Source organism: Stenotrophomonas sp. As-7 (genome assembly GCF_030291015.1).
Lineage (GTDB): Bacteria > Pseudomonadota > Gammaproteobacteria > Xanthomonadales > Xanthomonadaceae > Stenotrophomonas > Stenotrophomonas lactitubi.
In genome coordinates, this window is sequence record NZ_CP127405.1 from 476,853 (window position 1) to 587,263 (window position 110,411).

The following is a 110,411-nucleotide window of genomic DNA, read 5'->3' on the forward strand; positions in this document are numbered from 1 at the left end:
CGATCCGCGTCGGCACCCCGCAGGAACTGGCGACCCTGCGCCGCCTGTTCGCGGTGATGGGCATGTACCCGGTGGGCTACTACGATCTGTCGGTGGCCGGCGTGCCGGTGCATTCCACCGCCTTCCGCCCGCTGACCGCCGCTGCGTTGGCACTGAATCCGTTCCGCGTGTTCACCTCGCTGCTGCGCCTGGAGCTGATTGAAGACGAGGCGCTGCGTGCGCAGTCGGCCGAGATTCTCGCCCGCCGCCGCATCTTCACCGACGACGCGCTGGCACTGATCGAGCAGGCCGAGCGCGAGGGTGGCCTGAGCCAGGCCGATGCCGAACGCTTCGTCAAACAGGCGCTGGAGACCTTCCGCTGGCATGGCGACGCCACCGTGGATCTTCCGACCTACCACGCCCTGCACAAGGCGCACCGGCTGGTGGCCGACGTGGTCAGCTTCCGTGGCCCGCACATCAACCACCTGACCCCGCGCACGCTGGACATCGATGCTGCACAGGCGGCGATGATCGAGCACGGCATGGCCGCCAAGGCGGTGATCGAGGGCCCGCCGCGCCGCGCCTGCCCGATCCTGCTGCGGCAGACCAGCTTCAAGGCCTTGGAAGAGGCCGTGCACTTCCCGGACAACGAGGGCGGCGACGCCGGCACCCATACCGCGCGCTTCGGCGAGATCGAACAGCGCGGCCTGGCACTGACCGCGAAGGGTCGCGCGCTGTACGACCAGCTGTTGACGCAGGCACGCGATGCCGGCGGCGCGGGCAGCACAGGCGGTGACTACGGCCAGCGCCTGCAGGCGGTGTTCGCCAGTTTCCCGGATGACCATGACACCCTGCGCCAGGAAGGCCTGGGCTACTACCGCTACCAGCTGACCGACGCGGGCCGCGCCGCGCCGGAACGCGTGGCCGACCTGCCGGCCGAAGTACTGGTTGCAGCGGGCCTGGCCACGGCTGATCCGATCGTCTACGAGGACTTCCTGCCGGTCAGTGCAGCAGGCATCTTCCAGTCGAACCTGGGCGGTGGCGAGCAGCGCGCCTACACCGCACATGCCAATCGCGAAGCCTTCGAACAGGCGCTGGGCGCGGCGGTGAACGATGAGTTCGAGATCTACGAGCGCATCCAGGCCGAATCGCTGGCGGCGCTGCGCGGATAAGCCGCGTGCTGCGGAGCCGAGCATGGGCTCGGCTCCGCAGGATGTTGCGGTGCTGCCATTTGTAGAGCCGAGCCATGCTCGGCTCCACAGAAGCGGGCGTCAGCCCTTCATCGTGCCCGTATCCAGCCAGCGCTGGTGCCACGACAGCGCTTCCGGCAGCAGGTGCGGGGTGTGCTTGCCGTAGCTCTCGCGGCTGGCGCGGTCGAAGTAATCCTGCAGCTGCGCGCGGAAATCCGGGTGCGCGCAGTTGTCGATCAGCACCTGCGCGCGCTTGCGCGGGGTCAGGCCACGCAGATCGGCCAGGCCCTGTTCGGTCACGATCACCGACACGTCGTGCTCGGTGTGGTCGACGTGGCTGGCCATCGGCACGATCGCCGAAATGGTGCCGTTCTTCGCCGTCGACGGGCTCAGGAACGCGGACAGGAAACCATTGCGCGCGAAGTCGCCCGAACCGCCGATGCCGTTCATGATCCGCGTGCCCATCACGTGCGTCGAATTGACGTTGCCGTAGAGGTCCACTTCGATCATGCCGTTCATGCCGATGCAGCCCAGGCGGCGCACCAGTTCCGGATGGTTGGAGATTTCCTGCGTGCGCATGATGATGCGCTCGCGGTAGAAATCGATGTTTTCCTTGAACGTCTCGTTGGCCTGCGGGCTCAGTGCGAAGCCGGTGCACGAGGCATAGCTCAGCACGCCGTCGCGCAGCAGGTCGAGCATGCCGTCCTGGATCACTTCGGTGAACGCGGCCAGGTCGCGGAAGCCGCTCTTGGCCAGGCCGGCCAGTACCGCGTTGGGGATGTTGCCCACGCCCGACTGCAGCGGCAGCAGGTTGGCCGGCAGGCGGCCGCGCTTCACTTCGTGCTGCAGGAACTCGATCAGGTGCGCGGCGATCTGCTCGCTGGTCGCATCGATCGGGCTGAACGGGCTGTTGCGGTCAGGGCCATTGGTGCGCACCACGGCCACGATCTTGTCCGGGTCGCAGCGCAGCGCGGTCTCGCCGATGCGGTCGTTGGCATTGACCAGCGGAATCGGCTTGCGGTGCGGCGGCAGCGCGGTGCCGTAGTAGATGTCATGCATGCCATCGACGCCGGCCGGCTGCCACTCGTTGACCTCGATGATCACCTTCTTGGCCAGGTCCAGCCAGGTCTTGTTGTTGCCCAGCGAGGTGGACGGCACCAGCGAACCATCCTCGCGGATGGCCGAAACCTCGATCACGGCGGTATCGATCTCGCCGTAGAAGCCGAACCAGACGTGCTGGGCGACGTGGCTGAGGTGGATGTCGATGTAGTCCAGCTTGCCCTCGTTGATGCGGTTGCGCGCATCCGGGTCGCTCTGGAACGGCATGCGCATGGCGATGCCATCGGCCTTGGCCAGCGCGCCATCCAGTTCCGGCGCAGTGGAGGCACCGGTCATCAGGCTGATCTGGAAGGGCAGGCCCTGGGCATGCGCCGATTCGATGCGGCGGGCCAGTTCCACGGGAACGGCCTTGGGGTAACCGGAGCCGGTAAAGCCGCTCATGGCCACGGTTTCACCGGGCTGGATCAGCGCGGCTGCGGTCTCGGCGGAGACCACGCGGTCACGAAGACGCGCGTTGGCGATGCGATCAACAGTCATGACGACAGCGTTTCTGGGGGGAATCCCGATTATCGGCCATCCCCTGCCGTACGGGGGGTTCTACCTTCGTGGAATGGTGTTTCCGGCAACGCCTCTCCCATACCCGTCAGTTTTGTTTTGCAGTGCAGCGTGCAAAGTACTTTCGTACACCGCACGATGGCCCTGCATCCCGACGTGGGGGAGGGAGCAGAGCCCGCTGGCAGTTCGCTGCAAGCGGGCTTTTTTATTGCCTGTCGTCCAGTATGAATACGCGGTTTGCACTATTGGTAGTGCCGGCCGCTGGCCGGCAACCCCGACAACCTTCGGCAGGATCGCAGCAACGGGTCACAGCCCTTCGCCGTTGGCAAAGGGATCCGACCCCGCGAGAATCAGGGCATGACCCTCGCCCCCGCCGAATTGCCCGCCACCCTGCAGCCCCTCGTCGACCGCGCGCTGACGCGCCTGACCCAGGCAGTGCCCGATCCCATCCCGGCCAAGCTGCAGCCGATGCTGGTGCAACTGGCGGTCAGCAGCGACTTCGCCATGGATACCCTGGTGCGCCAGCCCGGCCTGTTGGCGCAGCTGTCCGCGCCGGGCTGCCCGCCGCTGCCGGCGCCGGTGCTCGACCCACTGCAGCCCAGCGACTGGCCGGCACAACTGCGGCGCTGGCGCACGGCGATGTCGACCCGCTTGATCTGGCGCGACCTGGCCGGGCTGGATGACGTACCGCAGACCCTGGCGGGCGCCACCGCGTTGGCCGAGGACTGCCTGCGCTTGGCGCTGGACGCCCTGCAGCAGGAGTTCGCCCAGCGCCACGGGGTGATTGCCGATGACAACGGCCGACCGCAGCAGCTGGTGGTGTTCGGGCTGGGCAAGCTGGGCGGTGGCGAGCTCAACTTCAGTTCCGATGTCGATCTGGTCTACGCCTACGTGCAGGGCGGTGAATCCGACGGTCCGCGCGCGCTGGCGGCCGAGGAGTACTTTGCCCGCCTCGGTCAGCGCTTGGCCAAGCTGCTGGATGAAACCACCGTCGATGGCTTCAGCCATCGCGTCGACCTGCGCCTGCGTCCGTTCGGCAGCGCCGGCCGCGTGGCGCTGTCGTTCGCAGCGATGGACCAGTACTTCCAGCGCGAGGGCCGCGACTGGGAGCGCTATGCCTGGTTGAAGGCGCGCGCCGTGGCCGGCGACATCGCGGCCGGCGAGGCGTGGCTGCAGACCCTGCGTCCGTTCGTGTACCGCCGCTACCTGGACTTCACCGCGCTCGATGGCCTGCGCGAAATGAAAGCGGCGATCACCGCCGAAGTTGCGCGCCGCGAGATGCACGACGACATCAAGCGTGGCGCCGGAGGCATCCGCGAAATCGAGTTCCTGTGCCAGGCACTGCAGCTCATTCGCGGTGGCCGCGAGCCGGTGTTGCGCGAGCGGCGGCTGCTGGTCGCGCTGGATGCGCTGGTCGCCGCCGGGCAGATCGCCAGCGATGATGGCGCCGCGTTGCGCGAGGCCTACCTGTTCCTGCGCCGGCTGGAAAACCGCCTGCAGATGCTGCGCGATGCACAGACCCATGTGCTGCCATCCGATGTGCTGGATCGCGAACGCATTGCCATCGGCCTCGGCTATGCCGATTGGGATGCGCTGCGTGCTGCATTGAGCGTGCAGCAGCAGCGCGTCAGTACCGAGTTCGCTGCGCTGCTGGCACCACGCAAGGGCCAGGCCGCGCCGGATGCGCTGGCCAATTACTGGCGCAGCCTGCCCGAGGGCAGCAACGCGCCGCTGCTGGCCGAGGCGGGGTTCCTCGATGCCAATGGCGCCGACCAGTCACTGCGCGATTTCGCCCAGGGCACGGGCGTGAAGTCGCTGTCCGATGCAGCGCGTGCGCGGCTGGACCGCGTACTGCCAGCACTGCTGCACGCCGCCACCCGCTCACCGCAGCCCGACGCCGCCCTCAAGCGCGTGCTCGGCCTGCTGCAGGCAGTGCTGCGCCGTACCAGCTATCTGGCGCTGCTGGACGAGCAGCCCAGCGCGCTCGCGCGCCTGGTCGACGTGCTCGCACGCAGCGCATTGCTGGCCGAACGCCTGGCCGCGTATCCGCTGCTGCTGGACGAACTGCTGGACGTGCGCGTGTCCGGGCCGATGCCCGATGCGGCCGGCATGCTGGCCGAATGCCAGCAGGTGCTGCCGGTGGAAGATCCCGAATCGCAACTGCGCTGGCTCAATGAGACGCGGCTCGCCCTCAGTTTCCGCATGGCCATGGCCACGCTGGATGGCCGCCAGGGTGCGGTTGACAGCACCCGGCAACTGGCCGAACTGGCGCAGGCGGTGGTCATCACCGTGCTGGCGATGGCCGAGGCGGATATGCACGCCGCGCACGGCGCTATCGCCGGCGGCCGCTTCGCGATCATCGGTTACGGCAGCCTGGGCGGCCTGGAGCTGGGTTTCGGCTCGGATCTGGACCTGGTGTTCCTGCACGATCACCCGGCGGGTGTGGAAGCGAGTGATGGCGCCCGCCCGCTGGAGCCGGGCCGCTGGTATGCGCGCCTGGCCCAGAAGGTGATGGCGCTGCTGGCTGCGGTCACCGCCGCCGGGCGGTTGTACGACATCGACGTGCGCCTGCGCCCGGACGGTGGCAAGGGCTCGCTGGTGTCTTCGCTGGCCAGTTACACCGAGTACCAGCGTGATCGCGCATGGACCTGGGAGCACCAGGCGCTGGTACGCGCACGCGGCGTGGCCGGCGATGCCAGCCTGCTGCAGGATTTCGAACAGGTACGTGCGCAGACGCTGGGCCGCGAACGTGATCGCGCGACGCTGTACGCCGATGTGCTGAAGATGCGCGGGCGCATGCGCACCGAACTGGACCGCAGCGATGCCGCACGGCTCGACCTGAAGCAGGGCGCAGGCGGCGTGGTCGATCTGGAATTCCTGCTGCAGACCGGTGTGCTGGCGCGCAGTGCGCAGACACCTGCGTTGCTGCAGCCGCGTGCCACGCCGGCGTTGATCGACGCGTTGGCAGCGGCGGGATTCCTGCCCGACGCCACCGCACAGGCGCTGCATGGCGCGCACGCCACGCTGCTGGAGGTAGGGCTGGCCTGCACGCTGGATCGCAGGCCGCGGTTGGCGCCGACGACGCCGGCCATCGAAGACGCGTGTGCGGCGATCAGCGCCGCGTGCATCGCCGCGGAGCTACCGTTCGGCTGAGTGCAGGTGGTGTGGATGCCAACCAAGGTTGGCACCTACCGGGTGATGGCCTGCTGTTGGCATCCACCGTGCGATGGCTTGCTGTTGGTAGGTGCCAACCTTGGTTGGCACGCTGTTGCCGGCGCCATGAACGCTGACGGATTGTGCCAACCAAGGTTGGCAACTATCGGGCGAAGGTCTGCTGTTGGCATCCACCGTGCGATGGCTTGCTGTTGGTAGGTGCCAACCTTGGTTGGCACGCTGTTGCCGGCGCCATGAACGCTGACGGATCGTGCCAACCAAGGTTGGCAACTACCTGGCGAAGGTCTGCTGTTGGCATCCACCGTGCGATGGCTTGCTGTTGGTACGTGCCAACCTTGGTTGGCACGCTGGTGCCGGCGCCAGGAATGCTGACGAAGTGTGCCAACCAAGGTTGGCACCTACCAGTGCAACGGTGGTCAGCCGGCGGTCCGCAGCGGCGCCATCTTCCACAGCAGCGCGCGGAACGGGGCCAGCAGGCATACGCCGATCGCCAGCTTTACCGCCAGGTCGCCCGCGGCCCAGCTCACCCACGGCAGGGTGGAACCGGCGAAGGCGATCGACCAGAAGATGGTGGTATCCACCGTCGCGCTGCAGGTGGTGGCCACCATCGGCGCGCGCCACCAGCTGCCACGGCGCAGGCGGTCGAACACGGTGATGTCCAGCAGCTGGGCCACGATGAAGGCCGAGCACGAGGCGATCGCAATGCGCGGCGTCGCCACCCACACCGACAGCAGCACCGCCACCGCAAAACCAATCCACGCCACGCGGCGGGCCGGGCCCGGGCCGAAGCGGCGGTTGATCAGGTTGCTGACCAGAAACGCGACCGGATAGCTGAAGGCGCCCCAGGTCAGCCAGTCATTGATCGGGTACTGCACCAGCACGTTGGACAGCAGCACCACCGCGCCCATGGCCAGCACCGCCAGCACCAGGGCGCGGGCGGTCAACGGGGCAAAAACAGGCGCAGGACGCACGGACATGGCGAGCCAGGGGAAAAAGGGGATCGCCCATTATCCGCCCGGCCCGCCGCAAAGCCAAAAACGGCCGTTCAGCTTTACAGCTGCTCGCTCAGCGCGTCGCCGGCCGCATAGGCCGTGGGCACATAGGCCAAGGCCTTGCCGTCGCTGTTCTTCACCGTCCAGCCGGCACCGGCATCGGTCGGGTCGAAGCGCACCTGCTGGCCGACCACGAAGCCGGCCACCGGGTCTTCGCCCTCAATCGCCGGCCACTGCAGGGTCGCGGTCTGGTCGGCCTTGTCCGGCACCTGCAGCTGCACCTGGCGCTCGCCGGCGGCGGTGGTCGCCACCTGCTTCACTTCCATCGGTGGCAGCGGCACCGCTGGGGTGCGCTCGGCGACCTTGCCATTGCGCTCGCTGGCCTTGAACGGCGCCTTGGACAGCGCGGCCAGGCCCATCGAGGTGGCCAGCGGAACCGACACCACGATCAACGAAGTGACCAGCACGCTGGCCTGGCCACTGTTGAGGTGCGGGGCGGCACCGGCGTGCACGGTCGGCACCGTCAGGGCCGAGAGCAGCAGGGCGGCGGCGGGGGCGCGCAGGGAACGAAGCATGATGACCTCCTGGTCGGAAAGAGAAGCAGCGGCTCAGCGCTGCGTATCGAAAAGATCGCGTGGACCGGTGGCCTCGGGCAGGTATTCCAGCGGCCGGCCCTGGTTGTCGCTCACCTGCCAGCCGTTGCCCGATCCGGTGGGTTGGAAGTTCACCGTCTGGCCCACGTTGAACTGCACGGCCGGGTCGCCGGGGCGCTTGGGCCATTGCATGGAGGCGGTGCTCTGCGGGTTGCTGGTGTCCTGCAGCAGCACCTCGCGGCGACCATCGACGGTGGTGGAAATGGCGCTGACCTGCATCTGCGGTAGCTTCACCGCGCCCTGGCCCGCGGGCACGCCGGTTTCTTCGGCTTCTTTGGCCGCCGCCGCTTGCGCAGCTGCCGCCATCGGTGCGGACATCTCCAGGCTCGGCCCTTCGGGCACGCTGTTCTGGATGATCACGATGCGGCGCTCGGCATGTGCCGGCGCTGCAGACAACAGGCTGCCGCACACAAGCACGGCCAACGCGGAAAACTGCAGGTTGCGCATCATCTTCCCCTTGCCAGGTCAGGGCGCAGCGGCGGCAGTGTCGGCCGTCGCGTGCGCAATGGTCAGTTCCTGCTGCAGCTGGCTGCGCTGGTGCAGGAAGTCGAATACCGATTCCACCGTCACCACCGAGTAGTTGCCGGAAATACGTTCACTGGCCGGATGGTCGGTGGTGGTGGCGTTGGCCACGAACAAGCGCGCCCCAACGCGCTTGCCCAGGCCGATATGCAACACGCTGGGCTGGAATTTCTGCGCGCGCAGCCATTGCTGCGCCTGTTCGCGCTTGACGATGACCGGGCCACCTTCAGCCTGCGCCATTGCCGCGGCCAGCACTTCCAGGATCCACTGGTTGGAATTCTGGAAGTCGGTGGCGAACGGATAGGCCACGACGTTGTACTTCGATTCGTGCAGCGCCTTGGGCTGGATCGCCGGTGCTGCCAGCATCCGCTTCAGTGCCAGCTGCAACGCCGGTGGCGGCACGCCGATGCGCAGATCGGTATGGGTGCCGCTCTCGCCGACGAAATTGCCCAGGCCCTCGCGGTACAGCTGCGAGCTGTCGGTCTTGCAGCGGTTGAGCAGGTGCATCGCACGCCAGCGGCCGTCGTCTTCGCGCAGCAGGAAGGCCAGGTGGCTGTGGCGCAGGCCGTAGCGGCTCAGGTCCTGGCCACCACGCGCGGCGATCACCACGTCCACGTCGGGCAGCGCATCCAGGCGCTCGGCCGTGGTCCACGCCACATCGAACATCGCCGCCTGTGCGGCCACGCTGGGGTAGCGCTCCAAGCAGGTGCCGCTGTCGGCCCATGCCGGCGCGGTGGCCAGCAGGCCCATCAACAACAGCAGGCCGCAGCGCAGGCGATGCAGACGTTCCATGTATACCGCTCCAGACGCGGGCAGGCCCGCGCGCCGATCATACCCGCATCGCTGGAATCAGCGCTCCACGCCCTTGCGCCGCAATTCCTTGTCGCAGGTATCGCTGATCGGCGCGATCGGCAACGGCGGGCGCTCGTTGCGCGGATTACGCAGCGCCGGCTGCTCGCGGTAGGCATCCAGCTGCTGCTGGCAGGCGTGCGACAGCGGATCAAGTTCGGTGGGGGTGGTAGAGCAGGCCGCCAGCAGGGCCAGCGGCAGCAGAAGCAGGGTACGCATGGGGACATCCAGTCCGAGGGGGGAGGCTGGACTCTAACTGCGCCGACGGATCGAAATGTTCAAAAAGCGCTGGACGGCATCACCCCAACGCCAGCCGCGCTTTGACCTCGGCGGCAATCCGCGCGGTCTCGCGCAGCGGTTCGATGCGGTCGTACTGCCAGTCCAGCCAACGTGGCTGCAGGCGCCCACGCTCGTGCAGCTGCTGCTGGAAGCGCGCCAGCCGTCCCTGCGCGGTATCGGCCAGGGCCACCATCACTGGCATGCGCGTGGCGCTGGCCTCGGACAGCAGGTTCACCGAATCGGGCGACACCACTACCCGGTTGGCCCAGCCGAGCAGGCCGGCATACGGGTTCACGCCATCGCCGCCATCGCCCCAGATCACATGCGGCAGGTCGGCGAACTTCGCGCGCAGGATCTCGGCCAGCGCCGGCGGCGTGCGCCGCGAAGTGGTCGCCAGCAGGCTGCCACCCTCGCTGCGGATCTGTTCGGCCAGCGCCTGGAACACGTGCACCATCGCCGTCTCATCCCATGGTGCCAGCGGCGTCGGGCCGCCCACCAGCAGCGCGGTGCGCGGGCCGGGCAGGGTGCTGAAGCTGGCGAACGCGGCGCGGCCCAAGGCCAGCCAATCATCGTCCACCGGGTTCAGGCTGCCGATCAGGGTCAGCACGTTGCTGCCGCGCAGGGCGTCATGCTCGGGCACCACCACCACGTCCCAGTGGCGGCAACCGATGCGCGGGTCGAGGATCTGCACCACCTGGCTGCCGCGCGCACGCAGCACGCGCAGCGCTCCGGCGGCCTGGCGGCCACAGCCGATCGCCAGCGCAGGCGCTTCGGCAGCGAGGGACGCAAACGCCTCGCCGTAGCCGTTCACATCACCGGGCAAGCGCCGCGGCGACAGCCAGCGCCACGGCGCGCGGGGTTGCAGTACCAGGGGGCGGTGGCTGCCCAGGCGCAGCGCCGTCGCCAGCGCGACCGCCTGGCGGACATTACCGGCACGGCCATCGGTGACCGTCCATGGCGTGCTCGATCGTTTCACCATTGGCATTAATTCGTTTCAATCCTGCTGGGTGTTGCAACAGTCGCGACACTCTACACTGCGGATCGACGTTTCGCCCCGCGCCGCCCGCGGGCACTGACCTTAGCCGCCCTGGAGATCCACCGATGTCCCACGCGCTCGACGCTGCTGCACTGGACCAGTTGTTCCGCACCGCCCGCACCCAGAACGCCTTCCTCGACAAGCCTGTCGAAGACGCGCAGCTGCACGCTCTGTACGACCTGCTGAAGTGGGGCCCGACCGCCGCCAACGGCAGCCCGGCGCGCTTCGTGTTCGTGAAGTCGGCCGAAGCCAAGGCCAAACTGGCACCGGCGCTGTCCGAAGGCAACCACGACAAGACCCTGGCCGCCCCGGTCACCGTCATCGTGGCCTTCGACCAGGACTTCCACGAGAAGCTGCCGTACCTGTTCCCGCACACCGATGCCAAGGCCTGGTTCGACGGCCCGCGCGAAGGCCGCCACGAAGGCGCGTTCCGCAACGGCAGCCTGCAGGGTGCCTACCTGATCCTGGCCGCACGCGCGCTGGGCCTGGATGCCGGCCCGATGTCCGGCTTCGACAATGCCAAGGTCGATGAAGCGTTCTTCGCCGGCACCAGCATCAAGTCGAATTTCCTGGTCAACCTGGGGTACGGTGACGATTCGGGCCTGTTCCCCCGTCTGCCGCGTCTGTCCTTCGACGAAGCGGCGCGCATCGCGTAAGTCGCTGTATCGGTTTCGGGCCCGCCCGCCGTGGCGGGCCATTGCTGCACTGTGTTCCCACCCTACGATCCGGAGAGTTCCTGAGATGAGCGCCACCCGTAAACTGCTGCTGCCGTTGGCCCTGACCCTGGCCATCGCCGCCTGCTCCAAGCCGGCCGACACCGCCGCCCCGGCCGCCGATGCTGCTGCCCCGGCCACCACCGAGCAGGCTGCCACCGCCCCGGCCGCCGATGCCGCTGCTGCCCCGGCGGCCGCCGCCATCACCATCGCCTCGGGCACCTACAAGCTCGACCCGACCCACACCGACGTGCTGGCGCAGTGGAGCCACTTCGGTTTCTCCAACCCGAGCGCGCACTTCGGCAACGCCGAAGGCACCCTGGTGTACGACGCCACCGACGTCACCAAGTCCACCGTGGAAGTGAAGCTGCCGCTGAGCGGCCTGAACAGCTTCACCGCCAAGTTCGACGAGCACCTGAAGAGCGCCGACTTCTTCGACGCTGCCAAGTTCCCGGCCGCCAGCTTCAAGAGCACCAAGGTCGAATCGGCCGGCACCAACAAGCTGACCGTCACCGGCGACCTGACCATCAAGGACATCACCAAGCCGGTGACCCTGGATGTGACCGTCAACGGCGGCGGCGAGCACCCGATGGCCAAGGTTCCGGCCGCCGGCTTCGATGCCACCACCACGATCAAGCGCAGCGATTTCGGCGTCGGCGCCTACGCCCCGAACGTCAGCGATGAAGTGAAGATCCGCATCACCACCGAAGCCACCGGCGAGAAGCCGGCTGCTTGATGCAACATCCCGCTCACTCGTCGTGAGAAGGCAGAAGGCCCGCTGAAAAGCGGGCCTTCTTTTTTGCGTGCTCCGGTAGGTGCCGACCTTGGTCGGAACACAATCAATCCGCAGGCCAACCAAGGTTGGCCACTACCGGGTATGCGCGCTCAGCGCAGCGTACCCAGCCACGCGGCCGACGCTTCGCTCGGGCTCTGCTTGGCCTTCACCGTCAACCCGCTCGCGCGCACGAACGTCTGCGCGGCCTGTGCCACCACCTGGCGGGCGATCAGCGCGGCCTGCCGGGTAGACGCCTGCTGCTTGCGCAGCTGCACGATATGCACCGACGGGCGACCCACCGGCGCGTACTTCTGGTCGCGGCGCAGGATGTCGGCCACCTGTGCCACTTCTTGTTCGGCCTGCAGGTAGCGGTGCTGTGCCTCGACCAGCTCACGCAGCGGTGCGCGCGCCGCAGCCGGGTCGGCGAAGGCAGACAGCACTGCGTCGCAGGCGCTGTCGTCGGCCAGGCGGGTACGCAGCGTGTCCACGCCGCTCAGGGTCAATTTGCCCACGTGGGGCCTCGTTGGTGCAGGAAAGGAGCGCGATTGTCGCATGGGGTCGCGGTTACCATGGCGGCCGCACTGAACCACGGAAGACAACACCATGCAGGAAGCGCAGTACTGGCTTGGCGAATTCTGGACCGGCCTGAGCGTGCTCGATCTGATCGGCGGCAGCGTGCTGGGCACCCTGTTGGGGCTGGCGCTGGGCATCTTCGCCTGGCGCTGGCTGCATCGGCGCGGTTGGCTGCGGCGACAGCGAGGTTGGCACCACGGGCTGCTGGCCTCGTATGTGGTGCTGCTGCCGTTGCTGGTCGCGTTCTTCGGCCTGCAGCTGGGCTTCACCGCCGGCGCGCACCGCGCGCTGTTCAAGCAGCTCGATCACTTCCAGCCACACCTGCAGACGATGGTGGAAGGGTGGAGTAGCGGCTTCACCGCCTCGCTGGAAGACGAGCGCATGCGTGCAGCGCTGCAGAGCCAGGGCACGGTGGGGGATGTGGCAGATTCGCTGGCCGCGATCTACCTGAGCGAGCATCCGTTGCCCGGCGTGGATCGCTTGGGTGACGGGCCGATGGCGCGCGGCGTGGGCTGGGTAATCGGCAAGGTGCGCGCCGGGCTGCTGCGCGCGATGGTGGAAGACACGCTGATCGACAAGGCCGGCACGGTCGGCCTGGAGCCGAAGATGGTGCGCGAGGCGTTGACCATGCGCATCGACGAACTGCTGCATACGCGCGGCGTGCTGCGGCTGGTGAAGGCGCAGATCAACGGCATGATGCCGGGCGTGTACCTGGGGTTGCTGTTGCCGCTGGCGATCATCGCGCTGCTGCTGGCACTGGAGATCTGGGCCGCGCACCGGTTCGGGTGGGTGCGTGGGGCTGCGCCCCGCGCTCCTGTAGAGCCGAGCCCGTGCTCGGCTCATCGCGCGTAGCGCGAGGGCGAATAGAACAGCAGCCGAGCATGGGCTCGGCTCTACATGGTCAAAGGCGTGCGGACCAACGGTCCGCACCTACCGTTCTGCGGTCAATCGCCGTCCTGTTCGTCCGGGTGCGCCTTCCAGTAACCGGTCGAGCGGATCCAGTCACGCGGCACGCCCAGGTGCCCTTCGATGAACTTGCGCATCATCCGTGCGCGGCGCGATTCGGTGGCGATCCAGTAGAACGCATCGCCGTCCGGGGCCTCGAAGTCGGTCAGCATGTCTTCCAGCAGCGTGCTGCTGGCCGCCGGGAAGCCGTTGCGCTCCAGCCAGTGGATGCGCACGTTCTCGTACTGCGGCAGGTCCTGGCGCTCGTCCTCGTCGGCCACTTCGATGTACGCCTGCACCTGCGCGCCTTCGGGCAGCACGTCCAGCCAGCGGGCGATGGCCGGCAGCGCGGTCTCATCGCCAATCAGCACATAGGCGTCGTAGCTGTCGGCCACCACGAACGAACCGCGCGGGCCGCCGATCACCAGCGTGTCGCCGGCCTGTGCGCGCTCGGCCCACGGCCCGGCAATGCCCTGGTCGTGCAGCACGAAGTCGATGGCCAGTTCGCCGGTTTCGTGGTCCCACCAGCGCGGGGTGTAGTCGCGCGCCGGCGAAGGCTGCTTGCCGTCCGGGTAGCTGCGGCCCTCGGCGGTCAGCACCGGCAGCACCATCTCGCCGCTGGCGTTGGGGAAGAACAGCTTGATGTGGTCGTCGGCGCCGGGCGAATCGAAGCCGGCCAGGTCGTCGCCGCCCAGCACGATGCGGCGCATGTGCGGGGTGACAGTCTCGGTGCGCAGCACCGTCAGTTCACGGAAGCGCACATCCAGGCGCAGGCGCGAGTTGTGATGTTCGGTCATGGGGGTACCTGTGGGAAGGTCGCGCGGGGGCGCGCGGCATGGGGGAAGACCTGGCTGGATTCAGTCTGGCTGGGTCGTAGAAAAGGGAGAGGACACGTTGCCGGCCTGGCCATTGATCAGCGCCGACGCGCGCGACAGCAGCGCCGCCACCTGCTCGGCTTCACCGTCGGCCCAGCGCCCGTGGTGGTGCACCAGCGCCAGCTTGAACTCGCGCAGCGCAGCGGCCAGCGGCGCCGGCAACGATGCCTTGGTGATCTCACGGGCGCGGTCGAACGCGCGTCGCTGGGCCAATCGCACCTGGGTGCGCTGCACCTTCAGCTCGAACTCGCCCGCAGTGGTGATGCGGAACACACGGCGGCCGTCCACCTCTTCCGACGCCACCCAGCCGGCCTGCTCGAAGCTGGCCAGCAGCGGGTACATGGTGCCGGCACTGGGGGTGTAGGCCTGCATGAACATGGTGCTGATGTGCTGCATCAACTCGTAGCCGTGGCGCGGCTGCTCGCCGATCAGCGCCAGCACCAGCAGGCGCAGGTCGCCACGGCTGAGCACGCGCGGCTGGCCGTTGCGGCGGGGTACCGCGGTATCGTCGGTGCGGCTTTTGGGGGAGGGGGAGCGACCCATTTCGATATATCGGTAACGTGTGCCGCAAACGATATATCGATAAGCCGGACCCGACAAGTACGGTTTCGGCCACAACGCTTGCCAGATCGGGCCATGCAGCCAGCTACTGCTAGGGCTGAAGGGGAGGGTTGCGTGCGGCGCAAGCCACCGTTGCGCGGCCTGACATCCGTATCGGGCCACGCAACGGCGCTGCGGGTTTTCGCCCCGGGCGGGGCGCAGCAGACGAGCGGCGAACCGCGGGAAGGGGCCTGCTCGCCGCCAACCGTGCGCAGCTGCCCCGTCCGCGTCGAGAGGCGCGCGCGACACGTTGTCGCGGGTTCAGCGGCAGCCCGTCAGACAACGCCGACACGGCGCCGGCCTTGCCCCACAACGGTCATCCGCAGCAGTAACACTGCGTCCTGCGCATGGGCGCAGCAGGCCGCAGGCGACAGCTGGCGCAGCCCTTGCAGGCAGCCATAGCGGCCTGCAGCAGTGCTTTGTCCCGCCGGTGGACGTCCCGGGACATGACCATGCAGACAGGGGTGGCCTGCCTCCATACGCCAGCGTAGCCAAGTGACGAAAGCCCTTGGTGCGCTACACTTTGCGGTCTAGAAATCTATCAACAGTCGCGCGCGTGCGTGCGGTAATGGGAGCGCTAATGAACTGGTTGAACGAGGTGCTGAACAACGACCCGAATCCTGTGGAAACCCAGGAGTGGATCGAGTCGTTGAAGGCCGTTATTGATGTCGAGGGCCCCGAGCGCGCGCATCAGCTGCTGGAAGGCATGGTGGAACTGACCCGTCGTTCGGGTGCCTATCTGCCGTTCTCTCCCACTACCGAATACGTCAACACCATCGAGCCGCAGCTGGAGGCCAAGAGCCCGGGCAACGCCGAACTGGAATGGCGCATCCGTTCGATCATCCGCTGGAACGCGATGGCCACCGTGGTCCGCGCCAACCGCAAGCCGGGTGACCTGGGCGGCCACATCGCCTCGTTCGCCTCCGGCGCAACGCTGTACGACGTGGGCTTCAACCACTTCTGGCGCGCTCCCAGCGAGAACCACCCGGGCGACCTGCTGTTCATCCAGGGCCACAGCGCCCCGGGTATCTACGCGCGTTCCTTCCTGGAAGGCCGCATCAACGAAGAGCAGCTGGACAAGTTCCGCATGGAAGTGGACGGCGGCGGCCTGTCGTCGTACCCGCACCCGTGGCTGATGCCGGAATACTGGCAGACCCCGACCGTGTCGATGGGCCTGGGCCCGCTGGCCGCCATCTACCAGGCGCAGTTCATGCGCTACCTGGAAAACCGTGGCCTGATCGAGAAGTCCGACCGCAAGGTGTGGTGCTTCATCGGCGACGGCGAGAGCGACGAGCCGGAAACCCTGGGTGCCATCGCGCTGGCCGGCCGTGAAGGCCTGGACAACCTGATCTTCGTGGTGAACTGCAACCTGCAGCGCCTGGACGGCCCGGTGCGCGGCAACGGCAAGATCATCCAGGAACTGGAAGGCGTGTTCCGTGGCGGCGGCTGGAATGTCATCAAGCTGCTGTGGGGCGGTTACTGGGATGCCCTGCTGGCCAAGGACACCAACGGCGTCCTGAAGAAGCTGATGATGGAAACCGTCGACGGCGAATACCAGAACTGCAAGGCCTTCGGCGGCGCGTATACCCGCGAGCATTTCTTCGGCAAGTACCCGGAAACCGCTGCGATGGTGGCCGGTCTTTCCGACGACGACATCTGGCGCCTGAACCGTGGTGGCCACGACCCGCACAAGGTGTACGCCGCCTACCACCAGGCCGTGAACACCAAGGGCATGCCGACCGTCATCCTGGCCAAGACGGTCAAGGGCTACGGCATGGGCAGCGCCGGTGAGGCACTGAACCCGACCCACCAGACCAAGAAGCTGGACGACGAAGCGGTGCGCCACTTCCGCGACCGCTTCAACATTCCGGTGACCGACGCGCAGCTGGCCGACGGCCAGGTGCCGTTCTACCACCCGGGCCCGGATTCGCCGGAAGTGCAGTACCTGCAGGAGCGCCGTGCGTCGCTGGGTGGTTACCTGCCGCAGCGCCGCCGCAAGGCCGAAAAGAGCTTCAATGCACCGAAGCTGGAAAGCTACGAGCGCCTGCTGAAGAGCAGCGGTGAGCGCAGCTACTCCACCACCATGGCCTTCGTGCAGAGCCTGAACATCACCCTGCGCGACAAGGAACTGGGCCCGCACATCGTGCCGATCGTGGCCGACGAAGCCCGTACCTTCGGCATGGAAGGCCTGTTCCGCCAGATCGGCATCTACGCCCCGTTCGGCCAGAAGTACAAGCCGGTCGATGCCGACCAGCTGATGTTCTACCGCGAAGACCAGAGCGGCCAGGTGCTGCAGCAGGGCATCAGCGAGCCTGGCGCGATCAGCTCGTGGATGGCGGCCGGTACCAGCTACTCGGTCAGCAACGTGCCGATGCTGCCGTTCTATATCTACTACTCGATGTTCGGCTTCCAGCGCGTGGGCGACATCGCCTGGCAGGCCGCCGACATGCGTACCCGCGGCTTCCTGCTGGGCGGCACCGCCGGCCGCACCACGCTGAACGGTGAAGGCCTGCAGCACGAAGATGGCTTCAGCCATCTGGTGGCCGGTGGCATTCCGAACGTGCGCAGCTACGACCCGACCTTCGGCTTCGAAGTGACGGTGATCCTGCAGCACGGCACCAAGGCGATGATGGAAGATCAGATTGACGAGTACTACTACGTCACCCTGATGAACGAGAACTACACCCACCCGGAAATGCCGGAAGGCGCGGCCGAAGGCATCGTCAAGGGCATGTACCTGCTGACCGACGCCGGCAAGCCGAAGAAGGGCGAGTTGCGCGTGCAGCTGCTGGGTTCGGGCACCATCCTGCGCGAAGCCATTGCCGCGGCCGAGCTGCTGGACAAGGACTTCGGCGTGACCGCCGATATCTGGAGCTGCCCGAGCTTCAACGAACTGCGTCGCGATGGTTTCGACGTGGAGCGTGCCAACCGCCTGCATCCGGAAGGTGAGCAGCGCAAGGCCTACGTGACCGAGCTGCTGGAAGGCCGCCAGGGCCCGGCAATTGCCGCCACCGACTACGTGCGTGCGTATGCGGATCAGATCCGTGCGTTTGTGCCGATGTCGTACACCGTGCTGGGTACCGATGGGTTTGGCCGTTCGGATACGCGTGCGAACCTGCGTCGGTTCTTTGAAGTTGACCGGTACTACATCGCGCATGCCGCGATTGCGGCGCTGGCGAAGGACGGGAAGATGACGGCTAAGGATGTGGCGCGGGCGATCAAGCAGTACAAGATTGATCCGGAGAAGGCTAACCCTGTTGGGGTTTGATCTGAGACTTTCAAAAAGGGTGGCATTAGCCACCCTTTTTTTGTAAATCAGAATTTGGGGCGGAGAGAGAGAAATGAAACCAGCTGATATGGATGTCATTCGAAACAAGATTTCTCCTCTGTTGGAGCGAGGAGAGCTGGCTCTTCTTCTTGGGGCCGGATTTTCAGTGGTAAACAGTGGAGAAAGAGGCCTGCTGCCAAATGGTGATCGGTTGAGGGATTTGATTCTCGCTGAGGCGGGCAAAAGGCCTGGGCTTAGAACTTCGCTGAAAGACGCCTATCTTGTGGGCGTGAGAGGAATTCTAGATTTCAATGGATTTCTAGCGTCTTGCTTTACGGTGTCTTCCGCTTTCAGGTGGCAGGAGCAGATATTCAACTATCCGTGGAGTAGGGTTTATACCACCAATATCGACAACGTGCTGTCTGTGGCGCATGAGCAAGCAAGACGAAAAGGCCGCCTTGGTGGTGATTTTGCTTTCTTTAACTACTCCGATCCAAATCTCGTAAGCGACACAATAGGATCGATTCCCGTCGTGGCAATCCATGGGATGTGTGACAGACTCTCAGATGGGTTTATATTCTCCAGCCTTGAGTATGCCAAGGCCACGGCGAAAATATTAGACTGGCATCGGGATCTTGCCGCAAAGTCATTGACTGGTGGGTTGTTGGTTGTCGGGAACCAGCTGGAAGAAAGTGATATTGATGCTTACATAGCAAGTCGGGAGATTGTTTACGATCCGTCAGAGAGAAGGTATGGAAACTGGATTGTTATGCCTAATCCTGATGAGATAAAGGCAGAAAACTACACGGCTGCTGGCTATACAGTTATAGATGCGACGGCTCAGGAGTTCTTTGATTATTTGTTTTCAATAACAAAGCCAAAGACTGTTGGCGAGATAGTGCTGGAGACAATTCCAACGGTAAAAGCTGCGGCGAATCGGGCCAAGGCTATGACTTGGTTTAAGGGTGCCTTCAGGCCTGTAATCACAGAGATTGAGTCTGCACGTCAAGAAAAAGGAATTCTCCGTCATTTTATAACTGGATCTGATCCTGAGTGGTTCTATATAGTTAACGATGCTCATGCCAGTACAGTTCGAGATGCTGTCTTGACGTCAAAAGTAGCCGATATGCTGCAGGCGAATTCAAGTGGTTTGGGTATATTCCACGTTACAGGGCCTAGTGGATCTGGAAAGACTACATCGATTCGGTCGATTCTTCGAAATATTGTAAATACATATCAATTCTGTTACGAGTTTGACGGTTCTGCTGGAATTGATTTGGATTACTTTAGGGATGTTGTTGACGGATTTACCGAAAAGAGTGTTTTTGTATTCTATTCTGCATCGGAATACTATTATGCGGTTGGCTACATGTCGAAGCACTTCTCAGGAAAGGATCGCCCTTATTGTCTTTTCATTCTCGAGGATAGGACGAGCGACTACAGGCGGAACGCTGCGCAGCTAAGAGTATTGTCGAGTCCGGTAGTTGTTGATATTTCTGATCTGGAAAGGTCTGATGCATTGGCAATTGCGAAGAAAATTGAGGATAGCGGGCACACGTTCAAGAATTTCTCAGAGTATTCTCTTGATAGAAGGGCTTCAATTATCCTTGATAAGGAAAAGGGGTATGGTGGTGATCTTCTTAGCGCCCTATTTTCGCTTACCACTCATGAAAACTTCGAAGAGAAAATATACCAAGACTATAATTCCGTTGCTGATCCACTGGCGACCCGGGTTCTTGATGTAGTCGCTATCGTAAACTCACTCGGATTCAGTGTGCCGATCAGCTATGTTTCTGGCATGTTGGCCGAGTCTCCTGCCGATGTTGAGCAGCGTTTGCATGATGATCTAGCAGGTGTGTTGGTTCGAAAGGGAGAGATGATTCGTTGTCGGCACAGAATTATCGCCAGTTATTATTTTGACAATTGCATAGCTGGGCATGGATCGGTCGAAATGATGGTGGACATTCTTAGTTTTCTTTCGCGGCAATTCGCAGTGGAAGATATTCGGCGGCATCCTCTTCCCTATAGGATATATAAAGAACTTATTTCATTTGAGTTTTTATATGATCAGTATCTTCCAATTAAATCGAGGCGAGATGGTGCCGAGTCTGTTTACCACGAAGCTCAAAGCATGTTTGGCCGGGATGGAATATTCTGGCTGCAATTTGGGCGGTACTACAGGAAAGTTGGAAATTTTGATAGCGCTATAGATTGCTTTAGAACAGGTCTGGAGTTCTATGAATCTTTCCAGACCAAGCACTCTCTCGGCGTAACGCTCATCGAGAAGTACATGGATAATGAATGTCTTGATCCATCGCTTTATCGAGAGGGTGTCCAGTTGCTGGACTCTGAGCGGATTAGGCGAGGAGCGGGCGATCCTTATCCAACTACTGCTTTAATTGACCTTCTGTCAAAGGTTGTAAGGGCCAATCCAGGTCTTCTTGATGCAAGAGATAAGTTGAAGGGTTGCATAAATTATGGGTTGAAGTACTTTTCTGGCGATGCATATTTCGCTGATCAGGTAAAGCGTTTTGTGCGAGGTGTTGATTACTAGGGATGACGTATCATTGGCCTCAGTGCAAATGGAGGGTGTAATATAAGTCTCCTCTGATTGTTCTTGTTCCGACTCCCCCCGGTTTTGGGCAGGGTGGCGATTTGGAGTTCAATTCCCAACGAGGCGGAGATTGGACATGAAGAAGCGCTTTTCCGAAGAACAGATCATCAGCTTCCTGAGTGAGGCGTGAGGCCGGCATGGCGGTGAAAGACCTGTGTCGCCGTCATGGTTTCAGTGAGACGTCCTACTACCTGTGGCGCAGCAAGTTCGGCGGCATGACCGTACCGGAGGCCAAGCGACTCGAGGAACTGGAGGCGGAGAATGCGCGGCTGAAGAAGCTGCTGTCCGAGCAGTTGCTGGAGATTTATGTCATCAAGGACACCCTGCGAGAAAGGTGGTGGGCGCACCGGCGCGCAAGATGCTGGTGCGGCATTCCATGGAACGCGGGCTCACCTAGCGATGGACACTGGCCGTGGTACGGATGAGCGCCGGGGCACTGCGCTATGTCCCGGGCCCTGATCGCAATGTCGAACGGCGCGAGCGGATACTGGCGTTGGCACAGAAGCACGAACGCTACGGCGTCCTGCTATTGGGGGGGATATTAAAAACAACGTCTCGGTGGAATTCCAAGAAGCCAAGTTGCCTCGGTGAGAAAATTCCATGCCGAAGCGATGTATCCAAGTTCAGACCGAGCCGATCTTGGACGTCAAACGGTAGGCTGCTCGAAACTAGTAGGCGACCGCTCGCCGAAAAGCTAATCCACCCCCGATCAAACAGCAGGTCCGCATGCGGAGCCAGTAGAAGACCGTTCTCGCCATCAACCCGTTCGCTATGAGTGCTATCCGCCCACGGTTTGATATGACTCGCGCGCAGGAATCTCAGGTCCTCAATGCCGGTAAGCCGGCAGCCCTTCTCAATACCAATTAGGCGCTCACGGAACAGGCGTTGCTTTGTCCGCACTTCGGTTTCGCGTCTTGCGCTGGTCGCGCCGACGTCGTCGATAGCAGCATCGATCTCAGCTTGATCCCTCTCACTTGCCGCCAGGCCCAGCGAGGCTTCCAGTGATCTCAAGCGGAACACGATGGCAGATCGTGGCTGCCCTTCTCGATCGGGCGTGCCAGGTTGAACGTAGGAGGACTGGCACATGAATCTACCGAGGTACCGGTAGGGCCGCCCCTTGCCCATCATCTGAAACACTACGAGGGTCTTGCCATCCTTGACGTGCTCGCCTATGGCTCGGTTGCCCGCCACATACTTCATGTCTCCGACTTGACCCTCGCCGAAGTAATGAAAGACTTCGTCGTCGTCCCAGAAGTCATGGTAGCCATGAGACACGCCGGCCTCGCCAGTGAACGCGATGACTAGCGGATGCTCCTTGGGTGTCGAAATACCGCCTTGCTGCTGCCCGCCAAATACACCATGGATCTGCTTTTGACGGTTGTAGAGCGCGCCCACCTCGAATGGGAGTTCCATCCTAGATCCCTGTCCCAGAAGCTAAGTGCTCAAGATTCTAGCTAGAACCAGGTTACTTGTGTCATTGATTGACGCGTTTGGCTGCTAGGACAGGGTGCAGATGGGTGCTATTGGGACGCAGACCGAGGGCAGCTGTTCTCCGGTGCGCTCAAGTTCCTCCTGCGTCCTTCTGCTGAGTCCCATCCATCTTTCCAGTGCTGTAGCTCTATTGCATCGCTCCCGACCGTAGACATGGTGACTATCAGAAGACTGGGCCCTGAGTTGTCAACGAACAGGATGGGATCGCCGCGCACGCTCAGATCAAAGAAGTGTGTACTGAAATCTTGCTTTCCGATGATGACGCCTTGGCAAGCCAACTCTTCGGAAAAGCTCTCGGCTTCGGCCTGAAATAGTGCGAACTCCGAGTCGGCGAGTCTTGGGTAGATCTCAAAATTTATTGTGGAGGCCGGCGCATACGCCCCGCCAATGATCAATCCCAGTAGCGCTGCCGCTGTCAGGGCAAGCAAAGTCCGGCTCGGCATAGTGAGGCCAGTGTTGGAGGCTAAAGGGCTCAGGTTGCTGTGAATGCTCTGGACCGTGAAACGATCCGGCGCACCGCAATCGACGTACGTAGCGAAGCGCGCGCTACTCCCGCACCTGCAACCGCTCAGCCACCTGCGCAGTCAACGCCACACAGGCCATCTTCAACCCTTCCATTACCCGATCCCCTAGATACTCCTCGGGCGCTCCGTTCTGCCGAGTCCGCTCCGCAGCCAGCATCAGCTCCGCCACCACGCGCAGCCCCGCCAGCGCGCAATCGGCATCCGCCAACTGAAGGCACCTACCAGGCAATTGATGCCGCTCCGGCCAAGGCTGGCCGTCTGCAGCCGCACCGGTGCCGATGCGATGCAGCGTGGCGACGAAGGTGTTGGGATCGACGGACGGTTCGCGCTCGGGTTCGGCTTTGTCCGGATCGTACTGCGCGTGCAGGGAACGGAAGTCCGATGTGTTCATGGCAATGCTCCGTACAGGACAGATAGCAGCGCCACCAGATAAAGGTGGCGGACGATGCGTGGCTCGAAAACCGGTAAGTACCAGACCGGCGGGCACGAAGGCCCCCACGCACCGCCCGCCATAGAACGCGAACGGATTGCCAGCCGGCGCCACACAAAAGGTGACGCCGGCCGGCAAGCGCATACATCTGGTACATAGACGGGTTTTCGAGTCCCGCGCCACCCTTTTTCGGTGGCATGCCAAGAGATACCCGCACAGCTACCAAATGCCAAGAAACTGCAGAACCGACGATCGCCAGTCCTGACGCTTTCGGGATTGTCGCACACGGTGTTAAGCCGGCAAGCGATTGCGCCGCAACGGTCTTGAAGGGCTTGGCGCTATTGGCCCCAAGCGCAGGATGCCCACAGCCAGGCCCACGGCGGCGGACCAATTACGACAGATTGGAGCAGCGGTTCAGCTGAGCGGCGCCTCGGCCGTGGGCACGAAGGTCAGACGGACCCGAACCCGCACATGCAGCGCGACACCCTCAACCACGACCGGTTCGAAGCGCCACTGGTCCACTGCGGTAAAGGCCGCACGATCAATCTCCCGCAGTCCGCTGGACCGCGCCACCATCACGTTGGAAACGTGACCCAGCTCATCCAGTTGAGCAACCAACAGCACCGCCATGGGAACCTGCAGCAAGGTATCGGGCGGCGTGGCAGGCGCCGTTGAGTACACAACGGCAGGCGCCTGCTGCAGCTCGAAGGTGGGATTGTCACCGCGCTCTACGAACACGTCAGTGGAAACCTGCGGGTCTGCCGCCATGGCCATGGCAGGTGTAGCGCCCAGCAGCATCAGAACGAGGTTCAGTGCCAGGGCGGTGTTCAAACGGGGCATGCGTCGTTTCCATTCCGGTGCGCTACCAGCATAGCGGCCATGCCCTGGCATCGCTTGCCTTGAATGCCGGCGTGCCGGACGGCTGAGCGGTTCACACAGGCACGCGCGGGCGTGGCCACAGCGCATCGTCGCGCTCCAGGTCGTAGTCGCTGCCGAAGGCGAGCGCTGCGTCGCGTGGTGGAAGGTCTGCGTAGCAGCGCAGCAGGTACTCATCCATGCCGGCATCGCGGTGTTCGATGGCGAACAGGTGGAGGAGCTCTTTGTCGAAGGCTTCCAGCCATGTGGGGTCGATCTTGGTCATGGTGATCCTCCAGTGGGGGAGGGAAGGATGGCTGAAGTGCGTCTCAAGACATGGGATGTGAATTCGACTTACTGCGGGCCCGGCGGTATCCGTCCGCTCTGTAGTGTCAGTCGTCGTAGATTGCTTTTAGGCCTGGGTGTATAAGAAGGCCTGGTGAAAACACACCTATCAATCGAAGCTGACGCGAGGACGGACGATGCTGCGACTGGGACGACGGATGCTGGGAGCAGGTGCATGCTTGGCTTTTCTTCTGCTGAGCGCTTGCCAGGCACAGACTTCCTCGCCGCGATCTGAGACTTCTTCAAGTGCTGCACAAAACAATGTGCCGCTTGTCAGGCCGCTTACTCTGACGTCAATGGCCGAGCCCATGGTCGTAGAGTTCAATCTGGAGCCGCCCGGTAGAAACGCCACGCCAACGCTCCTGGTTGCCGTCCGCGTAAGTGGGGAAGATGGTGCCGTAGCGCAGGAGCGGGCCTTGATGATTCGAAGCGCTGGTCTGCCTGCACGCGTACACCTCACTCATCTCGGGGAAATGGGTGAGGCAAGTGCTCCACTCGTCCGTGTTGAGCAGCGGCCAGGAACGGCCGCCACTCTCGTGCCGATCAACGCTGATGGACGCGTTTCAACGGTCTGGCTTGATGACGTGGACGACACCTCACTCGAAGCGGCAGGTCTGTCCAATCCGCAGGGGCACTACAAGCAGCTGGCGATGGCATGGGGCCAGAACCTCTCTCCGGGCAGGTACCGCCTGAGTGTGGAGTTGCTTGACCCACCCGTGCATCTCGCGCCGATCCCGGCAGAATTGATGGTCGCCTACAAGCACAAGTCGAAATAGGAGCGTTTCATGGACGAACGATATCGCGTGACAATTTACGTTGCGGCGCCAGGAACCCCGCTGTTGGAGGGCGGAACATCTACCGCGGGCCACGTCTATTACACAGTGGATAATGGCCGTGAGAGCATCAGCTATGGCTTTGCGCCAAAGGAGCACGGAGCGACGACCGGCCCCGGCAAGGTTTACGACTCTGACGCGCGGGAGTACCAGAATCCCTTCTACCAACGAACCCTCGAAATCTCGAAAGATCAGTACGAAAAGCTCAAGGAATTTGGTGCCACGCCGGACAAGCACGGGTTCAATACGGAGTACCACGGGCTCAACAACAGCTGCATTGATTTCACCTGGGGCGCGCTGAATCACGCGGGGCTCCATCGCACCAATGCGCTGTTCATGCAGGACAAGGATTTCCAAGGTGGCCTCAAGCCGCTCACCAATGTCGAGTACATCCGCAGCATCCGCGCACCGTTTCCCGATAGTGAGTTGAATATCGAGCATTACAACAAGATGCCGGACCGAACCCTGAAGCAACGCCTCATCAGCGATGAGCAATTGCCAGGCAACGATCGCGAAATGCTCGACACCATCCGCAAGGGCGTAGCGGGCATTGATGAGAGGCACGGTCGGGCCTACGACGAAACCAGTGAGCGCATCTCGGTGGGGTTGCTGGCCACCGCCAAGGAAAATGGGCTGGAGCGCGTCGATCATGTTGTATTGGGCAGTACCCCCGCTGATGGCTCAGCACAGCGGCTATTCGTCGTGCAGGGCGAGCTCAACGATCCTGCGCATGTGCGAGCCTCTATGACGGTAGAGGACGCAGCCCGAACGCCAGTGGAGCAGTCGTTCGCCAAGGTAGAGCAGATTTCGCAAAGCCAGCAGGAACGCGCCTTGGCGGCACAGCAGGAGCCCGTGCTGGAGCAGAGCCGGGCACCCATGCAAATGGGCTGACCCGGGTCGAGTACTGCATGGTAGATCACAGTTTCGGGGGCTTCGGCCCCCGTGCTGCTTTTCTCTCCACCTGCCCGCGAACCCACCTATGCGATCATCCGGCCAGGACCGCAGTACCCAACAAGGCTGAGCAGGCATGGAGCAAGCAACTCGCTACACGGTAACCCTCTTTCTGGCCGCGCCCGGCACCCCGCTGAACAGCGGCGGCAGCTCACCGCGCGGCCACATGTATTTCCAGACCGCCGCCGGTGAAGAAGTACACAGCTACGGCTTCGCACCGCCGCGTCTGACGCCCGATGAGGCCGCTGCCGGCGTGCAGTACGCCGAGGTCGTACACGATGATGCCGACGAGCACCGCGACCCGTACTACAGCCGCACCCTTGAGATCAGCGAGGAGCACTACGGCTGCCTGCGCGATTTCGCCGAGGAGCCGGCCGAGTTCGGCTTCGATGTCGATCGCCCGGCCACCATCAACCGCTGCAGCGATTTTGTATGGGCCGCGCTGCACTACGCCGGCCTGCATTCGCAGCCGGCACCACTGGACGGTGGCAGCGACCTGGGCGAGTTCGCGGTGCTGTTCAACCTACCGGAAATTCAATGCATTGCTGCGCCATTCCCGACCAGTGAGTTGAATGGCGAGCAGCACCACCCGATGCCCGAGCGCGAGGCCGAGCTGCACCGCGAAGGCGGTCGCCCGAGCCACGAGCCGCCGCCCAGCCCGATGGAAGTGGCGGGCACGCTGCTGGATCCCTCGCACCCGGACCACCGGCTGTTCGCACAGTTGATCCAGAAGGTGGCCGAGCTGGACGCCGCCCACGGCCGTACCTTCGACGACACCAGCCAGCGCATCAGCGCCAGCTTGCTGGTGCTGGCCAAGCAGAACAACCTGTCCCGCGTGGACCACGTGCTGCTCAGCCGGCCTACCAAGAGCAGCCATGAGGCGGAGAGCATCTTCATCGTGCAGGGCGACCGCGATGACCCCGGGCACCGACGCGCGAGCATCGCCACGGAAGTGGCGGCGCAGACCGATGTGGCTGATTCGCTGCGGTTGAAGGAGCAGTGATGCGCGCGGTGCGTGCGGTTGTTGCGTCTGCGGCGCTTGCCTTGTTGGTGGGATGCGGCAGCACCTCGCCGCCAGCTGAAGCGCCGAGGCTGCTGACCCGGGCCGAGGCTGATGCACGCAACGTGGTGCCGTTCACGCGGGGTGTGCGATTGGACAAGGCGGGGCGCATCGTGGATGTGACGTTCGATGCGCCGGCGGTGGTTGACCCGCAGATGTCGTGGCTGAAACTTGGGCTCCGGCTGCATGGGGCCGAGCAGAAGCCGGTGTCGCAAGCCACTGAAAACCTGAGGCAAGGGGTCTTGCAGGCGCGGATTGTGCTTCAACGCCTGGATGGCTCCGGTGCCAAGATCATCCCGCTATCCAGGCCGTCGAGCGGAGGCCGAAGCATGCAGGTGCTGCCTGAAGGGGGCTATGTCGAGCGGCTGAGCCCGGGTGGCGTGGATAGTTACCCGTTGGAACAGGCTGGGCTGAAATCGAAAGACGTGTTCTACCTGGTGTTGCAGATCGCGGATGCTGGGCTGATTGATGCGGGTCGCTACCGTGTAACGCTTGACCTTCTGGAAGATCGTCCGGATCTCGAAGATGTGCAACCCGAGTTTATTGCCGCGTACTACTCGCTAGGAAAGTAAATCATGCAGGATGCACAGGATCGCCGCACCGTAACCATTCATGTTGCCGCACCCGGCACACCGCGCAAGGGCATGCGTGCTGGGAAGGAGGTTGATCTCGATGACTCCGAGGTCGGTCACATGTATCTCTCCCTTGATCGGGTGGGGAAGGGCGAAGATGCCTTGAGCTATGGCTTTACCCGGAAAATCGGCCCTGACGGCAAGAGCTACGGAGAGGTCGACGAGCACGATCTGGAGGTCTACCAGAATCCGCGTTATCAGCGCACGATCGAGATTACCAAAGAGCAGTACGACAAGATCATTGAGTTTGCTGAAGCTCCGGAAAAACACGGTTTCGACAAGGACAACTACAACCTGGCGACCAACTCCTGTGTGGACTTCGCCTGGGGCGCCTTGAACCACGCCGGTATCCACGGCAACACCATTTTCGGGGAGTTCAAGACGTACGAAGGTACGTTGAAGGTGCTGGACAACATCGGGCCGGTGCAGAGCATCCGGACGCAGGTGAAAGGCAGCGAGCTGGACCGGGAAGAATGGAAGCCGATGCCTGAGCAGACCAATGCGATACAGCGGTGGTCCACAGACACCAATGATCCAGCCCGTGCGGAGGCCTTGGCGTGGGCCGGTACGCCGGCCGATCCCACCCACGCAGACAATCCACGTCTGAATCAGATCCACGAGCGTGTGGTTGCCATGAATGCCTTCGGCGCCCAGAACGGCAACGTCAGCGCCAGCCTTCTCGCCCTCTCCAAGGAGCAGCAATTCGCTCGCGTAGACGATGTGCTGCTCGGTGAGCGCCGTGGCGATGCAGCACCCAATCTCTTCATCGTGCAAGGCGATCGCAGCGACCCGGCGCATCAGCGCGCCAGTCTGCCGGCTGACGTTGCCGCGCAGACGCCAGTGGCCGCCTCCTTCGAGCGCATCGAGCAGTTGGCACAGGCACAGCCGCAGCGTGATGCCCAGCGGCAGCAGGAAGAGCAGCAGCTGGCCCAGGTGCACGCCCCGCGCATGGCGTAGGTGCTCCGCGCAGGATCGCGCGTCCGCCATGCATCCGCAGGCGGACGCCACGGGCCCCACCTGCTACCATTCCCCCGCTACCCAGCCAGCCCCACCCCGCGCAGACAGATGCAGGGCCGGGCCGTCGAAGAACGGCCCCGCGAGCCAGGACACCCTCCGTGCCCATTGAAGGACGCTCGCATGATCCGCAATTCCCTTTTCCGTTCGGCCGCGCTGGCCGTCGCCGTGTCGCTGAGCCTCGGTGCTCCGACCGCCTTCGCCGCTGACGCCGCCCCCGCCACCAGCCCCGCCACCCCGGTGCAGCGCCAGGCCGTCGCCCAGGGCCTGTACGAGCTGGCTTACAGCCCCAAGCAGAACGCCGTGTTCGTTGCCTCGTCTGGCGGCTTCGGCGATGACGCCGGCCCAGCCCAGGTGCTGCGCCTGAACCCGACTACGCTCGCCGTGGAAACCCGCATCCCGCTGGAACGCAAGGCCTTCGGCGTGGTGCTGGATGACGCCCACAACCGCCTGTACGTGGGCAACACCGTGGACCTGTCGGTGACCGTGGTCGATACTGCGCAGAACAAGGCCATCGGCACCGTGCAGCTGATGGAGAAGAAGACCGGCAAGGACGGCAAGGCCGCCTACACCCACGACCTGCGCGAACTGGTGGTCGACAGCGCCGCCAACCGCCTGTACGTGACCGGCCACAGCAGCCAGCCCGATGTGAGCAGCGTGCTGTTCGTGATCGATACCAACACCTTGAAGGTGATCAACACCATTCCGGGCCTGGGTAATGCCAAGGCGCCGGGCCTGGCGTTGGATGCCGCCAACAAGCGCGTGTACACCAGCAACCTGCTGGCCGATCTGGTGGTGGTGGGCACCGACTCCAACAAGGTGGAAGCCCAGCACAGGATCGCCGCCGAGCAGCCGATGAACATCGTGCTGGATCCGGCCGGCAAGCGCCTGTTCGTGACCGACCAGGGCTCGGAAATGCTGCGTGGTTACCAGGCCAAGAGCAGCGGGCTGGTCAGCAAGCATCCTGGCCAGCGCGTGCTGGTGCTCGACCGCAGCAATGGCAAGGAACTGGCCAGCATCCCGACCGACGCCGGCCCGCTGGGCATCCTGTTGGATGCACCGCGCAAGCGTCTGTACGTGACCAACCGCGAAGCCGGTACGGTGACCGCGTACAACAGCGACAGCTACCAGAAGGTGGCCACCTACGCCGTGCCGACGCACCCGAACAGCCTGACGCTGGATGCGAAGAACAACGTGCTGTACGTCAGCATCAAGAACGGTGAAAAGGATGCCAAGGGCTCGGAAGAGAGCGTGGCGCGGATTCAGCTGTGATGCGATGACGCTGGGCCACGCCCGGCGTCCTGACGCGTGAAAAAGGCAGGGCGTTTGCCCTGCCTTTTTCTTTGCCCGGTTGAAGTCCCCGCCGCCAACCCGCTAGGGTTTGAAGCCCATGGCAGGGAGCCAAAGGGTCTGAATCATGCTGGGTATCCACCGCTGGCTGCGCGTCGGCCTGTTGATCATCTTGAGCTCCGTGCTCGGCGCCTGTACCAGCCGCATCCCGGAGCCGCCGGAACCTCTGGAACTGACGCAGCCGATTACGGTGGATCAGCCGGGCCAAGAGGTTCGGTTCGAGTTCGAAGCGAATGCGCGCAATTTCGATGCAGGCCGAACCTATGCGCTGGAGTTGGAGTTGCAACGGTACGGACCGGTCACGAACGACGAGCCTGACGTAGGCAGATTGAAGGTCCCATTCGAGGTAACCCCGCAGCAATGGGGCGCCGATGTCTGGAAAGATGTTCCCACCTACGACAGCTACCAGGCCGGCGTGCTGAATGCAGGCAAGTCACTTCCCGAGTGGCATGCATCCAGCGAATGGCGCTACATATCCCCCCACATGGGTAGCGCGGGCCACTACCTGCTGAGCGTGGTCGCTCTGCCGCTGCAGTTCAACAACCGCTATCGCGTACAGGTTCGTACCGTACAGACCACGCCGGAATTGCAGCACTACTCGGCTCGGGTGCGGGTACATGCAGCGCGACCTGTAGGCAAATAGCTATCCTCGAGTTGTGGAGCCGACCCCTTGTCCGAATTGCGCTGCCCGTAGACATTCATGCGCGCTACCGCCTACAGGGTTCGTACCGTGCAGGTGAAGCCGGAGGTGCAGCAGTACACAGCGCGTGTGCGCGTGCATGTTGCTCGTCTGCCTGGTAATTAACCAACAGCAGACGCAGCAGTCCCAGCCGCGAGCGGGCTGATATCGGCCGATGCCACAGAGGCGTCGAAGACATCGACGCCAGGCGGTTCTCATCCCAGACGATGCATAGGATTCTGCTGCTGATCCTGCGCCTGTGCATCCAGCGTCTGCTGCTCGGCCTGCCCCGGCTGCTGCCCACCCAGCCCAAGTTTCTGCAGTGACTCCTCGGCCGGCGTCTGCGCGGCCACGGCAGTCGGCAGCATCGCCCGCAGGTGCGCCGGGTTGGCCGGGTCGCCCTGCACCACGAAGATGTTGTGCCCGGCCGGAAGGTTGGCGGTGGCGTTGCTCACCACCACGTGGTCGGCGCGTTCCAGGCCCTGTTCGCGGGCTTTGACGGCCAGGCTGGCGGCCACGTTCTCGCTGGTGGCGTCGAACGCACGGCCGTGCTTTTCGTCCAGTGCGGCTACGTTCTGGCGGATCTGCTGGTGAAGGGAATCATCAGGGGTCATGGGGGCTCCGTGTGGCCGCTACCGTGTGGCTAGATGGTGCCAGTGTAAAACGGCCGTGGGCTGCGCCGGTAACCGCTTTGTTGCTAGCCTGTGGCCCGGGGCGCAGGGGATGGCGCCCGGTGCAATGGCAGCGGGGGAAAGCGTGGTGCACGGGGAGACAATCCGGATACGGGGACAGGCGGCCGCGCGGTTGCTGCTGGGCGTGGGGCTGTGGGCCTGCGCAGGTGCTGCAGTAGCTGACACGCCGGCAGCAGCGGAAGATCCCGCCTGCCCATCGCAGGACTTCACGCGGTTCCTGCAACGCTTTGCCGACCCGGCCGATGACCGGGTGCGCCTGCGCTATACCTCCGACCCGCTGGAGTACGAGGTGCCGATGCACACCGTGCGCGACGACTACCAGGGGCTGGCACCCACCCACGTCGTGCTGGAACAGGGCGGCGCGCGATTGAAGCGCTTCAACTACCGCTACCTCGCTGCGTTCGATCTGTTCGTGCCTTCGCCGGTCAGCCGTGACCCGGTCGCGCTGGAGCGCATGCGCGCAGGTACCTACAACGCGCCCACACGCATCGAAGCGATCGACGACAACGGACAGCGCGTGACCTTCGGCAGCGACGACGAGCGCGATACCTACACCTTCGCGCGGCGCTACGGCTGCTGGACGCTGACGCGCGCCAGCAACCTGCGCGACTGAGCGGGCGTCGCGGCGCTGACGATCACTTGTCCGCCGGGCGGTGGTCGTAACTGATCACCCGCTCGGCCTGCCATTGACCGTCCACCCGGCGCCAGACCTGGATGAAACGGGCCTGCCCGGTCCAGCGTTCGACGCCATCGGTGCCACGCTCATGGAAGCGGTGGTCGCCGATCTCCAGGGCGCGATCGTCCTGCAGCGGAAAGACCTGCAGCGAGCTCTCCACCAGCTCGCGCCGCAGGTGCCAGCCGCCCTTGCGCGCGCTGTCACACAGATTGGCCACGCTGCGGCGGAAGTCGACGCGACTGCTGGCGGACTTGCCATCCTTGTCATGGAAGAACTCCATGTCCTCGGTGGTCATCGCGGCGGCCTTGTCTGCATCGCAGGCATCGAACGCTGCGGCGAACAGTTGCGTGTCGGCCGCGCGGATCTGCTCGCGCAGGGTGCCGCTGGCGGGCGAGGTGCCGGCGACGGCGGCGGCGGCGAGCAGGGGCAGGGCGAGCAGCATGGCATGGCTCCGTTGAGGACCGGCGCAGACTGGCACGGGAGCCGCCTCACCGTAACTGCCCGCTGACGAAACGGGGGCAGGGCCCGACCAGCGCCGTACTTGCGGGTGCGAACTCAGGCAACCCGGTGCCCGTGTACGCGATGTCATGGCCTGAGCCGATTCCATCACGGGCGGCTCCGTTGCGAGTGCCTAGGCTGGGTTCCTCATTCTCCCCGGGAGCTCCCATGCCTACCTCCTCCGTCCGCCTGCACATTGAAGACACCGGCGGCACCGGCCGCCCGGTGATCCTGATCCACGGCTGGCCGCTGTCGGCCGAAGCATGGAAGGCGCATGTGCCATTGCTGCGCGATGCCGGCTACCGCGTGATCAGCTACGACCGCCGCGGCTTCGGTCGCTCGGAAAAGCCCGCCGATGGTTACGAGTACGACACGTTGGCCGCTGACCTGGCCGGCCTGATCGATGAGCGCGACCTGCGCGATGTCACCTTGGTCGGCTTCTCGATGGGCGGTGGCGAGGTGGCGCGCTACGTCGCCAACCATGGTGAGGATCGCCTGCACAGCGTGGTGTTCGCTTCGGCCGTGCCGCCGTACCTGCTGAAGGGCGCGGACAACCCGGACGGGCCGCTGACCCAGGAAAAGGCGGATGAGATGCGCCAGGGGCTGGAGAAAGACCGGGAAGCGTTCTTCGACGGCTTCACCCGTGACTTCTTCAGTGCCGACGGCAAGCTGATGGTGACCGAGGACGAGCGCCAGGCCGCCATCGCACTCGCCCATCAGTCCGACCAGAACGCGGCGCTGGGATGCATGAAGGCGTTCGCCACCACCGATTTCCGTGCGGACCTGAAGAAGGTGACGGTACCGACGCTGGTGCTGCACGGTGACAGCGATGCCACGGTGCCGTTCGAAGGTTCAGGCAAGCGCACGCACGCGGCCATCGCCGGCAGCGAGGTGGTGGTGCTGGAGCATGCACCGCATGGCTGCAACACCAGTCACGCCGATGACTTCAATCTAGCGTTGCTGGAATTCCTGAAGAAGTAACACCGACTACGGCATCATCCACACATGCCTACTGCCCGCACGCCGCCCTGGAAAAAGCCCAACCCGAAGGGCCAGAAGACGCAGCCGCTGACGGAGGCGCAGAAAGCGGCGGCGCGGCAGCGGGCGGAAGAGAACGGGCGCCGTTACCCGAACCTGGTGGACAACATGTGGGCGGCGAAACTGCCGCGCGGTTGAAGCTTTACTGGCTGCTGCGCCCCGGCCACGGCTGCCAACCCCATTCCCGCCATGGCGCGACGATGCGGGCGTGCATCGTCAGTGCAGCGCCGGACGATGCACTGCAGGCGCGCAGGGCATCGCGCAGCACGGCTGCATCCACCGGCTGGGCCGTGGCCACCTGCAGCAGTGTGCCTCGGCGACGCATCTGCACCGGCAGCAGGCCATGTACCTCGACCGGGTTGCCGGTTCGGGACCTGCGATAGCGCATGGTGATGGGACGGACAGTCTGCAGCAGGACCGGCGTGCAGCTGTCCAGCAGGCGCAGCTGCTGCTCCGCCGGCGCCCGGACCTCGATGACGGTGGAGGGATAGCCCACGAAGCTCTCCACCATCACCTGGAAGCGCGGGCCGTCGGGTGTCAGGTAGACGGCCAGGCTTATCGTGCCGATGAAAACCATTGCTGCCAGCCAGATCCAGCTCCGCGGCACCTTCGGCGGTAGGGTGATGCTGTTCAGGCCGGGGCTGCGGCGCCGCAGGCGGCGATAACGTCGCTGTGCAGCGGAGCTGGGCAGCAGGCTGTCATCAGGCAGGGCAATCACGCGTGGCGGTAGACGGGCCAGCCGTCGATTGATCACCCGCGCGCCCAGCATCGCAACCGCCCCGCCCAGCACTGCCGGCAGCACGGTACGCACGAACAGATACAACCCCAGCATCGCCAACACTCCTGCATTGAACGCACATGATCGCGCATCACCGGCGATGGTGTCGCATCTGCCAGCCGACAGCATCGATTGGCTTGGCTAGCATGCGCGTCACTCGCTGGGGATACACCGATGACTGCCTTCACTGCCCGCCTCGGGCGCTTCTTCGGCGCTGGCCTGATGTTGTTGCTGCTGCAGGTGGTGGCGCTGCTGTCGGTCGGCTTGGCCGCAGGTTACTTCCATCACCGCGTGGACCTGCTGCTGGAGCCACTGTCCTTGGCCTGTGGTGGCACCGATCCGGGCGCGCGCCTGCACGTGGCCGAGCATCTGCTGGCGCGTGCCGGTGCGCTGGATGATTGGCAGCCGCTGTGCTGGTTGCCGATGGCAGCGCTGGTGCTTGCTCTGCTGGGTACGCTCCTGGTCTGCGTACACTGGCTGCGCCATGTTGATGCGCCGCTACGCCGCAGCGCATGGGGCCTGCTTGCCCTGCACGCGGCGGCACTGCTGCTGGCCAGCGCGATGCTGCGGCTGTATGAGCATGTGTGGGAAGGCATCACCACAGCACTGCCGGCGGCGTGCATGACAGATCTGGCACCGGATGGACATGAGCTGCCGTCCTCGATGCGGCAATGGTTGCTGCAGCTCTTCGCCAAGGCAGACCTGATGCCGCCGCACGCGCCTGACGCGCTGGCCATCATCCTGTGTGGACTGTTGCTGGCAGCGATGGTGATTGGCCTGTGGCTGTGGCGCACCACTTCGCAAGCGAACCGGTTTTGACGCCTGCGCGGACCGCTGACTGGCACCAACCGCGGCATTTACGGCACTCTATGCGGATGAATACGGAAACTTCATCCAAGCACACCAGCAAGTTTCTCAGTCTGGTGCTGCGCCATGAGCCCGAAAAAATCGGGTTGATCCTGGACGGCCAGGGCTGGGCCAACGTCGACGAGCTCCTGCAGAAGCTGGCTGCACATGGGCAGACGCTCGATCACGCCGGACTGCAGCACATCGTGGCGACCTGCAACAAGCAACGCTTTGCACTGAGCGATGATGGCCAGCGCATCCGCGCGAACCAAGGGCATTCGGTCACGGTCGATCTTGGACTGGTGCCGGTTGAGCCGCCGCAGTGGCTGTACCACGGCACGGTGCCGCGGTTCGTCGGCTCGATCCGCGAGCAGGGCCTGCGTGCGGGCGAGCGCCAGCACGTGCATCTGTCACTGGACCGAGAGACGGCCCACCAGGTTGGCGCTCGCCGCGGTGCACCGGTCATTCTCAGCGTGCACGCCGGGCGCATGCATGCTGAAGGGCATGTCTTCTACCGCTCCGCCAATGGCGTGTGGTTGACCGACCACGTGCCGGCGAAGTACATCGCCGACTGACTCGGCCCGGCGCCGCAACGCCGCGCCCACACTCGGCTGCAAGGCGCAATCGCGCTACAGTCGCTGCATCCTCATCCCATGGATGTACCGATGCGTCTGTTCCTGCGTGCGTTGCCGTTGCTGTTGTTGTCACTCACCGTCCACGCTGCCGAGGTCGATCGGCGCATTGCGGTGACCATTGACGATCTGCCTTGGGCGCGCCTGGATGAGATCGTGCCGGCCGATCTGCAGGCGCGTCATGCTGCGTTGATGGCACAGCTGCGCCAGGCTGAGGTGCCGGTGATCGGTTTCGTCAACGGCAACAAGCTGGAAGTGGATGGCAAGGTGCAGCCGGCGCGCGTGCAGATGCTACGCGACTGGCTGGACGCCGGCTACGAGCTGGGCAACCACACCTGGTCGCACATGGACCTCAACGCCAAGGGCGTGCCGGCGTTCCAGCAGGATTTCCTGCGCGGCGAGCAGGTACTGCGGCCGCTGCTGGCCGAACGCGGGCAGGCGCCACAGTGGATGCGTCATCCGTATCTGCGTGCGGGGCGTACGCCGGAAGATCGCGCGGCGATGGATGTGTTCTTCAAGCAGCATGGCTACCGCGTTGCGCCGGTGACGGTCGACAACGGTGAGTGGGTGTGGGCCTTCGCCTATGCCAACGTGATGAACGAGCAGCCCGATTCACCCGAGCGCGAGGCGACCTTGGCGAGCCTGCGCAAGGGCTATGTGCCGTACATGCTGAACAAGGTGGATTACTACGAGAAGCAGTCGCTGGCGCTGCTGGGGTATGCGGTGCCACAGGTGTGGCTGATGCATGCCAACGAACTCAACGCAGCGGCGTTCGCCGAGCTGGTGGCGGCCACCAAGCGTCGTGGCTATCGCTTCGTGTCGCTGCAGGAGGCGGTGCGTGACCCTGCCTATGCACGCGGTGCCGAGGGCTACAGTGGTCGTTACGGCCCGAGCTGGCTGCACCGCTGGGCGATGGCCGAGAACAAGCCCAAAGAATTCTACGCCGGCGAGCCGGAAGTGCCGAAGTGGGTGATGAAGCTGGCCAAGGTGGATGGCGAGTGAGGCTCAGCGCTTGATGGCCAGCACGCCGTCCAGCGCCAGCTCGGCCTTGAACCCTGCCTTTTCCAGGCGCTTGGCCACTTCGCGGGGCACGTCGCGGCCGCTGGTCAGTTTGTTCGGCGCGCCGGTGTAGTGGAACAGGCGCCCCCCCTTGCGGATGACGCGGGCGAGGTGGTCGTAGAACACCTGCGAGTACAGTTCGCCGGCGATGCCGAAGCGCGGCGGGTCATGCAGGATCGCATCGACGCTGTTGCTGGCCACCTGTCCGATCTGCTGCGATACGTCGCCGTGGCTGAAGTGCAGGCGACCGCCAGCGGCGGCTGAATCCGGATCGGGCGACCACGGATTGAGCGTGCGCAGCCACATCACGTCGGCGTTCTTTTCGAACGAGCGGATCTGGCCGACGCCGGCCTCCAATGCACAGGCGGCGAAGTAGCCCAGGCCACCGCAGGTATCGAGGATGATCTTGCCTGCGGGGGCGACCAACTCGACCTTGCGGCGCGCGTCCTCGAACGGCGACAGCTTGGAGGTCGGCAGCATCTTGATGCCGTCGATCTCGAAGGTCGGTGCGCCCCATTCGGTCGGCACCAGCTTGATCAGCGAGCCGCTGAAGCGGGAGAGGGCGGAGAACTCCTCGCCATCCCAGTAGTACAGCGTGCGGTCCTTCAGCTTGCCCGGCCACGGGTAGTGCTGGCCACGGAAGGTGAAACCCTCGACATCCAGCTGCGCGGCCTCTTCGCTGCGCCCCAGGTCGAGCGAGCCCTGCCATTCGGTGGCGCCCTTGTCATGGGCACGGCGCAGGGTGTCAGCGCTGTCGCGGGTCAGCAGGGGGCCGATGTAATGGGGCACGTTGGGCACAGGGGTGGCTCGGGGGAGGGCATGGTACCGCAGGCGCTGTGCAGCCGAGCCGGGCATGGGCGCGGCGCTACCGCAGGTCGGTGCAGCTGAATCCGTGGATGGTTCCCTCTCCTGAGATCAAGCCGACGCCTCGTGAGGGCTGCATGCCCTGCAACGCGCACGATCGGCGATGGGCATCCTGGGTGGCGGCGGGCTGCCGGTCGAAGTCGTAGCGCATGCTGCCGTCTTCCTGCAGCAACCAATGCACCGTTACACGCCTGGCGCGTTCCCCTTCGATTTCCCAGTCGAAGGTGCGCATCACCACGACGTCGCCGTCATCGGCCTCACGCACCTCGTCATAAGCACCCTGGGTCTTTGCAACGATCGCGGCCAGCAGGAGAAGAACGGTCATCGGTATTCCTCCTCGAAACCGGCAGCGTGTGCCAGCGGCATCGCTGAGGCCATGGGAAGAATTGCAATCTGGCCGCTACTGACACTTCACCGCATACACCGGCCCCGCGCCGATCAACAGCAGCGCCATGTAGTCGCTGTCGCGTGCCCGCGCCTTCAACGTGGCGCCGTCCTTGACGTGGAAGATGCCGAAGCCGCCGGCCATGCGGATCAGCGCGCTGTCGATCTGGTCGGCGTCGTCGCGGAAGTACTGCTGGATGTCGCTGCGGCTGGCCTTGTACAGCGAATTGGGTTCGCGCTGCCATTGGCCGTCGCGCTCGAAGGACACGAAGTACTGGCTTCCTTCCTTTTCGATGCGGAACTCGGCGGACTTGCGCGGGCTGGTGGCGAAGCAGCCGAGCATCGGGTCGGAAGAGAACGGCAGCTGGGTATCGCCGGAGCAGGCCACCAGCAGCAGGAGGGCAGCGGGCAGCAGCAGGCGGAGCGCGCGCATGGGATGTCCCGACGGGGCAGGTGCGGCCAGTGTAGGCAGCACGCGGTGGCGCCCGGTACAGATTTTCGGCAAGAACCGCGCCCCGCCCGGGTCACGTGCTGCGATGGATCTCCACGGTCACGTGCACCAGCTCTTCATGGATCGCCAGCGCCTGGCGCACGGTGTCCGGATCGAGCGTGGCATCACTGGTGACCACGCTGGCGGCGACGGCGTACTTGCCACGCCCCACCTGCCACACGTGCAGGTCGGCCAGGCGTGCCGGCCAGGGACCCTGCTCGATCACTTCGCGCACCTCGACTACCACTGGCGCGTCCATCTGCGCATCGAGCAGGATGCGGCCGCTGTCGCGCAGCAGGCCGATCGCCCACACGGTGACCAGCACCGCGCCGACCAGGCCCATCACCGGGTCCAGCCAGGTCAGGCCGAGCAGCTTGCCGCCGAGCAGGGCGACGATGGCCAGCACCGAGGTGGCGGCGTCGGCCAGCACGTGCACGTAGGCCGAGCGCAGGTTGAGGTCGTGCCCGTGGGAGTGATCGTGGTCATGCCCATGATGATCGCCATGGTCGTGTCCGTGTCCGTGGCCATGATGGTGATGCGCATGACCGGGGCTGTCGTGCAGCCACCACGCGCACAGCAGGTTCACGCCCAGGCCGACTGCAGCAATGGCGATGGCCTCGTTGTAGTGGATGGGCGCGGGCACCCACAGCCGATGCAGCGATTGCACGGCCATCAGCGCGGCAACACCAAGCAGGGCGATGGCGCTGGTGTAGCCGGCCAGGATCTCGATCTTCCAGGTGCCGAAGGCAAAGCGCGGATCGTGTGCATAGCGCCGTGCACAGCGGTAGGCGAATACCGAAAGGCCCAGCGCCAGCGCGTGCGAGCTCATGTGCCAGCCGTCGGCGAGCACGGCCATGGAATTGAACCACCAGCCACCGAGGATCTCGACCAGCATCATGCTGACGGTGAGCCACATGGCGCGACGGGTATTGCGTTCGGCCAGCGGGTTGCCGTCGTCGAAGCGGTGTTCGTGGCGGCGGGCAGCGGCGAGGGCGTCCAGGTGCATGGCGGAAGTGATGGATGGATACCCCCATAGGGTATATGATCCGCCCATGGCGCATGTACACAGGAATCGAAAGCAGCTGCTGACCCGGGTCCGTCGCATCGGCGGCCAGGTGGCGGCGTTGGAGCAGGCGTTGAACACGCCCGAGGGCGAGGCAGGCGACTGCGCCGACGTGCTGGTGCAGGTGGCGGCCGTGCGTGGCGCTGCCCACAGCCTGTTGATGGAACTGCTGCACGAGCACCTGCAGGAACACGTGGTGGGCGCGGAAGACCCGGCCCAACGGGCGGCCGAAGCCGAGGTGCTGGTGGAGCTGCTGCGGCGTTACGGCAAATAGCCGGGTAGTGCCGGCCGCTGGCCGGCAACCTGATTAACTGCGGACGTAGCCTGCAGTTGCCGGCCAGCGGCCGGCACTACCGGTGCCTGTGGCGCGCGTTCCAGATGTGCGTGGCGGCCAGCAGCAGGCTGCCGGTGACCGTCAGCGGGGTCTCCCACGCGTGCGAGGGCAACGCCAGCGCCCCGGCCATCAACAGCGCCAGGCCGATACCGGCGCTCAGCCACGCCAGTGCGGGCAGAGGATGGCGGCGTTCGGCCCGCCACAGGGCGAAGCCAGTCATCGGCAGCGCGATGGCCACGAAGACCAGGTGTACCCATTCCGCTTCGGCCCAGACGCCGAACAGCGGCAGCGCGGCCGCCAGCAGGGGCAGTGCCAGGCAATGCAGCAGGCACAGGCTGGACAGGGCGACGGCCCCGGCATCAAGCAGGGCGGCTGAGGGCGACTTCATGTAAGGAGGTTCCTTGCGCGACAATTGTTATACAGTAACATTTCCGTTCCGCAGCCAACCCGCTCCGACATGAACACTGTTTCCCGCGCCGACCGCCGCCTTCCGGTCACCGTGCTCTCCGGCTTCCTCGGTGCCGGCAAGACCACCCTGCTCAACCAGATACTGCGCAACCGCGATGGCCTGCGGGTGGCGGTGATCGTCAACGACATGAGCGAGGTCAACATCGATGCGCAGCTGGTGCGCGATGGTGGCGCAGAGCTGCGTCGCACCGAAGAGACGCTGGTGGAGTTCAGCAACGGCTGCATCTGCTGCACGCTGCGCGATGATCTGCTGCAGGAGGTCCGCCGTCTGGCCGACAGCGGCCGCTATGACTACCTGCTGATCGAATCGACCGGTATCGGCGAGCCGATGCCGGTAGCGGCCACCTTCGCGGTGCGCGATGAGCACGGCTTCAGCCTGAGCGATATCGCGCGGCTGGACACGATGGTGACGGTGGTGGATGGCAGTGCCTTCCTGGCCGATTTCGGTTCAACGCTGCGCTTGGCCGAGCGTGGCCAGCAGGCGGGGCCGGACGATGATCGCGGCGTGGTCGACCTGCTGTGCGAGCAGGTGGAGTTCGCCGACGTGATCGTGGTCAGCAAGGTGGACCAGGTGGACGACGAAGTGCTGCAGGACACGCTGGCGGTGCTGCGCGGCTTGAACCGCGACGCGAAGCTGCTGCTGTCCGCGTTCGGCGACGTGCCGCTTGCGGAGCTGCTGGATACCGGTCGCTTCGATTTCGATCGTGCGCAGCAGGCTCCCGGCTGGGTGAAGGAGCTGCGCGGCGAGCACACACCGGAAACCGAGGAGTACGGCATTGCCAGCTTCGTCTACCGCTCGCGACGGCCGTTCCACCCAGCCCGCTTCGCACGCACGTTGCAGCACGGCATGCCCGGGGTGATCCGCAGCAAGGGCTGGTTCTGGCTGGCCAACCGCATGGACTGGGTGGGCGAGTTGAACAGCGTGGGCGCGGCCACGCGCACCCAGGCGGCGGGCTTCTGGTATGCGGCGCGAGAGCGTGTACGTGCCGGACAGGAGGACACCACGCCGCTGCTGCCGCCAACGCCACTGCCTTACAGCGATCTGGGCTGGGCCCGGCAGCAGGCCGACTGCTGGAGCGCGCCGTTGCCCGATGCACAGGAATTCCCGGACGCGGCCGCGCACGCGGCGATGGCACGCCTGTGGCACCCGCTGTGGGGTGACCGCCGTCAGGAACTGGTGGTGATTGGCGTGCACATGGACGAGCGCATGGTGCGGAATGCGCTGGACGCATGCCTGCTCAACGACGACGAACTGCAGGCCGGACCCCTGCTGTGGCAGCAGATGCCGCAGGTATTCCCGGTGTGGAAGCGTGGATGAGTAGATCCACGCCATGCGTGGATGAATGCTCGGCCAGCCAGTAGATCCACGCCATGCGTGGATGCCAGCCGGCAGGAGCCGAGCATGGGCTCGGCTCTACAACGCATCGCGCCACTGCCAACCTGCATCACCGACCTGCAGCACCTGCGTTGGCCGCAACGCCTGCAGCAGGTGGGTGTCATGGCTGACCATCAACAATGCCCCCGGCCATGCCGCCAGCAGTTCTTCCAGCGCCTGCAGCGCGGCCAGGTCCAGCGCGTTGCCCGGCTCGTCCAGCAACAGCAGCTGCGGGGCAGGGTCGGCATACAGCACGCTGGCCAGCGCACCTTTCACCCGCTCTCCATCGCTGAGGCTGCTGGCCGGGCGCTGGATGCGCTGTGCATCCAGGCCCAGCAACGCCAACCGCGTGCGCAGCTCAGCCGGATCGGCCGTGGGATGGGCAGCCTGCACCGCGTCGAGAATGCTCTCTTCGCTGCGCAGATTCAGCAGCTGCTGGTCGAGCAGGGCCAATGGCGCATGCCGATGTACCTGTCCACTATCTGCGGGCAGCTCGCCGGCCAGCACGCGCAACAGCGTCGACTTGCCGCTGCCGTTGTCGCCGACCACGGCAATGCGCTGGCCCCGGCGGACGTCCAGCTGCAGTGGCGCACGACAGCCGTGCGGCAATACCAGGTCGTGCGCCTGCAGCAAACGGGCTTGGCCACGCTCGCCTTCGCCACTGAACAACGCCAGTTCCGGCGCCACGTGCACCGCTGCGGCGGCAGCGCGCACCTGCGCGGCGCTGGCCTGCAGGCGATCGCTCTGGATCTGCTGCGCGCGCCCGTGGCTGGCTTCGGCGCGCTGCTTCTGCCGACCGAGCAGGATCGGTGCCTGGTTGGCCTCGCGCGCCTCGCGGTTACCGCGTGCCTGGCGCTGCTGCTGGCGCTCGTGCTGCTCGCGCGCGCTGCGTTGCTGCTGCCGGTGCTGGGCGCGGACGTGGTCAAGCTGGGCGGCGGCGGCCTCGCGTTCGGCGGCACGCGTGTCGGCATAGTGCTGCCATGGCCCGCCGTAACGATGCAGGCCGTGCGCATCCAGTTCGACGATCTGCGTCATCTGCGAGAGCAGGGCGCGGTCATGGCTGATCGCCAGCAGTCCGCCCTGCCATCGCTGCAGCTGTGCATACAGTTGGCGGCGGTGATGGGCATCGAGGTGATTGCTCGGTTCGTCGAGGATCAGCCAGTCTGCGCCGCTGGCCCACGCGCCAGACAGGGCGACCTGCATCGCCTGGCCACCACTGAGCCGCGCGGCGGGTTGCGCGGGATCAAGGTCGGCCGGCAGCTGCATTGCCTGCCACTGCTGCTGCAGGCGTTCGCGCAGGTTCCAGCGGTCGCCGATGCAGGTGAAGTCCGCTGCATCGACGCTGCCCGCTTCGATGCGCGCCAGCGCCGCCAGTTCGGCGCCCACGCCGGCCAGTTCGCCGACCGTGCCACGTGGCGGATAGCCGGGCGTAGGCAACAGGAATACCTGGCCACTGCGGTGCACCTGACCCTCGTCGGGCGACAGCTGGCCAGCGAGCAGGCGCGCGAGCACGCTCTTGCCGACGCCGTTGGCGCCGACCAGACCAGTGGCCACCGGTTCGAAGGAAAAGGACAGATTGGAAAACAGCGGTCGGCCATCGGCCAACCGATACGACACGCGATCAAGCGTGAGGGAATACGAAGTCATGCGACCTCCATGGATGCCTGGTTCTCCCCTGCGCGCAGGGGCGGGAAGAGTCGGGCCGTCTAGTGCGAAGACGGCGGCATCACTGGCGCATTGGTCGCGAGCCTCTTGGAGGAATGAGTGCGCAGTATAGCGCCGTGAGCTGAATGGTCGCGGCCGCTGTGCCGCGTTACGGCACCGTATCCAGCCGCGCGCCGACGAATTCGATGAACACCCGCAGCTTCGGCAGTACGTGGCGGCCCGACGGCCACAGCAGGTGGAACGTGCCGCAGGAATGCACGTGCTCATCAAGCACGGTGACCAGCCGGCCGTCAGCGAGTGCATCGCGTACCGAATGCACTGGCACGAACGCCAGGCCACCGTCGCGCAGTGCCAGTGCCACCCGCGCCTCGATGGTGTTGGCGACCAGGTGCACCGGCAGTTCCTGTGCCGTGTCGCCCTCGGGCCAGAGGATCGGCCACGGTTCGAGTTTGCCGCTGCTGGGGAAGCGGTAGTGCAGCAGGCGGTGCTGCAGCAGGTCCGCCGGCACCTGCGGCGTGCCATGCCGTTGCAGGTACGCCGGTGATGCGACGACGCGGCGTGGGAACACACCGAGGCGGCGCGCGGTGAGACGTGAGTCGCTGGGCTCGCCGACACGCAGCACGGCATCGAATCCCTCTTCGATGACGTCGACCAGTCGATCGGAGAAATCCAGCTCCAGGCGGATGTCGGGATAGGCGGCCATGAATTCCGCCATCAACGGCAGGGTGAGGTCGCCTACCAGCGGCAGGCTGATGCGCAGGGTGCCGCTGGGGGTTGCATGTTGCTGGGCCAGTTCGGTGCGTGCTGCGTCGCGCTCGTCGAGGATGCGGCGGCAGCGCGCCAGGAACAGCTGGCCCTCGGCGGTGAGGGTGATGCTGCGCGTGCTGCGGTGGAACAGGCGTACACCGAGCGCCTGTTCCAGCCGGGCCACGCACTTGCCGGCGGCCGAGGCGGAGATGCCCTGCACGCGACCGGTGTCGACGAAGCTGCGGGTGTCCGCGGCGTGGACGAAGGTCTGCAGGTTGGCCAGGTTGTCGAGGACGGACATGGGGAAGGTCGCTGCGAAAGAGGGCAGGGTAGGCGGCGGTCGGCAGGCCCGGTGACGCAGCCGGTGCAACAGTGCAGTGCGGGCGCTTGGCGGGTCGGTGCGGCCCAGGGGTTCCGGGCATGATGCCGATTGCGGACCTTGCGGTCCATGATGCGCGGAGCCCGGCCCCGCTTTTTGCGGGCGCCGAAGCTGCCTACCGTGGCGGGCCTCTCCCCACGGATCACCCCGATGACACTTGCCCTTCCTGTTGAAACTGCACCGACATTGCCCGCGGTGAGCGCGCTGCTGCAGGCCGTGCATCCGCAGCGCCTGATCGGTGCGGTGGTGCTGGTGCGCGAGCACGGCGTGCTTCGCCATGCCAGCGCCAGTGGCCTGGCCGATCGTGAATCGAATACGCCGATGCACCGCGACCACCTGTTCCGGCTGGCTTCGGTGAGCAAGCCGCTGCTGACCACGGTGATCCTGCGCCTGGTTGCCGAGGGCGTGCTCGACCTGGATGCGCCGGTGCAGCGCTGGTTGCCGGCGTTCCGCCCGGCACTGGCCGATGGCAGCCAGCCATCGATCAGCCTGCGCCAGCTGCTCAGCCACAGCAGTGGGTTGGGCTATCGCTTCCTGGAAGCCGACGCCGAGGGGCCTTACGCGCAGGCGGGCGTAAGCGATGGGATGGACGCGAACGCGGTGACGCTGCAGCAGAACGTGCAGCGCATCGCGCAGGCGCCGCTGTTGTTCGCGCCGGGCAGCCAGTGGCTGTACTCGCTGGGCGTGGATGTAGCGGGCGCGGTGGCTGAAGCGGCCACTGGCGAAAGGCTGCAGGTGCTGTTCGACCGGTTGTTGGCGCAGCCGTTGGGCCTGCGCGACACCGCGTTTGCCACCAGCGACGGTGGCCGCCTGGCGACGCCGTATGTCAGTGACCTGCCGCAGCCGCATCGCTTGCAGGAGGGCGAGGTGGTGCCTGCCTTCGAGGGCTCGGTGGGCATCGAATACAGCTTGGCACGTGCGACCGATCCACACCGTTATCCGTCGGCCGGTGCAGGGCTGGTGGGCACCGCTGATGAGGTGATGACCGTGCTGGAGGCGTTGCGTGATTCGCGTGCCTCACAGTTGCTGCCCGACAGTTTGATGGCACAGATGGGAATGCCTCAGTTGGGCGAGCTGGGACCGATCGATCCGCCCGGTTGGGGCTTCGGCCTGGGTTTTGCCGTGCTGCGTGATGCCGCAGCCAGCGGCACACCGCAGACGGTGGGCACATGGCGCTGGGGCGGTGCCTACGGCCACAGCTGGTTCGTCGATCCGGCGCGCGGCCTGAGCGTGGTCGCGCTGACCAACACGTTGTACGAAGGCATGCACGGCGCGTTCGTGGATGAACTGCGCGATGCGGTGTACGCCGATCTGGAGACGGCGCGATGAGCGGCCACGCGATCGATGCCGGGGCACCGGCCGGTGAGGCAACGCGATTGCCGTGGCGTGGTCTGCTGGCCTTGGCCGGTGGTGGCTTCATCACCCTGTTGACCGAAACGCTGCCGGCCGGCGTGCTGCGGCCGATGGGCGAGAGTCTCGGCGTCAGCGACGCGGCGGCAGGCCAACTGGTCAGTGTGTACGCATTGGGCTCGCTGCTGGCTGCGCTGCCGATGACCGCGCTGACCCAGCGCCTGCCGCGTCGTCCGCTGCTGCTGGCGGCGATTGCCGGCTTCATGGTGGTCAACACCGTGACCGCGCTCAGCCACGACTACGTGCTGACCCTGGTGGCGCGCTTCCTGGCCGGCGTGGGCGCGGGCCTGCTGTGGTCGCTGGTGGCCGGCTACGCCGCGCGCATGGTGGTGCCGGAACTGCAGGGCAGGGCGATCGCGGTGGCGATGATCGGCTCGCCGTTGGCGTTGTCGCTGGGGGTGCCTGCCGGTACGTTGCTGGGCCAGCAGATCGGCTGGCGCTGGGCGTTCGCGTTGATGAGCGTGCTGGCGGTGCTGCTGCTCGGCTACGCGCGATGGGCGCTGCCCGCATTGCCGGCGGCCGGCGCGGGCCGGCGCATGTCGCTGGGTTCGGTCTGGCGCATGCCCGGCATCCGCAGCACGCTGCTGGTGATGGTGCTGTACGTGCTGGCGCACAACGTGCTGTACACCTACATCGAGCCGTTGGCGGTGCAGGCCGGCGCGGGCGGCTGGCTGGACCGGCTGCTGCTGGCGTTCGGCATCGCCGCGATCGTGGGTATCGCCATTGCCGGCTGGGGCGTGGACCGCCATCTGCGCGCGCTGGTATGGGCCAGCGTGATCGGCTTCGTGCTGGCGGTGGTTTCGCTGCTGCTGTGGCCAAGCGTGCCGGGCGTGCTGCTGCTGGTGACGATCCTGTGGGGCGTCGCATTCGGTGCCGTGCCAACCCTGTTCCAGACCGCACTGGCCCGCCGCGCCGGCGCCGCTGCCGACCTCGCGCAATCGATGCTGGTAACCGGCTGGAACCTGGCCATCGCCGCCGGTGGCGTCGGCGGCGGCCTGATGCTGCAGGCCAGCGGCGCACAGCACCTGGCCTGGTTGCCGTTGCTGCTGCTGGCGGTGTGTGCAGCCTGGCTGTGGGCTCGTCCGAAGGCCTGGGCGTAGGCGTCGATCATCGGTGACGGAGTTGCCGGGGTTGCCGGCCAGCGGCCGGCACTACAGAGAACAGAACGTGCGAGCGCAGCGACCCGCTGTTGTTTTTCTCTTCTCTCTTACGTGGTGGAACGCCGCAGAGATCTGTCCCGGGTCGGGCGGGGTGGGTACGCGGGGGTGTCCGCGGCATGGATGCGGCGGCCAAGCCTTATCTGATTGGAATCTGGCAGCGTAGGTGTCGAGAGCCGGCGTGGGCCGCCGTGTAAGCCTGGATCTCGACGATCGCCTTGGAGCTTGGCGCCCACGCCGGAATCTCCCTTGATCCGCCCGAACAGTTGCTGGAGCTGACACTCGCAGTAATAAGACTGGGCAAGCGGGGGAGCTCTCGACCCTTCCAGACTATACGGAGTCCGGTGATGAACGGGATCGGGATTGATGTCAGCAAGCGCCAACTGGATGTCGGCACGACGGATGGAGAGGTGCTGCAGGTCAGCAATAGCGCTTCGGGTTTCGCTGAATTGGATCTCTGGTTGAGGAAACATCCGGTGAGCCAGATCGTGCTGGAGGCCACTGGGGGCTACGAACAGTCAGTACTGAACTTCCTGCACAACGCCGGTCATGCGGTGGTCCGTGCCAACGCGCTGCGGGCTCGCAGGCTGGCCCAGGGAATGGGCCAGGTGGCCAAGACCGACCGTCTGGATGCCTATGCATTGGCGCAGATGGCGGCCTTGGTGAAACTGCCCGCCTATCAGCCACTGGAGCCCTGGCAGCAAAAGCTGCGGGAATTTGTGCGGGCGCGTCGACAGACGATGGAAGCCCTGACCGTAGCGCGCCAGCAGCAGGAGATGGTGACCGATCGTGAGTTGCGCCGACTGCTGCAAGCCAACATCAGCCGCCTGCAGAGGATGGTTGGGCGTTTGGGACAGCAGATTGCCGAGCAGGTTGCCCAGCAACCTCAGCTGGCGGTACTGAAGTCGATGAAAGGCGTGGGCCCTGTCCTGCAGGCGGTATTGGCCAGCTATCTGCCGGAGCTGGGCAAGATCAGCGGCAAGGCCATCGCCAGTCTGGTCGGTGTAGCACCCATGTCCCACGACAGCGGAACCATGCGCGGCAAACGAAGCATCCATGGCGGCAGGGCCGAGATCCGTCAGGTGCTTTACATGGCCAGCATGTCGGCCATGCGGCATGAACCTCGACTGCGCGATTTCTACCAGTCGCTGCGAGCCCGAGGCAAAGAAGGAAAAGTAGCCATCGTGGCGGTGATGCGGAAGATGCTGGTGATTCTCAACGCCCGCATGCGTGACGCTCAAGGCGGATCGATCCCCGCCTGAAGCCAGTCTGCGCGTGCCCCAAAAGGCTGCCGGCCAGCGGCCGGCACTACCGTGCGTGACTGTCGGAGGGGCCGAGGCCCCTCTCTCAACACAGTTGCTCCATGGGTGAGGGCGCTTTGCTTGCGAAGCACTGCTTCGCAGGCGCTCGAACGCACAGCCGCCAGCGGCTGGGCAGGTCTGGGGATTCACGGCGTCCCCCGCGTATCCACCCCGCCCGACCAACCCACGAACCGCTCTTAGCGACCCACCACGAGGAGCCGCGCCGTTCGCTGACTACTCCTCCCCCGCCTGCTCGCGCTCGAACGGTACGCTACGCGGATTCTGCATGTGCTCCCGCGCCGCGCCGTACTGCTGCTGGCGCTTGCGATGGAAAGCGATGAACTCATCGCGCGGCAACGGCCGCGAGAACAACCACCCTTGGCCGAACTGCACGTGCTGGCTGTGCAGGTAGGCCAGCTGCGCTTCGGTTTCCACGCCTTCAGCCACCACCCACAGGCCCAGCTCGCGGGCCATGCCGATGATGTGCGGGGTGACCGGGCTGGTTGCGCTTTCGGTGCCGATCGCATCGATGAAGGACTTGTCGATCTTCAGTGCATCCAACGGCAGCTGCTGCAGGTACTGCAGGCTGGAATAGCCGACACCGAAATCATCGATGGCCACGCTGTGACCCGCGCGTCGCGCCGCCGCCAGCATGGTGCGCGCACGGTCGATGTCGAGGAAGCCATGTTCGGTGGCCTCCAGCCAGATCTGCTGCGGCAGGATGCCGCTGCCGGCCATGCGCTGCGAGATCACCTTCAGCGCCCGCCCGCTGCTGATGTCCTCGGCCGCCAGGTTGATCGCGATGTGTGCGCTGCGATCCTCGGCCAGCAGTTCACGCATGTCGGCAACCACGTTCTCGATCACCAGGTCGGTGATGGCGGCGATCATCCCGGCCTCCTCGGCCAGGGGAATGAACAGGTCCGGACGCACCTGCGTGCCGTCGGGACGCTGCCAGCGCACCAGTGCCTCTGCGCCGACGCAGATGCCGGTATCCAGTTCGATGATCGGCTGGTAATGCAGATAGAGTTCGCGGCGGCGGATGGCGATGCGCAGCTCGCCGCGCATCGACAGCCGTCGTCGCGACAGCCAGATCACCAGGCCGGCACCGGCGGCGGCCATCAGCAGCCCCAAGGGCACGAACAACCACGCCTGCTGCCGGAAGGTAGCGGCCAGCGCGGTGCGTGGAGCGGTGGCGATCGCCAGCCATTCCCCGCTGCGCGCGCTGGCGTACAGCGTGTCGCGGTCCAGGCCCTCGCCGGGTTCGCGCAGCAGTTTCTGCAACAGGGTCGGGTCCATGCCGTCCTGCTGGGTCAGCAGCCGTCCATCCGGGCTTGCCAGGGCCAGCCGCACGTCTGGATCGACGATGACGTCGACGAAGCGACGGGGGTCGACCAGCACGTCGTACGACCCGTACATGATGGACAGCATCGGCCGCCGGCCCGCCGCCTCGGGGCGCACGTCCACGGTGATGCCGACGCCATCGCTGGTGACGTGGTCCGGCGTGGGCTGGTCCACATCCCGCAGGAACGGGCCCCACGACGTGCAGCGCAGCTTGCCGCCCTCGAAGTAGCCCATCTGGTCGGATGACGGGGTGGTCATCACCAGCGTCTGCATGCGCTGGATGTGTTCGGCCCCGCAGGCCGGCAGCACCGTGGCCTCCGCCGACTTCAATGCGGCAAGCGCTTCCTGGTAGGACACTTCGGTACGGCGCAGGCTGCGCTCGGCGATGGCATGCAGGCGCTGTTGCTCGACGCTGACGGCGCGGTCCCAGGTGGCATAGACCATGACCGCGATCGGCACTGCAGCGGCCAGCACGGCCAGTACGGTGCCGCCGATGATGACCCGCAGTCGGCTCATGACCGGGGCTCCAGAGAGGTGTGCAGGGCTGGGCACATGGGCGGGGCCGGTCCTTGGGCGATGGCGGTATATGAACACGGCGCCGGGCTGGGCGGAATGGGACAAATGCGGTAACGGGTCACATTGTGGTGAAGGCGACACTTGTTGACGGTCCTGGTCCGTCCGGCGCTGGTGTTGTGGCAGCCGGAGGACTACCGTCGGAAGCTTCACCCGCCTCTTCCCGCGCCCATGACCGAGCCCGCCACGCCCCCCGAGCACCTGCGCCGCAGCCTGTCCAACCGTCACCTGCAACTGATCGCCATCGGCGGTGCCATCGGCACCGGCCTGTTCATGGGCTCGGGCAAGACCATCAGCCTGGCCGGCCCGTCCATCGTGTTCGTCTACCTGATCATCGGCGCGATGCTGTTCTTCGTGATGCGGGCGATGGGCGAGCTGCTGCTCTCGAACCTGCAGTACAAATCCTTCATCGATTTCTCCACCGATCTGCTCGGGCCGTGGGCCGGATTCTTCTGCGGGTGGACGTACTGGTTCTGCTGGATCGTCACCGCCATCGCCGATGTGATCGCCATCGCCGCGTATGCGCAGTTCTGGTTCCCTGGCCTGGACGCATGGATACCGGCGCTGGCCTGCGTGCTGCTGTTGCTGGCATTGAATCTGGTGACGGTGAAGCTGTTCGGCGAAATGGAATTCTGGTTCGCGCTGATCAAGATCGTGGCGATCTGCGCGCTGATCATCACCGGTGCCGGGCTGGTGGCGTGGGGCTTCACCTCGCCCAGCGGGCATACCGCAGCGCTGTCGAACCTGTGGAATGACGGCGGCATGTTCCCGATGGGCCTGGTCGGCTTCTTCGCCGGTTTCCAGATCGCGGTGTTCGCTTTCGTCGGCATCGAGCTGGTGGGTACCACCGCTGCGGAAACGGCCGACCCGGAGCGCAACCTGCCCAAGGCGATCAACTCGATCCCGGTGCGCATCATCATCTTCTACGTGCTGGCGCTGATCGCGATCATGGCGGTCACCCCATGGCGCCAGGTGGTGCCGGACAAGAGCCCGTTCGTGCAGCTGTTCGTGCTGGCCGGCATTCCCGCCGCCGCCAGCCTGATCAACTTCGTGGTGCTGACTTCGGCCACCTCGTCGGCCAACAGCGGCATCTTCTCCACCAGCCGCATGCTGTTCGGCCTGGCCGAGGAAGGCCATGCTCCGCGCGGCCTGTCCAAGCTCTCGCGCGCAGCGGTGCCGGCACGGGGCCTGCTGTTCTCCTGTCTGTGCCTGCTGGGCGGCACCCTGCTGATCTACCTGATCCCCAATCTGGTGACCGCCTTCACCTTGGTGACGACCCTGGCGACGGTGCTGTTCATCTTCGTCTGGTCGCTGATCCTAGTGGCCTACATGGTCTACCGCCGTCGCTACCCCGAACGCCACGCGGCCTCGATCTTCAAGATGCCCGGTGGCGTGGCGATGTGCTGGGCCTGCCTGCTGTTCTTCGCCGCCGTGCTGGTCCTGCTGAGCCTGCAGGCCGACACCCGCCAGGCGCTGGTGGCCAGCCCTGCATGGTTTGTGCTGCTGGGCGCGGGCTACTGGCTGCGGCGGAAGATGGCGCGCTAGTCGGGGAAGACCCTCGCCAACAGATCTCACGGCCTCGGTGAGTCCCATCCACGCATGGCGTGGATCCATGTGTCGACCAAGGTCGACACCCACCAACAGCCGCAAGGTCGACACCCACCAACAGCAGCACAGAACACCGTTCCCAGGTCGCGGGGAATTGTCGAAGGCGGGGTGGGTCCGGTTGCGGGGGTGTCCGCGGCATGGATGCGGCGGCCAAGCCTTATCTGATTGGAATCTGGCAGCGTAGGTGTCGAGAGCCGGCGTGGGCCGCCGTGTAAGCCTGGATCTCGACGATCGCCTTGGAGCTTGGCGCCCACGCCGGAATCTCCCTTGATCCGCCCGAACAGTTGCTGGAGCTGACACTCGCAGTAATAAGACTGGGCAAGCGGGGGAGCTCTCGACCCTTCCAGACTATACGGAGTCCGGTGATGAACGGGATCGGGATTGATGTCAGCAAGCGCCAACTGGATGTCGGCACGACGGATGGAGAGGTGCTGCAGGTCAGCAATAGCGCTTCGGGTTTCGCTGAATTGGATCTCTGGTTGAGGAAACATCCGGTGAGCCAGATCGTGCTGGAGGCCACTGGGGGCTACGAACAGTCAGTACTGAACTTCCTGCACAACGCCGGTCATGCGGTGGTCCGTGCCAACGCGCTGCGGGCTCGCAGGCTGGCCCAGGGAATGGGCCAGGTGGCCAAGACCGACCGTCTGGATGCCTATGCATTGGCGCAGATGGCGGCCTTGGTGAAACTGCCCGCCTATCAGCCACTGGAGCCCTGGCAGCAAAAGCTGCGGGAATTTGTGCGGGCGCGTCGACAGACGATGGAAGCCCTGACCGTAGCGCGCCAGCAGCAGGAGATGGTGACCGATCGTGAGTTGCGCCGACTGCTGCAAGCCAACATCAGCCGCCTGCAGAGGATGGTTGGGCGTTTGGGACAGCAGATTGCCGAGCAGGTTGCCCAGCAACCTCAGCTGGCGGTACTGAAGTCGATGAAAGGCGTGGGCCCTGTCCTGCAGGCGGTATTGGGGTATTGGCCAGCTATCTGCCGGAGCTGGGCAAGATCAGCGGCAAGGCCATCGCCAGTCTGGTCGGTGTAGCACCCATGTCCCACGACAGCGGAACCATGCGCGGCAAACGAAGCATCCATGGCGGCAGGGCCGAGATCCGTCAGGTGCTTTACATGGCCAGCATGTCGGCCATGCGGCATGAACCTCGACTGCGCGATTTCTACCAGTCGCTGCGAGCCCGAGGCAAAGAAGGAAAAGTAGCCATCGTGGCGGTGATGCGGAAGATGCTGGTGATTCTCAACGCCCGCATGCGTGACGCTCAAGGCGGATCGATCCCCGCCTGAAGCCAGTCTGCGCGTGCCCCAAAAGGCTGCCGGCCAGCGGCCGGCACTACCGTGCGTGACTGTCGGAGGGGCCGAGGCCCCTCTCTCAACACAGTTGCTCCAGGGACGGATTCACGGCGTCCCCCGCCACCGGACCCACCCCGCCATCCCACCGAATGCCGCAGTTGCTGTTGCTTCGGCCGTTGCCGTTGCCGTTGCCTCTGCGGGTGCCGGGCGCCGCCCGGCCGAAAACCCCCATTCACTCATTGTTAGCGGCCGCCGCCGGATCATCCGGCCGCCATGTCCCTCCGTCCCGCCCTCGTCGCGCTGTTGCTGCTGTCTGGCCTGTGGCCAGGGCTGGCCGCTGCGCGCACGGTCTACCGCTGCGTCCAGGGCAACACGGTCAGCCTGGCCACCGCACCGGAGCCCGGCTCGCGCTGCACGCCAAAGGAGATCGACGACAGCGCCGTGCAGACCCCCAACCTGTGGGGCAACATGGGCGTGTTCAGTGGCGTGCTGTACGAGCGCGAGCAGGACGGCAAGCTGGTCTACTCCACCCGCAACCTGCCTGGCTCGCGCGTATTCCTGAAGTTCACCGTGGCCACGCCACCGGGCGAACCGGCGCATGAAGGCCTCGGCAAGGTCGGCAAGCCCCAGCTGGCCCAGCACGCAAAACAGTTCAAGGCGGCGGCCAAGGCCACCGGTGTCGACGATGCCTGGTTGCGGGCGATCGCCCATGCCGAAAGCAACTTCGACGCGCTGGCGGTGTCCAGCAAGGGCGCGCAGGGCGTGATGCAGCTGATGCCCGATACCGCGCTGGAATACGGCGTGCGCGATCCATTCTCGCCGCAGCAGTCCATCGACGGCGGTGCCCGCTACATGCGCGCGCTGCTGCGCCGCTACAACGGCGACCGTCCACTGGCAGCGGCGGCCTACAACGCCGGCATCGGAGCGGTGGCACGCTACAAGGGCGTGCCACCGTATGCCGAAACGCTGGCCTACGTTGACAAGGTGATGGCCCTGTACACCCGCTATCGCGAGGCGATGGGCATCCGTATCGAAGTACCGGCGAAGTAGCCGGCGCTCAGCGCGACGTGGCGCTGCCCACCAGGTCGTAACGCTCGATGCGGCCGACCCGCGAGACTTCGGCCTGCACGTCGGCACGCTGCTTGAGTTCGCGCCAGGCCGCATCGATGCGTACATCGCCTGGCAAGGAGGGATACACGCGCATGTCCTGCAGGCTGGCCAGCGCATCGCTGCGCTCCAGCGGCGAGCGCAGCTGCTCGATCAGCACCGCTGCGGCTCCATCCAGATCGCCTTCTTCCAGCAGCATCTCGCGATAGAAGAGCCGAGCGCCCTGGCGCTGGGCGACGATGACCGCACGTGCTGTGGCAGCAGTGGTGGCATCACCACGCTCGCGGGCGGCGGCGAAACGGATCAAGGCCTGCGCCGCTTGGCCATAGCCGCTCAGATCGGTCAATGTGGCCATCGCAGCGTCTGCTTCCTGCGTCTGGCCAAGTGAGTTGAGCACGAAGGCCAGGTTCATCTGGTGCTCCAGGCCATCCGGACCGAATGCGCCGATGCGGGCGGCCAGCTTCGCCGTCGCCAGCGCCTCCTCGGTGCGCTCCAGGCGTCGCAGTGCTGCGATGCGGCTGTTGAGCAGCCACGCCAACCACTCCGCTTTGGCAGCGGACGGCGATTGTCCTTCCGCGACGGCCTCGGCCAGATCAGCGGTCAGCGCCAGTACTTCCTCGTTGCGGTCCAGCATCAGCAGCGTGCTGCTGAAATCCACCAGGCGTGCATCCAGGTCACCGTCCAGCAGGCCGGATACGCGCAGGGCGTCCAGATGGACCTGCGCGGCCTTGACCGGATCGAAGCGTGCATCGGCACGGTCCACGTAGCGGTCGAAACGCTTGTCGCTGCGCAAGCGGATCAGCTCGGCCGGGGTGTCGATGCGGGCCAGCGTTGCCCGTACGGCATCGCCGCGACCGTTGTCGGCCTGCAGCGTCGCCAGATCCAGCCACAGGCCGGTGGGTTCGATGCCGCCACTCTTCCAGCCGTTGTCGAACAGTGCCTGCAGCAGCGCCATGCGCTGCACGGGCTGTTCGCGCAGGTGGTACTGCAGGTAGCTGACGGCGTGATGGTCGATCGGCAGCGGGCCGTCGGCACGCGCCAGCGCCTGTGTCAGATGCTCGACTGCCGCTGCCGGCTGGTCATCATTGAGATCCAGCGAGACCAGCGTGGCCAGGATGTGCGCATCGCCCGGCAATGCCTGCAGTGCCTGCTGCAGATAGCGCCGCGCCAGTGCGGGCTGCTTCTGCTTGGCGGCGGTCCAGCCGGCAAACTGCGCGGCGCGCCCCCGGCGCTCGGCATCGAAGTCGGCCAGCAGCGGACTGTCCATCAGCCGTTCCATGGCGATCAGCGCGGCGAGCGTATTGCCACTGCGGGACTGCTCGATGGCTGTATCCCACTGCTGCGCGTACTCGGCATGCGAAGCATCCATCGCTGCATCGGACGGAGGCTGCGAAGGAGAAGTGGGCGTCCGCGGCACGTTCGCCGAGGCGGTCGTACTGGTCAGCGCGGCAAGCAGCAGCGCAAGGAGTGGGGTACAGCGGGGCATGGTGGGCCTCCGTCCATGGAACGGACATTGAACCTGCTGTGGCAGCGCAGGACAAGCGCTGTGAGATTGCCCTGACCATCGGCCATGGCGCTGCACGGGCGCAGCGATTATCGTTCGTGCCTCTTCATGCAAGTACAGGCAATCGGGACGATGGCGCGGTGGCAAGGGATGGCGGTGGGTGCGGTGGTGGTGGCAACAGCGGTGGCCCTGGCGGCAACCTGGTGGGAGTTCCCCACCTCCGGCCCGCAGGCGCCGACAGGCCCACTACCCACGCCGCTGGCGTGGACCGCACAGATCGAGCTGCTGGCCGGCGACGGCCATCCGGGTGATCGCGATGGCGCATCGGCGCAGGCACGCTTCGCCGATCCCTACGCACTGCTGGGCAGTGCCGACGGCAGCGTCTATTTCACCGATGCCGGTGACAACAACCGCATCCGGCGCCGCCTGCCCGATGGCCGTATCGAAACGGTCGCGGGGCAGGGCGAAGGACGTGTTGATGGGCCTGCCCTGCAGGCGAGTTTCAACACCCCTTCGGGCATTGCCGCTGATGCACAGGGCAATCTGTATGTGGCGGACACCGGCAATCATGCGATCCGGCGCATCAGCACCGACGGACAGGTGACGACGCTGGCCGGCGGCCAGCAGGGCTTCGCCGATGGTCCCGCTGCACAGGCGCGTTTCGATGGACCGATGGGCATCGCCGTGGATGCGCAGGGACAGGTCTATGTGGCCGATACCTGGAACGACCGCATCCGCGTGATCGGTACCGATGGCAACGTGCGTACGCTGGCCGGCGGCGACCGCCCGGGCTTCGCCGATGCGCCCGGTACCGACGCGCGCTTCGACACGCCCGTGGCGCTGGCCTTCGATGCGCACGGCGCACTGCTGGTCGCCGATCTGTTCAACAACGCGATCCGCCGCGTCGGCGCCGATGGCATGGTCAGCACTGCAGTCGGCAAGGGTGAGGTCATCAACGGTCCGCTGTCACTGGCCACCACGCACGACGGTGTGCTGTATGTGGGTGACCTGGACGGGCGCATCGTGCAGGTGACCCCGCAGGGCCATCAACTGGCGCTGCTGGGCAATGACCGCCTCCCACGCCTGGCGCGGCCCAGTGGCCTGGCCGTGGAGGCCGACGGTGCTCTGCTGGTGGCCGACTCCGCAGGCTATCGCCTGCATCGCCTGCGCCCGCTGCCGGTGGGTGAACTGCCCGCACCGGCGTTGGTCGGGCCGGCCTCCGATGCGGCGCTGCCGGACAGCGGCGGGCGCTGGCCACTGGCACCACAGGATGGCTGGCATGAAGTAGTCGGCACGCTCGGCGAAGTGCGCGGCACCTTCCAGGGTGAGAGCCGCCATCACCTGCACGGCGGCTTTGACGTGCGCGGCGATGTCGGCCAGACCGTGCTGGCGATTGCCGAGGGCAAGATCAGCAGCCCGATTGCCGCCTGGAACCTGGGCGGGCAGGCTGAAGGCCTGGCCGTGGACCGGTTGAAGTACATCCACATGCGCGTCGGCCGCACGCCACGCGGCGAACCGTTCGACGCGCGCTGGCAGCCGCTGTACGCCGAAGACGGCACGCTGGAGCGCATCCGCGTGCGTCGTGGTACGCGCATCCACGTGGGCGACCGTCTGGGCAGCATCAACAACCAGGCGCACGTGCACCTGGCCGTGGGCAATGGCGGTTTCGAGACCAATGCGGTGGCGCTCGGGTTCAAGGACTACGCGGACCACTTCGCACCGCGCATCACCGATGTGGCGCTGCTGGATGACAACGACCAGCCGCTGGCTGCCGGCAGCGATGGCGTGGTGCTGCTGGCCCGGCAGGGACGCGGCGTGCAGATCGTGGTGGAAGCCTGGGACCAGGTGGACAACAACCTGCCGCGTCGCCGGCTGGGGCCGTACCAGGTGGGCTACCAGATCCTGGATGCCGCCGGGCAGCCACTGCAGGGCTACGAGCAACCGCGCTGGAACATCGTCTTCAACCGCATGCCGCCGCAGAAGCAGGCGGTGAAAGTGGCTTACGCGCCCGACAGCGGCATCACCGTGCACGGCAGTGCGGTCACCCGCTTCCGTTATCTGGTGACCAACACCGTGCGCGATGGCCTGATGGAAACCGGTCGCTGGCAGCCGGCGGCGTTGCCGCCGGGCGAGTACATCGTGCGTGCCAGCGCGCGCGATTACAGCGGCAACGAAGGCGTAGGCCCGCGCGAGATCAGGGTACGGCTGCTGCCATAGCCGCAGCGGGGGCGCCGCAGCGTTCGCGCTCGGCGTCCATGTCTTCCAGCGGCCGCACCTCGATGCTGCCGAAGCGTGCCCACGGGAAGCCCTGCGCGATACGCATGGCCTCATCGCGGTCGTGGGCGACGATGAGGTTGAAGCCGGCCAGCAGTTCGCGGGTTTCGGCGAAGGGTCCATCGAGCACCCGGCTGTGGCCATCGCGCACGCGCAGGGTCTGCGCCGATTCGATCGGCTGCAGTTTCTGCGCGGCCAGCAACGTGCCTTCGGCCTGCAGTTTGTCGGCATGGGCGAGGCAGTCGCGCATCAACGTATTGAAGTCGTCGATGGGCAGGGTGCGCAGCAGTGACGGGTCGATGTAGATCAGAAGCAGGTACTGCTGCATGGCGGAGTCCTGGCGGGGGCGGGGGTCCATGATCGCGCAGGTTTGCGCGGGGGCATGCTGCACTGCGAAAGGCAGAGCGGGAAGCGTGCCTTCGGCGGGGATCGGCGAACGGCGGGGCCCCTCCGTGGTGGCGGTTGGTCGTGAAGAGCTGCATCTCTGTGGGTTGGCCGGGCGGGTGGGCTGCGCAGGGGACGCCGTGAATACATCCCTGTAGGCTCGGGCGCGCCATCCATGGCGCTTACGCCCCTGCGCAACCCACCCGCCCGGCCACGGACAGGTTCCTGCGGCGTCCACCACGGGAAATCACAGGAAAAGGCGAAAGCGGGTCGCTCCGCTCGCAAGGCCAAGGCAGCCAGCCAACCGCTGCTGCTGTTGCTGTTGCTTCTGCCTTTTCTCTTGATCTTCCCGTGGTGGATCGGAGACCGGAACCTGTCCATGGCCGGGTGGGTAGGCGGGGCGGGGGTGTCCGCGGCATGGATGCCGCGGCCAAGCCCCCAGGGATGGGTTCACGGCGTCCCCCGACCCGCCTACCCTCCCGGCCAATCCCATGGCTCATGCTTGTGCTTGTGCTTCCACCACGGAGGGGCCCCGCCGTTCGCCGATCCCCGCCGAAGGCGCGCTCTCCGCAGGAAAAATAATTCGCACGAGTGTGTCGATTCCCGCGACCGTGGTTCGTTGTAAGAGAGAAGGGCACGCACCCGCAGCCCAGCGGAGACCGCAATGAAAGTGATGGTGATCGTCAAAGCCAACGCCGATTCCGAGGCCGGGCGCATGCCCAGTGAACAGGAACTGGCCGCCATGGGCGCCTACAACGAACAACTGGTGGCCGCTGGCATCATGCTCGCCGGGGAAGGCCTGCATGCCACCCAGCGCGGCCGCCGTATTCATTTCGGCAGCGGTACGCCGCGGGTCGAGACCGGCCCGTTCGGCCCGGCCGGCGAGCAGATCGCCGGGTTCTGGCTATGGGAGGTGCGCTCGCTGGACGAGGCCACCGAATGGGCCAGTCGTGCGCCCTTCAGTGCGGGCGGTGCGCTGGAACTGCGTCCGTTGATCTCGGCCGAAGACTTCGGCGAAGCCTTCACCCCTGAATTACAGCAGCAGGAACAGCGTCTGCGTGAGCAGCTCGACCGCGCCTGAGTACGGCCGCGCATTCATCCCAATCGACGGAGTATTCCCATGAAACTGATTCCCTTCCTCGGCTTCAGCGGCCAGGCCCACGACGCGATGGCGTTCTATGCGAAAGCACTCGGCGGCCAGGTCACGTCGGAAATGAAGTACCGCGACATGCCGCCGTCCGACGGTTCGCCGGGCTGCAATGAGATGCCGGCAGACACGCTCGACCATGTGGCCCACAGCCAGCTGGAGATCGGCAGCGCGATCGTGATGGCGGCCGATGGCCCCGGTGGAGGCGAGGGTGGTTCCACCACCATCAACGTCGACGTGGACAGCATTGAAGAAGCCGAACGCGTGTTCGCGGCCCTGGCCGAGGGCGGCCAGGTGCAGATGCCGATCGCCGAAACCTTCTGGGCGCACCGCTGGGGCATGTTGATCGACCGCTACGGCAAGCCTTGGATGGTCAACTGCATGAAGCAGCCCTGATTTTCCTTCTCTCCATCCATCGCAAGGAGCTTTACCGATGAGTACACCGCAGCCACAGATGATCTTCGTCAACCTGCCCGTGCAGGATCTGGAAAAAGCCAAGACGTTCTTCGCCGCGCTGGGCTACAGCTTCAACCCGGCTTTCACCGACGAGAACGCCGCCTGCATGGTGGTCAGCGAGAGCATCTTCGTGATGCTGCTGGTCAAGCCGTTCTTCCAGCAGTTCACCGCCAAGGGCATCGCCGATGCGCACACGCAGACCGAAGTGATCACCTGCCTGTCGGCCGACAGCCGCACGGCGGTGGATGCCATGGTGGACAAGGCGCTGGCCGCCGGTGCCAGCGAACCGCAGCCGGCGCGCGACTACGGCTTCATGTACCAGCGCGGCTTCCAGGACCTGGATGGGCATCTCTGGGAAATCGCACACATGGACGGCGAGCCGGGCTGACCGGCCACCGCAGGGAGACTCCCCATGGCTTACGTGGACGCTTACGTGCTGCCGTGCCCGCAGGACAAGGTGGCGGCCTATCGCCGCCTTGCCCGCCAGGCCGGCGCGGTGTGGAAGGACCATGGCGCGCTGCAGTACATGGAATGCGTGGCCGATGACGTGCAGCCCGGGAAATCGACGTCGTTCCCGCAGGCGGTGAAACTCAAGCCGGGCGAAACGGTGATCGTGGCCTTCGTGGTGTTCCGCACGCGCGCGGCGCGTGATCGCATCAACAAGAAGGTCATGGCCGACCCGCGGCTGGCGCATATCGGCCCCAAGGACATGCCATTCGATACCAAGCGCATGTTCTGGGGTGGCTTCAAGCCGATCGTGGACGCGTGAATGCCGGTGCTTGTGCAGGCCGGGCCCGCGTGCTGTGATCGCTGCATGCACGAGCCCGCCCTGAGCCAGCGCCTGGACACCCTCTGGCGGATGGAATCGCCGGTGTTGATCGCGCGCCTGGCGCGGCTGCTCGGCGGTGATGTCGGCCGCGCCGAGGAGCTGGCCCAGGACACCTGGCTGGCCGCGCTGGAGCGTTGGCCTGTGCAGGGCATCCCGGACAATCCCGGAGCCTGGCTGATGACCACCGCGCGCAACCGTGCCATCGATGTGCTGCGCCAGCACCAGCGGGTGGCGCAGCAGCATGCGCAATGGGGAGAGGAACTGCATCCGGCCGCCTTGCCCGCGCCCGACGACAGCCAGGCCCTGGAAGATGACATCGGCGATGACCTGCTGCGCCTGATGTTCGTGGCCTGCCATCCCGTCCTGCCTGCCGACGCGCGGGTAGCGCTGACCCTGCGCCTGCTGGGCGGGCTGACCACGATCGAAATCGCCCGCGCGTTCCTGCAGCCGGAGCCGACCATCGCCCAGCGCATCGTGCGCGCCAAGCGTACGTTGGCGCAGAAGCAGGTGCCCTACGAAGTGCCGCGTGCCGATGCATTGCCGGAACGGCTGGCGTCGGTGCTGGAAGCGATCTACCTGGTATTCAACGAAGGCTACGCGGCCAGTGCGGGCGACGACTGGATGCGACCGGCACTGTGCGCCGAGGCGCTGCGGCTGGCGCGCATTCTGGCCCATCGGATGCCGGCGCCACCGGCGCTTGGCCTGTTGGCGCTGATGGAACTGCAGGCCTCGCGCGCGGCGGCACGGGTGGATGCGCAGGGCGCGCCGATCCTGCTGGACCAGCAGAACCGGGCGCACTGGGATTGGCTGCAGATCGAACGCGGCCAGCAGGTATTGGCGCGCGCGGTGTCGGCAGGCGGCGGCGATGATCCGTATGTGCTGCAGGCGCGGATCGCCTTCTGCCATGCCAGTGCGCGTCGCGCCGAAGACACCGACTGGGCGCGGATCGCCGCACTGTATGCGCAGTTGCTGCAGGTGATGCCGTCGCCGGTGGTGGCATTGAACCGGGTGGTGGCGGTGTCGCGCAGCGAAGGTACGTTCGCGGCGTGGGCGCTGTTGCAGCCCTTGCTGGACGAGCCACGCCTGCAGGGCTATGCACCGCTGCTGGTGGTGCGGGGTGAGCTGCTGCAGCAACTGGGGCGGGAGCAGGATGCACGTGACGCATTCGCCTCGGCAGCGGCCCTGAGCCAGAACCAGGCAGAGCGGACCCTGCTGCGGCAACGGGCCGGCCTGCCGCCGGAAAATTGAAGCCGACAAGGTCAGCACTTGTCGGTTTGCCCCGGAGCGGCTATGTTTCGCGCCCAGCGGGCGTGTTCACGCCTGTCTTTCGTGTGTCATGACCGAGGAGCGGTTGGATGTTTTCAAGGACGAAGAGCGCACCGCGCGCTTTTGCGCGCCTGCTTGCCTATGCCCTGTGCCTGGCCGTATGGCCGTTGGCCAGCCAGGCCGCAGACAAATCGCAGCAGGCCTACTGGGCCGGCTTTGCCTATACCGCTGACGCCGCCGCCGTACAGGCGACCACCCCGCATGCGCACGCCGTGCTGGAAAAGCGTGGCCTGATTCCGCTCAACCAGACCCTGGCACAGGCGCTCAAGCGCCGCGCGCCGGCCAACCTGGAGCTGATCGACCAGCCGGTGGCGATGCTCGATGGCACTACCAGTGCCGTGGTGCTGGCCGCTGCGCTGGACCGCGAACTGGTGTCGGTCGAACCGATCGGCGACCAGTACAAGGTGCTGGTGGAAGTGGCCCTGCAGGCGCTGTTCTTCGATTTCCGCGAGCGCCAGGTGATCGCCTCCTATCCGCTCACCCTGCAGCGCATCGACGTGCAGGAGTACCGCCCGGACAGCGACGACATCGACGCGATCGTCGCCGATCTGCTGTACGGCGGTGCCGATACCAGCCTGTCGCAGGTGCTGGCCACGACCCTGGCGCAGGCCAAACTGCCGGAAGCGGCCACGCGTCGCCTGCAGGTGGGTGCGGTGACCCTCTCCGACGCCACGCTGGCCAAGCTGCCCGACCCGAAGTGGGCCGGTCCGCTGCGTGCCACGCTTGCCCATGAACTGTCCAAGACGCTGTCGTCCAATACCGGTGTCGGCCTGCTGCCGCCGGCCTCGGGCCAGGCGATCGGCGGTGCCATGGCGGCGCGCTTTGCCGACGGCAAGGTCTACCAGCTGAAGATCCCCGAAGCGGACTACGTCATCAGCCTGCAGGTGGATGCGCTGAAGAACGGCGTCATCAGTGAAACGCCGGCGATGAAGACGATGCTGTTCGGCGCCTTCTTCACTGCCAAGGTCACCGAGCCGTTCTCCGGCAAGGTGTACTTCGAACAACCGCTGCGCAAGGGCGCCACCAAGGTGGTGCCGGTCACGCAGTGGCAGGTCGACCAGTGGTCGGCCAGCTACGAAACCCTGCTGGCCGGCTTCGATGCCTTCGCCGGCGCCGCCGCCAAGCGTGCCGATTCGCGCGCCTGGCTGGACGAGCAGAAGCCGGGCGGACGCCCGCTGCAGCAACAGACCCAAGCCCTCCAGGAGTTGATCAAATCATGTCGTTGATGCGTACCATCCTGCTCATCCTCATCGCCCTGGCGGTGGCCTCGCCGGTCGCCGCGCAGACCGCCAGCTCGCGCGGTACCGGTTCGGCCAGCTACAGCCTGCGCCTGAGTGCCGATACCCGTGCCCAGGCCCTGAACAAGGCCAAGGCCAATGCACTGGAGGCGTACATCGCCGAATCCGGCGCGGCCAAGCTGCGCCTGTTTGAATCGCGTCGCGCCGAATTCCTCGGTGAAATCGACCGCTACGTGCTCAGCGCGGTGCAGCTGTCGGACACCGAAGACAAGAAGGCCAAGACCTACAGCGTCACCGTCCGCGCCGAGATCAACACCACGCTGCTGCAGACCAAGCTGGATGCCGGTTCGGCCGTGGCCGGTGCCACCGCTGCGCAGCGCTCGCTGCTGACCTTCCTGTTCATGGCGCGCTCGCAGGACACCGTGCAGTCGTTCCAGGACAAGGAATACCGTCGCGTCGACGCCAGCAGCAGCTACAGCGAGAACACCCGTGAAGGCGACAGCTTCCGCGGCAACTCGGTCAGCACCAACGGCAGCATCAACCAGAACGGCTCGGTGTCGGTCACCAGCGGCGGCAGCACCACCGCGCGCAGCGACAACATCAGCTGGAAGGTGGCCAACGCCGCCGAAGTCAACACCGCCATGACCGGTGCCTTCAGCGCTGCCGGCTACGAAGTGGTTGAAGCCGAATACGTGGAAGGCGAGTCGCGCGGCCTGCTCAGCATCGAGCGCATCCGCAAGGACTTCAGCACCGGCAACGATCTGTCCGCGGCCACCCTGCGCGATACCGCCAACGGCATCCGCGCGGCGAACATCCCGTACATCGCCGTCGGCACCCTCGACGTCGGCATGCGCGACCGTGATCCGGCCAGCGGCAACACCCGCGTGTTCGTCACCGTCACCGGCAAGGTGCTGGACGTGACCGGACGCTTCCCGCGCACCGTGTCGTCGGTGGGCCCGGTGCAGTTCTCCGGTACCGGCCCGAACGAAACCGTCGCCCGTACCAATGCGCTGCAGCTGGCTGCCGAAAAGGCGGCCCAGCAGATGATCAACGAACTGAACGTCAAGGCGGTCCGCTGATACCGGATGTCGCCCGGCTCGGGCTGTTCCGCTGCGCTCGCCGGGCATAGCCCGGCGCTACCAGTGGGCTGCCCAGCGCCATCCATTGCTTCCACGTGCCGCATCGCGGCCGTCTCTCCCAAAGGAATCTTCCATGATCCGTAATACCGCTCTCGTCGTTGCCATCGCGGCCGCTACCCTGTCGATGCCGGCCCATGCCCAGTTCGGCAAGCTGAAGGACATTGCCGGCGCCGCCACCGGCACCTCCAGCAGCAGCGCCAGCGCAGCCGCTCCGGACGAAGCCGCGCAGGAAGCGCTGGTCCGTCGTTTCGTCAGCTCGCAGTCGCACTCGCTGCAGGCGCAGACCTCCTTCGCCCGCGCCTTCGGCCTGGCCGAGCAGGTGCAGCTGCTGGAAGCCGAGCGCCAGGCACTGTCGTCCGGTTCGGTGAACGTCGACGCGATGAAGAAGTCGGTGTCGGTCAGCGAAGCCGCACAGGCTGCCATCGACGAGCGCCAGGCCGCACAGCCGGAACTGAACGCTGAATCCAAGCAGCACTACGCCGAAGGCCTGGTCTCGCTGCTGGCCTCGGCTGCCGAAGCACAGAAGCTGAGCGGCGAAGCCAGCGGCTTTGCGGCCGGCATGAAGAACCTGGGCGCCACCCAGATGGCCACCGTTGGCCGCAAGCTGGCCGCCGGTGCCTGGGTTGCCAAGGAATCGCCGGGCTTCATCAAGGGCCTGTACGGCTCGACCAAGTCGGCCGTGACCTTCGCCAAGAAGAGCAAGGTGAAGGTGCCGTCCAACGCCGATTCGATGCTGGATTCGCTCTGATACGAGGCAGCTCCGCATGCGTACGACGACTCGATTGATCGGCCTGGGCCTGGCCGCGGCCCTGCTGGCAGCCTGCGGCAAGCAGGATGCACCGGCAGAAGCCGCACCCGCCAAGGACAAGGCCGCCAGCGCACTGGCCAGCAATGCGCCGGTGCAGGAAGCGCCCCTGCGTGGCACGCCGGATTTCGGCGGCACCACCCAGGTCGCGCGCGAAGCCGACGGTATCGGCAGCACCCCGGAACTGGCGGTGCTGGCGGCATTGCAGTCGGCCGTGGCCCAGGTCAACGGCGTACGCGTGGCCAGCCAGATGCAGAGCCTGCGCGCAGGCCTGCATGTGGACGTGGACGGTGAACACGTCGGCGATATCCGCGCCGACGCGTTCTCCCAGCAGATGATTGCCGGCTCGCAGGGCGCGGTGCTCGGCTATGAAATCCTCTCGCAGGATGAAGTGAGCCAGCTCGACGAAGAAACCATCGCCCGCGTGCGCGCCAGCGACGAAGGCTGGAGCTTCAAGGGTTCGGCCTCGGCCAGCGCCTCCGGCGAAGCCTCCGCCAAGGGCGGTTCGGCGTCGGCCAGCGTCAAGGAAAACTACGAAGAGCAGGTCAAGGTCGACGCCAAGCGCGGTGCCAGCTCCTTCGATTCGGATGTCACCCGGCGCAGCATGCGCAGCTACTGGAAGGTGCGTGTACGCGCGCAGATTGCCCAGTACCGTGCACCGGATGAAGAAGGCAAGCCGAAGATCGTGGTGGCCCTGCCGCGCACCAAGTCGGGCAGTTATGCCGTTGGCGATGGCCGGGTGAATGCCGACGAGGTCGCCCAGGCGATCCGCGCGCGGCTGTCCGACACGCTTACCCAGACCCAGCGCTTCATCGTGCTGGACCGCGAGTTCGGCGACGAACTGCAGGCCGAGATCGACCACATCAACAGTGGCAACGTGCGCCTGCAGGACACCGCACGCGTTGGCCAGCAGCTGGCGACCGACCTGATCCTGATTCCGACCATCGAACGTTTCGAGTACCCGCGCAGCGTGCGCAACCTGCGCATGTCCGATCGCCAGGTGACCTCGTACTCCGGTGGCGGCCGCATCACCCTGCGCCTGGTCAACGCCACCACCGGCCAGGTGGTGATGTCCGACAGCTTCGACCACCAGCTGGCCTCGACCGGCCCGAGCACGCTGCCGCGCGTGGTCAACGGCCGCAGCATGGCGGCCTCGATGATGGATTCGCTGTCCGGCCAGATCGGCAGCACGATCGTCACCACGCTGTTCCCGGTGTCGGTGGTGTCCGTCGATGGCGACCAGGTGGTGCTGAGCCAGGGCGGTGACACCGTGCAGGTCGGCCAGCGCTGGCAGGCCGTGCGCCTGGGCGAAGAGCTGAAGGACCCGCAGACGGGCCGCTCGCTCGGCCGCAGCGAGCATCCGTGCTGCACCATCCGCATCGACCGCGTGGCCGCGCAGACCTCCTACGGCACCCTGGAAGAGGGCGTGGACGCAATGCGCGGCGGTTTCCGCCCGGGCCAGATCGAACTGCGCCAGAAGCTGGGCAGCAAGCCCAAGGCTGCCGCATCGGCCACCGCATCGGCCGCCCCGACCGCTGCCGCGCGCCCGGCCAGCAAGCCGAAGCCCAAGCCCGCCGCCGCCCCGGCTGAAGACCCGAACTGGTAACACGTCCAAGCAACACACAGATGGGGTCAGAGCCCTTTCCCGCCGGGAAAGGGATCTGACCCCTTCTTGTTTCTGGTCATCCACGCATGGCGTGGATCTACCGTGTCGACCAAGGTCGACATCTACCAACAGCAGCAGTACCAACAGCCGCGTGAACCTGTCGAAGGCGGGGTGGGTCCGGTTGCGGGGGTGTCCGCGGCATGGATGCCGCGGCCAAGCCTACAGGGAGGTATTTACGGCGTCCCCCGCAACCGGACCCACCCCGCCTACCCTCAGGAAACCAGCTTCTGCTGTTGCTTCGGCTGTCGCCGTAGTTTCGGCGGGTCCCGGGCGCCGCCCGGGCGAACCCCTTACACTCCAGAACGATTTCCCTGCTGGAGAGAGCAATGAAGCGAGTAGTACTGGGCGTGCTGGCCCTGTCGGTGTCGAGCGCACTGATGGCGGCCACCCCGAAATTCGATGGCGCGCGGATCTCCGCCGACGTCAAGGAACTGGCCTCCGACGCCTACGAAGGCCGCTCACCGGCCACCGCCGGCGAAGAAAAGACCATCGCCTTCCTCAGCAAGCAGTTCGCCGATGCCGGCCTGCAGCCCGGCGGAGACCTGAAGGACGGCAAGCGCCTGTGGACCCAGGCCGTGCCGCTGCGCAAGGGCGACATCGTTGGCACCCCGCAGCTGTCGCTGCAGCAGGGCGGCAAGACCATCACGCTGGAGCAGGGCAAGCAGATTGCCGTGCGTGCAGCCATGAACGGCGCCACCAACGTGGATATCAGCAAGGCACCGCTGGTGTTCCTCGGCTATGGCGTGAAGGCGCCGGAGCGCAACTGGGACGACTTCAAGGGCGTGGACCTGAAGGGCAAGATCGCCGTCGTGCTGATCAACGACCCGGACTTCGAGACCGGCAAGGGCGATTTCGATGGCAAGGGCATGACCTGGTATGGCCGTTGGCCGTACAAGTACGAAGAAGGCGCACGCCAGGGCGCACTCGGCGTGCTGATCGTGCATGAGACCGCACCGGCCTCGTACGGCTGGGCCACGGTGGCCGGTTCCAACACCAACACCATGTTCGACGTGGTGCGCGACAACCCGGCCGACAGCCACCCGCTGCTGGAAGGCTGGATCCAGCGCGATCTGGCCGTGGAGCTGTTCCGCTCGGCCGGGCAGGATTTCGAAGCCTTGAAGAAGAAGGCGCAGCAGCGCGACTTCACCCCGGTGCCGCTGACCGGCGCCAGCCTGGATGCGAAGTACGCGGTGAAGACCGAAGTGATCACCTCGCACAACGTGGCCGCGCGCTTGGAAGGCAGCACGCATGCGGACGAGACCATCCTCTACAGCGCGCACTGGGACCACATCGGCGTGGGCGAACCGGATGCACGCGGCGACCGCATCTTCAACGGCGCGCTGGACAATGCCAGCGGCACCGCCTCGCTGATCGAACTGGCGCGCGGTTTCGCCAAGGCGCCGCGTCCGCAGCGTTCGGTGGTGTTCCTGGCGGTGACGGCCGAGGAGAAGGGCCTGCTGGGTTCGGAGTACTACGCAACGCACCCGCTGTACCCGCTGGAAAAGACCGTGGCGATGATCAACATGGACGGCATGGCGCCGTTCGGTCCGTCGCGCGATTTCGGCATCTATGGCGCGGCGCGCTTCGAACTGCTGGACCAGTTGAAGGACGTGGCCAAGGGCTGGGACATCCGCTACACGCCGGACCCGAAGCCGGAGGCCGGCCTGTTCTTCCGCTCCGACCACTTCCCGTTCGCCAAGCGTGGCGTGCCGGCGCTGTCCTGGTCGGCCGGGCAGGACTGGGTGGACGGTGGCGTCGCGGCGGGCAAGAAGGCGTCCGAGGACTACACCGCCAAGCGTTACCACCAGCAGGGCGACGAGTGGCAGCCGGACTGGGTGTTCGCCGGCGCGGCCCGCGACCTGGAAGTGCTGTACACCTTGGGCAACCAGTTGGCCAATTCACGAGCCTGGCCGAACTGGAGCAAGGACGAGGCGTTCCGCGCCGTGCGTGACGCCAGCGCCGACCAGCGCAAATAAGGGAAGGCGGGGCGCCGCTCCGCCACACCTGGTAGCGCCGGGCCATGCCCGGCGTTTCCGTAAGGGCTTCCATCCACCCTTTCCGGCCCTTCGTCGCACACCGCTTGTTTGCCCGAAGGGCCGCTCTATGCTCGGCTCACCCCTTCCACCAAGGCGCCGCCGTGATCGCCAGCTTCTCCCTCATCATCCGTCACCTGCTGGCCTGGGCCGCGGCGCTGTTCGTTGCCGGCATGGTCTGGAGCGGCATCTTCAGCGGCATGAACGACGGCCCGGGCTGGGTGTTCGGGCTGCTGGTGATGTTCCTGATGATCTCCGCGCTGGGCAGCGCGATCACCCACGTGCGCCGGGTCTGGCTGGTGGCCGGTCGCCTCGATGGCGCCACACTGTCCGGCCGCCAGCGCCGGCAGATCGAACTGCCGATGGATGCCGGCCAGGCCTTTGCGGTGGTCGAAGCAGCCGTCGGCGAACTGCCACGGGTGGAAGAGGTGGAGAGTTCTGCCGGCAGCCTGCAGGTGCGTGCCTATGTGCGGCGCGTCGACCTGTGGAACGGTCGGCAACCATCGCGCTGGAACCTGCCTGCGCGGCTGGCGATCAAGCGCAACAGCGTGCTGGCCACGGTTACGCCGGGGCAGGGCACCAGCACCGTCACCCTGCTGTTCGAGCCGGATGCTGGTTGGTGGGCCGATCTGCTGGCACTGGATGAAGGCAGCAACTATGAGAACGCCGAAGCGGTGACCCGTGCGATCAGCCGCCGTGTGGCCGACCAGCGCCGCGACGAGCAGGCCGCCGCCGAACAGACCCAGGTGGAAAAGGAACTGTCGGTCGCGCGCTTGAACCTGCTGCACGCGCAGGTCGAGCCGCACTTCCTGTACAACTCGCTGGCCAACGCCCAGGTGCTGACCCGCACCGACCCCGCGCGCGCCGAGCAGATGCTGGGCCACCTGATCCAGTACCTGCGCAGTTCGCTGCCGCAGGTGGATGAATCGATGTCCACGCTGGGCGTGGAGCTGGAACGTACCCGCGCCTACCTGGAAATCCTGCGCATCCGCATGGGCGCACGGCTGGCGGTGGAAGTGCAGGTGCCCACCGAGCTGCACGAGGTGAAGCTGCCGGCGATGGCGTTGCAGACATTGGTCGAGAACGCGATCAAGCATGGCCTGGAGCCCAAGCCCGGTGGCGGTACGGTCTGGATCCTTGCGCGCGGTTTCGATGACCACGTCACCGTGACCGTCGCCGACGATGGGCTCGGCTTCGGCCAGGGCACCAGCGGTACCGGCATCGGTCTGAAGAACCTGCGCGAACGTTTGCGCCTGACCTGCGGAGAGCAGGCTGGGGTAGCGATCGTGGCCAATTTCCCCAGCGGTGTAGCCGCCACCATGACCCTGCCGCAGTCGGCCAAGGAACCCCGCCATGCCGCTTGAAGCGCTGATTGCCGAAGATGAAGAGCTGCTGCGGCACTCGCTGGTCGAGCAGCTCGGGCGGCTGTGGCCGGAGCTGAAGCTGGTGGCCGAATGCGAAGACGGTGCCAGTGCGCTGGAACAGCTGGCCGAGAAGCAGCCGGACATCGCCTTCCTCGACATCCGCATGCCCGGCATCAGCGGCATCGAAGTGGCGCGGTCATTGGCCGAACTGAGCCCGCGAACCGAGGTGGTGTTCGTTACCGCCTACGACCAGTACGCCATCGATGCCTTCGAGCAGGGCGCGATGGATTACCTGCTCAAGCCAGTCAGCGACGAGCGGCTGCTGGCCACGCGCGACCGCATTCTTTCGCGGCTGCCATCCACGCGCCAGGACGATGCGGTGCTGGAGCGCCTGCTGCAGCGCCTGGGTGCAGGCCCGGTCGCCAACGATCGGCCACCGCTGGCCTGGATCACCGCCAGCAACGGTCGCGATACGCAACTGATCATGCTCGACGATGTGGTCTATTTCCGCGCTGACAACAAGTACACCACGGTGGTCACCGCTGCCGGCGAAAGCCTGCTGCGTACACCGCTGCGCGAGCTGCTGGAAGTGCTCGATCCGCAGCACTTCCGCCAGGTGCACCGCTCCACCATCGTCAACATGAAGGCCGTCGCAGCGGTCAGCCGAGATGACACCGGGCGCGGTGTGCTGCGCCTGCGCCAGCGTGCGGAAACGCTGGTGGTCAGCCAGCCATTCATGAGCCTGTTCCGCGGCATGTAGCCGTGGCTTTTGCCATTCACCGAGGAACGAACATGCGCCGTATCCTGCTTGCAGCTGCCGCCGTGCTGGCCATCGCCGGCTGCGAAAACTCCAGCAACACCTCGATCACCCGCACCAACGCCAATGGCGTGGACACGCTGTACAGCAAGAGCACGGTGGTCGATGGCGTGGCGCGTTTCGAGTGCATCGCCAGCAGCAGTGGGCAATGCCATTACCTGGTGCTGGCCCCGGGCTGCAGCACCGACACCGCCTGTGCGACGCCGCCGCTGCGCCATTTCGCGGTGGCCGTAGGCAAGACCGAGCAGGTCAGTAACCTGCCGAAGGACTTCCGCCAGTGCGTCAGCGACGTGCAGAAAGAACAATGCCACCGTGACTGAGCACGGTGGCATTGTGGCTCCCCCCGGATTGCGTTCGGCTCAGTAAGCCGGCTGCAGCGTCATGTCGTGATGGTGTTCGGTTTCACCGACATGATTCAGGCGACCCACCAGTTCGGAGTGCTGCTTCATGCGCCCGATCTCGGTCATGATGCGGATGTCCTCGTGGCGCAGCTCGCGCTTGGCGGTGACCGCCTGCTTGTAGTCCAGCACTTCCGGATAGTGTTCAGCCAGGTCCAGCGCTTCGGCCACGTGCTCGACGCTGTCAGCCTTGGAGGTGATGCGGGCGCGGCTGTTGAAGGCCTTCATCCAGCGCTCGAAGCCGGCGGTGCGGTCGAACATGTTGGCCATGAACCAGATCACGAACAGGATCGAGATCCACGAGCCGAACACCACGACCACGCGGGTGAAGGTGATGTGGTAATCGTCGCGCCACAGGTAATTGGTGATCAGGCCGAGGATCAGCAGCGAGGCCGCCTGCCATCCGACGATCGAAGTGATCAGCCATTGGCACTTGGCCTGGGCCAGCACCGCCACTTCATCGCGGATCTGCTGTTCGCTGAGGCTGCGCCAGTGCGCGACCTGTTTTTCGAACGGGCTGCTGTAGAGCTCGTTGTCGCGAAGCAGTAATCCCAAACCCTTGAACAAAGCAATCATGGCTGGCTCCTTGGTGGAACGTGCGGCGATCTGCAGTGGACGGTGTGGCGGGTTCAGTTCTAGCACTTCCAGCGAGCGGTGCAATGGCCTCAAGGCCACGCGGCACAAGGGTTCTGTCTGAACAGGTGAATATTGGTGCGCCGCAGCATTGCTCGCATGGCCTGCGACAAGATGTCGCAGGGTGAAACGTGCTGCGCGCGCACATGAAACCGACGCTGAGCGGCCGGGCTCGCCGTGCCTGTCGTGATCGCCCAGAATCGGGGGGAACCGCGCAGGACGCGGTCCGCCCCTCCGTCGATCTGGACCCATGATGCCGCCGTTGCTGCACCGTCTTTCCCGCCCCGTCACCGCCCCGATCCGACGCTGGGTACTGGATGCGTTTCCGCGTGATCAGAGTGGCATCGACTACGACCACCCGCTGGGCGATCCCGGCTGGTTCGGTGCGGACAGCGTGACCTGGCGGATGCACGCCGAACTGCCCTCGATGCTGGCCGGCGGCCTGTGTGCCCTGATGCTGCAGACCCTGCATCCGCGCGCGCTGGCCGGTGTCTACGACCATTCCAATTTCCGCCAGGACCTGGTCGGCCGCCTGCGCCGTACCACCGCTTTCGTGGCCGGCACCAGCTACGCGCCGGCAGGCGAGGTGGAAGCGCTGGTGGCCAAGGTGCGGCGCATCCACGCGCAGATCCGCGGCCATACCGCGCAGGGTGAGCCGTATGCCGCCGATGACCCGCAGCTGCTGACGTGGGTGCATGTGACCGAGGCCTACGGCTTCCTGCAGGGCTATCGCCGCTACGGGCGTGAGGTGCCTGCCGCGATCGCCGACCGCTACTACGACGAGTACCGTTGTGTGGCCGAAGCGCTGGGCGCGGTGGATGTGCCGCGCAGTGCGGCGGAAGTGGATGCGTACTTCTGCGCGCGGCAGCCGGAGCTGGTGGTGGACGAACGCTCACGCGAGGTGCTGCAGGTGCTGTCCGGCGTTCGCCTGCCGGTGCCGGTGCCCGGCCTGTCACGCGAAATTTTCCTCGGTGCCGGTGCCGCGCTGCTGCCGGACTGGGCCGAGGGCATGCTCGAGCGCAGCACGCGCCAGCGTGCGCAGGCCGCAGCCTCGGCCAAGCTGATGCAGGGCATGGCGCCGCTGTTCCGCCGCGCGCTGCCCGATGGCCTGGCGACCCGCGCCTGCGCACGGGTGGGTGTGCCGGTGGACGTGTTGCGCGAGTGGCCAGCATTGCCCCGGTAGATGCCGACCTTGGTCGGCGCGCCGCCGCGCGGCGCCGCATCCACGCCATGCGTGCATGGTGCCCAGTAGATCCACACCATGCGTGGCTGGCCCACAGTAGATCCACACCATGCGTGGCTGGCCCACAGTAGATCCACGCCATGCGTGGATAGGCCTTACCCGGTCGACTTCAGCCCACGCAACAGCATCTCCAGTGCCGCCGTTGCTTGGCGAAGGCGTGCATCGCCATCCTCGCCTTCGGCAATCCAGAACGCTGCTTCGGCCAAGCTGCCGTAGATCAGCGAAGCCAGTGCCTGCGCATCCACCGGTGCGACCACGCTCTGCGCGATCAGCTGTTCGATCAATCGCTGCATCGAGTGCACGCAGTGCTGCTGCGATTCCGGTGATGCACCACCGAGCACCGCACGTGCGTCGCGCAGCACTATGCGCTGGATCTCCGGTTCCAGCGCCATCTCCAGGTAGGCACCACAGCGCCGCAGGAAGCCGTCCCAGGCATCGTCGGCGCCATCGCTGATCGCCTGCAGGCGCGCATCCGTCTCGGCGTCGAGCTGGGCGACCACCGCCGCCAGCAGCCCCTTCTTGTCGCCGAAGTGGTGATACAGCGCACCGCGGGTCAGCCCAGCCTGGGCTGTCAGGTCGTCCATCGAGGTAGCGGCATAGCCTTGTTCGCTGAACACGCGGCGGGCAGTAGCCAGCAGCTTGGCGCGCGTTTCTTCCATCTCGGCGCGGGTGCGACGGACCATCCGGAACTCCTTACATACGAAGTGCATGATTATTTACATACGCGCCGTATGAATGTAGCCTCTTATTCATACGCTCTGTATGTATTGTCGTGGCGCCGCGTGCGCCAGGCAAGTCTGCCCTGGAGATTTCGATGGCCACCCCGTACCGCGACTTGTTCGCAGCCCCCGGCACCACCGGCCTTGCCCTGGCCGGGCTACTGGCACGCCTGCCGCTGCCGATGACCGGCATCGGCTTCATCACCTTGCTGTCGCAGCTGCGCGGCAGTTATGCGTTGGCCGGCGCGGTGTCGGCCACCTTCGTGCTCACCTATGCATTGCTGTCGCCGCAGGTGTCGCGCTGGGTCGACCGCCATGGTCAAGGCAGGGTGCTGCCGTGGGCCACCGCAGCCAGCGCGACAGGCCTGCTGCTCCTGCTGGCCTGTACAGTGCTGCAGGCGCCGGACTGGACCTTGTTCGCCGCGGCGATGCTGGCCGGCTGCATGCCGAGCGTGTCGGCGATGGTGCGCGCGCGCTGGACCGCGATCCACCGCGGCCGCCCGCAACTGCAGACGGCCTATTCGCTGGAGACGGTGTTCGATGAGGTCACCTTCATCGCCGGGCCGCCGTTGTCGGTCGGGCTGTCGGTGGCGGTATGGCCGCAGGCTGGCGTACTGGCTGCCGCCCTGCTGCTGGTCGTCGGCGTGGCTTTACTGGTGCTGCAGCGTGGCACCGAACCGCCACTGCAGACCTGCGAGGGCGCCGCACCTTCGCGCTCCCTGCTGCGACAACCGGAGATCTGCCTGCTCGCATTGCTGATGCTGGCGATGGGTGTGGTTGTCGGCACGGTCGACATCACCAGCGTGGCCTTTGCCGAACAGCGAGGGCAGCCACTGGCAGCCAGCGCGGTGCTGTCGGCCTACGCACTTGGCAGCTGCGTGGCAGGCCTTCTGTTTGGTGCGCTGAAGCTGCAGGTGCCGTTGCAGCGCCTGTTGCTGCTGGGTGCTGGAGCCACCGCGTTGACCACATTGCCGCTGCTGTTGGTGGGCACCCTTCCTGCACTGGCCGCTGCGGTGCTGCTGGCTGGGCTGTCCTTCGCGCCGACGATGATCGTGGCGATGTCGCTGGTGGAACAGCGCGTGCCCGAATGGCGCCTCACCGAGGGCATGACCTGGTTGCTGGCTGGCCTGAACATCGGCGTGGCACTGGGTGCTGCGTTGTCCGGGCAGAGCGTCGATGCCGGTGGTGTGCGCAGCGGCTTCGTCGTCGCGTTGGTGGCAGGCAGTGTCGTGCTGCTGGTCGCCCTGCTCGCGCAGGGTGCGCTGCGCACTTCTGCTTCGTCCACTTCCTCTGCAGGGATGGTGCCGTGAGTACTTCATCGCCCGCGCACGCGGCGCCTGTGCCCCGCCATCCGTGGTGGGCCATCTCCGCCGTCGGCCTCGCCACCTTCTCCGTGGTCACCACCGAAATGCTGCCGGTCGGACTGCTGACCCCCATCGCCGACAGCCTCGGCGCGTCCGTAGGCACCGCCGGTCTGATGATCTCGTTGCCGGCACTGCTGGCGGCGCTGTTCGCACCGCTGGTGGTGATTGCAGCCGGTGGCATTGATCGTCGCCGCATCCTGTGCGCGTTGCTCGGCCTGCTGCTGGTGGCCAACGTCGCCTCGGCACTGGCGCCAGGCATCGCATGGTTGCTGGCCGCGCGTGTGTTGGTGGGCTTCTGCATGGGCGGCATATGGGCCATCGCCGGCGGACTGGCGGCGCGGCTGGTGCCGCCAGCGCGCATCGGCCTGGCCACCTCGATCATCTTCGGTGGCGTAGCCGCGGCCTCGGTGCTGGGCGTGCCGCTGGGCGCGCTGATCGGCGAGGCGCTGGGATGGCGTTGGGCCTTCGTGGTGATGGCTGCGTTCAGTGCAGCCGTCCTGCTGTTGCACCTGTGGGTGGTGCCGGCGTTGCCGGTGGACGGCTCGGTGCGCGCGCGCCAGTTCGTGCAGCAGCTGGGCAACCGCGGCCTGCAGCAGGGGCTGCTGCTGACCCTGCTGCTGGTGGCGGGGCACTTCATCGCGTTCACCTATGTGCGGCCGTTGCTCACCACGCTGGCACACATCGATGCGACATGGATCGGAGGCCTGCTGTTTGCCTATGGCATGGCAGGCATCGTCGGCAACTTCATGGTTGGCCTGCTGGCGGCGCGACGTCCGCGCGGGTTGCTGCTCGCCATTGCGCTGGGGTTGCTGCTGACACCGCTGTTGTTCCTGTGGACCGGCGGCACGCCAGCCAGCGGTGTGGTGGTGCTGCTGGTGTGGGGCCTGGCCTATGGCGGGGTATCGGTAGGGTTGATGACATGGATGATGGCGGCTGCCCCCAAGGCCGTGGAGATCGCTACGGCGCTTTACGTGGGCGTGTTCAACATCGGCATCGCGCTGGGCGCGTGGGGTGGGGGGCTGCTGCTGGATGGCCTCGGGTTGCACGCCAACCTGTGGGCGGCGGCCGGGTTCGCGGCGGCGGCGACGTTGGTCGTGGCGGGTATGCGCAGGCAATAGATCCCCGCCATGCGTGGATGCCTGAAAAGCGCCAACCAAGGTTGGCACCCACCAGAGCGGGGCGGGTGGATTCCAGCCATGCGTGGATGGCGGAAAAGCGCCAACCAAGGTTGGCGTCTACCCATGAAAACGAAACGGGCGCCTTTCGGCGCCCGTTCGCGTTACATCACCAGACCTTGACCCGCTTGTCCGGGGCCAGGTACAGCTTCTGGCCTTCCTTCACGTCGAACGCCGGGTACCAGGCGTCGATGTTGCGCACCGTCAGCGCGCGGAACTGGCCCGGTGCATGCACATCGGTCAGCAGCGAATTGCGCAGCGCCTGCTCGCGGCTCTTGCTGCGCCAGGCCTGGGCGAAGCCGAGGAAGAAGCGCTGGTCGGGGGTGAAACCTTCCAGGGTCTGGCCCGGCTTGCCCTGCAGCGACAGCTGGTAGGCGTCGTAAGCAGTGCCCAGGCCGGCGACGTCGGCGATGTTCTCGCCCAACGTCAGCTTGCCGTTGACATGTACGCCCGGGAACGGCTCGTAGCTGCTGAACTGCGCGGCCAGCGCATCACCGGCAGCGTTGAACTGCTTGAGGTCTTCGGCCGTCCACCAGTTGTGCAGCTTGCCGGTGTCGTCAAACAGCGCGCCCGCATTATCGAAGCCGTGGCTGATCTCATGGCCGATCACCGCGCCGATCGCACCGTAATTCACCGCGTCGTCGGCGGCGCCGTCGAAGAACGGCGGCTGCAGGATCGCCGCCGGGAACACCAGGCGGTTTTCCAGCGGCACGTTCATCGCATTGATGGTCTGCGGCAGCATCGCCCACTCGCTGTGGTCGACCGGCTTGCCCAGCTTGGCGATGTTGCGCTGGTACTCGAACAGTTCGGCGCGCTGTGCATTGCCCAGCGGATCATCACGATGGATTTCCAGGCCGCTGTAGTCGCGCCACTTGTCCGGATAGCCCATGCCCACGGTCAGGCCAGCCACCTTGGCCTTGGCGCTGGCCTTGGTCTGCGGTGACATCCAGGCCAGTGCGTCGATGCGCTTGGCGAAGGCGGCGATGATGTTCTTCGCCATCTCGTCGGCACGTTCCTTGGTCTTGGCATCGAAGTGCTTTTCGACGTAGCGCTTGCCGATGGCCTCGCCGACGGCATGGTTGGCGTCATCCACCGCACGCTTCCAGCGATCGCTCTGCTGCGGCGTACCGCTCAGCGCGGTGCCATGGAAGGCGAAGCGCGCATCTGCGAACTTCTTCGGCAGATAGGCGGCGGCACGGTCCAGCGCGTGGAAGGTCATGTAGTCCTTCCAGGCATCCAGCGGCTCGGTGGCCACCAGCTTGGAGAGGCCGGCCACGGCCTTCGGCTGCCACACGATGAAGTCCTGCTGCTTGCCGAGTGCGGCTGCGTCCAGGAACGCGGCCCAGTCCATGCCCGGCGCCTTGGCGTTGAAGTCGGCCTGGGTCCAGGGGTTGGCACCCTTGGTCACGTCGTTGGTTTCTTCCTGGGTGGCATGCGCCTGCGCGATCTTCGTTTCCAGGGCGAGGATGCGCTGCGCCTTGCCGGCCGGGTCGGCCACGCCGGCCAGCTGCAGCACCTGCGCGATGTAGGCCTGGTACTGCTTGCGCAGTTCGGCCATGCGGCCACCCCCCAGGTAGAAATCGCGGTCCGGCATGCCCAGGCCGCCCTGCACCAGGTACGGCGCAGTGCGGTCGGGCTGCAGCAGGTCCACCGAGACCCAGAGGCCGAACAGGCGGTCGGTGTAGAAGTTGGTGGCATTGAGCAGGTCGACATCGGCGCGTACGTCGCCGCCGAGGGCGCGGGCCAGGCCGGCCTTGTCGGCGATCGCATCGATGTTCTTCAGCTGCGGCTGCACCGGCGCCAGGCCGCGCTGTTCGATGCCGGCCTCGTCCATGTAGGCGGCGTAGTAGTCGCCGATCAGCTTGTCTTCGCCGCTGGCCTGGGCGTTGCCGGCAGCGCCTTCCAGGATCGCGCGGGTATCGGCCTGGGTCTTCTCGGCGATCACGTTGAAGCTGCCGAAGCGCGAGCGGTCCGCCGGGATCTCGGTGTTCTTCACCCAGCTGCCGTTGGCGAAGCCGAAGAAGTCGTCACCGGCGGCGACGCTGCGGTCCATGCCACTGGCATCGAAACCAAAGCTGCCCAGCATCGGCTTGGCGGCAGCGGGTGTCGCCTCGGCCGGTGCGGCGGTGCCGGCGGCCGGATCGGCCGGGCGGTCGCAGGCGGCCAGGGACAGGCTGGCAACGATGGCCAGTGCCAGGGTGGGGCGGCGCAGCTTGGACATGGACTTCTCTTGCGGCGGAAAACTCCAAGTCTAATCCGCTGCGGGCCGGCTGGACGTGCCCGGCAGGGCCAGCACTGTGCGTGATCTGGCTGAACACGCAGCAGCGACCTTCACGCGGTCATCGGCGTGGTGCATGCTGCGGGCTGGATGTCTGCAGCACCCGGGGGAGGGCGCATGCAGGACAGGTTGAGGCGTCAAGAATGGCGTCCGCCGGCCGTTGAGGTCGGGGATGTGGAGGAATCGTTCGCGCATGAAGCCAGCCGACTGCCCAGGGAAGACCGACTGATGCCGGCGCTGAGACACGCGCTGGCCCGGCCGTTGCGTGCCATTACCTGGGGCGGCGTGGTGCTGGGCGTGCTGCTGGCGGTCGGCCTGGCCGCGATGCTGGCCAACGATTACCAGCGCCGGCTGGAAGCCGCGCAGCGGCAGAGCCGGGCGCTGGCGGTAGGCAGCGAGCGCCTGTTGGCACTGGAACTACGCAACCTGGAGCGGGCGATGGGGGGCATCGCCGCCGATGCGGCCGAGCTGTTCCGCACGGTGCCTGCGCAGGCGCCCGCGCTGCTGGATGCCGCCATTGCCGGCGTGCTGCGCCGCCACGCCGAACTGCACAGCATTGTCGTGCTCGATACCTACGGCCGCGCCCTGACGGCCGGCAAGGGCGACCTGCAGCTGCCGCTGTGGACCGATCCGCAGCGACGCGGGCAGGGAAGCGCGCTGTACATCGGGCCGCCGCAGCGTGCCAACGACGGTGGCTGGGTGGTGCCGCTGGCGTTGCCGATGGAGGGTGATCGCTGGCTGCTGGCGCGGCTGCGCTGCGGCGAACTGCAGCGGATCGTGGGCGGTCTGGATGTGGGGCCCAGTGGCCTGGCCTCGATCAGCGACGCCGATGGCTACATGCTGGCCCGTGTCCCCGATCCGCATGGCACCGTCGGCCGCCGTTACACGCTGCCGGCACGCAAGCTGCTGGGCCGGCAGGCCGTGGTTGAACTGGGCAGCATTCCCGGCGCGGTGGACCACATCCCGCGCATCTCCACCATCAGTACCCTGGAACGCAGCCCATTGGCGGTGCAGGTTGGCCTGGCCAACGAAGATGTGCTGAAGCCGTGGTGGCCGTATCTGCAGGCGGCGATCGCCATCGTGCTGGCCTACGTCGGAGTGCTGGTGGTGCTGCTGTATGCGGTGCGCCGCAGCACTTGCCGGCAGCAGTCGATGGCCGAAGAGCTGCGGACCGGCCACGCCGAGCTGCGCCTGGCCCATCAGGTGGGCCGCGTATGTACCTGGTATGTCGACGAAGACGCTGCGCTGCTGCGCTGGTCACCGCTGGCTCGTGAGATCTTCGGTGTGCAGACCGATGCGCTGCCGGTGGCCGATTTCTTCGCCCGCGTGCACCACGATGACAGCGCACGCATGCAGCAGGCCTTCGACCAGGCCTTCGCCGGCACCGCGGTACTCGACGAAGAATTCCGCCTGGTGCTGCCCGGCGGTGCCGTGCGCTGGGTGGCCGCGCGCGGCCAGCGGGTGGCGGTGGCCGATCGGCAGCGGCGCATGATCGGTGCACTGACCGACCTCAGCGAGCGCTACCAGGCGCGCGAGCAGATGCGCCAGGTCGAGCGCCGCTTCCGCCTGCTGTTCGATCGCAACCCCGCGCCGTTCTGGGTGTTCGATCCGGACACATTGCGCTTCATCGAGGTCAACGAGGCGGCCGTGCAGCAGTACGGCTACAGCCGCGATGAATTCCTGGCGATGAGCATCCTCGACATCCGCCCGCGCGAGGGTTGGGACGAGGTCAAGGGCGCCATCGCGCAGGTGCGCAGTGGTGAACTGCAGGACGCTGCGGTGCGCCTGCACCAGCGCAAGGATGGCACGGTGTTCGAAGTGCGCGTGCACCTGTCGCAGCTGGATTTCGATGGCCAGCCCGCATGCCTGGTGCTGGCCGAGGATGTCAGCGAACGCCTGGCCTACGAGCGCGACCTGGCCTATCACGCGCGGCACAATCCGGCCACGGGCCTGCTCAACGTGCGCGCGTTGAGCGAACAGCTGGACGAGCAGTCCGGCGCCTACACCATCGCCTATGTACAGCTGCGCGGCCTGCAGCTGGTGGCCGATACGCTGGGCCGCGAGATCGGCGATGCGGTTCTGCAGTCGATGGCCTCGCGCCTGGGCGGGCTGGGCGCGCGCTTCGGCCTGCTGGCGTTCCAGCCGGCAGAAGACTTCGTGCTGGCGATCGCGCCGGAACACAACACCCAGCGCGTGCTGGATGATCTGCTGCAGATCGTCTCGGCACCGATGCGCGGCCAGGATTCGCTGCACCAGTTCGAACCCCGCATTGGCGTGGCGGTACATGACGCCGACGCAGGCCACAGTGCGGAACAGGCGATCGGCATGGCCGCGCAGGCGGCGCACGCGGCCCGCGCCGAAGGCAACGTCGTGGCCTGGTTCGATGCGGCGGTGACCACCCGCCTGGCCGACCGCCTGCGCCTGGCAGGTCGTATCCACGCGGCCATCGACAACGAGTTCCAGCTGTACTTCCAGCCGATCCGGCACGCCAGCGATGGCAGCCCGGCGTCACTGGAGGCCCTGCTGCGCTGGCCGCAGGCCGATGGCAGTTTCATCCCGCCCAGCGAGTTCATCCAGTTGTGCGAGGACACCGGCCTGATCCTGGCGTTGGGACGCTGGGTGATCCGCGCGGCGGCACAGGCACAGCGGCGCCTGGTCGAAGCAGGATGGGGCGAGCTGTCGATCGCGGTCAACGTGTCGGCGGTGCAGTTCTTCAACAGCGATCTGGTGGCCGAGTTCGCCCGCGCGCAGCAGGATTTCGGCCTGGCCCGCGGTGCACTGCACGTGGAGCTGACCGAGAGCAGCCTGATGCGCAAGCCGGCACAGGCGATGCAGACCATGCAGCGCCTGCACGAGCAGGGCATCAGCGTGTCGCTGGACGATTTCGGTACCGGCTACTCGAGCATGTCCTATCTGCAGCACTTGCCGCTGGATATCCTCAAGATCGATCGCAGCTTCGTCGCCGACGTGGAGACCAATCCGCGCAACGCGTCGATCTGCCGGGCGCTGCTGTCGCTGGGCCACAGCATGGGGCTGACGATCATCGCCGAGGGCGTGGAAACGCCGGGACAGCTGGATTGGCTGGCCGCGCATGGCTGCGACCAGGTGCAGGGTTACCTGCTGGGGCGGCCGGCACCGCTGGAGAAGATCATCGCGCAGCTGGATGAGGTTGTTGCCTAGGCCGCGCGTCGTGCTCGCCGGGCATGGCCCGGCGCTACCGTGTCATGGGCGCGCCTCTGGTAGCGCCCTCACACCCCGGTTTCCACCAGGTAATCGATGAAGCTGCGCACCTTTGGCGCCAGATGGCTGCGGCTGGTGTAGACGGCGAAGATGCCGATCGGCGCGGCTTCCCATTCCGGCAGGATGCGCACCAGGCGGCCATCGGCGAGGGCTTCGTGCAACAGGAAGTCCGGCTGCAGGATCACGCCCATCCCGGCAATCGCCGCTTCGCGCAGGACGTCGCCGTTGTTGGCGCGCAGCAGGGTGGTCACTGCCACCTTCACTTCGCCGCCGGGCCCCTGCAGTGGCCAGTGGTCGCCGGCTGCCCAGTAGCTGTAGCCGAGGCAGGTATGCGTCTGCAGATCCTCGGGTGCCTGCGGCGTGCCGTTCGCAGCCAGGTAGGCCGGTGCGGCACACAGGCTGATCCGTGATTGGCCCAGGCGCCGCGCGATCAGGGTCGGGCCCGGCTCGCGGGTGATGCGGATGGCCACGTCGTAGCCTTCTTCGACCATGTCCACCAGGCGGTCGGACAGCGCCAGGTCCAGTTCGACCTGCGGGAAGCGCTCGCGGTAACCGGCCAGCAAGGGCCCGAGGCGGGCGATGCCCCAGCTGACCGGTGCATTGATGCGCAGCATGCCGGACGGTTCCAGCGCCTGTGCGCCGATGCTGGCCTCCAGCGCATCGAACTCGGCCAGCAGGCGCACGCACTGGGCGTAGTAGGCGGCACCGGCGCTGGTCGGGCTGACCCGGCGAGTGGTGCGGTGGAGCAGGCGGGTGGACAGGCGTTTTTCCAGCGCGGCGACCTGGCGGGTGACCCCGGCCGTGGACATGTCCAGCGCCTGTGCGGCAGCGCTGAAGCCGTTGCGTTCGACCACCGCGACGAACACGCGCATGGCATCCAGGGTGTCCATTGTTTCGCCTTTTGAAATAAATACGGTCGATTCATCGTATTTATCGGTGGGGAAGAGCGCAATAACCTGTGCCCTGTCCCCACCGAGGTGCCCCATGAACGCTACCGCCACTCCCCTGTCCCCGCTTGCCCCGTATGCCGCGACCCTGCTGCGGCTGGCCCTGGGCGTGCTGTTCCTGGTCCATGCGCTGACCAAGCTGCTGGTGTTCACCCCCGCCGGTACCGCTGCCTTCTTCGAATCGCTGGGCCTGCCCGGCGTCCTGGGCTACCTCACCATCGCCGTTGAGCTGACGATTTCCGCAGCGCTGCTGCTCGGCATCTACGCGCGCTGGATCGGCCTGCTCGGTGTGCCGCTGCTGCTGGGCACCATCGTGACGGTGCATGGCGCCAACGGTTTCAGCTTCGCCAACACGGGCGGCGGTTGGGAATACCCGGCGTTCTGGGCGCTGGCCCTGGTCGTGCTGTTCCTGCTTGGCGATGGCCGCTGGACCCTGCGTTCGCGCTGATCGTCATCCGGCCCGCTGCCTGTTCCTGTCATTGGAGAAGATCATGTCCCGCCTGCCTTCGCTGTACATCTCCCACGGCTCGCCGATGACCGCCCTGCATCCGGGCCAGGTCGGCGTGCGCCTGGCCGAGCTGGCCCGCGACCTGCCGGCACCGCGTGCGATCGTCATCGCCTCGGCGCATTGGCTGGCCCGGCAGCCGCTGGTCGGCAGCCATCCACACCCGCCCACCATCCACGATTTCGGGGGCTTCCCACGCGAACTGTTCGAACTGCAGTACCCGGCGCCCGGTGATCCGGTGTTGGCCGAAGACGTGGCGGGTCGCATCGCCGCCGCAGGCCTGCCGGTGGCACTCGATCCGCAACGTGGCCTTGACCACGGCGCGTGGGTGCCGCTGCGCCTGCTGCACCCGCAGGCCGACATCCCGGTGGTACCGGTGTCGATCCAGCCGATGCTGGGCCCGCAGCATCAGTTCGCGCTGGGCCGCGCACTGGCGCCGCTGCGCGAACAGGGTGTGCTGTTGATCGGCTCGGGCAGCGTCACCCACAACCTGCACGACTGGGGCAACTACCACGACGGCAAGGAAGCGCCCTACGTGCGTCCCTTCATCGACTGGGTGGAGCAGCGGCTGGCCGCCAATGACCGCGATGCCCTGTTCGATTACCGTCGACAGGCACCGTTTGCGGAGCGTGCGCACCCCACCGACGAGCATCTGCTGCCGTTGTACTTCGCGATGGGCGCGGCGGGCGAGGGCGGCTTTGGTGCCAAGCGCATCGATGCCGGTATCGATGCCGGCTTCCTGGCGATGGACCTGTACCGCTTCGATGGCGCCGATCGCGCTCAGGATGCGGCGTGAACCCGCTGCTGCAACCGGTGCTGGAGCGCCCTGCGCAAGGACCGGCGCAGGGCCTGGTGGTGCTGTTGCACGGGGTGGGCAGCAATGAGCAGTCGCTGCTTCCGCTGGCCTCGGCCATCGACCCGCGCCTGCACGTGCTGCTGCCGCGCGGTCCTGTGGTCTTCGGGCCACAGGCGTTCGGCTGGTTCACGGTGCGCTTCGATGCGCAGGGGCCGGTGATCGATCCGGCGCAGGCCGAGACTTCGCGCCTGCTGCTGGCGGATTGGCTGGCTGGCCAACAGCAGCGGCTGGGACTGGATGCGCGGCAGACTGCGCTGGCCGGCTTCAGCCAGGGCGGCATCATGGCCGCCAGCGTCGCCCTGACCCAGCCGCAGCGGGTGACATCCTTCGCGATCCTGTGCGGGCGCATCCTGCCGGAAATCGCGCCGAGCATCCCGGCTGATGTGGGCCAGGCCGGGCTGGACGCGCTGGTGGTGCACGGCTACGACGACGACAAGCTGCCCTACACCCTGGCCGAAGCCGCATCGCACCGGTTGCAGGCACTGGGCGTGGCCCATCAGCTGCGTGGCTACCCGGTCGGCCATGCGTTGTCCGCGGACATGCAGCGGGACACGCTGGCGTGGCTCGGGCGGCGCTTGCTGTCGCGGTCCTGACGCGCATTCAGATGGCTGGCCGCAGTGGCGGCCTGCTGTGTTAAGTTTTTTCCCGTCCCCCGGCGCACTCCGGTTTTTCCGGCCCCACGCGCCGCTCCTGTGGAAGAAGCATGCACACCATCGAAGTCGTCCTGGCGATGCTGGTGGCCGTTGTCGCCAGCGGTTACCTGGTTCGCGTCCTGCCATTCTCGTTGCCGCTGCCGTTGGTGCAGATCGGCCTCGGTGCGGTAATCGCCGGGGTATTCAACCGCGGCCACGCGCTGGAACCGGAAGTGTTCTTCCTGCTGTTCCTGCCGCCACTGTTGTTCCTCGATGGCTGGCGCATTCCCAAACAGGGCCTGTTCCGCGACAAGGGCGCGATCCTCGAGCTGGCGTTCGGGCTGGTGGTGTTCACCGTGATCGGCGCGGGCCTGCTGATCCACTGGATGATTCCGGTGATGCCGCTGGCGGTGTGCTTCGCGTTGGCCGCGATCGTATCGCCGACCGACCCGGTGGCGGTTGGTGCAATCGCTTCGAAGGCGCCGATCCCCAAGCGCCTGATGCACATCCTCGAAGGCGAGTCGCTGCTCAACGATGCCTCCGGCCTGGTCTGCTTCCGCTTCGCGGTGGCGGCGGTGATGACCGGCACCTTCTCGCTGGCGACCGCCTCGCTGACCTTCCTGTGGGTGGCGGTGGCCGGCCTGGCCGTCGGCGTGGCGGTCACCCTCGGCGTGTCCACGTTCCAGCGCTGGCTGTGGCGCCGCTTCGGCGAAGAGCCCGGCGCGGCGATGCTGGTCAATCTGCTGATCCCGTTCGCGGCGTACCTGCTGGCCGAAGAGATCAACGCCTCGGGCATCCTCGCTGCGGTCGCAGCGGGTATTTCGATGAGCTACGTGGAAATGACCGGCCGTGTCTCGGGCAGCATGCGCGTGCAGCGCGCCGGCGTCTGGAACATGCTGCAGTTCAGCTTCAACGGCATCATGTTCGTGCTGCTGGGCGAGCAGTTGCCGGGCATCGTCGAACGCGCCACCACCACCATGAACGAGAGCGGCCACCAGAGCGCATGGTGGTTGCTGGTGTACGTGCTGGTGATCAACGCGACGCTGATCGCGCTGCGCCTGCTGTGGGTGTGGCTGTCGCTGCGCTGGAACCTGCTGCGCGCGCGACGCCGCGGCCTGGAGCATGGCGAGGCACCGAACTGGCGCATCGTGGTGGCCACCTCGGTGGCGGGCGTGCGCGGTGCGATCACCCTGGCCGGTGTGTTGACGCTGCCGCTGTTCCTGCCCGATGGCAGCCCGTTCCCGGCACGCGACCTGGTGATCTTCCTGGCTGCCGCGGTGATCCTGTGCTCGCTGGTCGGCGCCAGCGTGGCGCTGCCGCAGCTGTTGAAGGGCCTGCAGCTGCCGGCCGATTCGGGTGAGCGCAAGGAAGAGGATCTGGCCCGCAAGCTGTCCTCGAAGGCCGCGTTGGCGGGCGTGGAGCGCATGCGCCAGCAGCTGGTGCTCAACCAGAACACCGAGAACGTGCAGCTGTACAACGACGCCGCATCGCGGGTGAGCCTGCTGTATCAGCGGCATCTGGACCGCGACAACCCCGATGTGGATCCGGAAAAGGTGAACCGGATGGAGATGGGCTACCGCCAGCTGCGCAGCGCCGGTCTCAATGCCGAACGCGAGGAACTTTTCCGGCTGACCCGCCGCGGCGTGGTGTCGGACGAGATCGCGCGGCGGCTGATCCGCAACCTGGACTTGCTGGAATCGCGCAAGCGCGAGTGATGGGTCTGTTGTGTAGAGCCGAGCCCACGCTCGGCTGAGCTTTCCGTCCAGGTGCCATGACACCTGAGCAGACAGCAGCCGAGCGTGGGCTCGGCTCTACAAGGCAGCCGTCAGGCTTCCGGCTTCTGTTCCAGGAAGTAAGCCTCGACCTTGCCCTTGACCTTGATGGTCATCGGGTTGCCGCGACGGTCGCGGGCCTTGCCGGCCTGCACGCGGATCCAGCCTTCGCTGACCGAGTATTCCTCGACGTTGTCGCGCTCGACATCGTTGAAGCGCACGCCGACGCCGCGCTCCAGGGCCTGCGCATCGTGGAAGGGGCTGGCCGGGTTGATCGCCAGGTGGTCGGGAGGGGTATCGCTCATCGCTTCATTCACAGTGACGGCCACCACGGCCGGCTTCAGCGGTACAGGATAAACCGTAGAATGCCCACCTGCTCCCGAGGATGTTCCGCCATGCCTGACAACAGCGACTATTTCGACTTCGAGGAAGACGCCCACGATTTCGACGAGGACGACTTCGAGGCGCGGGTCTGGAATCTGCTGGTCCTGATCAATCCGGGCGACGAAGAGCTGGCCCTGCAGCAGTTCAACCGCTGGCGCGAGCATCTGTCCGAGGACGGCCAGCCGCTGGAAGCCGACAGCGATTGGCTGCCGGCGCTGTTCACCGCCATCGCCTGGCAGTCCGGCTTCGAGGTCGAACGAGATGACTTCGATTCGCTGCAGTCGGCGGTGAACGAGCTGTCAGCGCGCTTCAACCTGCAGCTGGACTGGGGTGGCGACCTGGACGATGAGGACTTCGCCGCAGACCTGGACGGCGTGCAGCTGATGAGCACCGCCTTCGACCGCCTGCGCGAGCACAACTACACGCTGTGGAGCGTGGATGCCGGCAACGACGGCTTCAGTGGCTGGATGGCGCTGACCCGCGATGACGACGCCCTGCTGGCGCTGTGCTCGCTGCTGAACGTGGAAGTGCGGCTGGGCAGCGACCCGTTCTGAGAGTCACCGGTAGCGCCGGGCCATGCCCGGCGGCTTCTCGCCGCGCTGGATGAATCGTGTCCAATGTGTCGCGGCAGGTTCCGCGCGCATTGCGATGCGTTCATGCCAATCGCGCCCTCGTGTTCCTTGGGCGCGCCTACGGCCTGTACTGCGCCCTGGCATTGGCGATCACCGCTTTCACCTGCGCGCGATCCACGTGCCGGGAAATGGCCACCGCGCCCAGCGCCAGCGCCTGCGCACGCAGCTCGGCGGTGACATCGTAATGCGCCCCGCTGGCCTTGTTCTGGAAGGCCCGCAAGGGAATGCCGAGCTGCGCCGCCATCGCGTGCAGCTCGGCCAGGGTATCGGCCATCAGGTGCGCCCAGCGCTGACCGCGCCAGGGATGCACCGCGTCATCGACGTAGACCGACACCGCCGCCGCCGGATCAGGCCTGCGGCTTGCCGTCGGCGTCGGCGGCCGTATCGGCCTCGGCGTCGGCAGCGCCTTCGGCGCCGGCAGTGTCCGCAGCCGCTTCATCGGCAGCGTCGCCTTCGGCCGCTGCGTCTTCAGCCTGCTCGCTGGCGAACTGGGCCACCAGCTTGTCCAGGTACTCCTCGGCGGTCTGGCCTGCTTCTTCGGCCAGCGTGTCGAGCAGCTTCTGCATCAGCTCGGAATATTCCAGGGTGACCTTGCGGCCTTCGGCTTCCTGCACGTTGGACAGGTGCTTGAGCATGGCCAGCATCGGCACCGGGTTGTCGGCGTTGCCCATGGTCTGGCCACCGATGGCCAGCAGCCACTCGCGGCCCTGCAGGCCGATGGCGGCCACGGCCTGGCCGTCCTCGTTGACCAGCACGGCATGGTTCTGCACCTGCTGCTGGGCGTTCAGACGGAGGAACGGGCGCTTGGCCTGGTGCTTCTTGCGCTTGTCGCGCTTGGCCTTGGAGGACTGGGACATGGGGTGGGATCACCTGGAATCGGAAAGACCGCCATTGTACTGGGTGCCGCGCTGCGCGCTCGCCGGGCATGGCCCGGCGCTACCTTTGGGCGTTGGGATCCGGTAGCGCCGGGCCATGCCCGGCGGAAACCGGTCAGCGGTCAGAGCCCTTTCCTGCAGAAAGGGATCCGACCCCTGCTGGCCCCTGCGCGGCCTGCACGTCCGGGTCCACGGTGGTCGCCGACAGGCCCACCTGCGGCCCGGCACCGGCCAGTGCGGCCTCTTCGGCGGCCTTGGTCATCACCACGATGCTGATGCGGCGGTTGATCGGGTTCTGCGGGTCGGTCCTGTCGAACAGCACCGACGAAGACAGGCCGACCACGCGGGTGATCTTGCCGTCGTCCATGCCGCCATCGATCAACGCGCGGCGCGCGGCATTGGCGCGGTCGGCGCTCAGTTCCCAGTTGCCGTAGCCGCGTGCGGCCGAATAGGCGGTGATGTCGGTGTGGCCGGTCAGGCTGATCCGGTTCGGCACGTGGTTCAGGTACTCGGCCAGCTCGTGCAGGATCTGCTGCGTGTACGGCTTGAGGGTGGCGCTGCCGAGGTCGAACATCGGCCGGTTCTGCTTGTCCACGATCTGGATGCGCAGGCCTTCCGGGGTCAGGTCCAGCAGCAGCTGGTCCTTGAACGGTTCCAGCGCCTGGCTGCGGCTGATCGCCTCCTGCAGCTCCTTCATCAACGCTTCCAGCTGCTGCTTGTCGCGCTGCTGTTCGTCCACCGGCTGCGGTATCGCCTTCTGCTGGTTCTGGAAGGGATCGTTGCTGTTGCCACGCGAGACGTCGGTGGCGCCGCCCAGCTTGATCATCGAGGTACTGGCGCCGCCCGGTCCGGCCATGCCCGGTGCAGGCGTCGCGCTGGAGCCGACCAGCGGGCTGGGGTTGCGGAAGTATTCGGAAATGGCCGCGCGCTCGGGCTTGCTGGTGCTGGCCATCAGCCACAGCACCAGGAAGAAGGCCATCATCGCGGTCACGAAGTCGGCATAGGCCACCTTCCACGAACCGCCGTGGTGGGCGGCGTGGCCGGCCTTCTTGACCCGGCGGACGATGACGGTGGGCTTGGTCTCGGCCATGGCTTACTTGACCGTCTTCAGGTGCTGCTCGAAGTCGGAGAACGCCGGGCGCACGTTCGACGGCAGCGTCTTGCGGGCGAACTCCAGCGCGATCTTCGGGTTGTAGCCGCGCAGGCAGGCCAGCAGGGCAGTTTTCACCGACTCGTAGATGCGGCTGTCCTGCTCGGCGCGGGCTTCCATCGCCGACGCCATCGGGCCGACGAAGCCGTAGCCCAGCAGGATGCCGAGGAAGGTGCCGACCAGCGCGCCGGCCACATGGCCACCCACTTCGACGATGTCGCCGCCGATCGAGCCCATGGTGATGACGATGCCCAGCACCGCCGCGACGATGCCGAAACCGGGCAGGCCGTCGGCGACCTTGGTCAGTACCTGCGATGGTGCCATCGCCTCGGCGTGGTGCTTCTCCAGCTCCAGCTCCAGCAGTGGCTCCAGCTCGTGCGGCTCGATGTTGCTGCCGATCATCAGGCGCAGGCAGTCGGTGATGAAGTCGATCAGGTGGTGGTCGGCCTGCACCTTCGGGTAGTTGCCGAACAGCGCGCTTTCGGCCGGGCGCTCGACGTGGTCTTCCAGCGCCATGAAGCCTTCACGGCGAGCCTTGTTGAGCAGTTCGTACACCAGGCTGAGGACATCGATGTAGTCCTGCTGCTTGTAGCGCGGGCCCTTGAACACGCCGACCATCGCCTGCAGCGTCTGCTTGACGGTCTTGGCCGGGGTGCCGACCAGGAACGCACCCAGTGCGGCACCGCCGATGATGACCAGTTCGTAAGGCTGCCACAGCGCCCCAAGGCGGCCGTGTGCGCCGAGGTAGCCGCCCAGCACGCTGATGATGACGACCAGGAATCCAACGATGATGAGCATGGCGCGACGCAAGGAGGGGGGATATCTCCTTGTCGGCCTGACACCGGTGTTTCTGAAGAGGGAATTCTGTGAAGTCGGTCAGCGGGCCATTTCGGCGGGTCTCAGCCCGCCACGCCGGCTTCCGCGCCGCCACGCTGCAGCGGATCGGGCCACGGCTCGCCGTTGCCGGTGAACGAAAGTGAGACCGAGTTCAGACAGTGGCGCTCGTAGGTAGGCGGCGGGCCGTCCGGGAAGACGTGGCCCAGGTGGCTGCCGCAGCGGGCACAGGTGATCTCGGTGCGGACCATGCCGTGGCTGCTGTCGCGGATCTCGCGCACATGCGCCGGATCGAACGGGGCGAAGAAACTGGGCCAGCCGGTGCCCGAATCGAACTTGGTGCTGGAGCGGAACAGCGGCAGTGCGCACAGCCGGCAGCAGTAGACGCCTTCGCGCTTGTTGTCGAGGAACACCCCGCAGAAGGGCGCCTCGGTGCCGTGCTGCAGCAGCACGCGGCGCTCCTCGGCGCTCAGCCCGGCGACCAGGGCTTCGGTCTGCGTGGCAGTGGGGGGCGTCAGATCGAAAGCGCTCATGCCGGCTCTCCGTGGGGTTGTGGCCTGGGATGCCGCAGACGTGGGGGTGTGAACACGCGCTTGCAAGTGTGATGGCCGTTCATGGCCGGCACACAGGGGCAGGCGCAGGGTGAACGTGGTTCACCCTGGAGCGCGCCATGAAACCCCGCCTTGTCCTGCTGCTGTCGGCCCTGCTGCCTCTGCTCGCCCAGGCGCAGGTGCCCACCGGCAATCCGACCGCCACCCGCAGCAGCTCGACGGTCGCACCGCCGCCTGTAACCCCGCCACCGCAGGCATCGCGCCCGCAGCCGCAGGTGCTGCCCTCGCCGCAGCCGGCACAACCGATCCGCTCGACCGGCCCGGCCCAGGTGACCCCCACGCCCGCACCGGCACTGCCGGACAAGGTCTACGACCGCAACGGCCGCATCGTTCCCGGCGTCAAACCGGCCGGCCCCAACCGCGTATTCGACTCGCGCACCGGCCGCTACTACGACAGCGTACCCACCGGCGACGGCCAGCAGATCAAGCGCTGACCCCAGCGCCCCAAACCGATCGCGTACCCATAGAGAGCGCAGCGACCCGCTGTCGCTCTTTTTTTTTTCTTTCCGTGGCTGGCGCCCGCATGAACCTGTCCAAGGCCGGGCGGGTGGGCTGTGCAGGGGCGTAAGCGCCATGGATGGCGCGCCCGAGCCTACAGGGACGTATTCACGGCGTCCCCTGCACAGCCCACCCGCCCGGCCCACGCGCAGCGCCGCACCAGGCCCCAGCCACGAGGGGCTCAGCCGTTGGCAGGAAACCCGCCACCCACATGAACGCCGGAAAACAGCCTCCGCCCTCCACACCCCGCATCACCCGTTTTTCGCCTGCGATTAACCGCGCCAGGACCACGGTGGACCTGCGCCGGCATCCCCGCCGTCGCGCTTCCCTCGTCCCCTTGGAATACGATCATGGCCAACCAGCAGAACCGTCATCCCGGCAAGGAACAGCAGGGCAAAACACCGCAGGAACAGCAGCGCCAGCAGCAGCAACAGCAACAGCAGCCGAACGAGCAGCAGAAGAAGAATCCGCAACAGGGTTCCATGAAGAACCCGCAGCAGCGCTGATGCAGCCAGGGGCCAGAGCCCGTGCTACGGGGTCTGGTCCCGCTGTCGCCGGTCGATTCAATCGGGAATCGGCAGCGACCAGGTCTCCTTGACCTCTTCCATCACGATGTAGCTCTTCGATTCACGCACATGCGGCAGGGTAAGCAGAGTGCTGCCAAGCAGCTTGCGATACGAGGCCATCTCGCTGATCCGCGCCTTCAACAGGTAGTCGAAATCGCCCGACACCAGATGGCATTCCAGTACGTTGGGCAGCTTCAGTGCCGCCCGCCGGAACTCCTCGAAGATGTCACCGGATTTGTAGGCCAGGCTGATCTCCACGAACACCAGCAGGCTCGCCTTCAGCGCCGACGGGTCCAGGTGGGCGTGATAGCCGGTGATCACCGCTTCGCGCTCCAGCCGGCGTACGCGCTCGGTGCACGGGGTGGTCGACAGACCGACCCGTTCGCCCAGCTCGGTGAAGGAAATGCGGCCTTCGCCCTGCAGGATGCGCAGGATCTTGCGGTCGATCTTGTCCAGTTCGCGGGGGCGGGTGGTCATGGCCGTCAGCCTCGGGGAATGAATCAGAGGAAAATATCCTGCCTGCATTCCTAAAATCAGGCAAATCACCTAGGAACGGAAGAATATACTTCCCCGATTATGGCCCCTGCGCACACAAATGCAGGGAATGATCGGGTTGGAGAATTTCCATGCGAGTCCTAGTTCTCGGCAGCGGCGTGATCGGCACCACCAGTGCCTGGTACCTGCGACAGGCCGGGTTTGAAGTCACGGTCGTCGACCGCCAGCCCGGTCCCGCGCTGGAAACCAGCTTCGCCAATGCCGGCCAGCTGTCCTTCGGCTACACCTCGCCGTGGGCCGCTCCGGGCGTGCCGAAGAAAGCCATCGGCTGGCTGTTCGAAAAGCACGCACCGCTGGCGATCAAGCCGGGCATGGACCTGGCCCAGTACCGCTGGCTGTGGCAGATGCTGCGCAACTGCACCCACGAGCGCTACGCGATCAACAAGGCGCGCATGGTGCGCATGTCCGAGTACAGCCGCGACTGCCTGAACGAGCTGCGCGCGCAGATCGGCATCGATTTCGAAGGGCGCGACCTGGGTACCACCCAGTTGTTCCGCACCCAGCAGCAGCTGGATGCATCGGCGCAGGACATCGAGATCCTGGCCCAGTACGGCGTGCCGTACGAAGTGCTGGATCGCGCCGGCATCATCAAGGCCGAGCCCGCGCTGGCCCACGTCGATGGCCTGGTCGGCGCGCTGCGCCTGCCGCGCGACCAGACCGGCGATTGCCAGCTGTTCACCCGCCGCTTGGCGCAGATGGCGGCCGAAGCGGGTGTCGAGTTCCGCTACGACCAGGACATCACCGGCGTTGAATTCGACGGTGACCGCATCACCGGCGTGCGGATCGGCGGCAAGCTGGAAACCGCGGACCGCTTCGTGGTCGCACTGGGCAGCTATTCACCGGGGCTGGTCGCGCCGCTGGGCATGCGCCTGCCGGTGTATCCGCTGAAGGGCTACTCGCTGACCCTGCCGATCACCGACCCGGCGATGGCGCCCACCTCGACCATCCTCGATGAGAGCTACAAGGTTGCGGTGACCCGCTTCGACAACCGCATCCGCGTCGGCGGCATGGCCGAAGTGGCTGGTTTCGACCTGTCACTGTCGCCGCGTCGCCGCGAGACGCTGGAGCTGGTGGTGCGCGATCTGTACCCGAAGGGCGGCGACCTGGCCAAGGCCGAGTTCTGGACCGGCCTGCGCCCGGCCACGCCGGACGGCACGCCGGTGATCGGCGCCACGCCGTTCCGCAACCTGTTCCTCAACACCGGCCACGGCACGCTGGGCTGGACCATGGCCTGCGGCTCGGGCCGCTACCTGGCCGACCTGATGAGCGCGCGCCAGCCGCAGATCAGCACCGAAGGCCTGGATATCTTCCGCTACGGCCAGTACCGCCACACCCCGCAACATGAGAACCGCACATGCGTCCTGCCCGCGCGCTGATCGATCTGGGCGCACTGCGCAGCAACTACCGTCTGGCCCGTGAACTGGGTGGTGGCAAGGCGTTGGCGATCATCAAGGCCGATGCCTATGGCCACGGTGCAGTGCGCTGCGCGCAGGCACTGGAAGGCGAGGCCGACGGCTTCGGCGTGGCCACGATCGAAGAGGCACTGGAGCTGCGCCAGGCCGGTATCCGTGCACCGATCCTGCTGCTGGAAGGCATCTTCGAGCCCAGCGAGATGGCGCTGGTGGCCGAGCATGACCTGTGGTTCTCGGTCGGTTCGCCGTGGCAGCTGGAAGCGCTGGCCGCGTTCGACAGCCCACGCCCGCTGACGGTGTGGCTGAAGCTGGATAGTGGCATGCACCGGCTGGGCCTGGACGTGGCCGGTTTCCGCGCCGCGCACGCACGTCTGTCTGCACTGCCGCAGGTGGCGCGCATCGTACTTATGACCCACCTGGCACGCGCCGACGAGCTGGACAGCGAGCGTACCCATGAGCAGGCCGCGACCTTCGTCGAGGCCATCGAAGGCCTGCAAGGCGAGACCAGCGTCTGCAATTCGCCGGCGCTGCTGGGCTGGCCTGACGTACGCAGTGACTGGGTGCGCCCGGGCCTGATGCTGTACGGCGCAAACCCGCTGCCGGACAACAGCGAGCTGACCGCGCGCCTGCGCCCGGTGATGACGATGCAGTCCAAGGTGATCGCCGAGCGCTGGATCGAGGCCGGTGAGCCGGTCGGCTACGGTGCGCGTTTCGTCGCCAAGGCACGCACACGCGTGGGCGTGGTCGCACTGGGCTATGCCGATGGCTATCCGCAGTTCGCGCCCAATGGCACCCCGGTGCTGATCGATGGCCAACCCGGTGGGCTGATCGGCCGGGTGTCGATGGACATGCTGACCGTGGACCTGACCGCACATGCGCAGGCCGGGGTCGGCAGCGTGGTGGAACTGTGGGGCACAGCGCCGACGCTGTCCGAGCTGGCCCCGCGCTGCGGTGTCAGTGCCTACCAGCTGCCGTGCGGCGTCAAGCGCGTGGCACGTGTCTACCAGGATTGACCGGCGCTGCGCACGGTTCTGGTAGCGGCCGACCTTGGTCGGCGCTTTGAATGTGTGTCGACCAAGGTCGACACCTACCGGATCGATCAGGCGCTGCGCACGGCTCTGGTAGCGGCCGACCTTGGTCGGCGCTTTGAATGCGTGTCGACCAAGATCGACACCTACCGGTGGGTCGCGCTGCGCGGGGTTACCGGGCAGCGGTGACGCGCGAGGTCAGCTGGCGCTTCACCCAATCATCGATCAGGCGCTTTTCATAGCGCAGCGGATCGGTATCGCTCTTCAGGCCGATGTTGTGCAGGTAGCCGCTGTCGCTCAGGCGGGCGTCGCCTTCATCGATGATGCGCCCGCTGGCATCCTTCAGCGTGTACTGCAGGGTGATCCGCGGCGGGTAGATGTCGCGCATGATCCGGATATCGCTGCCGCGCGGGCCGTGCCAGGGCTCGTAGTCGCCCGCGCGCTTGATATCGACCAGGGTCACGTCCAGCGTCTGCCCGGCCTGCAGGGGCTTGGCGGCGCTGGTCTGTACGTAGCGTGCCAGCTGCTGCACCCAGTCACCGCGTTCAGCCTCGAAGCGGTTGCTGCTCTGGCGGAGCTCGGTGAATTTCGCCGGATCGTCCCACTTCACGCTGACCGGGCCATCGGCCTGCAGCGCGCGCGGCGCGTCGGGCGCTGTTACCGTCCGCGGCGCGGCGGCCACGCTGCCCACGGCAAGCATGCCGGCCAGCAGCAGGGCGGTTGAAAGCGAACCTTTCATGGCAGTCTCCTGCGTCCCCGAAGCGGGGAGGATGATGATCTCGGATCGAGTGTGATCCCGCCGCAGGGCCGCAGCAATGGCCAAGAGCGTCAGATGCGTCAACAGTTGCCGCCAATTCATGGTCGTCAACCCTGACTGACGGCGCTTGACGCTGTGAATACGCCCTCTGGAAGATGCTGTACCTCCATCCGGTCTTTTCTTCCCCACGCCCTTGTCCACATTGCCGCCCCTCGTGGAGCGCTCACCCTTGATGGTGCCGGCGCCCGAACCCGACCTGCACCATGGCGTGCTTGAGCGCATCCACGCAGGTTTCTGTGTGATCCAGGTGCTGTTCGACGGCGACGAGGCGATCGATTACCGCTTCCTTGAGGTCAACGATGCCTTCGAACGCCATACCGGCCTGAAGGATGCCTGCGGCAAGCGCATGAGCGCGCTGGAGCCACAGCACGAAGGCGACTGGTTCCGGATCTACGGCGAAGTGGCGCGGACCGGGCGACCGGCGCAGTTCGAGATGGACGCCCGTGCCCTCGGGCGTTCGTTCGCGGTGGATGCGGTGCGTGTCGGCCGGCCGGGCGATGACCTGGTGGGCGTGCTGTTCTTCGATGTGACCGCGCGCAAGCAGATGGAAGTGGAGCTGGGCGAGAGCGAGGCGCGTTTCAGTGCACTGGCCGATGGTTTGCCGATGCCGGTGTGGGTGCTGGACGAGCGCGGCCATGCCCGCTTCGTCAACAGTGCCTTCAGCGAGTTCTTCGGCGGCGACGAGAACCGTGTGCCGGAAGATGTCTGGCGCGGTCTGGTGCATCCCGACGATGCGTCGGTGTTCGAGTACGAACTGCAGGAAGCGCTGAAAGCGCAGCGTTCGATGCATGCCCTGGTACGCGCCCGTCGCGCCGATGGGCAGTGGCGCTGGCTGGAAATGAACGCCCGTCCGCGCTTCTCGCGGATGGGCCGTTTCATCGGTCTGGCCGGTAGCAGCCCGGACGTCACCGAGCGTCGCGAGATCGAACTGGCGCGTGAGGAGCTGCTGCAGTCCGAGCGCGCCGCGCGCAGTGCGGCGGAGAACATGGCGCGGCTGAAGGACGAATTCCTGGCCACGCTGTCGCACGAACTGCGCACGCCGCTGACCACGATCCTGGGCTGGAGCGAACTGCTGCTGCAGCGCGTGGATTCCACCAGTCCGCTGTACAAGGGCCTGGGCGTGATCGCCAACAGTGCGACCGCGCAGAAGCGGTTGATCTCGGACATGCTCGATCTCAGCAGCATGCTGCTGGGCAAGGTGCAGCTGGAAGTGGAAGTGCTGGATCTGCGCGACCAGTTGAACGAAGCGATGGGCGCGCAGGAGCTGGTGGCCGAGGGCAAGGCGCTGGACGTCACCCTGCAGTTGCCGGCGCAGGCCTGCCAAGTGCTGGGCGATGCCACCCGCCTGCAGCAGGTGTTCTGGAACCTGCTGTCCAACGCGATCAAGTTCACCCCGGCCGAGGGCCGCATCGACGTGCAGCTGCAGGCCGATGGCAACTATTGGACGATCACCGTGCGCGATACCGGCGACGGCATCGCACCGGAGTTCCTGAACCACCTGTTCAGCCGCTTCCGCCAAGCCGACGGCACCACCACCCGCCGTCATGGCGGTCTGGGCCTGGGCCTGGCGATCGTGCAGCAGCTGGTGGAGCTGCACGGCGGTACGGTCAGCGCGGCCAGCGATGGCCACGGTCACGGTTCCACCTTCACTGTGCGCCTGCCGCAGCACCTGCCCGATGCCGAACGGCGACCGCTGCGTGAGGTCGTCAGCGGTCCGATCCTGGAACCGATGGTGGTCGAACCGTACCCGCTGCGCGGCCTGCATGTGCTGGCGGTGGAAGATCAGCCAGAAGTGCTGGAGTACCTGCGGCGCATGCTGGAAGAGCAGGGCGCCAGCGTATCTGCGGCCAGCTCTGCGGGCGAGGCACTGGCGCTGCTGGCCGACAATGGCCACCTGCAGTACCACGTGCTGCTGACCGACATCGGCATGCCGGGCATGGATGGCTATGGCCTGGTGAGCACGCTGCGCGAGGACCTGGGCGTGGATGCCACGGCATTGCCTGCGGTGGCGGTGACGGCACTGGCGCGTGCTGATGACCGTCGCCGTGCGTTGGCCTCGGGCTTCCAGGAGCATGTGGCCAAGCCGTATTCGGTGGCCCAGTTGGTGGGTGTCGTGCGGCGCGTGCAGGCCACGCGCGGGGACAGCCTGCTGCACTGAGCATTCACGGCCAATCGGCGATCCTGCATGCCTGCACGCAGGAGGTTGTCGATGTCCCGTATTGCTCCCCGAATCCATACCGATGCCGCGCAGATCGCGCGCCTGGAAGCCCTGCTGCCGCAGTTGCACGGGGAAACCCAGGTCCAGCTGACCCTGCACGACGGCCGCCGCCTGCTGGGCACGGTTGCGGTGCAGCCGACGCTGCAGCAGTACCGCAATGACGCCGGCGACGAAGGCAGCAACGGCCAGCTGCGGCTGGACGATCTCGATACGCCGGTGCAGCAGCATCACGTGTGGCTGGATGAAATCGCCAGCATCCGCGAGCTGCCGCCCACGGCGCCTTGATCCGATGTAGAGCCGAGCCCATGCTCGGCTGCCGTTTGCGCGGCTGTGCCGCCGCCCGAGCATGGGCTCGGGCGCTACAGGCCTGTCAGTGCTCGAACAGCGTTGCCGTCGCCTCGAACCTGCGCGCATAGGCGCGCTCCTCGGCTACCCGGGTCACTTCCTCGTCGGCCAGATCCGGTGCCCCATACACGGCGTAGGCCACACTTCCATCGGCGCCGTGGCCGACCTGGTGCAGGCGGTAGCGGGAGTGACCACCGCCGGTATCCTCCGGGTAATGGACGGGGGGATGGCTGCCTTCCAGGTCCATTTCACTGTTGTCGACAACACCTCCGACGAACAAGGCACGCATGCAGGATCTCCAGGAGTTGCGGGGAGCTTCTACCCTGAACGCTGGCATGTTGCTGCGGCATCAAGGCAACGTTGAAGTTTCGCAAAGCGGCGGCCGGGGCCGGGCCGGACAAGCCGGTACAATGGACGGCCCTCACGCTTCCAGTACCCGCGCCGATGGCATCCAGCGACGACGCCCCCCTGCAGACCCTGTTCCTGCCGTTCTCCAGCGGCGCCCTGCGCTGGCCGGAGGGGCCGGTGGCCTTCCTGCGCGCCCGTGACGGCTGGCCCCTGCGCGAGCAGGCCGGCGGCCGTGAGGTCGACTGCGAGCAGAGCTTCGCCCCGTTCGCGCAGCCGCTGCAGCAGGCCGCTGGCTGGACCGTCAGCGGCCAGCTGGATGATGCTGCCGGCCACGGCCGTTACCCGCTGGTGCTGGTGCTGCCGCCGCGCCAGCGCGAGGAAGCCCGCGCGTTGTTCGCCCGCGCCTTGGCGCTGGTTGCCGAGGGGGGCCGCATCGTGGCCTGCCAGCACAACAACGAAGGCGCCCGCTCCGGCGAAGGCGACCTCAAGCAGTTGGCCGGCCTCGGCGGCAGCCTGACCAAGAACCACTGCCGCGTGTTCTGGACCGCACCGCTGCAGGGCCAGCATGACGCGGACGTGGCCAAGCGCTGGGGCAGCCTGGACGCGGTGCGGCCGATCGTCGGCGGCCGCTTCCTCAGCCGTCCCGGCGTGTTCGCCTGGGACCGCATCGATCCGGCATCGGCGCTGCTGGCCGAACATCTGCCGGCCGACCTGGCCGGGCGTGCGGCCGACCTCGGTGCCGGCTACGGCTACCTGTCGCGCGAGCTGCTGGAGCGCTGCCCGAAGATCACCGCGCTGGACCTGTACGAGGCCGAGAAGCGCGCGCTGGACCTGGCCGAACTCAACCTCGCGCCGCCACCGCGCCCGGTGCCGCTGCGCTTCCTGTGGCGCGATGTCACCGCCGGCATCGAGCCGGACTACGACGTCATCATCAGCAACCCGCCGTTCCACACGCCCTCGCGTGCGGATCGTCCGGACATCGGCCAGCGCTTCATCGCCGTAGCCGCGCAGGCGCTGCGCCCGGGCGGGCGCCTGTACGTGGTGGCCAACCGCCACTTGCCGTACGAGTACACGCTCAACGAGAGCTTCGGCGCGGTCCGCGTGGTTGCCGAGCGCGATGGCTTCAAGCTGGTCGAGGCAGTGAAGGGCAAGGGGAAGGCCCGGTGAAACTGGTCAAGCTCATCGCCAACCTCGGCTACGGCAGCCGCAAGCAGGTGCAGTGGATGTTCCGCGAAGGGCGCGTCACCGACGCTGACGGCGAGGTGCTGTATGCCGACGACCAGGTGCCGCATGAAGCGGTGCGGGTCGATGGCGAGCCGCTGGACCCGCCGGTGGGCCTGTCGCTGGCGATGTACAAGCCGGCCGGCTACACCTGTTCGACCAAGGACAAGGGCCGCCTGATCTACGACCTGCTGCCGCCGCGCTTCCGCGACCGCGACCCGGTGCTGTCCACCGTCGGCCGCCTGGACCGCGAGACCAGCGGCCTGCTGCTGCTGACCGACGATGGCAACCTGCTGCACCGGATCATTTCGCCGAAGTCGAAGCTGCCCAAGGTCTACGAAGTGGAGCTGGCTGAAGACCTGCGCGGTGACGAGATGGCGCTGTTTGCCAGCGGCACGCTGATGCTGGAAGCGGAGAAGACGCCCCTGCTGCCGGCTGAACTGCAGGTGCTCGGGCCGCGCAAGGCGCGCCTGATACTGCACGAAGGTCGCTACCATCAGGTACGCCGCATGTTCGCTGCCGCAGGCAACCACGTGCAGGCACTGCACCGCAGCCGTGTCGGTGGCCTGGACCTGCAGGGACTGGCCGAAGGGCAATGGCGGCTGCTGACCTCCACCGACCTGGATACGCTGTTCGCTCCATGACCTCCATCGCTGCGCTGCCGTTCCTGCCTGACGCCGTCATCTTCGACATGGACGGCCTGATGATCGACAGCGAGCGTGTGTCGCTTGCATGCTGGAGCGAGGCCGCAGGGGAGTTCGGCCTGCCGCTGGATGCCAACTTCTTCGTGCGCATGGTCGGTCTTGGCGACCGCGACAGCCAAGCGCTGCTGCGCCAGCAGGGGATCGAAGACAGCGTGATCGAGGCGATGGCGGCGCGCTGCCATGATCTGTACGAGGAACGCACGCAGACAGGGTTGCCGCTGCGCCCGGGCATCCTGGAACTGCTTGAGTTGTTGAAGTCGCACGCGGTGCCGCGTGCGGTGGCGACCTCGACCCGGCAACCGCGGGCCAACCGCAAGCTGGCCGCGACCGGGCTGCTGCCGTACTTCGACGCGGTGGTTGCCGGTGGCGACGTGGCGCGGGCCAAGCCGGCACCGGACATCTACCTGCTGGCCGCGCAGCGGCTGGGCAAGGCACCGGAACGCTGCCTGGCGCTGGAGGATTCCCCAGCCGGCACGCGTGCCGCACTGGCTGCGGGCATGACCGTGATCCAGGTGCCGGACCTGGTGCATCCCGATGAAGAACTGCGCGCGCTGGGCCACCGCATCGTCGGCTCGCTGGTCGACGCGCACGCGCTGCTGCTGCCGCTGTTGCCAAGGTAGCTGCCAACCTTGGTTGGCACTGAGCCGAGCATGGGCTCGGCTCTACATCCATGGCAACCGCTCTGGTAGGTGCCAACCCCAAACCCGGTGGGTGCCAACCTTGGTTGGCACGCTTTGCGATCACACCCTGCCGAACACCAGCGCCGCGTTGGTGCCACCGAAGCCGAAGCTGTTGGACATCACCGTGTCCAGCTTCTGCTCGCGGCTTTCGCGCAGGATCGGGAAGCCTTCCACCCTCGGGTCCAGCTCACCGATGTTGGCCGAGCCGGCCACGAAGCCGTCGCGCATCATCAGCAGGCAGTAGATCGCTTCATGCACGCTGGCAGCGCCCAGCGAATGGCCCGACAGCGCCTTGGTCGAGGACAGCGGCGGAATCGCATCGCCGAACACCTCGCGGATCGCACCCAGCTCGGTCACATCGCCCAGCGGGGTCGAGGTGCCGTGGGTGTTGAGGTAATCCAGCGGACGATCGACGTTCTGCAGCGCCATCTTCATGCAGCGCACGGCGCCTTCGCCGGACGGGGCGACCATGTCGGCGCCATCGGAGGTCACGCCATAACCGATCAGCTCGGCATGGATGTGCGCGCCACGTGCCACGGCGTGGTCGTAATCCTCCAGCACCAGCATGCCGCCACCACCGGCAATGACGAAGCCATCGCGGTCCTTGTCATACGGGCGCGAGGCGCTGGCGGGGGTGTCGTTGAAGCTGGTGGACAGTGCACCCATCGCATCGAACATCACGCTCATCGACCAGTGCAGGTCTTCACCGCCGCCGGCGAACATGATGTCCTGCGCGCCGTGACGGATGAGGTCGGCAGCCGCGCCGATGCAGTGTGCGGAGGTCGCGCAGGCGGCCGACAGCGAGTAGCTGACGCCCTTGATCTGGAACGCGGTGGCCAGGCACGCCGACACGGTCGAGCACATCGTGCGCGGCACCATGTACGGACCGACCTTGCGCACGCCACGGCTGCGCAGCAGATCGACCGCACCCACCTGCCATTCGCTGGAGCCACCGCCGGAACCGGCGATCAGGCCGGTGCGCAGGCCACTGACCTGCTCCGGGGTCAGCCCCGCATCGGTGATGGCATCGGCCATCGCCAGGTAGGCGAAGGCGGCGGCATCGCTCATGAAGCGCTTCTGCTTGCGGTCGATCAGCGCGTCCAGGTCGAGGTCGACACGACCGCCGACCTGGCTGCGCAGGCCGGCTTCGGCGTGGTCGGCCAGCGCGGTGATGCCGGCGCGGCTCTCGCGCAGGGCGGCCGAAACGGTATCCAGATCATTGCCGAGGCAGGACGTGATGCCCATGCCGGTGATGACGACGCGACGCATCAGAAGCTCCCGGTTTCAGTGAACAGGCCCACGCGCAGGTCGCGGGCGTTGTAGATCTCGCGGTCGTCCACGTACATGCGCGCGTCGGACTGGGCCATCACCAGCTTGCGGTTGATGACGCGACTGATGTCGATCTCGTAGCGCACCAGCTTGGCATCGGGCAGCACCTGGCCGGTGAACTTCACTTCGCCGCAGCCCAGGGCGCGGCCCTTGCCGGGCGCACCCAGCCAGGTGAGGAAGAAGCCGGTCAGCTGCCACATGGCATCCAGGCCCAGGCAGCCGGGCATCACCGGGTCGCCGATGAAGTGGCAGCCGAAGAACCACAGGTCCGGGCGGATATCCAGTTCGGCGCGTACCATGCCCTTGCCATGCGGTCCGCCGTCCTCGCGGATGTCGGTGATGCGGTCGAACATCAGCATCGGGTCGTTGGGCAACCGGCCGGCGGCAGCGCCGAACAGTTCACCGCGTGCGCTGGCCAGCAGCTGGTCGCGGTTGAACGCGTGGAGACGAGTCATGGAAAGCGCAATCCTGGAAGCGAAAACAAGGCAACGAGTTCCCGAGGATGCACGACGGATCAGGCGGATATCAAACCGCCTCTCCGTACGCGTGCGTAGTGTTTTCAGCTGAAACCACGCATCCCGTTGATGCACAACGACCATACTTCGGCGTCTGGACGGGTACGGTGCAGGTATCATGTGGGCCAACCATGAACGCACTGCGCAAGATCATCCACGTCGACATGGACGCCTTCTACGCGTCGGTGGAGCAGCGCGACGATCCGTCACTGCGCGGCAAGCCGGTGGTGGTGGCATGGCGCGGCGCGCGTTCAGTGGTGTGCGCCGCCTCGTACGAGGCGCGCGTGTTCGGCGTGCGTTCGGCGATGCCGGCCCTGCGCGCCGAGCGCCTGTGCCCGGATGCGATCTTCGTGCCGCCGGACTTCGCACGTTACAAGGCGGTGTCGCGCCACGTGCGCGAGATCTTCCTGCGCCATACCGATCTGGTCGAGCCGTTGTCTCTGGATGAGGCCTATCTGGATGTCACGGTGCCGAAGAGTGACATCGTGCTGGCCACCGACATCGCCCGCACCATCCGCGCGCAGATCCGCGAGGAAACCCACCTGACTGCTTCCGCCGGGATCGCGCCGAACAAGTTCCTGGCCAAGATCGCCTCGGACTGGCGCAAGCCTGACGGCCAGTTCGTGATTCCGCCGCAGCGGGTGGACGCATTCCTGCTGCCGCTGCCGGTGAACCGCGTGCCCGGCGTCGGCAAGGTGATGGAAGGCAAACTGGCAGCGCGCGGCATCGTCACCTGCGGCGACCTGCGGCAGTGGACGCTGCCGGACCTGGAAGAAGCCTTCGGCAGCTTCGGCCGCAGCCTGTACAACCGCGCACGCGGTGTCGACGAGCGGCCGGTGGAGCCTGACCAGCAGGTGCAGTCGATCTCCTCCGAAGACACCTTCGCCGAGGACCTGTTGCTGGAAGACCTCGCTGAAGCGATCGTGCAGCTGGCCGAGAAGACCTGGCATGCCACGCGCAAGACCGAACGCATCGGCCACACCGTGGTGCTGAAACTGAAGACCGCGCAGTTCCGCCTCCTTACCCGCAGCTTCACCCCGGAACGCCCGCCGGAATCGATGGCCGAACTGCGCGACATCGCGCTGTCACTGCGCGCCCGCGTCGACCTGCCCGCCGACACCCGCTACCGCCTGGTCGGCGTCGGCCTCGGCGGCTTCCGCGAAAAAGAGCCGGTGGTGCAGGGCGAATTGTTCGAGCACACCCAGACCGATCGTCCCTGATCGTTCATCCACGCATGTCTGGATCTGCGTGTCGACCAAGGTCGACACCTACCAAGGGCAGGACATGCCATCCAGACAGGTTGCGAAGACATGCCATCCAGACAGATTGCGGAAATCTGTCGAAGGCGGGGTGGGTCCGGTTGCGGGGGTGTCCGCGGCATGGATGCCGCGGCCAAGCCCCCAGGGACGGGTTTACGGCGTCCCCCGCAACCGGACCCACCCCGCCAACCCACGGAATGCCCGCTTTTGCTTTTGCTTTTGCTGTTGCCGTTGCCGTTGCCGTTGCCGTCGATTCGGCAGGTGCAGGGCGCAGCCCTGCAAAAGAAAACCCCTACCTTACGGCCACTGCATCTCGCCCTTGGCCACCTTCGCACTCAACTCCAGCGACGTCACGCCCGCCAGCTTCGGATAGCGCGCCTGCATCGCCTTCACCAACGCCGCACTGTCCTTGGCCTTGGCCGTTTCAACATCGAAGGCGCGGATGTAATCCGCCGTGAAGCGCAGCGCACTGGCATCCAGTGCCGCACCCTCCGCGTAATGACCGGGCACCACCACCTTCGGCTTCAACGCCTGCAGCTGCTGCAGCGTGCGCAGCCAATCGGCATGCGACTGCGGCGTCTGCGTGTCGGCCATCCACACATGCTCGCCGGCCACCACCGGAATGCCACCGACGATCGCGCGCAGTGACGGCACCCACAGCACGCTGCGGTCCGGCGTCGGTCCATCCAGGCCGATCAACAGCAGGCGCTGGCCTTCCAGCTGCAGTGCATCGCCTTCCAGTACCGCTGGCACCACGATGCGTGCGGGAGCGTCGGCGCCCATCTTCGGCCCCCAGTACGCCAGCTTGCCGGCCTGGGATTCACGGATATGCGCCACGGTCTGCGCGGTGGCGACGATGCGCGCCTGCGGGAACGCGTCCTGCACGGTGGCCAGGCCGAAGTAATAGTCCGGATCGCCATGGCTGATGTAGATGGTGGTCAGCTGCTTGCCGCTGGCGCGGATCTGCTCGACCAGCCGACGCGCATCGCCGGCAGCGAACTGCGCGTTGACCAGGATCGCATCGTTGCGCCCTTCGATCAGCACCGAGGACACCGAGAACATCGCCTGCGGGCCGGGATGGAAGGTCTGCAGGCGCAGCTGGGATTTCGCAGCGCTGGCAGGCGCAGGCGCGGCCGGTGCGGCCAGCAGCGGGGTGCTGGCGAAGCTGGCAGCCAGCGCGAGGGGAAGCAGCAGGGCAGCGGTACGCATTGGGAATTCCTCGTGTAGAGCCGAGCCATGCTCGGCTGCATGTTTGCGTTGAGTCGAGCGTGGGCTATGCCGGGCGTCCTTGCCCGGCCTCCTGCGGGCCGTCGCAAGCGACGTTGGCAACGGCTCCTGCCGTTGCCTTCGGCTCTACAGAACAAGCGTGTCGATCAATATGCGGCAGTGATGATCTGCTTCGGGTACTTGCGCGCTTCCAGTTCGGCGACGAACGCGGCGCCGTAGTCGGCGTAGCTGATGCGGCTGTGGCCGCTGGCATCGGCGAGGAAGGCCTTGGGCTGCACGCGATACTGCCCACGCTCTTCACCCGGGCCGATTTCGGCCGCCGGCGAGAAGAAGGTCCAGTCCAGGTCATCCACTGCCTGCAGGCGGTTGAAGGCTTCACGGTGGGCCAGCGCGTAGGGCTTGTAGGCCTCCGGGAAGGTGGGGGTGTCGACCAGCTGCACGCCGGGGGCGACTTCCAGGCTGCCGGCACCACCGACCACCACCAGGCGCGGCACGTTGGCCTTGCGGGCGGCGTTGGCCAGCTGTGCGGCAACCTCGCCGACGCGACCGATGTCGTCGCCCGGGCGCGGGCCGTAGGCGCTGGCCAGCACGTCGTGGCCGGTGATGGCGGCGACCAGGGCGTCCTGGTCATCCAGCGAGGCGATGACCGGATGGGCGCCTGCCAGCTCGGCCGGCAGGTCCTGCGCGCTGCGCACGATGACGGTCAGTTGATGGCCGTTGGCCAGCGCGTGGCGGGCGATCTGGCGGCCGATGTTGCCGGTGGCACCGACGAGGGCGATCTTCATGGCAGGACTCCGTGGGGGTGGTGGCTGGGAATGGGGCCACTGTAGGCCGCTGCAGTCGCTCGAAAAACAACGTATAACGCGCTTGTTTGTTGCATGGATCGAGCAGATGGACCGATTGACCGCCATGACCGTATTCGTCGAAGTTGCCGAGCGCGGCAGCCTGACCGCCGCCGCCGAGGTGCTGGACATGTCGCGGGCGATGGTCAGCCGCTACCTGGCCGAGGTGGAGGGCTGGCTGGGCGCGCGGCTGCTGCACCGGACCACGCGGCGGGTCAGCCTGACCGGGGCCGGTGAAGCCGCGCTGGCGCGTTTCCGGCAGATGCTGGCAATCGGCGAGGAACTGCAGGGCGAGCTGGCCAGCGACGATCCCGAGCCACACGGAACGCTGCGCATCACCGCCAGCGTGTCGTTCGGGCAGAGCCATCTGGCGCGCGCAGTGGCCGCCTTCGTGCAGCGTCATCCGGCCGCACGCATCGAACTGCTGCTGGTCGACCGCACGGTCAACCTGGTGGAGGAGCGCGTCGACCTGGCGGTGCGCATCGCGCGGCAGATCGATCCCAGCCTGATCGCACGTCGCTTGGCGATCTGCCGCTCGGTGCTGTGCGCGACGCCGGCCTATCTGCAGGCACGTGGCACGCCGACTGCCCCCGAACATCTCGCCGCGCACAACTGCCTGACCCATCACTACGTCGGCAAGAGCCTATGGCAGCTGCATCGCGAAGGGCGTTCGTTGTCGGTTGCGGTGGGCGGCAACATCAGTGCCAATGAAGCATCGCTGCTGCTGGAGGCCGTGCGCGCCAATGCCGGCATCGCCATGTTGCCGACCTATCAGGTCGCACCGTTGCTGCGCAGTGGTGAGCTGATCGAACTGCTGCCCGAGTACAGCCTGGACGAGCTGGGCATTCATGCGGTGTACGCCTCGCGCCGGCAACAGCCCGTTATCATGCGGCGATTCCTGGATTTCCTCGCCGAGTGCTTCGCCAGCCCGGCCTTCCAGGATCTGGACCGGCGCCCTTCGGGCAAGGAGAACACATGAACCAGGGACAGGCGTTGATCGACCACAACCGTGCTGCCTGGGACCGCCAGGCCAGCGAGGTGCGCGAGTGGTCGCGACCGGTGGATGCCGAAACGATTGCCGCCGCACGCGAGGGACGCTGGCAGGTACACCTGACGCCGCGTGCGTTGCCGCTGGATTGGCTGGGCGATGTGCGTGGCAGGCGCATCCTGTGCCTGGCCTCGGCCGGTGGCCAACAGGCACCCGTGCTTGCCGCGGCAGGCGCCGAGGTGACCGTGTTCGATCTTTCCGACGGGCAGCTGGCGCAGGACCGCGCCGTCGCCGACCGCGACGGTCTGTCGCTGCGCACCGTGCAGGGTGACATGCGTGATCTGCAGGCCTTTGCCAGCGACAGCTTCGACGTGGTGTTCCATCCCATATCGAACCTGTACGTGCCCGACGTGCGTCCGGTGTGGGCCGAGTGCCGCCGGGTGCTGGCACGCGATGGCCTGCTGATGGCCAGCTTCTACAATCCGGTGGTGTTCGTTGCTGCGCGTGATGCACAGCTGAGCGAGCAGGGCCTGATCCGCCCGCAGTACGCGATTCCCTATTCCGACCTGGAAGACCTGGAGCCCGCCGCGCGCGAGGCCAAGCTGGCCCGTGGCGAAGCGCTGACATTCGGCCACAGCCTGGGGGATCTGATAGCAGGGCAGCTGGAGGCCGGGTTCGTCATCGACCGCTTCATGGAAGACTGGCAGCCGCAGCCGCGCTTCCTGATCGACCGTTACCTGCCGACCTTCCTGGCCACCCGCGCACGCCGGATCGGCTGAAGACGCGGGCGTACAATGGACGGCCCCACGTTGCACGAGTGAGCCGTCCCTTGTCGTATCCCTATCCGCTGGTCGTGTTCGACCTCGATGGCACGCTGGTCGACAGCGCCGCCGATATCGCCGAAGCACTGAACCGCACGCTGGAAGACATCGGCCTGGCGCGCGTACCCGAAGCCACCGTGCTGGGCTGGATCGGCGACGGCGTGCGCCGGCTGGTCGAACAGGCCGTGCAGGCCGCCGGGCGTCAGATCGATCTGGCAGCGGTGATGCCGACTTTCATGGTCCACTACCGCGAATGCCTGCTGCGCAGCCCGCAGCTGTTTGATGGCGTGGTCGAAGCGCTGGCGCAACTGCGCGCATTGAACGTACCGCTGGCCATCTGCACCAATAAGCCGGCCGCGCTGGTGCCGCCGTTGCTGCAGCATCTGGGCATCGCCGAGGCCTTCGCGCTGGTGCTGGGCGGTGATTCGCTGCCGCAGCGCAAGCCCAGCGGCGAGCCGTTGCGGCATATCGCCGCGCATTTCGAACTGCCCGTTGATGCTTGCCTGATGGTGGGCGACTCGCTTACCGATTACCGCGCCGCCGAAGACGCCGGCATGCCGATCGCCCTGGTGCGTTACGGCTATCCGCGCGGACTGGACCTGGACAACGCGCACGCTGTCGCGGTGATCGACGATCTGCGTGAACTGCCGGGATTGGCTGCGGTATCGGCGATCTGACCCGCCGGTAGCGCCGGGCCATGCCCGGCGGCCCTTCGATCTGGCGCCCCGACGCCGGGCATGGCCCGGCGCTACCACTTACCTGGGCTGGTAACGCACGCTCAGCTGATACTCGCGGCCTGGCTGGTTGAACCACGCCACGGTCTCGTACTCGCGGTCGAACACATTGGCCACCCGCGCCAGCACCGACCATGCCGGGGTCAGCGCGTACTCGGCGCGCAGATCCAGCGTGCCGTAGCCGCCGACCTTCACCGCGTTGGCGGCATCGTCGTAGCGCTTGCCCGCGCCCTGTACGGTCAGGCCGGTGCGGAAGTCGCCGAAGCGGCGGTCGATGTCCAGGCGCGCGGTCTGCTGCGCACGGCGTGCCAGCCAGTTGTCGAACTGCGCGCTGCCGTTGGTGCGGTTGCGCGGGTCGGTGAAACTCAGCTGCGCGTTGATGTCGAAGCCGGCCACGGTGGCGCCGCCGGTCAGTTCGGCACCGCGGATGCGTGCCTTTTCGACCTGCTGCATGCGGAAGGTGGCCGCGTCGTAGGTGAT

At 66.1% G+C, this 110,411-nt stretch carries 110 protein-coding genes and 2 pseudogenes (2 of these 112 cut by a window edge); 66 read left to right on the top strand and 46 right to left on the bottom strand.

All coding sequences use genetic code 11. The annotated features are described in order from the left end of the window. Positions 1-1,151 carry the 3' portion of a VOC family protein gene (locus tag QP457_RS02180; protein WP_205405458.1) on the top strand. 211 nt of this gene lie to the left of the window's left edge, so only the last 1,151 of its 1,362 coding nucleotides appear in the window; its start codon lies off the left edge, out of view; its stop codon occupies positions 1,149-1,151. Between the two features lie 99 nt (positions 1,152-1,250). On the opposite strand, the gene QP457_RS02185 is transcribed toward QP457_RS02180, so the two are convergent. Further along, on the bottom strand, positions 1,251-2,765 hold the full coding sequence (locus QP457_RS02185; RefSeq protein ID WP_205405459.1) for an acetyl-CoA hydrolase/transferase family protein: 1,515 nt from the start codon (positions 2,763-2,765) through the stop codon (positions 1,251-1,253). 375 nt (positions 2,766-3,140) lie between these two features. On the opposite strand from QP457_RS02185, the gene glnE reads away from it, so the two are divergent. Next, the gene (gene glnE / locus QP457_RS02190; protein ID WP_205405460.1) at positions 3,141-5,936 is read left to right on the top strand and encodes a bifunctional [glutamate--ammonia ligase]-adenylyl-L-tyrosine phosphorylase/[glutamate--ammonia-ligase] adenylyltransferase; all 2,796 of its coding nucleotides are present in this window, start codon (positions 3,141-3,143) and stop codon (positions 5,934-5,936) included. A gap of 437 nt (positions 5,937-6,373) precedes the next feature. Here the strand turns inward: glnE and QP457_RS02195 are convergent, their stop codons facing one another. From QP457_RS02195 to QP457_RS02220, 6 genes are all read right to left on the bottom strand, one after another. Then, positions 6,374-6,934 (bottom strand): queuosine precursor transporter, encoded by a 561-nt coding sequence (locus QP457_RS02195; RefSeq protein ID WP_025878224.1) that lies wholly within the window; start codon positions 6,932-6,934, stop codon positions 6,374-6,376. A 74-nt stretch (positions 6,935-7,008) separates the two neighbouring features. Next, complete coding sequence (locus QP457_RS02200) at positions 7,009-7,524, bottom strand: hypothetical protein (protein WP_205405461.1); 516 nt, start codon at positions 7,522-7,524, stop codon at positions 7,009-7,011. A gap of 33 nt (positions 7,525-7,557) precedes the next feature. After that, positions 7,558-8,049, bottom strand: coding sequence for a hypothetical protein (locus QP457_RS02205; RefSeq protein ID WP_205405462.1), 492 nt, complete (start codon positions 8,047-8,049; stop codon positions 7,558-7,560). 18 nt (positions 8,050-8,067) lie between these two features. Next, entirely contained in the window at positions 8,068-8,916 is an 849-nt protein-coding gene (locus tag QP457_RS02210; protein ID WP_205405463.1) for a DUF2145 domain-containing protein, read from the bottom strand. A gap of 57 nt (positions 8,917-8,973) precedes the next feature. Then, entirely contained in the window at positions 8,974-9,192 is a 219-nt protein-coding gene (locus QP457_RS02215; RefSeq protein WP_100460003.1) for a hypothetical protein, read from the bottom strand. A gap of 79 nt (positions 9,193-9,271) precedes the next feature. Beyond that, entirely contained in the window at positions 9,272-10,231 is a 960-nt protein-coding gene (locus QP457_RS02220) for a mitochondrial fission ELM1 family protein (protein ID WP_205405464.1), read from the bottom strand. 122 nt (positions 10,232-10,353) lie between these two features. On the opposite strand from QP457_RS02220, the gene QP457_RS02225 reads away from it, so the two are divergent. Next, positions 10,354-10,944, top strand: a complete 591-nt coding sequence (locus QP457_RS02225) for a malonic semialdehyde reductase (RefSeq protein WP_205405465.1) — start codon at positions 10,354-10,356, stop codon at positions 10,942-10,944. Between the two features lie 85 nt (positions 10,945-11,029). After that, positions 11,030-11,737 (top strand): YceI family protein, encoded by a 708-nt coding sequence (locus QP457_RS02230; RefSeq protein ID WP_205405466.1) that lies wholly within the window; start codon positions 11,030-11,032, stop codon positions 11,735-11,737. Between the two features lie 149 nt (positions 11,738-11,886). Here QP457_RS02230 and QP457_RS02235 read toward each other — a convergent pair whose 3' ends face one another. Beyond that, the gene (locus tag QP457_RS02235) at positions 11,887-12,288 is read right to left on the bottom strand and encodes a hypothetical protein (RefSeq protein WP_205405467.1); all 402 of its coding nucleotides are present in this window, start codon (positions 12,286-12,288) and stop codon (positions 11,887-11,889) included. Between the two features lie 91 nt (positions 12,289-12,379). On the opposite strand from QP457_RS02235, the gene QP457_RS02240 reads away from it, so the two are divergent. Further along, on the top strand, positions 12,380-13,201 hold the full coding sequence (locus QP457_RS02240; protein ID WP_205405468.1) for a hypothetical protein: 822 nt from the start codon (positions 12,380-12,382) through the stop codon (positions 13,199-13,201). A gap of 92 nt (positions 13,202-13,293) precedes the next feature. Here the strand turns inward: QP457_RS02240 and QP457_RS02245 are convergent, their stop codons facing one another. Together QP457_RS02245 and QP457_RS02250 are read right to left on the bottom strand one after the other, a co-directional pair. Continuing rightward, positions 13,294-14,091: a siderophore-interacting protein gene (locus tag QP457_RS02245; protein WP_099821376.1), complete on the bottom strand. Its 798-nt coding sequence runs from the start codon at positions 14,089-14,091 to the stop codon at positions 13,294-13,296. A 60-nt stretch (positions 14,092-14,151) separates the two neighbouring features. Next, the gene (locus tag QP457_RS02250) at positions 14,152-14,712 is read right to left on the bottom strand and encodes a PadR family transcriptional regulator (RefSeq protein WP_205405469.1); all 561 of its coding nucleotides are present in this window, start codon (positions 14,710-14,712) and stop codon (positions 14,152-14,154) included. Between the two features lie 637 nt (positions 14,713-15,349). Here QP457_RS02250 and aceE point away from each other — a divergent pair. From aceE to QP457_RS02265, 3 genes and pseudogenes are all read left to right on the top strand, one after another. After that, a complete protein-coding gene (aceE, locus tag QP457_RS02255) occupies positions 15,350-18,037 on the top strand; it encodes a pyruvate dehydrogenase (acetyl-transferring), homodimeric type (RefSeq protein WP_100554575.1) in 2,688 nt (895 codons plus the stop codon). A gap of 73 nt (positions 18,038-18,110) precedes the next feature. After that, a complete protein-coding gene (locus tag QP457_RS02260; protein WP_205405470.1) occupies positions 18,111-20,591 on the top strand; it encodes an SIR2 family protein in 2,481 nt (826 codons plus the stop codon). 136 nt (positions 20,592-20,727) lie between these two features. Next, positions 20,728-21,183: pseudogene (locus QP457_RS02265) on the top strand (transposase); the annotation flags it as partial. On the opposite strand, the gene QP457_RS21570 reads toward QP457_RS02265, so the two are convergent. From QP457_RS21570 to QP457_RS02290, 5 genes are all read right to left on the bottom strand, one after another. Then, complete coding sequence (locus QP457_RS21570; RefSeq protein WP_205405471.1) at positions 21,165-22,064, bottom strand: HNH endonuclease signature motif containing protein; 900 nt, start codon at positions 22,062-22,064, stop codon at positions 21,165-21,167. The pseudogene QP457_RS02265 and the gene QP457_RS21570 overlap by 19 nt on opposite strands. A gap of 624 nt (positions 22,065-22,688) precedes the next feature. Further along, entirely contained in the window at positions 22,689-23,057 is a 369-nt protein-coding gene (locus tag QP457_RS02275; RefSeq protein ID WP_205405472.1) for a hypothetical protein, read from the bottom strand. A 453-nt stretch (positions 23,058-23,510) separates the two neighbouring features. Continuing rightward, a complete protein-coding gene (locus QP457_RS02280) occupies positions 23,511-23,936 on the bottom strand; it encodes a TonB family protein (RefSeq protein WP_205405473.1) in 426 nt (141 codons plus the stop codon). A gap of 91 nt (positions 23,937-24,027) precedes the next feature. Further along, a complete protein-coding gene (locus QP457_RS02285) occupies positions 24,028-24,237 on the bottom strand; it encodes a hypothetical protein (protein WP_205405474.1) in 210 nt (69 codons plus the stop codon). Positions 24,238-24,589: 352 nt separating this feature from the next. Then, the gene (locus QP457_RS02290) at positions 24,590-24,760 is read right to left on the bottom strand and encodes a hypothetical protein (protein WP_286041112.1); all 171 of its coding nucleotides are present in this window, start codon (positions 24,758-24,760) and stop codon (positions 24,590-24,592) included. Positions 24,761-24,832: 72 nt separating this feature from the next. Between QP457_RS02290 and QP457_RS02295 the strand changes: the two genes are divergently transcribed. The 7 genes from QP457_RS02295 (at position 24,833) to QP457_RS02325 (ending at position 30,779) form a co-directional block, all read left to right on the top strand. Beyond that, positions 24,833-25,072, top strand: coding sequence for a hypothetical protein (locus tag QP457_RS02295; RefSeq protein ID WP_240196818.1), 240 nt, complete (start codon positions 24,833-24,835; stop codon positions 25,070-25,072). A 9-nt stretch (positions 25,073-25,081) separates the two neighbouring features. Then, a complete protein-coding gene (locus QP457_RS02300) occupies positions 25,082-26,020 on the top strand; it encodes an XVIPCD domain-containing protein (RefSeq protein WP_205405475.1) in 939 nt (312 codons plus the stop codon). Positions 26,021-26,156: 136 nt separating this feature from the next. Beyond that, positions 26,157-27,083 (top strand): XVIPCD domain-containing protein, encoded by a 927-nt coding sequence (locus QP457_RS02305; protein WP_205405476.1) that lies wholly within the window; start codon positions 26,157-26,159, stop codon positions 27,081-27,083. Then, complete coding sequence (locus tag QP457_RS02310; RefSeq protein ID WP_205405477.1) at positions 27,083-27,712, top strand: hypothetical protein; 630 nt, start codon at positions 27,083-27,085, stop codon at positions 27,710-27,712. Before QP457_RS02305 ends, QP457_RS02310 begins: the two co-directional genes overlap by 1 nt. A 3-nt stretch (positions 27,713-27,715) precedes the next feature. Continuing rightward, the gene (locus QP457_RS02315) at positions 27,716-28,729 is read left to right on the top strand and encodes an XVIPCD domain-containing protein (RefSeq protein ID WP_240196580.1); all 1,014 of its coding nucleotides are present in this window, start codon (positions 27,716-27,718) and stop codon (positions 28,727-28,729) included. A 180-nt stretch (positions 28,730-28,909) separates the two neighbouring features. Next, on the top strand, positions 28,910-30,058 hold the full coding sequence (locus tag QP457_RS02320; protein ID WP_205405478.1) for a YncE family protein: 1,149 nt from the start codon (positions 28,910-28,912) through the stop codon (positions 30,056-30,058). Between the two features lie 145 nt (positions 30,059-30,203). After that, positions 30,204-30,779 (top strand): hypothetical protein, encoded by a 576-nt coding sequence (locus tag QP457_RS02325; RefSeq protein ID WP_205405479.1) that lies wholly within the window; start codon positions 30,204-30,206, stop codon positions 30,777-30,779. Between the two features lie 251 nt (positions 30,780-31,030). On the opposite strand, the gene QP457_RS02330 is transcribed toward QP457_RS02325, so the two are convergent. After that, positions 31,031-31,429 (bottom strand): XVIPCD domain-containing protein, encoded by a 399-nt coding sequence (locus tag QP457_RS02330; RefSeq protein ID WP_205405480.1) that lies wholly within the window; start codon positions 31,427-31,429, stop codon positions 31,031-31,033. A gap of 145 nt (positions 31,430-31,574) precedes the next feature. On the opposite strand from QP457_RS02330, the gene QP457_RS02335 reads away from it, so the two are divergent. Continuing rightward, entirely contained in the window at positions 31,575-32,120 is a 546-nt protein-coding gene (locus QP457_RS02335; protein WP_205405481.1) for a hypothetical protein, read from the top strand. A gap of 22 nt (positions 32,121-32,142) precedes the next feature. Here QP457_RS02335 and QP457_RS02340 read toward each other — a convergent pair whose 3' ends face one another. Continuing rightward, complete coding sequence (locus QP457_RS02340) at positions 32,143-32,625, bottom strand: DUF4440 domain-containing protein (RefSeq protein WP_205405482.1); 483 nt, start codon at positions 32,623-32,625, stop codon at positions 32,143-32,145. 224 nt (positions 32,626-32,849) lie between these two features. Between QP457_RS02340 and QP457_RS02345 the strand changes: the two genes are divergently transcribed. Together QP457_RS02345 and QP457_RS02350 are read left to right on the top strand one after the other, a co-directional pair. Continuing rightward, entirely contained in the window at positions 32,850-33,662 is an 813-nt protein-coding gene (locus tag QP457_RS02345) for an alpha/beta hydrolase (protein WP_205405483.1), read from the top strand. 24 nt (positions 33,663-33,686) lie between these two features. Then, entirely contained in the window at positions 33,687-33,857 is a 171-nt protein-coding gene (locus QP457_RS02350) for a hypothetical protein (RefSeq protein ID WP_099782623.1), read from the top strand. 4 nt (positions 33,858-33,861) lie between these two features. Here the strand turns inward: QP457_RS02350 and QP457_RS02355 are convergent, their stop codons facing one another. Continuing rightward, a complete protein-coding gene (locus QP457_RS02355) occupies positions 33,862-34,551 on the bottom strand; it encodes a hypothetical protein (RefSeq protein ID WP_205405484.1) in 690 nt (229 codons plus the stop codon). Between the two features lie 120 nt (positions 34,552-34,671). Here QP457_RS02355 and QP457_RS02360 point away from each other — a divergent pair, with 120 nt between their 5' ends. From QP457_RS02360 to QP457_RS02370, 3 genes are all read left to right on the top strand, one after another. After that, positions 34,672-35,316: a hypothetical protein gene (locus QP457_RS02360; protein ID WP_205405485.1), complete on the top strand. Its 645-nt coding sequence runs from the start codon at positions 34,672-34,674 to the stop codon at positions 35,314-35,316. A gap of 50 nt (positions 35,317-35,366) precedes the next feature. After that, positions 35,367-35,918, top strand: coding sequence for an RNA 2'-phosphotransferase (locus QP457_RS02365; protein ID WP_205405494.1), 552 nt, complete (start codon positions 35,367-35,369; stop codon positions 35,916-35,918). A 90-nt stretch (positions 35,919-36,008) separates the two neighbouring features. Continuing rightward, on the top strand, positions 36,009-36,977 hold the full coding sequence (locus tag QP457_RS02370; protein ID WP_205405486.1) for a polysaccharide deacetylase family protein: 969 nt from the start codon (positions 36,009-36,011) through the stop codon (positions 36,975-36,977). A 3-nt stretch (positions 36,978-36,980) separates the two neighbouring features. Here the strand turns inward: QP457_RS02370 and QP457_RS02375 are convergent, their stop codons facing one another. The 4 genes from QP457_RS02375 to dmeF all read right to left on the bottom strand — a co-directional run bounded on the left by QP457_RS02375 (position 36,981) and on the right by dmeF (position 39,778). After that, positions 36,981-37,823: an MnmC family methyltransferase gene (locus tag QP457_RS02375; protein WP_205405495.1), complete on the bottom strand. Its 843-nt coding sequence runs from the start codon at positions 37,821-37,823 to the stop codon at positions 36,981-36,983. A gap of 76 nt (positions 37,824-37,899) precedes the next feature. Continuing rightward, a complete protein-coding gene (locus QP457_RS02380; protein ID WP_180167733.1) occupies positions 37,900-38,223 on the bottom strand; it encodes a hypothetical protein in 324 nt (107 codons plus the stop codon). 75 nt (positions 38,224-38,298) lie between these two features. Then, positions 38,299-38,715 carry a hypothetical protein gene (locus QP457_RS02385; RefSeq protein ID WP_205405487.1) on the bottom strand — a complete coding sequence of 139 codons (417 nt, stop codon included), beginning with the start codon at positions 38,713-38,715 and terminating at the stop codon, positions 38,299-38,301. 91 nt (positions 38,716-38,806) lie between these two features. Then, a complete protein-coding gene (gene dmeF / locus QP457_RS02390) occupies positions 38,807-39,778 on the bottom strand; it encodes a CDF family Co(II)/Ni(II) efflux transporter DmeF (protein ID WP_205405488.1) in 972 nt (323 codons plus the stop codon). A gap of 46 nt (positions 39,779-39,824) precedes the next feature. Here dmeF and QP457_RS02395 point away from each other — a divergent pair, with 46 nt between their 5' ends. Beyond that, positions 39,825-40,109, top strand: coding sequence for a metal/formaldehyde-sensitive transcriptional repressor (locus tag QP457_RS02395; protein WP_033830224.1), 285 nt, complete (start codon positions 39,825-39,827; stop codon positions 40,107-40,109). A gap of 76 nt (positions 40,110-40,185) precedes the next feature. Here QP457_RS02395 and QP457_RS02400 read toward each other — a convergent pair whose 3' ends face one another. Further along, the gene (locus QP457_RS02400; protein ID WP_089238366.1) at positions 40,186-40,557 is read right to left on the bottom strand and encodes a MerC domain-containing protein; all 372 of its coding nucleotides are present in this window, start codon (positions 40,555-40,557) and stop codon (positions 40,186-40,188) included. Between the two features lie 69 nt (positions 40,558-40,626). Between QP457_RS02400 and QP457_RS02405 the strand changes: the two genes are divergently transcribed. After that, the gene (locus QP457_RS02405; RefSeq protein WP_205405489.1) at positions 40,627-41,955 is read left to right on the top strand and encodes a GTP-binding protein; all 1,329 of its coding nucleotides are present in this window, start codon (positions 40,627-40,629) and stop codon (positions 41,953-41,955) included. A 96-nt stretch (positions 41,956-42,051) separates the two neighbouring features. On the opposite strand, the gene QP457_RS02410 is transcribed toward QP457_RS02405, so the two are convergent. Together QP457_RS02410 and QP457_RS02415 are read right to left on the bottom strand one after the other, a co-directional pair. Further along, positions 42,052-43,659 carry an ATP-binding cassette domain-containing protein gene (locus tag QP457_RS02410; protein WP_205405490.1) on the bottom strand — a complete coding sequence of 536 codons (1,608 nt, stop codon included), beginning with the start codon at positions 43,657-43,659 and terminating at the stop codon, positions 42,052-42,054. Between the two features lie 166 nt (positions 43,660-43,825). After that, entirely contained in the window at positions 43,826-44,725 is a 900-nt protein-coding gene (locus QP457_RS02415) for a LysR family transcriptional regulator (protein ID WP_205405491.1), read from the bottom strand. Positions 44,726-44,953: 228 nt separating this feature from the next. Here QP457_RS02415 and QP457_RS02420 point away from each other — a divergent pair, with 228 nt between their 5' ends. The 3 genes from QP457_RS02420 (at position 44,954) to QP457_RS02430 (ending at position 48,632) form a co-directional block, all read left to right on the top strand. Then, on the top strand, positions 44,954-46,132 hold the full coding sequence (locus tag QP457_RS02420; protein WP_205405492.1) for a serine hydrolase domain-containing protein: 1,179 nt from the start codon (positions 44,954-44,956) through the stop codon (positions 46,130-46,132). Beyond that, a complete protein-coding gene (locus tag QP457_RS02425; protein ID WP_180167741.1) occupies positions 46,129-47,313 on the top strand; it encodes an MFS transporter in 1,185 nt (394 codons plus the stop codon). Before QP457_RS02420 ends, QP457_RS02425 begins: the two co-directional genes overlap by 4 nt. Before the next feature lie 404 nt (positions 47,314-47,717). Next, on the top strand, positions 47,718-48,632 hold the full coding sequence (locus tag QP457_RS02430) for an IS110 family transposase (protein WP_205406424.1): 915 nt from the start codon (positions 47,718-47,720) through the stop codon (positions 48,630-48,632). A gap of 273 nt (positions 48,633-48,905) precedes the next feature. On the opposite strand, the gene QP457_RS02435 is transcribed toward QP457_RS02430, so the two are convergent. Further along, positions 48,906-50,528: an EAL domain-containing protein gene (locus tag QP457_RS02435; protein WP_205406439.1), complete on the bottom strand. Its 1,623-nt coding sequence runs from the start codon at positions 50,526-50,528 to the stop codon at positions 48,906-48,908. Positions 50,529-50,756: 228 nt separating this feature from the next. Between QP457_RS02435 and cycA the strand changes: the two genes are divergently transcribed. The 3 genes and pseudogenes from cycA (at position 50,757) to QP457_RS02450 (ending at position 54,537) form a co-directional block, all read left to right on the top strand. After that, positions 50,757-52,130 (top strand): D-serine/D-alanine/glycine transporter, encoded by a 1,374-nt coding sequence (cycA, locus tag QP457_RS02440; protein WP_205406440.1) that lies wholly within the window; start codon positions 50,757-50,759, stop codon positions 52,128-52,130. A gap of 428 nt (positions 52,131-52,558) precedes the next feature. Next, positions 52,559-53,481: pseudogene (locus tag QP457_RS02445) on the top strand (IS110 family transposase). 279 nt (positions 53,482-53,760) lie between these two features. Continuing rightward, positions 53,761-54,537 carry a lytic transglycosylase domain-containing protein gene (locus tag QP457_RS02450; RefSeq protein WP_032975549.1) on the top strand — a complete coding sequence of 259 codons (777 nt, stop codon included), beginning with the start codon at positions 53,761-53,763 and terminating at the stop codon, positions 54,535-54,537. A gap of 7 nt (positions 54,538-54,544) precedes the next feature. Here QP457_RS02450 and QP457_RS02455 read toward each other — a convergent pair whose 3' ends face one another. Further along, positions 54,545-56,080 (bottom strand): hypothetical protein, encoded by a 1,536-nt coding sequence (locus QP457_RS02455; RefSeq protein ID WP_205407030.1) that lies wholly within the window; start codon positions 56,078-56,080, stop codon positions 54,545-54,547. A 150-nt stretch (positions 56,081-56,230) separates the two neighbouring features. Here QP457_RS02455 and QP457_RS02460 point away from each other — a divergent pair, with 150 nt between their 5' ends. Next, a complete protein-coding gene (locus QP457_RS02460) occupies positions 56,231-58,315 on the top strand; it encodes an NHL repeat-containing protein (protein WP_205407031.1) in 2,085 nt (694 codons plus the stop codon). On the opposite strand, the gene QP457_RS02465 is transcribed toward QP457_RS02460, so the two are convergent. Continuing rightward, on the bottom strand, positions 58,293-58,700 hold the full coding sequence (locus QP457_RS02465) for a YciI family protein (protein WP_089238385.1): 408 nt from the start codon (positions 58,698-58,700) through the stop codon (positions 58,293-58,295). The genes QP457_RS02460 and QP457_RS02465 overlap by 23 nt on opposite strands. A 720-nt stretch (positions 58,701-59,420) precedes the next feature. On the opposite strand from QP457_RS02465, the gene QP457_RS02470 reads away from it, so the two are divergent. The 13 genes from QP457_RS02470 to QP457_RS02530 all read left to right on the top strand — a co-directional run bounded on the left by QP457_RS02470 (position 59,421) and on the right by QP457_RS02530 (position 71,896). Next, positions 59,421-59,837: a YciI family protein gene (locus QP457_RS02470; protein WP_180167746.1), complete on the top strand. Its 417-nt coding sequence runs from the start codon at positions 59,421-59,423 to the stop codon at positions 59,835-59,837. A 39-nt stretch (positions 59,838-59,876) separates the two neighbouring features. After that, entirely contained in the window at positions 59,877-60,299 is a 423-nt protein-coding gene (locus QP457_RS02475; protein ID WP_049454401.1) for a VOC family protein, read from the top strand. A 37-nt stretch (positions 60,300-60,336) separates the two neighbouring features. Further along, positions 60,337-60,747 (top strand): VOC family protein, encoded by a 411-nt coding sequence (locus QP457_RS02480; protein WP_205405397.1) that lies wholly within the window; start codon positions 60,337-60,339, stop codon positions 60,745-60,747. A gap of 24 nt (positions 60,748-60,771) precedes the next feature. Next, the gene (locus QP457_RS02485; protein ID WP_099821553.1) at positions 60,772-61,128 is read left to right on the top strand and encodes a DUF1428 domain-containing protein; all 357 of its coding nucleotides are present in this window, start codon (positions 60,772-60,774) and stop codon (positions 61,126-61,128) included. Between the two features lie 45 nt (positions 61,129-61,173). After that, positions 61,174-62,436, top strand: coding sequence for a sigma-70 family RNA polymerase sigma factor (locus QP457_RS02490; protein WP_205405396.1), 1,263 nt, complete (start codon positions 61,174-61,176; stop codon positions 62,434-62,436). 107 nt (positions 62,437-62,543) lie between these two features. Continuing rightward, positions 62,544-63,740: a hypothetical protein gene (locus tag QP457_RS02495; RefSeq protein WP_025878385.1), complete on the top strand. Its 1,197-nt coding sequence runs from the start codon at positions 62,544-62,546 to the stop codon at positions 63,738-63,740. Beyond that, positions 63,731-64,831, top strand: coding sequence for a hypothetical protein (locus tag QP457_RS02500; protein WP_205405395.1), 1,101 nt, complete (start codon positions 63,731-63,733; stop codon positions 64,829-64,831). Before QP457_RS02495 ends, QP457_RS02500 begins: the two co-directional genes overlap by 10 nt. 133 nt (positions 64,832-64,964) lie before the next feature. Further along, entirely contained in the window at positions 64,965-65,639 is a 675-nt protein-coding gene (locus QP457_RS02505; protein WP_180167750.1) for a hypothetical protein, read from the top strand. Between the two features lie 16 nt (positions 65,640-65,655). After that, a complete protein-coding gene (locus QP457_RS02510; protein ID WP_205405394.1) occupies positions 65,656-67,302 on the top strand; it encodes a CsgG/HfaB family protein in 1,647 nt (548 codons plus the stop codon). A 386-nt stretch (positions 67,303-67,688) separates the two neighbouring features. After that, a complete protein-coding gene (locus QP457_RS02515) occupies positions 67,689-69,338 on the top strand; it encodes a M28 family metallopeptidase (RefSeq protein WP_205405393.1) in 1,650 nt (549 codons plus the stop codon). A 161-nt stretch (positions 69,339-69,499) separates the two neighbouring features. Then, the gene (locus QP457_RS02520) at positions 69,500-70,759 is read left to right on the top strand and encodes a histidine kinase (RefSeq protein ID WP_100554616.1); all 1,260 of its coding nucleotides are present in this window, start codon (positions 69,500-69,502) and stop codon (positions 70,757-70,759) included. After that, positions 70,749-71,519, top strand: coding sequence for a LytTR family DNA-binding domain-containing protein (locus QP457_RS02525; RefSeq protein WP_205405392.1), 771 nt, complete (start codon positions 70,749-70,751; stop codon positions 71,517-71,519). The genes QP457_RS02520 and QP457_RS02525 overlap by 11 nt, the downstream gene beginning before the upstream one ends. 32 nt (positions 71,520-71,551) lie before the next feature. Further along, positions 71,552-71,896: a hypothetical protein gene (locus tag QP457_RS02530; RefSeq protein ID WP_100554618.1), complete on the top strand. Its 345-nt coding sequence runs from the start codon at positions 71,552-71,554 to the stop codon at positions 71,894-71,896. Positions 71,897-71,935: 39 nt separating this feature from the next. Here QP457_RS02530 and QP457_RS02535 read toward each other — a convergent pair whose 3' ends face one another. Further along, on the bottom strand, positions 71,936-72,550 hold the full coding sequence (locus QP457_RS02535; RefSeq protein ID WP_025878393.1) for a hypothetical protein: 615 nt from the start codon (positions 72,548-72,550) through the stop codon (positions 71,936-71,938). Between the two features lie 310 nt (positions 72,551-72,860). On the opposite strand from QP457_RS02535, the gene QP457_RS02540 reads away from it, so the two are divergent. After that, a complete protein-coding gene (locus tag QP457_RS02540; RefSeq protein WP_180167756.1) occupies positions 72,861-73,790 on the top strand; it encodes an oxygenase MpaB family protein in 930 nt (309 codons plus the stop codon). A 155-nt stretch (positions 73,791-73,945) separates the two neighbouring features. On the opposite strand, the gene QP457_RS02545 is transcribed toward QP457_RS02540, so the two are convergent. Then, positions 73,946-74,533, bottom strand: coding sequence for a TetR family transcriptional regulator (locus tag QP457_RS02545; protein WP_205405391.1), 588 nt, complete (start codon positions 74,531-74,533; stop codon positions 73,946-73,948). Positions 74,534-74,664: 131 nt separating this feature from the next. On the opposite strand from QP457_RS02545, the gene QP457_RS02550 reads away from it, so the two are divergent. Then, a complete protein-coding gene (locus QP457_RS02550) occupies positions 74,665-75,879 on the top strand; it encodes an MFS transporter (protein ID WP_205405390.1) in 1,215 nt (404 codons plus the stop codon). Beyond that, the gene (locus QP457_RS02555) at positions 75,876-77,051 is read left to right on the top strand and encodes an MFS transporter (protein WP_205405389.1); all 1,176 of its coding nucleotides are present in this window, start codon (positions 75,876-75,878) and stop codon (positions 77,049-77,051) included. Before QP457_RS02550 ends, QP457_RS02555 begins: the two co-directional genes overlap by 4 nt. Before the next feature lie 166 nt (positions 77,052-77,217). On the opposite strand, the gene QP457_RS02560 is transcribed toward QP457_RS02555, so the two are convergent. Then, positions 77,218-79,329, bottom strand: a complete 2,112-nt coding sequence (locus QP457_RS02560; protein ID WP_180167760.1) for a M13 family metallopeptidase — start codon at positions 79,327-79,329, stop codon at positions 77,218-77,220. A gap of 174 nt (positions 79,330-79,503) precedes the next feature. On the opposite strand from QP457_RS02560, the gene QP457_RS02565 reads away from it, so the two are divergent. Continuing rightward, on the top strand, positions 79,504-82,566 hold the full coding sequence (locus QP457_RS02565; RefSeq protein WP_205405388.1) for an EAL domain-containing protein: 3,063 nt from the start codon (positions 79,504-79,506) through the stop codon (positions 82,564-82,566). A gap of 68 nt (positions 82,567-82,634) precedes the next feature. On the opposite strand, the gene QP457_RS02570 is transcribed toward QP457_RS02565, so the two are convergent. Continuing rightward, positions 82,635-83,516 carry a LysR family transcriptional regulator gene (locus QP457_RS02570; protein ID WP_205405387.1) on the bottom strand — a complete coding sequence of 294 codons (882 nt, stop codon included), beginning with the start codon at positions 83,514-83,516 and terminating at the stop codon, positions 82,635-82,637. A gap of 94 nt (positions 83,517-83,610) precedes the next feature. On the opposite strand from QP457_RS02570, the gene QP457_RS02575 reads away from it, so the two are divergent. The 4 genes from QP457_RS02575 to QP457_RS02590 all read left to right on the top strand — a co-directional run bounded on the left by QP457_RS02575 (position 83,611) and on the right by QP457_RS02590 (position 87,281). Next, complete coding sequence (locus tag QP457_RS02575) at positions 83,611-84,021, top strand: DoxX family protein (RefSeq protein ID WP_100554626.1); 411 nt, start codon at positions 83,611-83,613, stop codon at positions 84,019-84,021. A gap of 43 nt (positions 84,022-84,064) precedes the next feature. After that, the gene (locus QP457_RS02580; protein WP_205405386.1) at positions 84,065-84,874 is read left to right on the top strand and encodes a class III extradiol ring-cleavage dioxygenase; all 810 of its coding nucleotides are present in this window, start codon (positions 84,065-84,067) and stop codon (positions 84,872-84,874) included. Further along, the gene (locus tag QP457_RS02585; protein WP_205405385.1) at positions 84,871-85,527 is read left to right on the top strand and encodes an alpha/beta fold hydrolase; all 657 of its coding nucleotides are present in this window, start codon (positions 84,871-84,873) and stop codon (positions 85,525-85,527) included. The genes QP457_RS02580 and QP457_RS02585 overlap by 4 nt, the downstream gene beginning before the upstream one ends. 110 nt (positions 85,528-85,637) lie before the next feature. Beyond that, complete coding sequence (locus QP457_RS02590; protein WP_099821572.1) at positions 85,638-87,281, top strand: Na+/H+ antiporter; 1,644 nt, start codon at positions 85,638-85,640, stop codon at positions 87,279-87,281. A 110-nt stretch (positions 87,282-87,391) separates the two neighbouring features. Here QP457_RS02590 and QP457_RS02595 read toward each other — a convergent pair whose 3' ends face one another. After that, positions 87,392-87,643, bottom strand: coding sequence for a DUF3297 family protein (locus QP457_RS02595; RefSeq protein ID WP_049466119.1), 252 nt, complete (start codon positions 87,641-87,643; stop codon positions 87,392-87,394). A gap of 90 nt (positions 87,644-87,733) precedes the next feature. Between QP457_RS02595 and QP457_RS02600 the strand changes: the two genes are divergently transcribed. Next, complete coding sequence (locus tag QP457_RS02600) at positions 87,734-88,276, top strand: hypothetical protein (protein WP_025878402.1); 543 nt, start codon at positions 87,734-87,736, stop codon at positions 88,274-88,276. Positions 88,277-88,412: 136 nt separating this feature from the next. On the opposite strand, the gene QP457_RS02605 is transcribed toward QP457_RS02600, so the two are convergent. The 5 genes from QP457_RS02605 to msrB form a co-directional block, all read right to left on the bottom strand. After that, complete coding sequence (locus QP457_RS02605) at positions 88,413-88,688, bottom strand: DUF4031 domain-containing protein (protein WP_205405384.1); 276 nt, start codon at positions 88,686-88,688, stop codon at positions 88,413-88,415. A gap of 13 nt (positions 88,689-88,701) precedes the next feature. Then, the gene (locus QP457_RS02610) at positions 88,702-89,211 is read right to left on the bottom strand and encodes a hypothetical protein (protein ID WP_205405383.1); all 510 of its coding nucleotides are present in this window, start codon (positions 89,209-89,211) and stop codon (positions 88,702-88,704) included. A 133-nt stretch (positions 89,212-89,344) separates the two neighbouring features. Then, positions 89,345-90,319 carry a flagellar motor protein MotB gene (gene motB, locus QP457_RS02615; RefSeq protein WP_205405382.1) on the bottom strand — a complete coding sequence of 325 codons (975 nt, stop codon included), beginning with the start codon at positions 90,317-90,319 and terminating at the stop codon, positions 89,345-89,347. A 3-nt stretch (positions 90,320-90,322) separates the two neighbouring features. Further along, positions 90,323-91,177, bottom strand: coding sequence for a flagellar motor stator protein MotA (motA, locus tag QP457_RS02620; protein WP_012509934.1), 855 nt, complete (start codon positions 91,175-91,177; stop codon positions 90,323-90,325). A gap of 101 nt (positions 91,178-91,278) precedes the next feature. After that, positions 91,279-91,746, bottom strand: a complete 468-nt coding sequence (msrB, locus tag QP457_RS02625) for a peptide-methionine (R)-S-oxide reductase MsrB (protein WP_089238439.1) — start codon at positions 91,744-91,746, stop codon at positions 91,279-91,281. Between the two features lie 137 nt (positions 91,747-91,883). Here msrB and QP457_RS02630 point away from each other — a divergent pair, with 137 nt between their 5' ends. Together QP457_RS02630 and QP457_RS02635 are read left to right on the top strand one after the other, a co-directional pair. Then, complete coding sequence (locus tag QP457_RS02630) at positions 91,884-92,258, top strand: classical arabinogalactan protein 4 (RefSeq protein WP_205405381.1); 375 nt, start codon at positions 91,884-91,886, stop codon at positions 92,256-92,258. Positions 92,259-92,672: 414 nt separating this feature from the next. Next, the gene (locus tag QP457_RS02635) at positions 92,673-92,828 is read left to right on the top strand and encodes a hypothetical protein (RefSeq protein ID WP_205405380.1); all 156 of its coding nucleotides are present in this window, start codon (positions 92,673-92,675) and stop codon (positions 92,826-92,828) included. Positions 92,829-92,885: 57 nt separating this feature from the next. Here the strand turns inward: QP457_RS02635 and QP457_RS02640 are convergent, their stop codons facing one another. Next, positions 92,886-93,365, bottom strand: coding sequence for an Lrp/AsnC ligand binding domain-containing protein (locus QP457_RS02640; RefSeq protein WP_089241164.1), 480 nt, complete (start codon positions 93,363-93,365; stop codon positions 92,886-92,888). 149 nt (positions 93,366-93,514) lie between these two features. Here QP457_RS02640 and QP457_RS02645 point away from each other — a divergent pair, with 149 nt between their 5' ends. Genes QP457_RS02645 through QP457_RS02655 form a run of 3 tightly spaced genes read left to right on the top strand, consistent with a single transcriptional unit; the run spans position 93,515 to position 96,072 of the window. Then, entirely contained in the window at positions 93,515-94,819 is a 1,305-nt protein-coding gene (locus QP457_RS02645; RefSeq protein ID WP_205405379.1) for a D-amino acid dehydrogenase, read from the top strand. Next, entirely contained in the window at positions 94,798-95,868 is a 1,071-nt protein-coding gene (gene alr / locus QP457_RS02650) for an alanine racemase (RefSeq protein ID WP_205405378.1), read from the top strand. The genes QP457_RS02645 and alr overlap by 22 nt, the downstream gene beginning before the upstream one ends. Positions 95,869-95,922: 54 nt before the next feature. Then, positions 95,923-96,072, top strand: coding sequence for a hypothetical protein (locus QP457_RS02655; RefSeq protein WP_205405377.1), 150 nt, complete (start codon positions 95,923-95,925; stop codon positions 96,070-96,072). On the opposite strand, the gene QP457_RS02660 is transcribed toward QP457_RS02655, so the two are convergent. Further along, positions 96,056-96,622 carry a DUF3016 domain-containing protein gene (locus tag QP457_RS02660; protein WP_089238446.1) on the bottom strand — a complete coding sequence of 189 codons (567 nt, stop codon included), beginning with the start codon at positions 96,620-96,622 and terminating at the stop codon, positions 96,056-96,058. The genes QP457_RS02655 and QP457_RS02660 overlap by 17 nt on opposite strands. Positions 96,623-96,872: 250 nt before the next feature. Between QP457_RS02660 and QP457_RS02665 the strand changes: the two genes are divergently transcribed. Both QP457_RS02665 and QP457_RS02670 read left to right on the top strand, forming a co-directional pair. Then, positions 96,873-98,858: an ATP-binding protein gene (locus QP457_RS02665; protein WP_240196558.1), complete on the top strand. Its 1,986-nt coding sequence runs from the start codon at positions 96,873-96,875 to the stop codon at positions 98,856-98,858. 51 nt (positions 98,859-98,909) lie between these two features. Further along, positions 98,910-99,203: a DUF3247 family protein gene (locus QP457_RS02670; protein ID WP_180167773.1), complete on the top strand. Its 294-nt coding sequence runs from the start codon at positions 98,910-98,912 to the stop codon at positions 99,201-99,203. 85 nt (positions 99,204-99,288) lie between these two features. Here the strand turns inward: QP457_RS02670 and QP457_RS02675 are convergent, their stop codons facing one another. Then, entirely contained in the window at positions 99,289-99,552 is a 264-nt protein-coding gene (locus QP457_RS02675) for a hypothetical protein (protein ID WP_180167774.1), read from the bottom strand. A 155-nt stretch (positions 99,553-99,707) separates the two neighbouring features. Between QP457_RS02675 and QP457_RS02680 the strand changes: the two genes are divergently transcribed. From QP457_RS02680 to QP457_RS02690, 3 genes are read left to right on the top strand one after another with little or no spacing between them, the layout of a single operon-like run. Continuing rightward, positions 99,708-100,778 (top strand): class I SAM-dependent methyltransferase, encoded by a 1,071-nt coding sequence (locus QP457_RS02680; RefSeq protein ID WP_205405375.1) that lies wholly within the window; start codon positions 99,708-99,710, stop codon positions 100,776-100,778. Further along, positions 100,775-101,476, top strand: a complete 702-nt coding sequence (locus QP457_RS02685) for a pseudouridine synthase (RefSeq protein WP_180167776.1) — start codon at positions 100,775-100,777, stop codon at positions 101,474-101,476. The genes QP457_RS02680 and QP457_RS02685 overlap by 4 nt, the downstream gene beginning before the upstream one ends. After that, positions 101,473-102,156, top strand: a complete 684-nt coding sequence (locus QP457_RS02690; protein WP_205405374.1) for an HAD family phosphatase — start codon at positions 101,473-101,475, stop codon at positions 102,154-102,156. Before QP457_RS02685 ends, QP457_RS02690 begins: the two co-directional genes overlap by 4 nt. A 120-nt stretch (positions 102,157-102,276) precedes the next feature. Here QP457_RS02690 and fabB read toward each other — a convergent pair whose 3' ends face one another. Together fabB and fabA are read right to left on the bottom strand one after the other, a co-directional pair. Next, entirely contained in the window at positions 102,277-103,485 is a 1,209-nt protein-coding gene (gene fabB, locus QP457_RS02695; protein ID WP_025878419.1) for a beta-ketoacyl-ACP synthase I, read from the bottom strand. Then, on the bottom strand, positions 103,485-104,000 hold the full coding sequence (gene fabA, locus QP457_RS02700) for a 3-hydroxyacyl-[acyl-carrier-protein] dehydratase FabA (RefSeq protein WP_165376167.1): 516 nt from the start codon (positions 103,998-104,000) through the stop codon (positions 103,485-103,487). The genes fabB and fabA overlap by 1 nt, the downstream gene beginning before the upstream one ends. Positions 104,001-104,191: 191 nt before the next feature. On the opposite strand from fabA, the gene dinB reads away from it, so the two are divergent. Further along, positions 104,192-105,280, top strand: coding sequence for a DNA polymerase IV (gene dinB, locus QP457_RS02705; protein WP_205405373.1), 1,089 nt, complete (start codon positions 104,192-104,194; stop codon positions 105,278-105,280). A gap of 336 nt (positions 105,281-105,616) precedes the next feature. Here dinB and QP457_RS02710 read toward each other — a convergent pair whose 3' ends face one another. Together QP457_RS02710 and QP457_RS02715 are read right to left on the bottom strand one after the other, a co-directional pair. Beyond that, entirely contained in the window at positions 105,617-106,528 is a 912-nt protein-coding gene (locus QP457_RS02710) for an MBL fold metallo-hydrolase (protein WP_205405372.1), read from the bottom strand. Between the two features lie 164 nt (positions 106,529-106,692). Beyond that, entirely contained in the window at positions 106,693-107,331 is a 639-nt protein-coding gene (locus QP457_RS02715) for an NAD(P)H-binding protein (protein WP_205405371.1), read from the bottom strand. 106 nt (positions 107,332-107,437) lie between these two features. Here QP457_RS02715 and QP457_RS02720 point away from each other — a divergent pair, with 106 nt between their 5' ends. From QP457_RS02720 to gph, 3 genes are read left to right on the top strand one after another with little or no spacing between them, the layout of a single operon-like run. Beyond that, complete coding sequence (locus tag QP457_RS02720; RefSeq protein WP_205405370.1) at positions 107,438-108,367, top strand: LysR family transcriptional regulator; 930 nt, start codon at positions 107,438-107,440, stop codon at positions 108,365-108,367. After that, positions 108,364-109,155, top strand: coding sequence for a class I SAM-dependent methyltransferase (locus QP457_RS02725; RefSeq protein ID WP_180167782.1), 792 nt, complete (start codon positions 108,364-108,366; stop codon positions 109,153-109,155). Before QP457_RS02720 ends, QP457_RS02725 begins: the two co-directional genes overlap by 4 nt. A 50-nt stretch (positions 109,156-109,205) precedes the next feature. Continuing rightward, complete coding sequence (gene gph, locus QP457_RS02730; protein WP_205405401.1) at positions 109,206-109,874, top strand: phosphoglycolate phosphatase; 669 nt, start codon at positions 109,206-109,208, stop codon at positions 109,872-109,874. 78 nt (positions 109,875-109,952) lie between these two features. On the opposite strand, the gene btuB is transcribed toward gph, so the two are convergent. Then, positions 109,953-110,411, bottom strand: the 3' portion of a protein-coding gene (gene btuB / locus QP457_RS02735; protein WP_205405369.1) for a TonB-dependent vitamin B12 receptor. 1,383 nt of this gene lie beyond the right edge of the window; 459 of the gene's 1,842 nt are visible here — the last part of the coding sequence; its start codon lies beyond the right edge, outside the window; its stop codon occupies positions 109,953-109,955.

Excerpts from the sequence above, each read along its gene's own strand:
- QP457_RS02185 (WP_205405459.1), bottom strand. The coding sequence starts at position 2,765 with ATGACTGTTGATCGCATCGCCAACGCGCGTCTTCGTGACCGCGTGGTC.
- glnE (WP_205405460.1), top strand. The coding sequence starts at position 3,141 with ATGACCCTCGCCCCCGCCGAATTGCCCGCCACCCTGCAGCCCCTCGTC.
- QP457_RS02195 (WP_025878224.1), bottom strand. The coding sequence starts at position 6,934 with ATGTCCGTGCGTCCTGCGCCTGTTTTTGCCCCGTTGACCGCCCGCGCC.
- QP457_RS02200 (WP_205405461.1), bottom strand. The coding sequence starts at position 7,524 with ATGCTTCGTTCCCTGCGCGCCCCCGCCGCCGCCCTGCTGCTCTCGGCC.
- QP457_RS02205 (WP_205405462.1), bottom strand. The coding sequence starts at position 8,049 with ATGCGCAACCTGCAGTTTTCCGCGTTGGCCGTGCTTGTGTGCGGCAGC.
- QP457_RS02210 (WP_205405463.1), bottom strand. The coding sequence starts at position 8,916 with ATGGAACGTCTGCATCGCCTGCGCTGCGGCCTGCTGTTGTTGATGGGC.
- QP457_RS02215 (WP_100460003.1), bottom strand. The coding sequence starts at position 9,192 with ATGCGTACCCTGCTTCTGCTGCCGCTGGCCCTGCTGGCGGCCTGCTCT.
- QP457_RS02220 (WP_205405464.1), bottom strand. The coding sequence starts at position 10,231 with ATGGTGAAACGATCGAGCACGCCATGGACGGTCACCGATGGCCGTGCC.
- QP457_RS02225 (WP_205405465.1), top strand. The coding sequence starts at position 10,354 with ATGTCCCACGCGCTCGACGCTGCTGCACTGGACCAGTTGTTCCGCACC.
- QP457_RS02230 (WP_205405466.1), top strand. The coding sequence starts at position 11,030 with ATGAGCGCCACCCGTAAACTGCTGCTGCCGTTGGCCCTGACCCTGGCC.
- QP457_RS02240 (WP_205405468.1), top strand. The coding sequence starts at position 12,380 with ATGCAGGAAGCGCAGTACTGGCTTGGCGAATTCTGGACCGGCCTGAGC.
- QP457_RS02245 (WP_099821376.1), bottom strand. The coding sequence starts at position 14,091 with ATGACCGAACATCACAACTCGCGCCTGCGCCTGGATGTGCGCTTCCGT.
- QP457_RS02250 (WP_205405469.1), bottom strand. The coding sequence starts at position 14,712 with ATGGGTCGCTCCCCCTCCCCCAAAAGCCGCACCGACGATACCGCGGTA.
- aceE (WP_100554575.1), top strand. The coding sequence starts at position 15,350 with ATGAACTGGTTGAACGAGGTGCTGAACAACGACCCGAATCCTGTGGAA.
- QP457_RS02260 (WP_205405470.1), top strand. The coding sequence starts at position 18,111 with ATGAAACCAGCTGATATGGATGTCATTCGAAACAAGATTTCTCCTCTG.
- QP457_RS21570 (WP_205405471.1), bottom strand. The coding sequence starts at position 22,064 with ATGGAACTCCCATTCGAGGTGGGCGCGCTCTACAACCGTCAAAAGCAG.
- QP457_RS02275 (WP_205405472.1), bottom strand. The coding sequence starts at position 23,057 with ATGAACACATCGGACTTCCGTTCCCTGCACGCGCAGTACGATCCGGAC.
- QP457_RS02280 (WP_205405473.1), bottom strand. The coding sequence starts at position 23,936 with ATGCCCCGTTTGAACACCGCCCTGGCACTGAACCTCGTTCTGATGCTG.
- QP457_RS02285 (WP_205405474.1), bottom strand. The coding sequence starts at position 24,237 with ATGACCAAGATCGACCCCACATGGCTGGAAGCCTTCGACAAAGAGCTC.
- QP457_RS02290 (WP_286041112.1), bottom strand. The coding sequence starts at position 24,760 with ATGAGTGAGGTGTACGCGTGCAGGCAGACCAGCGCTTCGAATCATCAA.
- QP457_RS02300 (WP_205405475.1), top strand. The coding sequence starts at position 25,082 with ATGGACGAACGATATCGCGTGACAATTTACGTTGCGGCGCCAGGAACC.
- QP457_RS02305 (WP_205405476.1), top strand. The coding sequence starts at position 26,157 with ATGGAGCAAGCAACTCGCTACACGGTAACCCTCTTTCTGGCCGCGCCC.
- QP457_RS02310 (WP_205405477.1), top strand. The coding sequence starts at position 27,083 with ATGCGCGCGGTGCGTGCGGTTGTTGCGTCTGCGGCGCTTGCCTTGTTG.
- QP457_RS02315 (WP_240196580.1), top strand. The coding sequence starts at position 27,716 with ATGCAGGATGCACAGGATCGCCGCACCGTAACCATTCATGTTGCCGCA.
- QP457_RS02320 (WP_205405478.1), top strand. The coding sequence starts at position 28,910 with ATGATCCGCAATTCCCTTTTCCGTTCGGCCGCGCTGGCCGTCGCCGTG.
- QP457_RS02325 (WP_205405479.1), top strand. The coding sequence starts at position 30,204 with ATGCTGGGTATCCACCGCTGGCTGCGCGTCGGCCTGTTGATCATCTTG.
- QP457_RS02330 (WP_205405480.1), bottom strand. The coding sequence starts at position 31,429 with ATGACCCCTGATGATTCCCTTCACCAGCAGATCCGCCAGAACGTAGCC.
- QP457_RS02340 (WP_205405482.1), bottom strand. The coding sequence starts at position 32,625 with ATGCTGCTCGCCCTGCCCCTGCTCGCCGCCGCCGCCGTCGCCGGCACC.
- QP457_RS02345 (WP_205405483.1), top strand. The coding sequence starts at position 32,850 with ATGCCTACCTCCTCCGTCCGCCTGCACATTGAAGACACCGGCGGCACC.
- QP457_RS02350 (WP_099782623.1), top strand. The coding sequence starts at position 33,687 with ATGCCTACTGCCCGCACGCCGCCCTGGAAAAAGCCCAACCCGAAGGGC.
- QP457_RS02355 (WP_205405484.1), bottom strand. The coding sequence starts at position 34,551 with ATGCTGGGGTTGTATCTGTTCGTGCGTACCGTGCTGCCGGCAGTGCTG.
- QP457_RS02360 (WP_205405485.1), top strand. The coding sequence starts at position 34,672 with ATGACTGCCTTCACTGCCCGCCTCGGGCGCTTCTTCGGCGCTGGCCTG.
- QP457_RS02365 (WP_205405494.1), top strand. The coding sequence starts at position 35,367 with ATGCGGATGAATACGGAAACTTCATCCAAGCACACCAGCAAGTTTCTC.
- QP457_RS02370 (WP_205405486.1), top strand. The coding sequence starts at position 36,009 with ATGCGTCTGTTCCTGCGTGCGTTGCCGTTGCTGTTGTTGTCACTCACC.
- QP457_RS02380 (WP_180167733.1), bottom strand. The coding sequence starts at position 38,223 with ATGACCGTTCTTCTCCTGCTGGCCGCGATCGTTGCAAAGACCCAGGGT.
- QP457_RS02385 (WP_205405487.1), bottom strand. The coding sequence starts at position 38,715 with ATGCGCGCGCTCCGCCTGCTGCTGCCCGCTGCCCTCCTGCTGCTGGTG.
- dmeF (WP_205405488.1), bottom strand. The coding sequence starts at position 39,778 with ATGCACCTGGACGCCCTCGCCGCTGCCCGCCGCCACGAACACCGCTTC.
- QP457_RS02395 (WP_033830224.1), top strand. The coding sequence starts at position 39,825 with ATGGCGCATGTACACAGGAATCGAAAGCAGCTGCTGACCCGGGTCCGT.
- QP457_RS02400 (WP_089238366.1), bottom strand. The coding sequence starts at position 40,557 with ATGAAGTCGCCCTCAGCCGCCCTGCTTGATGCCGGGGCCGTCGCCCTG.
- QP457_RS02405 (WP_205405489.1), top strand. The coding sequence starts at position 40,627 with ATGAACACTGTTTCCCGCGCCGACCGCCGCCTTCCGGTCACCGTGCTC.
- QP457_RS02410 (WP_205405490.1), bottom strand. The coding sequence starts at position 43,659 with ATGACTTCGTATTCCCTCACGCTTGATCGCGTGTCGTATCGGTTGGCC.
- QP457_RS02415 (WP_205405491.1), bottom strand. The coding sequence starts at position 44,725 with ATGTCCGTCCTCGACAACCTGGCCAACCTGCAGACCTTCGTCCACGCC.
- QP457_RS02420 (WP_205405492.1), top strand. The coding sequence starts at position 44,954 with ATGACACTTGCCCTTCCTGTTGAAACTGCACCGACATTGCCCGCGGTG.
- QP457_RS02425 (WP_180167741.1), top strand. The coding sequence starts at position 46,129 with ATGAGCGGCCACGCGATCGATGCCGGGGCACCGGCCGGTGAGGCAACG.
- QP457_RS02430 (WP_205406424.1), top strand. The coding sequence starts at position 47,718 with ATGAACGGGATCGGGATTGATGTCAGCAAGCGCCAACTGGATGTCGGC.
- QP457_RS02435 (WP_205406439.1), bottom strand. The coding sequence starts at position 50,528 with ATGAGCCGACTGCGGGTCATCATCGGCGGCACCGTACTGGCCGTGCTG.
- cycA (WP_205406440.1), top strand. The coding sequence starts at position 50,757 with ATGACCGAGCCCGCCACGCCCCCCGAGCACCTGCGCCGCAGCCTGTCC.
- QP457_RS02450 (WP_032975549.1), top strand. The coding sequence starts at position 53,761 with ATGTCCCTCCGTCCCGCCCTCGTCGCGCTGTTGCTGCTGTCTGGCCTG.
- QP457_RS02455 (WP_205407030.1), bottom strand. The coding sequence starts at position 56,080 with ATGCCCCGCTGTACCCCACTCCTTGCGCTGCTGCTTGCCGCGCTGACC.
- QP457_RS02460 (WP_205407031.1), top strand. The coding sequence starts at position 56,231 with ATGGCGCGGTGGCAAGGGATGGCGGTGGGTGCGGTGGTGGTGGCAACA.
- QP457_RS02465 (WP_089238385.1), bottom strand. The coding sequence starts at position 58,700 with ATGCAGCAGTACCTGCTTCTGATCTACATCGACCCGTCACTGCTGCGC.
- QP457_RS02470 (WP_180167746.1), top strand. The coding sequence starts at position 59,421 with ATGAAAGTGATGGTGATCGTCAAAGCCAACGCCGATTCCGAGGCCGGG.
- QP457_RS02475 (WP_049454401.1), top strand. The coding sequence starts at position 59,877 with ATGAAACTGATTCCCTTCCTCGGCTTCAGCGGCCAGGCCCACGACGCG.
- QP457_RS02480 (WP_205405397.1), top strand. The coding sequence starts at position 60,337 with ATGAGTACACCGCAGCCACAGATGATCTTCGTCAACCTGCCCGTGCAG.
- QP457_RS02485 (WP_099821553.1), top strand. The coding sequence starts at position 60,772 with ATGGCTTACGTGGACGCTTACGTGCTGCCGTGCCCGCAGGACAAGGTG.
- QP457_RS02490 (WP_205405396.1), top strand. The coding sequence starts at position 61,174 with ATGCACGAGCCCGCCCTGAGCCAGCGCCTGGACACCCTCTGGCGGATG.
- QP457_RS02495 (WP_025878385.1), top strand. The coding sequence starts at position 62,544 with ATGTTTTCAAGGACGAAGAGCGCACCGCGCGCTTTTGCGCGCCTGCTT.
- QP457_RS02500 (WP_205405395.1), top strand. The coding sequence starts at position 63,731 with ATGTCGTTGATGCGTACCATCCTGCTCATCCTCATCGCCCTGGCGGTG.
- QP457_RS02505 (WP_180167750.1), top strand. The coding sequence starts at position 64,965 with ATGATCCGTAATACCGCTCTCGTCGTTGCCATCGCGGCCGCTACCCTG.
- QP457_RS02510 (WP_205405394.1), top strand. The coding sequence starts at position 65,656 with ATGCGTACGACGACTCGATTGATCGGCCTGGGCCTGGCCGCGGCCCTG.
- QP457_RS02515 (WP_205405393.1), top strand. The coding sequence starts at position 67,689 with ATGAAGCGAGTAGTACTGGGCGTGCTGGCCCTGTCGGTGTCGAGCGCA.
- QP457_RS02525 (WP_205405392.1), top strand. The coding sequence starts at position 70,749 with ATGCCGCTTGAAGCGCTGATTGCCGAAGATGAAGAGCTGCTGCGGCAC.
- QP457_RS02530 (WP_100554618.1), top strand. The coding sequence starts at position 71,552 with ATGCGCCGTATCCTGCTTGCAGCTGCCGCCGTGCTGGCCATCGCCGGC.
- QP457_RS02535 (WP_025878393.1), bottom strand. The coding sequence starts at position 72,550 with ATGATTGCTTTGTTCAAGGGTTTGGGATTACTGCTTCGCGACAACGAG.
- QP457_RS02540 (WP_180167756.1), top strand. The coding sequence starts at position 72,861 with ATGCCGCCGTTGCTGCACCGTCTTTCCCGCCCCGTCACCGCCCCGATC.
- QP457_RS02545 (WP_205405391.1), bottom strand. The coding sequence starts at position 74,533 with ATGGTCCGTCGCACCCGCGCCGAGATGGAAGAAACGCGCGCCAAGCTG.
- QP457_RS02550 (WP_205405390.1), top strand. The coding sequence starts at position 74,665 with ATGGCCACCCCGTACCGCGACTTGTTCGCAGCCCCCGGCACCACCGGC.
- QP457_RS02560 (WP_180167760.1), bottom strand. The coding sequence starts at position 79,329 with ATGTCCAAGCTGCGCCGCCCCACCCTGGCACTGGCCATCGTTGCCAGC.
- QP457_RS02565 (WP_205405388.1), top strand. The coding sequence starts at position 79,504 with ATGCAGGACAGGTTGAGGCGTCAAGAATGGCGTCCGCCGGCCGTTGAG.
- QP457_RS02570 (WP_205405387.1), bottom strand. The coding sequence starts at position 83,516 with ATGGACACCCTGGATGCCATGCGCGTGTTCGTCGCGGTGGTCGAACGC.
- QP457_RS02575 (WP_100554626.1), top strand. The coding sequence starts at position 83,611 with ATGAACGCTACCGCCACTCCCCTGTCCCCGCTTGCCCCGTATGCCGCG.
- QP457_RS02580 (WP_205405386.1), top strand. The coding sequence starts at position 84,065 with ATGTCCCGCCTGCCTTCGCTGTACATCTCCCACGGCTCGCCGATGACC.
- QP457_RS02590 (WP_099821572.1), top strand. The coding sequence starts at position 85,638 with ATGCACACCATCGAAGTCGTCCTGGCGATGCTGGTGGCCGTTGTCGCC.
- QP457_RS02595 (WP_049466119.1), bottom strand. The coding sequence starts at position 87,643 with ATGAGCGATACCCCTCCCGACCACCTGGCGATCAACCCGGCCAGCCCC.
- QP457_RS02600 (WP_025878402.1), top strand. The coding sequence starts at position 87,734 with ATGCCTGACAACAGCGACTATTTCGACTTCGAGGAAGACGCCCACGAT.
- QP457_RS02610 (WP_205405383.1), bottom strand. The coding sequence starts at position 89,211 with ATGTCCCAGTCCTCCAAGGCCAAGCGCGACAAGCGCAAGAAGCACCAG.
- motB (WP_205405382.1), bottom strand. The coding sequence starts at position 90,319 with ATGGCCGAGACCAAGCCCACCGTCATCGTCCGCCGGGTCAAGAAGGCC.
- motA (WP_012509934.1), bottom strand. The coding sequence starts at position 91,177 with ATGCTCATCATCGTTGGATTCCTGGTCGTCATCATCAGCGTGCTGGGC.
- msrB (WP_089238439.1), bottom strand. The coding sequence starts at position 91,746 with ATGAGCGCTTTCGATCTGACGCCCCCCACTGCCACGCAGACCGAAGCC.
- QP457_RS02630 (WP_205405381.1), top strand. The coding sequence starts at position 91,884 with ATGAAACCCCGCCTTGTCCTGCTGCTGTCGGCCCTGCTGCCTCTGCTC.
- QP457_RS02635 (WP_205405380.1), top strand. The coding sequence starts at position 92,673 with ATGGCCAACCAGCAGAACCGTCATCCCGGCAAGGAACAGCAGGGCAAA.
- QP457_RS02640 (WP_089241164.1), bottom strand. The coding sequence starts at position 93,365 with ATGACCACCCGCCCCCGCGAACTGGACAAGATCGACCGCAAGATCCTG.
- QP457_RS02645 (WP_205405379.1), top strand. The coding sequence starts at position 93,515 with ATGCGAGTCCTAGTTCTCGGCAGCGGCGTGATCGGCACCACCAGTGCC.
- alr (WP_205405378.1), top strand. The coding sequence starts at position 94,798 with ATGCGTCCTGCCCGCGCGCTGATCGATCTGGGCGCACTGCGCAGCAAC.
- QP457_RS02660 (WP_089238446.1), bottom strand. The coding sequence starts at position 96,622 with ATGAAAGGTTCGCTTTCAACCGCCCTGCTGCTGGCCGGCATGCTTGCC.
- QP457_RS02665 (WP_240196558.1), top strand. The coding sequence starts at position 96,873 with ATGGTGCCGGCGCCCGAACCCGACCTGCACCATGGCGTGCTTGAGCGC.
- QP457_RS02670 (WP_180167773.1), top strand. The coding sequence starts at position 98,910 with ATGTCCCGTATTGCTCCCCGAATCCATACCGATGCCGCGCAGATCGCG.
- QP457_RS02675 (WP_180167774.1), bottom strand. The coding sequence starts at position 99,552 with ATGCGTGCCTTGTTCGTCGGAGGTGTTGTCGACAACAGTGAAATGGAC.
- QP457_RS02680 (WP_205405375.1), top strand. The coding sequence starts at position 99,708 with ATGGCATCCAGCGACGACGCCCCCCTGCAGACCCTGTTCCTGCCGTTC.
- QP457_RS02690 (WP_205405374.1), top strand. The coding sequence starts at position 101,473 with ATGACCTCCATCGCTGCGCTGCCGTTCCTGCCTGACGCCGTCATCTTC.
- fabB (WP_025878419.1), bottom strand. The coding sequence starts at position 103,485 with ATGCGTCGCGTCGTCATCACCGGCATGGGCATCACGTCCTGCCTCGGC.
- fabA (WP_165376167.1), bottom strand. The coding sequence starts at position 104,000 with ATGACTCGTCTCCACGCGTTCAACCGCGACCAGCTGCTGGCCAGCGCA.
- dinB (WP_205405373.1), top strand. The coding sequence starts at position 104,192 with ATGAACGCACTGCGCAAGATCATCCACGTCGACATGGACGCCTTCTAC.
- QP457_RS02710 (WP_205405372.1), bottom strand. The coding sequence starts at position 106,528 with ATGCGTACCGCTGCCCTGCTGCTTCCCCTCGCGCTGGCTGCCAGCTTC.
- QP457_RS02715 (WP_205405371.1), bottom strand. The coding sequence starts at position 107,331 with ATGAAGATCGCCCTCGTCGGTGCCACCGGCAACATCGGCCGCCAGATC.
- QP457_RS02720 (WP_205405370.1), top strand. The coding sequence starts at position 107,438 with ATGGACCGATTGACCGCCATGACCGTATTCGTCGAAGTTGCCGAGCGC.
- QP457_RS02725 (WP_180167782.1), top strand. The coding sequence starts at position 108,364 with ATGAACCAGGGACAGGCGTTGATCGACCACAACCGTGCTGCCTGGGAC.